105 protein-coding genes, 4 tRNA genes and 1 riboswitch are annotated in these 111,597 nt (G+C 62.8%); of the genes, 74 read left to right on the top strand and 35 right to left on the bottom strand.

Annotated features, from left to right (window positions below; translation table 11 throughout):
• Positions 1-101 precede the first annotated feature (101 nt).
• The 3 genes from eno (at position 102) to ispD (ending at position 2,542) form a co-directional block, all read left to right on the top strand.
• A complete protein-coding gene (eno, locus tag I8746_RS19430) occupies positions 102-1,391 on the top strand; it encodes a phosphopyruvate hydratase (RefSeq protein ID WP_003252333.1) in 1,290 nt (429 codons plus the stop codon).
• A 165-nt stretch (positions 1,392-1,556) separates the two neighbouring features.
• Positions 1,557-1,838 carry a cell division protein FtsB gene (ftsB, locus tag I8746_RS19425; RefSeq protein ID WP_004576849.1) on the top strand — a complete coding sequence of 94 codons (282 nt, stop codon included), beginning with the start codon at positions 1,557-1,559 and terminating at the stop codon, positions 1,836-1,838.
• Positions 1,835-2,542: a 2-C-methyl-D-erythritol 4-phosphate cytidylyltransferase gene (gene ispD, locus I8746_RS19420; protein ID WP_221100950.1), complete on the top strand. Its 708-nt coding sequence runs from the start codon at positions 1,835-1,837 to the stop codon at positions 2,540-2,542. The genes ftsB and ispD overlap by 4 nt, the downstream gene beginning before the upstream one ends.
• Positions 2,543-2,702: 160 nt before the next feature.
• Here the strand turns inward: ispD and I8746_RS19415 are convergent, their stop codons facing one another.
• Entirely contained in the window at positions 2,703-3,599 is an 897-nt protein-coding gene (locus tag I8746_RS19415; RefSeq protein WP_003252336.1) for a LysR substrate-binding domain-containing protein, read from the bottom strand.
• A 107-nt stretch (positions 3,600-3,706) separates the two neighbouring features.
• Here I8746_RS19415 and I8746_RS19410 point away from each other — a divergent pair, with 107 nt between their 5' ends.
• The 8 genes from I8746_RS19410 (at position 3,707) to rpoS (ending at position 10,945) form a co-directional block, all read left to right on the top strand.
• Positions 3,707-4,819, top strand: a complete 1,113-nt coding sequence (locus I8746_RS19410; protein WP_088513567.1) for an S-(hydroxymethyl)glutathione dehydrogenase/class III alcohol dehydrogenase — start codon at positions 3,707-3,709, stop codon at positions 4,817-4,819.
• A gap of 8 nt (positions 4,820-4,827) precedes the next feature.
• Positions 4,828-5,682, top strand: a complete 855-nt coding sequence (fghA, locus tag I8746_RS19405; protein ID WP_014754271.1) for an S-formylglutathione hydrolase — start codon at positions 4,828-4,830, stop codon at positions 5,680-5,682.
• 112 nt (positions 5,683-5,794) lie between these two features.
• Complete coding sequence (gene ispF, locus I8746_RS19400; RefSeq protein WP_003252342.1) at positions 5,795-6,268, top strand: 2-C-methyl-D-erythritol 2,4-cyclodiphosphate synthase; 474 nt, start codon at positions 5,795-5,797, stop codon at positions 6,266-6,268.
• On the top strand, positions 6,265-7,323 hold the full coding sequence (gene truD, locus I8746_RS19395; RefSeq protein ID WP_004574838.1) for a tRNA pseudouridine(13) synthase TruD: 1,059 nt from the start codon (positions 6,265-6,267) through the stop codon (positions 7,321-7,323). The genes ispF and truD overlap by 4 nt, the downstream gene beginning before the upstream one ends.
• Positions 7,311-8,060 (top strand): 5'/3'-nucleotidase SurE, encoded by a 750-nt coding sequence (surE, locus tag I8746_RS19390; RefSeq protein WP_003252346.1) that lies wholly within the window; start codon positions 7,311-7,313, stop codon positions 8,058-8,060. The genes truD and surE overlap by 13 nt, the downstream gene beginning before the upstream one ends.
• A gap of 35 nt (positions 8,061-8,095) precedes the next feature.
• Positions 8,096-8,734, top strand: coding sequence for a protein-L-isoaspartate(D-aspartate) O-methyltransferase (locus tag I8746_RS19385; protein ID WP_003252348.1), 639 nt, complete (start codon positions 8,096-8,098; stop codon positions 8,732-8,734).
• A gap of 237 nt (positions 8,735-8,971) precedes the next feature.
• Positions 8,972-9,829, top strand: a complete 858-nt coding sequence (locus tag I8746_RS19380) for a peptidoglycan DD-metalloendopeptidase family protein (RefSeq protein ID WP_004574839.1) — start codon at positions 8,972-8,974, stop codon at positions 9,827-9,829.
• A gap of 108 nt (positions 9,830-9,937) precedes the next feature.
• Positions 9,938-10,945, top strand: a complete 1,008-nt coding sequence (rpoS, locus tag I8746_RS19375) for an RNA polymerase sigma factor RpoS (RefSeq protein WP_003252351.1) — start codon at positions 9,938-9,940, stop codon at positions 10,943-10,945.
• A gap of 535 nt (positions 10,946-11,480) precedes the next feature.
• Here the strand turns inward: rpoS and fdxA are convergent.
• Complete coding sequence (gene fdxA / locus I8746_RS19370) at positions 11,481-11,804, bottom strand: ferredoxin FdxA (protein ID WP_003252355.1); 324 nt, start codon at positions 11,802-11,804, stop codon at positions 11,481-11,483.
• A 140-nt stretch (positions 11,805-11,944) separates the two neighbouring features.
• On the bottom strand, positions 11,945-14,518 hold the full coding sequence (mutS, locus tag I8746_RS19365; protein ID WP_014754268.1) for a DNA mismatch repair protein MutS: 2,574 nt from the start codon (positions 14,516-14,518) through the stop codon (positions 11,945-11,947).
• Between the two features lie 186 nt (positions 14,519-14,704).
• Here mutS and I8746_RS19360 point away from each other — a divergent pair, with 186 nt between their 5' ends.
• The 4 genes from I8746_RS19360 to recX all read left to right on the top strand — a co-directional run bounded on the left by I8746_RS19360 (position 14,705) and on the right by recX (position 17,974).
• Positions 14,705-15,772 (top strand): hypothetical protein, encoded by a 1,068-nt coding sequence (locus tag I8746_RS19360; RefSeq protein WP_014754267.1) that lies wholly within the window; start codon positions 14,705-14,707, stop codon positions 15,770-15,772.
• A gap of 56 nt (positions 15,773-15,828) precedes the next feature.
• Complete coding sequence (locus I8746_RS19355; RefSeq protein WP_012053471.1) at positions 15,829-16,311, top strand: CinA family protein; 483 nt, start codon at positions 15,829-15,831, stop codon at positions 16,309-16,311.
• Between the two features lie 103 nt (positions 16,312-16,414).
• Positions 16,415-17,482 carry a recombinase RecA gene (gene recA, locus I8746_RS19350; protein WP_003252365.1) on the top strand — a complete coding sequence of 356 codons (1,068 nt, stop codon included), beginning with the start codon at positions 16,415-16,417 and terminating at the stop codon, positions 17,480-17,482.
• A gap of 21 nt (positions 17,483-17,503) precedes the next feature.
• Complete coding sequence (gene recX / locus I8746_RS19345) at positions 17,504-17,974, top strand: recombination regulator RecX (RefSeq protein WP_003252366.1); 471 nt, start codon at positions 17,504-17,506, stop codon at positions 17,972-17,974.
• 265 nt (positions 17,975-18,239) lie between these two features.
• Here the strand turns inward: recX and I8746_RS19340 are convergent, their stop codons facing one another.
• On the bottom strand, positions 18,240-19,358 hold the full coding sequence (locus I8746_RS19340; RefSeq protein ID WP_003252368.1) for an LOG family protein: 1,119 nt from the start codon (positions 19,356-19,358) through the stop codon (positions 18,240-18,242).
• A gap of 160 nt (positions 19,359-19,518) precedes the next feature.
• Here I8746_RS19340 and I8746_RS19335 point away from each other — a divergent pair, with 160 nt between their 5' ends.
• Entirely contained in the window at positions 19,519-19,728 is a 210-nt protein-coding gene (locus I8746_RS19335) for a hypothetical protein (protein WP_012053470.1), read from the top strand.
• Between the two features lie 14 nt (positions 19,729-19,742).
• On the opposite strand, the gene I8746_RS19330 is transcribed toward I8746_RS19335, so the two are convergent.
• Positions 19,743-20,162: a quorum-sensing-regulated virulence factor family protein gene (locus I8746_RS19330; RefSeq protein ID WP_012053469.1), complete on the bottom strand. Its 420-nt coding sequence runs from the start codon at positions 20,160-20,162 to the stop codon at positions 19,743-19,745.
• 216 nt (positions 20,163-20,378) lie between these two features.
• Here I8746_RS19330 and I8746_RS19325 point away from each other — a divergent pair, with 216 nt between their 5' ends.
• The 3 genes from I8746_RS19325 (at position 20,379) to I8746_RS19315 (ending at position 22,357) form a co-directional block, all read left to right on the top strand.
• Positions 20,379-21,089 carry a tRNA-uridine aminocarboxypropyltransferase gene (locus I8746_RS19325; protein ID WP_004574842.1) on the top strand — a complete coding sequence of 237 codons (711 nt, stop codon included), beginning with the start codon at positions 20,379-20,381 and terminating at the stop codon, positions 21,087-21,089.
• A gap of 178 nt (positions 21,090-21,267) precedes the next feature.
• The gene (erdR, locus tag I8746_RS19320) at positions 21,268-21,918 is read left to right on the top strand and encodes a response regulator transcription factor ErdR (RefSeq protein WP_010952699.1); all 651 of its coding nucleotides are present in this window, start codon (positions 21,268-21,270) and stop codon (positions 21,916-21,918) included.
• A 73-nt stretch (positions 21,919-21,991) separates the two neighbouring features.
• Positions 21,992-22,357 (top strand): diacylglycerol kinase, encoded by a 366-nt coding sequence (locus I8746_RS19315; protein ID WP_003252377.1) that lies wholly within the window; start codon positions 21,992-21,994, stop codon positions 22,355-22,357.
• On the opposite strand, the gene finR is transcribed toward I8746_RS19315, so the two are convergent.
• Positions 22,354-23,280 (bottom strand): LysR family transcriptional regulator FinR, encoded by a 927-nt coding sequence (gene finR, locus I8746_RS19310; protein ID WP_004574844.1) that lies wholly within the window; start codon positions 23,278-23,280, stop codon positions 22,354-22,356. The genes I8746_RS19315 and finR overlap by 4 nt on opposite strands.
• Before the next feature lie 117 nt (positions 23,281-23,397).
• Here finR and fpr point away from each other — a divergent pair, with 117 nt between their 5' ends.
• Positions 23,398-24,177, top strand: coding sequence for a ferredoxin-NADP reductase (gene fpr / locus I8746_RS19305; RefSeq protein WP_003252381.1), 780 nt, complete (start codon positions 23,398-23,400; stop codon positions 24,175-24,177).
• Between the two features lie 186 nt (positions 24,178-24,363).
• Here fpr and I8746_RS19300 read toward each other — a convergent pair whose 3' ends face one another.
• Positions 24,364-24,858 carry a SprT family zinc-dependent metalloprotease gene (locus tag I8746_RS19300; protein WP_088513569.1) on the bottom strand — a complete coding sequence of 165 codons (495 nt, stop codon included), beginning with the start codon at positions 24,856-24,858 and terminating at the stop codon, positions 24,364-24,366.
• A gap of 131 nt (positions 24,859-24,989) precedes the next feature.
• Positions 24,990-25,589, bottom strand: a complete 600-nt coding sequence (locus tag I8746_RS19295) for a Yip1 family protein (protein WP_003252385.1) — start codon at positions 25,587-25,589, stop codon at positions 24,990-24,992.
• A 263-nt stretch (positions 25,590-25,852) separates the two neighbouring features.
• Between I8746_RS19295 and ttcA the strand changes: the two genes are divergently transcribed.
• Together ttcA and I8746_RS19285 are read left to right on the top strand one after the other, a co-directional pair.
• Positions 25,853-26,677, top strand: coding sequence for a tRNA 2-thiocytidine(32) synthetase TtcA (gene ttcA / locus I8746_RS19290; RefSeq protein ID WP_003252387.1), 825 nt, complete (start codon positions 25,853-25,855; stop codon positions 26,675-26,677).
• 4 nt (positions 26,678-26,681) lie between these two features.
• On the top strand, positions 26,682-27,353 hold the full coding sequence (locus tag I8746_RS19285) for a DNA-3-methyladenine glycosylase I (RefSeq protein WP_012053467.1): 672 nt from the start codon (positions 26,682-26,684) through the stop codon (positions 27,351-27,353).
• 102 nt (positions 27,354-27,455) lie between these two features.
• On the opposite strand, the gene I8746_RS19280 is transcribed toward I8746_RS19285, so the two are convergent.
• Genes I8746_RS19280 through arsC form a run of 3 tightly spaced genes read right to left on the bottom strand, consistent with a single transcriptional unit; the run spans position 27,456 to position 28,817 of the window.
• The gene (locus I8746_RS19280) at positions 27,456-27,869 is read right to left on the bottom strand and encodes a DUF2069 domain-containing protein (protein WP_010952704.1); all 414 of its coding nucleotides are present in this window, start codon (positions 27,867-27,869) and stop codon (positions 27,456-27,458) included.
• Positions 27,862-28,467, bottom strand: coding sequence for an NAD(P)H:quinone oxidoreductase (wrbA, locus tag I8746_RS19275; protein WP_014592118.1), 606 nt, complete (start codon positions 28,465-28,467; stop codon positions 27,862-27,864). Before wrbA ends, I8746_RS19280 begins: the two co-directional genes overlap by 8 nt.
• Positions 28,464-28,817, bottom strand: coding sequence for an arsenate reductase (glutaredoxin) (gene arsC, locus I8746_RS19270; RefSeq protein ID WP_221100949.1), 354 nt, complete (start codon positions 28,815-28,817; stop codon positions 28,464-28,466). Before arsC ends, wrbA begins: the two co-directional genes overlap by 4 nt.
• A gap of 85 nt (positions 28,818-28,902) precedes the next feature.
• Between arsC and I8746_RS19265 the strand changes: the two genes are divergently transcribed.
• Positions 28,903-29,367, top strand: coding sequence for a peroxiredoxin family protein (locus I8746_RS19265; RefSeq protein ID WP_012053466.1), 465 nt, complete (start codon positions 28,903-28,905; stop codon positions 29,365-29,367).
• 113 nt (positions 29,368-29,480) lie between these two features.
• Here I8746_RS19265 and I8746_RS19260 read toward each other — a convergent pair whose 3' ends face one another.
• From I8746_RS19260 to I8746_RS19245, 4 genes are all read right to left on the bottom strand, one after another.
• Complete coding sequence (locus tag I8746_RS19260) at positions 29,481-29,885, bottom strand: META domain-containing protein (RefSeq protein ID WP_047603354.1); 405 nt, start codon at positions 29,883-29,885, stop codon at positions 29,481-29,483.
• Positions 29,882-30,319, bottom strand: coding sequence for a hypothetical protein (locus tag I8746_RS19255; protein ID WP_003252407.1), 438 nt, complete (start codon positions 30,317-30,319; stop codon positions 29,882-29,884). Before I8746_RS19255 ends, I8746_RS19260 begins: the two co-directional genes overlap by 4 nt.
• A gap of 31 nt (positions 30,320-30,350) precedes the next feature.
• Positions 30,351-31,340, bottom strand: a complete 990-nt coding sequence (locus I8746_RS19250) for a 2-hydroxyacid dehydrogenase (RefSeq protein ID WP_221100948.1) — start codon at positions 31,338-31,340, stop codon at positions 30,351-30,353.
• Positions 31,341-31,416: 76 nt separating this feature from the next.
• Positions 31,417-34,170, bottom strand: coding sequence for a response regulator (locus I8746_RS19245; protein WP_221100947.1), 2,754 nt, complete (start codon positions 34,168-34,170; stop codon positions 31,417-31,419).
• 193 nt (positions 34,171-34,363) lie between these two features.
• On the opposite strand from I8746_RS19245, the gene I8746_RS19240 reads away from it, so the two are divergent.
• From I8746_RS19240 to I8746_RS19195, 10 genes are all read left to right on the top strand, one after another.
• Positions 34,364-35,083, top strand: a complete 720-nt coding sequence (locus I8746_RS19240; protein ID WP_004575336.1) for a response regulator transcription factor — start codon at positions 34,364-34,366, stop codon at positions 35,081-35,083.
• Positions 35,084-35,086: 3 nt separating this feature from the next.
• Positions 35,087-36,478, top strand: a complete 1,392-nt coding sequence (locus tag I8746_RS19235) for a cell wall metabolism sensor histidine kinase WalK (protein ID WP_221100946.1) — start codon at positions 35,087-35,089, stop codon at positions 36,476-36,478.
• Between the two features lie 141 nt (positions 36,479-36,619).
• The gene (cysM, locus tag I8746_RS19230; RefSeq protein WP_003252416.1) at positions 36,620-37,519 is read left to right on the top strand and encodes a cysteine synthase CysM; all 900 of its coding nucleotides are present in this window, start codon (positions 36,620-36,622) and stop codon (positions 37,517-37,519) included.
• On the top strand, positions 37,520-38,878 hold the full coding sequence (gene rlmD / locus I8746_RS19225) for a 23S rRNA (uracil(1939)-C(5))-methyltransferase RlmD (protein ID WP_012053460.1): 1,359 nt from the start codon (positions 37,520-37,522) through the stop codon (positions 38,876-38,878).
• Positions 38,879-38,974: 96 nt separating this feature from the next.
• Complete coding sequence (relA, locus tag I8746_RS19220; protein WP_003252420.1) at positions 38,975-41,215, top strand: GTP diphosphokinase; 2,241 nt, start codon at positions 38,975-38,977, stop codon at positions 41,213-41,215.
• Between the two features lie 124 nt (positions 41,216-41,339).
• On the top strand, positions 41,340-42,173 hold the full coding sequence (gene mazG, locus I8746_RS19215) for a nucleoside triphosphate pyrophosphohydrolase (protein WP_003252422.1): 834 nt from the start codon (positions 41,340-41,342) through the stop codon (positions 42,171-42,173).
• Between the two features lie 26 nt (positions 42,174-42,199).
• Complete coding sequence (locus tag I8746_RS19210; RefSeq protein WP_003252424.1) at positions 42,200-42,739, top strand: DUF2058 domain-containing protein; 540 nt, start codon at positions 42,200-42,202, stop codon at positions 42,737-42,739.
• 338 nt (positions 42,740-43,077) lie between these two features.
• On the top strand, positions 43,078-44,418 hold the full coding sequence (locus I8746_RS19205) for a hypothetical protein (protein ID WP_012053459.1): 1,341 nt from the start codon (positions 43,078-43,080) through the stop codon (positions 44,416-44,418).
• Positions 44,419-44,422: 4 nt separating this feature from the next.
• Entirely contained in the window at positions 44,423-44,914 is a 492-nt protein-coding gene (locus tag I8746_RS19200; protein ID WP_003252427.1) for a hypothetical protein, read from the top strand.
• Positions 44,911-47,169 carry a GMC oxidoreductase gene (locus I8746_RS19195; protein WP_221100945.1) on the top strand — a complete coding sequence of 753 codons (2,259 nt, stop codon included), beginning with the start codon at positions 44,911-44,913 and terminating at the stop codon, positions 47,167-47,169. Before I8746_RS19200 ends, I8746_RS19195 begins: the two co-directional genes overlap by 4 nt.
• Positions 47,170-47,269: 100 nt before the next feature.
• Here I8746_RS19195 and I8746_RS19190 read toward each other — a convergent pair whose 3' ends face one another.
• The 4 genes from I8746_RS19190 to purM all read right to left on the bottom strand — a co-directional run bounded on the left by I8746_RS19190 (position 47,270) and on the right by purM (position 50,083).
• Complete coding sequence (locus I8746_RS19190) at positions 47,270-47,452, bottom strand: hypothetical protein (RefSeq protein WP_012053456.1); 183 nt, start codon at positions 47,450-47,452, stop codon at positions 47,270-47,272.
• Positions 47,453-47,652: 200 nt separating this feature from the next.
• Positions 47,653-48,363 (bottom strand): DUF3108 domain-containing protein, encoded by a 711-nt coding sequence (locus tag I8746_RS19185; RefSeq protein ID WP_014861003.1) that lies wholly within the window; start codon positions 48,361-48,363, stop codon positions 47,653-47,655.
• 8 nt (positions 48,364-48,371) lie between these two features.
• Positions 48,372-49,025 carry a phosphoribosylglycinamide formyltransferase gene (gene purN / locus I8746_RS19180; protein ID WP_003252434.1) on the bottom strand — a complete coding sequence of 218 codons (654 nt, stop codon included), beginning with the start codon at positions 49,023-49,025 and terminating at the stop codon, positions 48,372-48,374.
• On the bottom strand, positions 49,025-50,083 hold the full coding sequence (gene purM / locus I8746_RS19175) for a phosphoribosylformylglycinamidine cyclo-ligase (RefSeq protein ID WP_003252437.1): 1,059 nt from the start codon (positions 50,081-50,083) through the stop codon (positions 49,025-49,027). Before purM ends, purN begins: the two co-directional genes overlap by 1 nt.
• Positions 50,084-50,403: 320 nt before the next feature.
• Between purM and I8746_RS19170 the strand changes: the two genes are divergently transcribed.
• The 20 genes from I8746_RS19170 (at position 50,404) to I8746_RS19080 (ending at position 67,950) form a co-directional block, all read left to right on the top strand.
• Positions 50,404-51,471 carry a DUF2066 domain-containing protein gene (locus I8746_RS19170; protein WP_012053454.1) on the top strand — a complete coding sequence of 356 codons (1,068 nt, stop codon included), beginning with the start codon at positions 50,404-50,406 and terminating at the stop codon, positions 51,469-51,471.
• A gap of 12 nt (positions 51,472-51,483) precedes the next feature.
• Entirely contained in the window at positions 51,484-52,557 is a 1,074-nt protein-coding gene (locus I8746_RS19165; protein WP_003252442.1) for an AI-2E family transporter, read from the top strand.
• A gap of 239 nt (positions 52,558-52,796) precedes the next feature.
• Entirely contained in the window at positions 52,797-53,504 is a 708-nt protein-coding gene (hda, locus tag I8746_RS19160; RefSeq protein WP_003252443.1) for a DnaA regulatory inactivator Hda, read from the top strand.
• A gap of 127 nt (positions 53,505-53,631) precedes the next feature.
• Positions 53,632-54,270: a C40 family peptidase gene (locus I8746_RS19155; protein ID WP_003252444.1), complete on the top strand. Its 639-nt coding sequence runs from the start codon at positions 53,632-53,634 to the stop codon at positions 54,268-54,270.
• A 139-nt stretch (positions 54,271-54,409) separates the two neighbouring features.
• Entirely contained in the window at positions 54,410-54,943 is a 534-nt protein-coding gene (locus I8746_RS19150; RefSeq protein WP_003252446.1) for a C40 family peptidase, read from the top strand.
• A gap of 121 nt (positions 54,944-55,064) precedes the next feature.
• A riboswitch (cobalamin riboswitch) is annotated at positions 55,065-55,286 on the top strand.
• Positions 55,287-55,405: 119 nt separating this feature from the next.
• A complete protein-coding gene (cobO, locus tag I8746_RS19145; RefSeq protein ID WP_003252448.1) occupies positions 55,406-56,017 on the top strand; it encodes a cob(I)yrinic acid a,c-diamide adenosyltransferase in 612 nt (203 codons plus the stop codon).
• Positions 56,014-57,309, top strand: coding sequence for a cobyrinate a,c-diamide synthase (locus I8746_RS19140; protein WP_012053452.1), 1,296 nt, complete (start codon positions 56,014-56,016; stop codon positions 57,307-57,309). The genes cobO and I8746_RS19140 overlap by 4 nt, the downstream gene beginning before the upstream one ends.
• Positions 57,306-57,956, top strand: coding sequence for a 5,6-dimethylbenzimidazole synthase (gene bluB, locus I8746_RS19135; protein ID WP_003252453.1), 651 nt, complete (start codon positions 57,306-57,308; stop codon positions 57,954-57,956). The genes I8746_RS19140 and bluB overlap by 4 nt, the downstream gene beginning before the upstream one ends.
• Positions 57,953-58,861 (top strand): adenosylcobinamide-phosphate synthase CbiB, encoded by a 909-nt coding sequence (cbiB, locus tag I8746_RS19130; protein WP_088513573.1) that lies wholly within the window; start codon positions 57,953-57,955, stop codon positions 58,859-58,861. Before bluB ends, cbiB begins: the two co-directional genes overlap by 4 nt.
• The gene (gene cobD / locus I8746_RS19125) at positions 58,854-59,846 is read left to right on the top strand and encodes a threonine-phosphate decarboxylase CobD (RefSeq protein ID WP_003252458.1); all 993 of its coding nucleotides are present in this window, start codon (positions 58,854-58,856) and stop codon (positions 59,844-59,846) included. The genes cbiB and cobD overlap by 8 nt, the downstream gene beginning before the upstream one ends.
• Complete coding sequence (locus I8746_RS19120; protein WP_088513574.1) at positions 59,843-61,297, top strand: cobyric acid synthase; 1,455 nt, start codon at positions 59,843-59,845, stop codon at positions 61,295-61,297. The genes cobD and I8746_RS19120 overlap by 4 nt, the downstream gene beginning before the upstream one ends.
• A 1-nt stretch (position 61,298) precedes the next feature.
• Positions 61,299-61,820 (top strand): bifunctional adenosylcobinamide kinase/adenosylcobinamide-phosphate guanylyltransferase, encoded by a 522-nt coding sequence (gene cobU / locus I8746_RS19115; protein ID WP_003252463.1) that lies wholly within the window; start codon positions 61,299-61,301, stop codon positions 61,818-61,820.
• Positions 61,817-62,872, top strand: a complete 1,056-nt coding sequence (cobT, locus tag I8746_RS19110; protein ID WP_221100944.1) for a nicotinate-nucleotide--dimethylbenzimidazole phosphoribosyltransferase — start codon at positions 61,817-61,819, stop codon at positions 62,870-62,872. The genes cobU and cobT overlap by 4 nt, the downstream gene beginning before the upstream one ends.
• Complete coding sequence (locus tag I8746_RS19105) at positions 62,869-63,435, top strand: histidine phosphatase family protein (RefSeq protein ID WP_161774430.1); 567 nt, start codon at positions 62,869-62,871, stop codon at positions 63,433-63,435. Before cobT ends, I8746_RS19105 begins: the two co-directional genes overlap by 4 nt.
• 1 nt (position 63,436) lies before the next feature.
• Positions 63,437-64,159 (top strand): adenosylcobinamide-GDP ribazoletransferase, encoded by a 723-nt coding sequence (locus I8746_RS19100; RefSeq protein ID WP_221100943.1) that lies wholly within the window; start codon positions 63,437-63,439, stop codon positions 64,157-64,159.
• A 225-nt stretch (positions 64,160-64,384) separates the two neighbouring features.
• Complete coding sequence (locus I8746_RS19095; RefSeq protein WP_014754242.1) at positions 64,385-65,500, top strand: glycoside hydrolase family 5 protein; 1,116 nt, start codon at positions 64,385-64,387, stop codon at positions 65,498-65,500.
• 62 nt (positions 65,501-65,562) lie between these two features.
• Positions 65,563-65,967 carry a MarR family winged helix-turn-helix transcriptional regulator gene (locus tag I8746_RS19090; protein WP_014754241.1) on the top strand — a complete coding sequence of 135 codons (405 nt, stop codon included), beginning with the start codon at positions 65,563-65,565 and terminating at the stop codon, positions 65,965-65,967.
• A 63-nt stretch (positions 65,968-66,030) separates the two neighbouring features.
• Entirely contained in the window at positions 66,031-67,233 is a 1,203-nt protein-coding gene (locus I8746_RS19085; protein ID WP_017147897.1) for an MFS transporter, read from the top strand.
• Positions 67,230-67,352: a hypothetical protein gene (locus I8746_RS27255; RefSeq protein WP_003252477.1), complete on the top strand. Its 123-nt coding sequence runs from the start codon at positions 67,230-67,232 to the stop codon at positions 67,350-67,352. Before I8746_RS19085 ends, I8746_RS27255 begins: the two co-directional genes overlap by 4 nt.
• Before the next feature lie 46 nt (positions 67,353-67,398).
• A complete protein-coding gene (locus tag I8746_RS19080; protein ID WP_003252479.1) occupies positions 67,399-67,950 on the top strand; it encodes a glutathione peroxidase in 552 nt (183 codons plus the stop codon).
• Between the two features lie 144 nt (positions 67,951-68,094).
• Here I8746_RS19080 and I8746_RS19075 read toward each other — a convergent pair whose 3' ends face one another.
• Complete coding sequence (locus I8746_RS19075; RefSeq protein WP_012053443.1) at positions 68,095-68,355, bottom strand: DUF2798 domain-containing protein; 261 nt, start codon at positions 68,353-68,355, stop codon at positions 68,095-68,097.
• Positions 68,356-68,469: 114 nt separating this feature from the next.
• Here I8746_RS19075 and I8746_RS19070 point away from each other — a divergent pair, with 114 nt between their 5' ends.
• Positions 68,470-69,399: a LysR family transcriptional regulator gene (locus tag I8746_RS19070; RefSeq protein ID WP_088513576.1), complete on the top strand. Its 930-nt coding sequence runs from the start codon at positions 68,470-68,472 to the stop codon at positions 69,397-69,399.
• Between the two features lie 41 nt (positions 69,400-69,440).
• On the opposite strand, the gene I8746_RS19065 is transcribed toward I8746_RS19070, so the two are convergent.
• The 3 genes from I8746_RS19065 to I8746_RS19055 all read right to left on the bottom strand — a co-directional run bounded on the left by I8746_RS19065 (position 69,441) and on the right by I8746_RS19055 (position 71,824).
• Positions 69,441-70,721, bottom strand: a complete 1,281-nt coding sequence (locus I8746_RS19065) for an OmpP1/FadL family transporter (RefSeq protein WP_012053441.1) — start codon at positions 70,719-70,721, stop codon at positions 69,441-69,443.
• A gap of 146 nt (positions 70,722-70,867) precedes the next feature.
• On the bottom strand, positions 70,868-71,350 hold the full coding sequence (locus tag I8746_RS19060; protein WP_221100942.1) for a hypothetical protein: 483 nt from the start codon (positions 71,348-71,350) through the stop codon (positions 70,868-70,870).
• Between the two features lie 249 nt (positions 71,351-71,599).
• On the bottom strand, positions 71,600-71,824 hold the full coding sequence (locus I8746_RS19055; protein WP_010952743.1) for a hypothetical protein: 225 nt from the start codon (positions 71,822-71,824) through the stop codon (positions 71,600-71,602).
• A gap of 950 nt (positions 71,825-72,774) precedes the next feature.
• On the opposite strand from I8746_RS19055, the gene I8746_RS19050 reads away from it, so the two are divergent.
• Both I8746_RS19050 and rmuC read left to right on the top strand, forming a co-directional pair.
• Positions 72,775-73,194, top strand: a complete 420-nt coding sequence (locus I8746_RS19050) for a tetratricopeptide repeat protein (RefSeq protein WP_088513577.1) — start codon at positions 72,775-72,777, stop codon at positions 73,192-73,194.
• 544 nt (positions 73,195-73,738) lie between these two features.
• Entirely contained in the window at positions 73,739-75,112 is a 1,374-nt protein-coding gene (rmuC, locus tag I8746_RS19045) for a DNA recombination protein RmuC (RefSeq protein ID WP_161774447.1), read from the top strand.
• Here rmuC and I8746_RS19040 read toward each other — a convergent pair.
• Together I8746_RS19040 and I8746_RS19035 are read right to left on the bottom strand one after the other, a co-directional pair.
• A complete protein-coding gene (locus I8746_RS19040; protein WP_221100941.1) occupies positions 75,084-78,563 on the bottom strand; it encodes a PAS domain-containing hybrid sensor histidine kinase/response regulator in 3,480 nt (1,159 codons plus the stop codon). The genes rmuC and I8746_RS19040 overlap by 29 nt on opposite strands.
• Positions 78,564-78,689: 126 nt before the next feature.
• Entirely contained in the window at positions 78,690-79,868 is a 1,179-nt protein-coding gene (locus tag I8746_RS19035) for an MFS transporter (protein WP_017147896.1), read from the bottom strand.
• Between the two features lie 231 nt (positions 79,869-80,099).
• Here I8746_RS19035 and I8746_RS19030 point away from each other — a divergent pair, with 231 nt between their 5' ends.
• From I8746_RS19030 to I8746_RS19015, 4 genes are all read left to right on the top strand, one after another.
• Complete coding sequence (locus I8746_RS19030) at positions 80,100-80,831, top strand: GntR family transcriptional regulator (RefSeq protein WP_012053436.1); 732 nt, start codon at positions 80,100-80,102, stop codon at positions 80,829-80,831.
• Positions 80,832-80,925: 94 nt separating this feature from the next.
• Positions 80,926-82,200 (top strand): MFS transporter, encoded by a 1,275-nt coding sequence (locus I8746_RS19025; protein WP_004575314.1) that lies wholly within the window; start codon positions 80,926-80,928, stop codon positions 82,198-82,200.
• A 24-nt stretch (positions 82,201-82,224) separates the two neighbouring features.
• Complete coding sequence (locus tag I8746_RS19020) at positions 82,225-83,058, top strand: amidohydrolase (RefSeq protein ID WP_088513581.1); 834 nt, start codon at positions 82,225-82,227, stop codon at positions 83,056-83,058.
• A gap of 157 nt (positions 83,059-83,215) precedes the next feature.
• A complete protein-coding gene (locus I8746_RS19015) occupies positions 83,216-85,093 on the top strand; it encodes an MFS transporter (protein WP_088513582.1) in 1,878 nt (625 codons plus the stop codon).
• Positions 85,094-85,097: 4 nt separating this feature from the next.
• Here I8746_RS19015 and sugE read toward each other — a convergent pair whose 3' ends face one another.
• Both sugE and rdgC read right to left on the bottom strand, forming a co-directional pair.
• Positions 85,098-85,415, bottom strand: coding sequence for a quaternary ammonium compound efflux SMR transporter SugE (sugE, locus tag I8746_RS19010; RefSeq protein ID WP_221100940.1), 318 nt, complete (start codon positions 85,413-85,415; stop codon positions 85,098-85,100).
• Positions 85,416-85,812: 397 nt separating this feature from the next.
• Positions 85,813-86,733, bottom strand: a complete 921-nt coding sequence (gene rdgC, locus I8746_RS19005; RefSeq protein WP_003252510.1) for a recombination-associated protein RdgC — start codon at positions 86,731-86,733, stop codon at positions 85,813-85,815.
• Positions 86,734-86,949: 216 nt separating this feature from the next.
• Here rdgC and I8746_RS19000 point away from each other — a divergent pair.
• The 4 genes from I8746_RS19000 (at position 86,950) to I8746_RS18985 (ending at position 87,451) form a co-directional block, all read left to right on the top strand.
• A tRNA-Val gene (locus I8746_RS19000) sits at positions 86,950-87,025 on the top strand.
• Between the two features lie 13 nt (positions 87,026-87,038).
• Positions 87,039-87,115: transfer RNA gene (locus I8746_RS18995), tRNA-Asp, on the top strand.
• 170 nt (positions 87,116-87,285) lie between these two features.
• Positions 87,286-87,361, top strand: a tRNA-Val gene (locus I8746_RS18990).
• Positions 87,362-87,374: 13 nt separating this feature from the next.
• A tRNA-Asp gene (locus tag I8746_RS18985) sits at positions 87,375-87,451 on the top strand.
• 113 nt (positions 87,452-87,564) lie between these two features.
• On the opposite strand, the gene map is transcribed toward I8746_RS18985, so the two are convergent.
• Complete coding sequence (gene map / locus I8746_RS18980; protein ID WP_033726391.1) at positions 87,565-88,413, bottom strand: type I methionyl aminopeptidase; 849 nt, start codon at positions 88,411-88,413, stop codon at positions 87,565-87,567.
• A 267-nt stretch (positions 88,414-88,680) separates the two neighbouring features.
• Here map and I8746_RS18975 point away from each other — a divergent pair, with 267 nt between their 5' ends.
• The 3 genes from I8746_RS18975 to nirD all read left to right on the top strand — a co-directional run bounded on the left by I8746_RS18975 (position 88,681) and on the right by nirD (position 95,900).
• Entirely contained in the window at positions 88,681-92,706 is a 4,026-nt protein-coding gene (locus I8746_RS18975; protein WP_221100939.1) for a bifunctional nitrate reductase/sulfite reductase flavoprotein subunit alpha, read from the top strand.
• A gap of 279 nt (positions 92,707-92,985) precedes the next feature.
• Complete coding sequence (nirB, locus tag I8746_RS18970; protein ID WP_060546486.1) at positions 92,986-95,538, top strand: nitrite reductase large subunit NirB; 2,553 nt, start codon at positions 92,986-92,988, stop codon at positions 95,536-95,538.
• The gene (nirD, locus tag I8746_RS18965; RefSeq protein WP_014754224.1) at positions 95,538-95,900 is read left to right on the top strand and encodes a nitrite reductase small subunit NirD; all 363 of its coding nucleotides are present in this window, start codon (positions 95,538-95,540) and stop codon (positions 95,898-95,900) included. The genes nirB and nirD overlap by 1 nt, the downstream gene beginning before the upstream one ends.
• 127 nt (positions 95,901-96,027) lie before the next feature.
• Here nirD and I8746_RS18960 read toward each other — a convergent pair whose 3' ends face one another.
• The 4 genes from I8746_RS18960 to I8746_RS18945 all read right to left on the bottom strand — a co-directional run bounded on the left by I8746_RS18960 (position 96,028) and on the right by I8746_RS18945 (position 100,051).
• Complete coding sequence (locus tag I8746_RS18960; protein ID WP_012053427.1) at positions 96,028-96,978, bottom strand: 2-hydroxyacid dehydrogenase; 951 nt, start codon at positions 96,976-96,978, stop codon at positions 96,028-96,030.
• A gap of 24 nt (positions 96,979-97,002) precedes the next feature.
• Positions 97,003-97,761 (bottom strand): SDR family oxidoreductase, encoded by a 759-nt coding sequence (locus tag I8746_RS18955; RefSeq protein ID WP_012053426.1) that lies wholly within the window; start codon positions 97,759-97,761, stop codon positions 97,003-97,005.
• An 18-nt stretch (positions 97,762-97,779) separates the two neighbouring features.
• Positions 97,780-98,490, bottom strand: a complete 711-nt coding sequence (locus tag I8746_RS18950; protein WP_012053425.1) for a fumarylacetoacetate hydrolase family protein — start codon at positions 98,488-98,490, stop codon at positions 97,780-97,782.
• 220 nt (positions 98,491-98,710) lie between these two features.
• Positions 98,711-100,051 carry an MFS transporter gene (locus tag I8746_RS18945; RefSeq protein WP_088513587.1) on the bottom strand — a complete coding sequence of 447 codons (1,341 nt, stop codon included), beginning with the start codon at positions 100,049-100,051 and terminating at the stop codon, positions 98,711-98,713.
• A gap of 295 nt (positions 100,052-100,346) precedes the next feature.
• Between I8746_RS18945 and I8746_RS18940 the strand changes: the two genes are divergently transcribed.
• Positions 100,347-101,276: an AraC family transcriptional regulator gene (locus tag I8746_RS18940; RefSeq protein WP_012053423.1), complete on the top strand. Its 930-nt coding sequence runs from the start codon at positions 100,347-100,349 to the stop codon at positions 101,274-101,276.
• Between the two features lie 611 nt (positions 101,277-101,887).
• Here the strand turns inward: I8746_RS18940 and I8746_RS18935 are convergent.
• On the bottom strand, positions 101,888-103,210 hold the full coding sequence (locus I8746_RS18935; protein WP_231138395.1) for a hypothetical protein: 1,323 nt from the start codon (positions 103,208-103,210) through the stop codon (positions 101,888-101,890).
• A 154-nt stretch (positions 103,211-103,364) separates the two neighbouring features.
• Between I8746_RS18935 and pcaQ the strand changes: the two genes are divergently transcribed.
• The 5 genes from pcaQ to I8746_RS18910 all read left to right on the top strand — a co-directional run bounded on the left by pcaQ (position 103,365) and on the right by I8746_RS18910 (position 106,880).
• Positions 103,365-104,297 carry a pca operon transcription factor PcaQ gene (pcaQ, locus tag I8746_RS18930; RefSeq protein ID WP_221100938.1) on the top strand — a complete coding sequence of 311 codons (933 nt, stop codon included), beginning with the start codon at positions 103,365-103,367 and terminating at the stop codon, positions 104,295-104,297.
• Positions 104,298-104,583: 286 nt separating this feature from the next.
• A complete protein-coding gene (locus tag I8746_RS18925; RefSeq protein WP_012053420.1) occupies positions 104,584-105,336 on the top strand; it encodes an FKBP-type peptidyl-prolyl cis-trans isomerase in 753 nt (250 codons plus the stop codon).
• A gap of 288 nt (positions 105,337-105,624) precedes the next feature.
• Positions 105,625-106,062 (top strand): YkvA family protein, encoded by a 438-nt coding sequence (locus I8746_RS18920; RefSeq protein WP_010952766.1) that lies wholly within the window; start codon positions 105,625-105,627, stop codon positions 106,060-106,062.
• A gap of 114 nt (positions 106,063-106,176) precedes the next feature.
• A complete protein-coding gene (locus I8746_RS18915) occupies positions 106,177-106,515 on the top strand; it encodes a helix-turn-helix transcriptional regulator (RefSeq protein ID WP_004577645.1) in 339 nt (112 codons plus the stop codon).
• On the top strand, positions 106,512-106,880 hold the full coding sequence (locus I8746_RS18910) for a hypothetical protein (RefSeq protein WP_003252539.1): 369 nt from the start codon (positions 106,512-106,514) through the stop codon (positions 106,878-106,880). The genes I8746_RS18915 and I8746_RS18910 overlap by 4 nt, the downstream gene beginning before the upstream one ends.
• 187 nt (positions 106,881-107,067) lie before the next feature.
• On the opposite strand, the gene I8746_RS18905 is transcribed toward I8746_RS18910, so the two are convergent.
• Complete coding sequence (locus I8746_RS18905; RefSeq protein WP_221100937.1) at positions 107,068-108,141, bottom strand: EAL domain-containing protein; 1,074 nt, start codon at positions 108,139-108,141, stop codon at positions 107,068-107,070.
• Positions 108,142-108,258: 117 nt separating this feature from the next.
• On the bottom strand, positions 108,259-110,340 hold the full coding sequence (locus I8746_RS18900) for a carboxy terminal-processing peptidase (protein ID WP_014754213.1): 2,082 nt from the start codon (positions 110,338-110,340) through the stop codon (positions 108,259-108,261).
• Between the two features lie 139 nt (positions 110,341-110,479).
• On the opposite strand from I8746_RS18900, the gene I8746_RS18895 reads away from it, so the two are divergent.
• Positions 110,480-111,442, top strand: coding sequence for an NAD(P)H-quinone oxidoreductase (locus I8746_RS18895; RefSeq protein ID WP_003252545.1), 963 nt, complete (start codon positions 110,480-110,482; stop codon positions 111,440-111,442).
• Positions 111,443-111,597 lie beyond the last annotated feature (155 nt).

The following is a 111,597-nucleotide window of genomic DNA, read 5'->3' as shown; positions in this document are numbered from 1 at the left end:
GGGCTCCCTTCATCAGGCCTGCCCAAAGCAAGTTCGCCTGGTGAACGGCAAGAATTTCCTAAGCTAAGTTGTTTTCGTCAAATTCTGGAGTGCTTACAACAATGGCAAAAATCGTCGACATCAAAGGTCGTGAAGTTCTCGATTCGCGTGGCAACCCCACTGTGGAAGCCGACGTACTGCTCGACAACGGCATCATCGGCAGCGCTTGCGCGCCGTCCGGTGCTTCTACCGGCTCGCGCGAAGCGCTGGAGCTGCGTGATGGCGACAAGAGCCGTTACCTGGGCAAGGGCGTGCTGAAGGCCGTCGCCAACATCAACGGCCCGATCCGTGACCTGCTGCTGGGCAAGGATCCTTCCGACCAGAAGGCGCTGGACCGCGCCATGATCGAACTGGACGGTACCGAGAACAAGGCCAAGCTGGGCGCCAACGCCATCCTGGCTGTTTCCCTGGCTGCCGCCAAAGCTGCTGCCCAGGACCAGGACCTGCCGCTGTACGCGCACATCGCCAACCTGAACGGCACCCCGGGCCAGTACTCGATGCCGGTTCCGATGATGAACATCATCAACGGTGGCGAGCACGCCGACAACAACGTCGACATCCAGGAGTTCATGGTTCAGCCGGTTGGCGCCAAGACCTTCTCTGACGGCCTGCGTATGGGTACCGAAATCTTCCACCACCTCAAGGCCGTCCTGAAGGCCCGTGGCCTGAACACCGCCGTAGGTGATGAAGGTGGTTTCGCCCCGAACCTGGCATCCAACGAAGACGCCCTGGGCGCCATCGCTGAAGCTGTCGAAAAAGCCGGCTACAAGCTGGGCACCGACGTGACCCTGGCCTTGGACTGCGCGGCTTCTGAATTCTACGAAGACGGCAAGTACAACCTGTCCGGCGAAGGCAAGTCGTTCGACGCCGAAGGCTTCGCCGACTACCTGAAAGGCCTGACCGAGCGTTTCCCGATCATTTCGATCGAAGACGGCCTGGACGAGTCCGACTGGGCTGGCTGGAAAATCCTCACTGACAAGATCGGTGAAAAAGTCCAGCTGGTCGGTGACGACCTGTTCGTGACCAACACCAAGATCCTCAAGGAAGGCATCGAGAAAGGCATCGGTAACTCGATCCTGATCAAGTTCAACCAGATCGGCTCGCTGACCGAAACCCTGGAAGCCATCCAGATGGCCAAGGCTGCTGGTTACACTGCAGTGATCTCGCACCGTTCCGGTGAAACCGAAGACTCGACCATTGCCGACCTGGCTGTGGGTACTGCTGCTGGCCAGATCAAGACCGGCTCGCTGTGCCGTTCCGACCGCGTTTCCAAGTACAACCAGCTGCTGCGCATCGAAGAGCAACTGGGCGCCAAAGCGGTTTACCGCGGTCGTGCCGAGTTTCGCGGCTAAGCAAGAGATGGTAAAAAGGCAGCAGCCGAAGTTGTAGGAACGTTCGTACTGAACTTTCCTACGTACTAACGGGTTTCTGTCGACGAAGCCTGGCCTCGGCCAGGCTTCGTGCTATTCGAGGCCCCGAAGTAAAAACGCGGCAGCCTTTTTAACCTGGATAACGTGATGCGCAGTCCCTATTGGTTGTTCCTCGTTCTGCTCTTGCTGTTGGGTGGCCTGCAGTACCGCCTGTGGGTGGGTAACGGCAGCCTGGCGCAAGTGACCGAACTGAAGCAGCAGATTGCCGATCAGCATGCCGAAAACGAGCGCTTGCTCGAGCGTAATCGTGTGCTCGATGCTGAAGTGCTAGAGCTGAAAAAAGGCATGGAGACCGTTGAAGAACGGGCCCGCCACGAATTGGGGATGGTCAAAGAGGGCGAAACCCTCTTCCAGTTGCCACAGAAATGATCGATACCTTGCCGGCCTTCTGGGCCGTGATTCCTGCTGCGGGTGTAGGTGCCCGCATGGCTGCCGACCGCCCCAAGCAATACCTGGAGCTGGCTGGGCAGACCCTTCTCGAGCACAGCCTCGACTGTTTTCTTGGCCACCCGGCGCTCAAGGGCGTGGTGGTCAGCATTGCTGAAGACGACCCGTACTGGCCTGGCCTGCGCTGCGCCAGCGACCCCCGCATCCAGTGCGCGTCGGGCGGGCGTGAACGCGCTGACTCGGTGCTTAACGCCTTGCTGGTGCTGCATGCCCAGGGTGCGGGGGACAGCGACTGGGTGCTGGTGCACGATGCTGCGCGGCCGAACCTGGCACGCAGCGATCTGGACAAGCTGTTGTCGGAGCTGGCGGACGACCCGGTGGGTGGCCTGCTGGCGGTGCCGGCGCGCGATACCCTCAAGCGTGCCGACAGCCATGGCCGGGTGAGCGCTACCGTGGACCGCAGCACGATCTGGCAGGCGTATACACCGCAGATGTTCCGCCTTGGAGCGTTGCACCGGGCGCTGGCTGAGTGCCTGGTGTCGGATGTGGTGGTGACCGATGAAGCCTCGGCCATCGAATGGTCCGGTCAGGCGCCGCGGCTGGTGGAAGGGCGCAGTGACAACATAAAGGTAACCCGGCCTGAAGATCTCGAATGGTTGCGCCAGCGCTGGGCGGGTAAACGCTGAGCGTTCTACTGGGGCGGCCAATTTCCACCCGGCGTTCACCGTTGGCGCCGCCGCCGTATTCGCGGGTAAACCCGCTCCTACATACGCATCGGTGGTTGGGCACAGGCCGTCGTAGGAGCGGGTTCACCCGCGAAGAGGCCAGTACATGCAGCACATCCCGTCAGCCGAAACGATACTCCGGCAACCCTGCCAACCCCTCCTTCAGGTAATCCACCAGCCGCCGTACCTTCGGCGACAGGTGCCTCTGCTGCGGATACAGCGCCCACACCGCCGTATTCGGCGGTTGGTGCGCCTCCAGCAGCGACACCAGCGCACCACTGTTCAGGTGTTCCAGCACGTAGTAATCCGGTAACTGGCACAACCCGATCCCTTGCAGCGCCGCATCCAGCACTGCCTGGCCACTGTTGCAGCGCCAGTTACCCTGTACCCGCTGGCTGATCTCACGGCCATCCTGCTGTAGCGCCCACAAGTCCGAACTCCCCACCAGGCAATTGTGCCGCGCCAGCTCCGACAGGCTGTGTGGCCGGCCATAGCGCTCAAGATAGGCCGGCGAGGCGCACAGGTACATGCGCCTTGGCGCCAGGCGGGTAGCCACCAAGCGAGAGTCGGCCAGGCGGCCAAGACGGATGGCCAGGTCCATGCCTTCATGCAGCAGGTCGAGGGTGTGGTTGCTCAGCTCCACATCCACGCGCAGCTGCGGGTACAGCGCCATGAATCGCGTCACCAGCGGCACGATGAAGCGCTCGCCGTAGGCCACGGCGCACGTCATGCGCAGCAAGCCCTTGGGTTCACTGGCCAGGTCGCCCATGGCGCGCAGCGCTTCCTCGCGGCCATCCTGCAAGCGTTGGCAATGCTGCAGGAAGGTCTGCCCGGCTTCGCTCAGGGTTACCCGGCGGGTACTGCGATACAGCAGGCGCGTTTGCAGGCGGTCTTCCAGCCGGGCGATCTGCCGGCTGATGTGCGATGAGGAAACCCCCAGGCGTTCGGCGGCGGCAGTGAACTGGCCCGATTCGGCCACGGCGACAAATTCGTCGATGCCTTCCCATCGGCTGCTCATCGATTATCCCTGTATGGCAATAATGTTTTGTCTTTGGCCTGATTATTCATCAAATGGCGCTGAATTACACTGCAAGACTGAATCGATCCACTGTCTGGAGACCTTTGATGATCAAGTCCCGTGCTGCCGTAGCCTTCGAAGCCAAGAAACCCCTGGAAATCGTCGAAGTCGACGTGGCCATGCCAAAGGCCGGTGAAGTGCTGCTGCGCGTGGTCGCCAGCGGTGTCTGCCACACCGATGCCTATACCCTGTCCGGTGCTGACCCGGAAGGGATCTTCCCATCGATCCTCGGCCACGAAGGCGGTGCCATCGTCGAAGCGGTGGGCGAGGGGGTGACCTCGGTCGCCGTGGGTGACCACGTCATCCCGCTGTACACCCCAGAATGCGGCAAGTGCAAGTTCTGCCTCTCGGGCAAGACCAACCTGTGCCAGGCCATTCGCGCCACCCAGGGCAAGGGCCTGATGCCGGACGGCACCACGCGCTTCTCGTACAAGGGCCAGCAACTGTTCCACTACATGGGCACCTCGACGTTCTCCGAATACACCGTGCTGCCGGAAATTTCCGTGGCCAAGATCCAGAAAGAAGCACCACTGGAAAAGGTCTGCCTGCTGGGCTGCGGCGTCACCACCGGTATCGGCGCGGTACTCAACACTGCCAAGGTCAAGCCCGGTGATACCGTGGCCATCTTCGGCCTCGGTGGCATCGGCCTGTCGGCCGTGATCGGTGCGGTCAAGGCCAAGGCCTCGCGTATCATCGCCATCGACATCAACCCGGCCAAGTTCGAAATCGCCCGCCAGCTGGGTGCCACCGATTGCGTCAACCCGAAGGACTACGATCGCCCGATCCAGGAAGTGATCGTCGACCTCACCGATGGTGGCGTGGACTTCTCCTTCGAGTGCATCGGCAACGTTCAACTGATGCGCGCCGCCCTGGAATGCTGCCACAAGGGCTGGGGTGAGTCGGTGATCATCGGTGTGGCCGGTGCCGGCCAGGAAATTTCCACGCGTCCGTTCCAGCTGGTTACCGGTCGGGTCTGGCGTGGTTCGGCGTTCGGCGGGGTGCGTGGCCGCAGCGAACTGCCGAGCTACGTGGAAATGTCCGAGAAAGGCGAGATCCCGCTGGACACCTTCATCACCCACACGATGGGGCTGGAAGACATCAACAAGGCCTTCGACCTGATGCATGAAGGCAAGAGCATCCGTAGCGTGATCCACTTCTGAGGTCTGCCATGAGCCTGGATAACATCTCCTGCCAGAAGAGCTTCGGCGGCTGGCACAAGCGTTACCGGCATCATTCCAAGGTGCTGGGTTGCGATATGGTGTTCGCTGTGTACCTGCCGCCGCAGGCCGAGCAGGGCGAAAAGCTGCCGGTACTGTACTGGCTCAGCGGCCTCACCTGCACCGACGAGAACTTCATGCAGAAGGCCGGCGCCCAGCGTCTGGCCGCCGAGTTGGGGCTGATCATCGTTGCCCCTGATACCAGCCCGCGTGGCGAGCAGGTGCCGGGCGATCCGGACGGCGCCTGGGACTTCGGCCTGGGCGCGGGCTTCTACCTCAACGCCACCCAGCAACCCTGGGCCCAGCACTACCGCATGCACGACTACGTGGTGGAGGAGTTGCCAGCCCTGATCGAGGCGCACTTCCCGGCGTCGGGCGAGCGCAGCATCAGCGGCCACTCCATGGGTGGGCATGGCGCGCTGGTGTGCGCCTTGCGCAATCCGGGGCGCTACCGCTCGGTGTCGGCATTCTCGCCAATCAGCAATCCGATGGATTGTCCGTGGGGCGAGAAGGCCTTCAGCCGCTACCTGGGTGAAGACCGTGGACGCTGGCGTGAGTGGGATGCCAGTGTGCTGCTGGCCGAAACCCCTGCTGGCCAATGCCCGCCGTTGCTGGTGGACCAGGGCGACCGTGACGACTTCCTCGAGAAGCAACTCAAGCCTGAAGCGCTGGAACAGGCGGCACGCAAAGGTGGCCATGCAATGACCCTGCGTATGCAGCCGGGCTATGACCATAGCTACTACTTCATTGCCAGCTTCATCGAGGAGCACCTGCGCCATCATGCGGGGGCACTGGGGCGGGTTTAACGCTTGCTGTGGGAGCGGGCGTGCCCGCGAAGGGCTGCACAGCAGCCCCAATCCCACAAATCCCCTGCAAAGCAGGTAGAATCACGCCCTGACTCATTCAGGGCGTTTTTTTATGCGTATTGGCCACGGCTACGATGTGCACCGTTTCTGCGACGGTGATTTCATTACCCTGGGCGGGGTGCGTATCCCCCACAAATACGGCCTGTTGGCCCATTCTGACGGTGACGTGCTGCTGCACGCCCTGAGCGATGCCTTGCTTGGCGCTGCGGCGCTGGGCGACATCGGCAAGCACTTCCCTGACACTGACCCGCAGTTCAAGGGTGCTGACAGCCGCGCGCTGCTGCGTCATGTGGTCGGCATCGTCAAGGCCAAGGGCTGGAAGGTCGGCAACGTTGACGCCACCATCGTCGCCCAGGCACCGAAAATGGCCCCGCACATCGAAACCATGCGCCAGCTGATCGCCGAAGACCTGCAGGTCGAGCTCGACCAGGTCAATGTCAAGGCCACCACCACAGAGAAGCTTGGCTTTACCGGCCGCGAGGAGGGCATTGCCGTGCATTCGGTCGCCCTGCTGCTGCCAGCATGACCGAACTGGAATTGCTGGGCCCGCGCGCATCGGGCGAACCCCTGGGCACCGCCGTCCTCAAAGCGGTTGCCGAAGACTTTCAGGTTGACGAAGTCCTGGATATACCGCTATCGGGCCAAGGCGAGCACCTGTGGCTGTGGGTCGAGAAGCGTGACCTGAACACTGAAGAAGCCGCCCGGCGCCTTGCCCGCGCCGCTGGCGTGCCCGTGCGCAGCATCAGCTATGCCGGCCTGAAGGACCGCCAGGCGCTCACCCGCCAGTGGTTCAGCCTGCACCTGCCGGGCAAGGCCGATCCGGATCTGTCGCGTGCCGAGGATGCCAGCCTGCGTGTGCTCAAACAGGTGCGTCACCAGCGCAAACTGCAGCGCGGCGCGCATTCGGCCAACGGGTTCACCTTGCGCCTGACCGCCCTGGCTGCCGATCACCAGGCGGTGGATGCGCGCCTGGAGCAGCTCAGGCAGCAAGGTGTGCCCAACTACTTCGGCACCCAGCGCTTTGGGCACGGTGGTGGCAACGTCCACGACGCCCTCGATTGGGCCGCGCGCAAGGCTTTGCCTGAACAGCGCAACGTGCGTTCGCGGCTGCTTTCGGCCGGGCGCAGCTACCTGTTCAATCAGTTGCTGGCTGCGCGTGTGGCTGACGGTAGCTGGGCCCGAGCCCAGGTCGGCGACCTGCTGGCGTTCACCGACAGCCGCAGTTTCTTCCCGGCGGGTGAGGCGGAATGTGCCGACCCGCGCCTGGCGATTCTCGACCTGCATCCAACCGGCCCGATGTGGGGGGAGGGCGCTTCACCTGCTGGCGGTGCGCCTGCGCAGCTGGAAAACGCTATCGGCGCACGTCAGCCGGCACTTTGCCAGTGGCTGGCCCAGGCGGGCATGGATCACGAACGGCGAATTCTGCGGCTCCCTATTGGCGGCCTGACGTGGCATTATCCCGAGCCTGATATCCTGCAACTGGAATTCGTCCTGCCGGCCGGATGCTTCGCCACCGTGGTGGTGCGTGAAGTCGTGGATCTGGTGTCGGCAGGGCAGACGGACAGCCCATGCGTATTCTGATTTCGAATGACGACGGTGTTACCGCACCTGGCATCGCCGCGCTGCACGCTGCGCTGGTGGATTATGCCGAGTGCGCGGTGATCGCCCCGGATCAAGACAAGAGCGGCGCCAGCAGTTCGCTGACGCTGGACCGGCCACTGCATCCGCAGACCCTGGCCAATGGCTTCATCAGCCTCAACGGCACGCCGACCGACTGCGTGCACCTGGGGCTCAATGGGCTGTTGCCACAGACGCCGGACATGGTCGTGTCGGGGATCAACCTTGGTGCCAACCTGGGCGATGACGTGCTGTATTCGGGAACGGTCGCTGCGGCGCTGGAAGGCCGCTTCCTCGGCGGTACCTCGCTGGCGTTCTCGCTGTTGTCGCGCCAGCCGGACAACCTGCCGACTGCGGCCTATATCGCCCGTCGTCTGGTCGAGGCACAGTCGCGCCTGGTGTTGCCGCCACGCACCGTACTCAACGTCAATATTCCCAACTTGCCGCTGGAGCACATCCGTGGCATCCAGCTCACCCGTCTCGGTCACCGCGCGCGGGCGGCGGCGCCCACCAAGGTGGTCAACCCGCGTGGCAAGGAAGGCTACTGGATTGCCGTGGCCGGTGATGCCGAGGACGGCGGCCCGGGCACCGACTTCCACGCGGTGATGCAAGGCTACGTATCGATTACCCCATTGCAGCTCGACCGCACCTTCAATGATGCCTTCGAGCAGCTCGATGGATGGCTGGAGGGCCTGCTCTGATGCGCGAGGACGATATGCTGCGGCGTGGCATCGGCATGACCTCTCAGCGTACCCGGGAGCGGCTGATACAGCGCTTGTGCGAAGAGGGGGTTTCGAACACCAAGGTGCTCGACGTGATCCGGCGTACGCCGCGCCACCTGTTCGTCGACGAGGCGCTGGCGCATCGAGCATACGAAGACACCGCGCTGCCGATCGGCCACAACCAGACCATCTCCCAGCCGTTCATGGTTGCTCACATGAGCGAGCTGTTGCTCGAGGCCGGGCCGCTGGACAAGGTGCTGGAGATTGGCACCGGTTCGGGCTACCAGACGGCGATCCTGGCTCAGCTGGTCGAGCGGGTGTTTTCGGTAGAGCGCATCAAGGTGCTGCAGGACCGGGCCAAAGAGCGCCTGGTGGAGCTTAACCTGCGCAACGTGGTATTCCGCTGGGGTGACGGTTGTGAGGGGTGGCCGGCGCTTGCGCCGTACAACGGCATCATCGTCACCGCCGTGGCGCCGGAAGTGCCACAGGCACTGCTCGACCAACTGGCACCCGGTGGACGCATGGTCATCCCGGTAGGGCCGGCCGGCGAAGCGCAGCAACTGATGCTGATCGTGCGCGAGGAGCATGGATTCTCCCGTCGCGTACTGGGGGCTGTGCGCTTCGTGCCTCTGCTCAATGGGCCTCTGGCCTGAGGCCTGTTGATCTGAGCTGTGCAGGCATGAGGCGCGGTGTATTTTTGTGCCGGTGGCGAATTCTTGTCGCTTCGCCCTGTCTATCAGGCGGTGCGAAGCGCTAACGCACAGCGTGCACCGGGGTTTTATGCCCGTCTTTTGAACCCGTCTGCCATTACCGGCTGGCTTGGTTATAATTGCAACAATATTGCATTTCTTGTCTTCATATCGATTTTCGGCACCATGAGGGGAGCGCGGGTGGGTCACACAGTCATTCGGCAGCGCAAGGACGGGTCGGGTTTCAAGCTTCTGGTGATTGCATTGGCCATGGGCACGCTTCTGGTGGGTTGCTCAAGCACCAGCAGCAACAGCGCGCGGGTGGTCGACCGCAACAACACCGTGCCCAAGCGCCCGGCGGTGACTTCTGGGCAATACATCGTCAAGCCAGGCGACACCCTGTTCTCCATTGCCTTCCGTTATGGCTGGGACTACAAGGAGCTGGCTGCACGCAACGGCATTCAGGCGCCTTATACCATCCGCCCGGGCCAAGCGATTCGTTTCAGCAGCGGTTCCAGCAGCCGCACCACGGTGGTGTCCAGCCCGTCCTCGTCAAGCCGCACCACGGTCACGCGGCGGCCTGTGGGCAGCACTGCCACGGCGCCTGCCAGCACCAGCAAACCGGCCACGTCGGCGCCTTCCACCCCTGCCCCTGTGGTCGCTACCGTACCAGCCGCAGAGCGCGCGGTAGGTGGTTGGACCTGGCCTGCCAATGGCGTGCTGATTGGAAAATTTGCTTCAAACGGTAGTTTGAATAAAGGCATTGATATCGCCGGTGATTTGGGACAGCCTGTTTTTGCTGCGTCTGATGGTGCGGTGGTTTATGCCGGGAGTGGTTTGAGGGGCTACGGCGAGCTGATCATCATCAAGCACAGCGACACCTACGTCAGTGCCTACGGTCATAACCGCAGGCTGTTGGTTCGGGAGGGGCAGCAGGTCAAGGCAGGGCAGTCGATTGCTGAAATGGGGTCTACGGGCACAGATCGGGTGAAGCTGCATTTCGAGATTCGCCGCCAGGGCAAACCCGTCGATCCACTCCAGTTCCTGCCACGTCGTTGACCGTTGTACCCGGCCTGTTCCTGTGATGTAGAGGGGACAGGCTCAAGCGCTGCCAGGGAGAAAGGTGCCGCTCGAGTCTGAGTTCGAACTCAGCAAAGGATTATAACAATGGCTCTCAGTAAAGAAGTGCCGGAGTTTGACATCGACGATGACGTCCTCCTGATGGAGACGGGTATCGTTTTGGAAACGGATGTGGTGTCAGACGAACCTGCTGTATCTTCGGTTCGGACGAGGGCCAAATCGGGCTCTTCGCTCAAGCAACACAAGTACATCGATTACAGCAGGGCGCTCGATGCCACCCAGCTGTATCTCAACGAGATCGGTTTCTCGCCGCTGCTTTCGCCGGAAGAAGAAGTGCATTTTGCGCGCTTGTCGCAAAAGGGTGACCCTGCCGGCCGCAAGCGCATGATCGAAAGCAACCTGCGCCTGGTTGTCAAAATTGCCCGTCGTTACGTGAACCGTGGCCTGTCGCTGCTCGACCTGATCGAGGAGGGCAACCTGGGGCTGATCCGTGCGGTCGAAAAGTTCGATCCGGAGCGTGGTTTCCGTTTTTCGACCTACGCGACCTGGTGGATTCGCCAGACCATCGAACGGGCGATCATGAACCAGACTCGCACCATTCGCCTGCCGATCCACGTGGTCAAGGAACTGAACGTCTACCTGCGCGCCGCGCGCGAGCTGACGCAGAAACTCGACCACGAGCCCTCGCCGGAAGAAATCGCCACCTTGCTGGAAAAGCCGGTCGCCGAGGTCAAGCGTATGCTCGGCCTGAACGAACGGGTGTCTTCGGTAGACGTGTCGCTTGGCCCGGATTCGGACAAGACGCTGCTCGATACCCTGACCGACGACCGCCCGACGGACCCGTGCGAACTGCTGCAGGATGACGACCTGTCGCAGAGCATCGATCAGTGGCTGGGCGAGTTGACCGACAAGCAGCGTGAAGTGGTTGTACGCCGCTTTGGCCTTCGCGGCCATGAAAGCAGTACCCTGGAGGATGTTGGGCTGGAGATCGGCCTTACCCGTGAACGCGTGCGGCAAATCCAGGTGGAAGGGCTCAAGCGCTTGCGCGAGATCCTTGAAAAGAATGGTCTGTCCAGCGAGTCATTGTTCCAGTAGCTAGCGCTGTAACAAAAGACGCCCCGATGATCTCGGGGCGTTTTTGTTTGTGGCGAAAAGCGAGGTTCCCTTTCAGATTGTCGGGGGGCATGGCGCCCAGACGCACCTGGCAAGACACCTATCAAATGTGTACCGCGCTACCCCAGTAACATCGCGTGTAAGCCTTTACTTACTCGTTGTGTAAGCTTTCCATGCAACCTTTAGTAAATCAAAGTCGTTTCCAAAGGCTGAATTTTTACAACCCATTGAAAAGCATGGTTTATTCACCGGTGAGTAAATGTGTCCGCGGAAATACCTTGCAAGCTCCATTGCTTGCTCGCCTGGCTGAACCCGCTAGTATTCGAACTGTGCACAGGGACATGCACAGGCTTTCAGGATGAAGGCCAGGGACATCGCAAGAAGCGATTTCATCAGGATGATGTTTGGGACAAGCAGGGACTACGGAAAAAAATGTGGGCGGGTCAAACCGCCCCTTTTTTTTGCCCGTAGGAAAACAAAAAAGGCCCCGAAGGGCCTTTTTCGCGTCTGGGCGCTATCAGCGCTCCAGGTCGGCAATCTTGCCAGGCTTGCCATCCCATTCTTCAGCGTCCGGCAGGGCGTCCTTACGCTCGGTGATATTAGGCCAGATTTCCGCCAGCTCGGCGTTCAGCTCGATGAAGTTTTCCATGCCCGAAGGCACTTCGTCTTCCGAGAAGATGGCTTGCGCTGGGCACTCCGGCTCGCACAAGGCACAGTCGATGCACTCGTCCGGGTGGATGACCAGGAAGTTCGGGCCTTCGTAGAAGCAGTCCACCGGACAGACTTCCACGCAGTCGGTGTATTTGCATTTGATGCAGTTGTCGGTGACGACGAAGGTCATTTCTAATTCTCTCCTCAGGCGACGGCGGCGGCCCTTCCTCTCAGGGCCGCGCGGTTTACGGGTATGTGGCTGCAGGCCAGGCTAATAACCTGCAGCACCAGCAAACCGCGGCGGATTCTACCAGCTTGTAATGGGCGCCGTTATAACAGGTTCTTTAGTTGATATAGCATTTCGATAGCTTGACGCGGGGTCATGTCGTCCAGTTGCAGCTTGCCCAGCTTCTCGATGGCTGGATGAGGCAGGCTGGCAAACAAGTCGCTCTGGTGCGGCACTTGCGGCGCGTCCTTGGCCTTGTGGGCCGCAGGCTGCTCATGGGGCAGGCTGGTGGTTTCCAGCCGGCCAAGGTGCTCGCGGGCACGCTGGATCACTGCCGTCGGTACGCCGGCCAGCTGCGCAACGGCCAGGCCGTAGCTTTGGCTGGCAGGGCCGGGTAGCACGTGGTGCAGGAACACGATGCGTTCATTGTGCTCGGTGGCGTTCAGGTGCACGTTGGCCACCAGCGGCTCGCTCTCCGGCAGCACGGTCAGTTCGAAGTAGTGGGTGGCGAACAGTGTGTAGGCACGCAGCTGGGCCAGGCGCTCGGCGGCAGCCCAGGCCAGCGACAGGCCATCGAAGGTGCTGGTACCGCGGCCCACTTCGTCCATCAGCACCAGGCTGCGGTCGGTGGCGTTGTGCAGGATGTTGGCGGTTTCGCTCATCTCCACCATGAAGGTCGAGCGCCCGCCGGCCAGGTCGTCACTGGAGCCGATGCGGGTGAAGATGCGGTCGACCAGCGACAGCTCGCAGCTGGCTGCCGGCACGAAGCTACCGATGTGGGCCAGGAGCACGATAAGCGCAGTCTGGCGCATGTAGGTCGACTTACCGCCCATGTTGGGGCCGGTGATGATCAGCATGCGCGTACTGTTGTCCAGGCCCAGGTCGTTGGCCACGAACGGCGTGGTCAGTACCTGTTCCACCACCGGGTGGCGGCCCTGCTCGATGCGCAGGCAAGGCTCGTCGACAAAGCGTGGGCAGCTCAGGTCGAGGTTCAGTGCGCGCTCGGCCAAGTTGCTGAGCACATCCAGTTCGGCCAGGGCGGCGGCGCTGTCCTGCAGCGGTGCCAGGTGGCTGATCAGGGTTTCCAGCAGCGCGTCGTAGAGCATCTTCTCGCGGGCTAGGGCGCGGCTCTTGGCCGACAATGCCTTGTCCTCGAACGCCTTCAGCTCCGGGGTGATGAAGCGCTCGGCGCCTTTGAGGGTCTGGCGGCGGATGTAGTCGCCCGGGGCCTGCTCGGCCTGCTTGGTCGGCAGTTCGATGAAGTAGCCGTGCACGCGGTTGTAGCCGACCTTGAGGTTGGCAAGGCCGGTGCGGGCCTTTTCCCGGGCTTCCAGGTCGATCAGGAACTGACCGGCGTTCTCGCTGATTGCCAGCAGCTCGTCCAGTTCGTTGTCATAGCCGGCTTTCAGTACACCGCCGTCGCGGATCACCGCCGGCGGGTTATCGATGATCGCCCGCTCCAGCAGGCTGGCCAGCTCCGGATAGGTACCGGTAATGGCCGCCAGACGCGCCAGGTGCGGCGCTTCGAGCTCGGTCATGGCGTTCTGCAGTTCTGGCAGCGCGCCCAGCGCATCGCGCAGGCGTGCCAGGTCGCGCGGGCGGGCATTGCGCAGGCCAATACGGGCGAGGATCCGCTCGATATCGCCAATTTCCTTCAACTGCGGCTGCAGCTTTTCGAAGCGGTAGCTGTCGAGCAGGCAGCGGATCGAGTCCTGGCGTGCTTGCAGCACCTTGAGGTCGCGCAGCGGGCGGTTCAGCCAGCGGCTCAGCAGGCGGCTGGCCATGGCGGTCTGGCAGCGGTCGATCACCGATTGCAGGGTGTTGTCGCGCCCACCGGCCAGGTTGATGTCCAGCTCCAGGTTGCGGCGGCTGGCCCCATCGAGGATGACTGTATCGTCCAGACGCTCGTGGCGCAGGCTGCGCAGGTGCGGCAGGGCGGTGCGCTGGGTTTCCTTGGCATAGGTCAGCAGGCAGCCGGCGGCGCCGATGGCCAGGGTCAGCTTGTCGCAGCCGAAGCCCTTGAGGTCCTTGGTCGCGAACTGCTGGCACAGGGCCTTGCGTGCCGAGTCGCGGTCGAAGTCCCAGGGTGCGCGGCGGCGGGCGCCTGGGCGTTTCTCCGCAGGCAGGTCCCGTGGCCAGTCGTCGGGGATCAACAGCTCGACCGGGTTCAGGCGCTCGAGTTCGGCCAGCAGGTTTTCCCAGCCCTTGATCTCCTGCACGCTGAAATTGCCGCTGGTGATGTCCAGTACCGCCAGGCCGAACAGGCGCTCGTCACCGAGCAGTGCGGCAATCAGGTTGTCGCGGCGCTCGTCGAGCAGTGCCTCGTCACTGACTGTGCCGGGGGTGATGATGCGCACCACCTGGCGCTCCACCGGGCCCTTGCTGGTGGCGGGGTCGCCGATCTGCTCACAGATCACCACCGACTCGCCAAGCTTGACCAGCTTGGCCAGGTAGCCTTCCAGCGAATGGAACGGAATCCCGCACATGGGGATGGACTGGCCGGCCGACTGACCGCGGGCGGTCAGGGTGATATCCAGCAGTTTCGCGGCCTTTTTCGCATCTTCGTAGAAGATCTCGTAGAAGTCGCCCATGCGGTAGAACATCAGCTGGTCCGGGTGCTGGTTTTTCAGCTTCCAGTACTGCTGCATCATCGGGGTGTGTGCGGAAAGATCTGACATTCAGGGCCTTACAGGGGGGATCTGGTTGGCGATGGTAAACCCGTAATGGTACAGGCTTTTTCGTTACGTTGCAGGCGCGTGCTGTGGGGCGTGCGCCTGCAGTCTGGCGGGCAATGGTGGAGCTGCGCCGCGTAACCCTCTAGAATGCGCGCCCCTCGATGAATGCCCCTAGCCGTGACCTGCACGATGAATGTGTCCAGCCCTGTCCCTTATGTAACGCAACAGCTGATCTACCTCCTTTATGGCGAGCGCCGGATCTATCAGCTGGAGGCAAAACTCAGCATCCTCACCGCCCTAGCTCGTTGCAAGCCGGCTGAGCTGCCGGTGATCCGCGTGCTTACCGACCAGCCACAGGCTTTTGCCGGCTGGCCGGTGGAAGTGATCGCACTGGACGAGCAGACCTTGCAGGATTGGGCCGGCGACGGCGGCTACACCCATCGGCGCAAGGCCTGCGCCATTGCCCAGGCCGGGCAGTGGGCGGACAAGACCGTGTTCATCGATACCGATACGGTATTTCTGCAGTCGCCGCAAAAGCTGTTCAGCCAGGTCGATGCCGGGCAATTCTTGGTCGACGAGGTGGAAATGAGCTGGGCCGAGGCTTCGCGCAACAGCTATTACCGCAGCTTCATCGAGGGGCTTGCTGAGTCGGGCGAAGCACCAGCCGATGACTTGCGGCTGTGTAACAGCGGTGTGATGGGCTTTACCCGCGACAACGTTGGCATCGCCAAGCGCGCCATCGACCGGATCGACAACTGGACGCCGTATGCCCGTGACCTGCATACGATCGAGCAGATCGCCTTTTCCTTCGAATTGCACGGCGCGCCGATCAACGAGGCGCGCGGCGTGATCAGCCATTACTTTGCGATGAAGCAGTACGTGCATGCCATTCTAGAAATCTTCTTTGCCCGGCATGGCGAGCATTTTCATTCGAAGATGCCAGGTCTGGCCCTGAAGGTGCCGGCGCATCGCCCGGTGCCCTCGTGGCTGGCTCGGCTCTCGGTGAAATGGAGCCTCAAGCATGTACCCCGGGAGCTGCGTGGCATCGGCCGCAAGTTGCTCTACGGCAGTGTGATGAATGCTGATGACTACCAGCGCGCGTGCAAGGTGGTCTGGTGGCGTTCGGCAATCGAGGACATGCGCACGCTGGGTGGCTTCGACTGGAGCCGGGAGTGGCCTGACGGGCTGCCGCGGCTGGGGCAGCGTGACGAACTGGCGTTCAGCGAAATCGCCCGGGCCAGCCTGAAAGTTTCCTGAGCCAGAGCCCGAAGCAGGGTGATAGGGTAGAGAACCGCCCTCGAGGAGCACCCTACATGGACCCGATCACCACGCTCGCCACCCGCCTGGGTGAGCACCTGCGCCGATTCAATGCGCAGGTGACTACCGCCGAATCCTGCACCGGTGGTGGCATTGCCGAAGCCATCACCCGCATACCTGGCAGCTCGGCCTGGTTCGAAGCCGGTTACGTCACCTATTCCAATGCCCAGAAAACCCGCCAGTTGGGAGTGCCTGAAGCGTTTTTCGGTCAGGTGGGGGCAGTCAGCCAGGAAGTGGTCGAAGCCATGGTCCGTGGGGCTCAGGCTGCCAGTGGCGCACGGTTTGCTGTGGCGGTGAGTGGTGTGGCCGGGCCGGACGGCGGCTCGCCAGCCAAACCGGTGGGCACTGTGTGGCTGGCCTGGGGTGACGGTAACCGGGTGTTCAGCGAACGTCGGCACTTCGACGGTGACCGCGAGGCGGTGCGTCGACAGACGGTGATCGCCGCGTTAGACGGCTTGTTACAGCTTGGTGCCGAGTAAATCGACGACAGGGGTTTGCGCGGGCGTCTGCCTGTGGAATAATACTGGCTACTTATACAGGTATTCCGGCCGTCAGGGCCAAGTCGAACACGTGAGGATTTCAATGGACGACAACAAGAAGCGCGCCTTGGCTGCGGCCCTGGGTCAGATCGAACGCCAATTCGGTAAAGGCGCGGTCATGCGCATGGGTGACCATGAGCGTCAAGGCATTCCGGCCATCTCCACCGGCTCGCTGGGCCTGGATATCGCCCTGGGCATCGGCGGTCTGCCAAAAGGCCGTATCGTCGAGATCTACGGCCCGGAATCGTCGGGTAAGACCACGCTGACCCTGTCTGTCATCGCTGAAGCGCAAAAGAACGGTGCTACCTGCGCCTTCGTCGACGCCGAACATGCCCTTGACCCTGAGTACGCTGGCAAGCTGGGCGTCAACGTCGATGACCTGCTGGTTTCGCAGCCGGACACCGGTGAGCAGGCGCTTGAAATCACCGACATGTTGGTGCGTTCCAACGCGGTCGACGTGATCATTGTCGACTCCGTTGCCGCGCTGGTACCGAAGGCCGAGATCGAAGGCGAGATGGGTGACATGCATGTGGGCCTGCAGGCCCGCCTGATGTCCCAGGCACTGCGTAAGATCACCGGTAACATCAAGAACGCGAACTGCCTGGTCATCTTCATCAACCAGATCCGTATGAAGATCGGTGTGATGTTCGGCAGCCCGGAAACCACTACCGGTGGTAACGCCCTGAAGTTCTACGCGTCGGTCCGTCTGGATATCCGCCGTACCGGCGCTGTCAAGGAAGGCGACGAGGTGGTCGGCAGCGAAACCCGCGTCAAGATCGTCAAGAACAAGGTCTCGCCTCCGTTCCGTCAGGCTGAGTTCCAGATTCTTTACGGGAAAGGTATCTACCGTAACGGCGAGATCATTGATCTGGGGGTATCTCAGGGCTTGGTCGAGAAGTCCGGTGCCTGGTATGCCTACCAGGGCAACAAGATTGGTCAAGGCAAAGCCAACGCTGCCAAGTACCTGGCTGAGAACCCGGCTATTGGTGCCGAGATCGAGAAGCAGATTCGTGAGAAGTTGCTGAAAGCAGGTGCTGCTGCTGAAGCCGGCAAAGCTGCTGCTGCCGAAGCTGATGCCGATGACATGGCCGACGCTGACGCCGGTTATTGATTGCGCAGTAGATAACCGAATATGTCTGCCGTACTCGACACCCCCGTCGCCATCCGGCGGACAGCCATGGACCTGCTTGCACGACGTGAGCACGGTCGAGTCGAGCTGACGCGCAAGTTGCGTCAGCGCGGCGCTTCGGACGAGTTGATCGAGCCTGAACTCGATCGGCTCGCCGAAGAAGGGCTGCTTAGTGAAGCCCGCTACCTCGAGAGTTTCATTCGTTATCGTTCCGGCTCTGGCTATGGCCCTGCGCGTATTCGCGAAGAGCTGTGTCAGCGTGGTTTGGCGCGTGCAGATATCGACCAGGCCCTGCGTGAAAGCGAGGTGAATTGGGGCGAGCGTATGCGAGACGTGTGGCAGCGCAAGTTTGCCGGGCAGCGCCCGCAAGATCCGCGCAGCCGCGCCCAGCAGACCCGGTTCCTGGCTTACCGTGGGTTTCCCATGGACATGATCGGCCGTCTGCTCAGTGGGCGTGATCTCGACGATTATTGACGCTCGAAACCACAGTGCACGTGCACGTCGCGGATAATCTGTTTTGCCAAATGCCCCAGGCTGTCTCCATTCCATTGTAGGCGCGGGTTCACCCGCGAATACGGTGGCGGCTGCGGCGGTGAATGACCGGGGAGATTGGCCAGCAGGTCAGGCCCTTTCGCGGGTAAACCCGCTCCTACGACGGTCTGCGTCCAACAACCGATCCGGTGCAGGAGCAGCCTGAGGTTGCCCCTGCAGGTATTACGCGAGCTGTTACAGCGAAGCCTCAACTCACTTTCAGCGCCTGTCTGGCCCTCTGCGTGGTATGCATGGGTTGCGGTTTGGCCCAGTTCTCCGGCAGGTTGATGAAATCCACCAGCTCACGCAAGCGGCCCTGATCCCGGCCGTTGAAGGCGAATGAAAGGCGGGTCAGATGGCTGTAATTGCCAACTTCGTGCTCGGCACTGCTATCCGCTTGCTGGTGATATTTGCCACTCAGGCGCAAATCGGCAAACCCTTCCTGAATGTCATACAACGCCGCTTCGCTGAGCGCATGGTGCATGCGGATCACGAACTGGCTCTTCAGCCAGCGGCTGGAGTGGTAGTTGCTGTAGAACTGGTTGATTTCCTCAACCGCCTCGTCAGCGCTGTGTACCAGGCGCACCAGCTTCAGGTCGCTGGGCAGGATGTAGCGGTTTTCTTCCAACTGGCGGCTGATGAAGTCCAGGCAGTCACGCCAGAAGCTGCCGCCCGGTGAGTCCAGCAGCACCACCGGTACCAGTGGGCTCTTGCCAGTCTGGATCAGGGTCAGTACCTCCAGGGCTTCATCCAGTGTGCCGAAGCCGCCAGGGCACAGCACCAGGCCGTCGGCCTCCTTGACGAAGAACAGCTTGCGGATGAAGAAAAAGTGGAACGGCAGGAGTTTGTCGGTACCGTTCACCGTCGGGTTGGCATGTTGTTCGAAGGGTAAGGTGATGTTGAAACCCAGGCTGTGCTCGCTGCCGGCGCCTTCGTGGGCAGCCGCCATGATGCCGCCGCCGGCGCCGGTGATGACCATCAGGTCGGAGCGCGCCAGAGTGGCACCTAGCTCGCGGGCCAGGGCGTACATCGGATGCTCGAGCGGGGTGCGTGCCGAGCCGAACACGGTCACTTTGCGTCGGCCCTTGTAGCGCTGCAGGGTGCGGAAGGACTGGTCCAGTTCGCGCAGGGCCTGCAGGGTGATCTTGGCGCTCCAGCGGTCGCTGTCGTCATGGGCCATGCGCAGGATGGTCAGCATCATGTCGCGGTAAAGCGGCAGGTTAGGGCTGTTGGGGGCAACCAGTTGCAGTTGTGCTTCGATATTGCTCAGGTCGATATTGTTGTCGCGGAAGTGGCTGAACAGCAGTTCATTCGAATGGTAAGGCATGCGACGTCTCCTTCTGCACCAATACCTCTGACCTCAATCTAGACCCTTGCGCCCGATCGTGCCGAGGTGTTCGGCGCAGCCGCCTGTCGGCCTGCGGCCATCGGCAGCACGGGTTTGGTTAACTGGTAGAGTGAAATGTGTCGATGCAGGAGGTGGCGGTATGCATCGCTTGGTCATCGAAGTGGACTGGCAGCTCTACCAGCAGCTGGAGAACGCGGCCCAGGTGCATCACCTGAGCCTTGAAGCCGAGTGCCGCCGCAGGCTGTCGGGGCTGGAGTGTCGGTCGCGATACTTGCAGGCGCTGTTGGCGGAGATGCGCGCCGATGCCGTTGAAGGGCGCTGGCGCGCTCATGAGGACGAGAAAGCGTAGCGTTGACGCTGTGCTTACTTCTTCTTGTTGCCGGCCAGGCAGCTGGCGTTGTCGAAGGCCTGGTCCATGACTGGCTGGTTGGTCTTGTAGACCGTGAAGCGGTAGACCATGACGGCGCCCTTGGACATCAGGTTGCGGAAGCCGTTGTTGCGGCACACGCTGTCGCCGAGCTGGCTACGCACCTGCTCAGGGTTGGCCTGCATGCGCGCTGCGTGGCTCTGGCGTACGCTCAGGTGGTTGACCAGCGCCTTGCCTTCAACGGTGTAACCCTGATCGAGGATGTCCTCGTTGATTGCGCGTGGGGTGCCGACGCTGCTCTCTTTGGCGACCTTCTGCAGCAGGGTGTTCAGGTCGTAATCCTGCTTGGATGCCGCCTGGGCTGCCAGAGGCAGGGCGAGCAGCAGGCTCAGGGCGGGGGCGATAAGGCGCAGCATGAATCTCTCCTGGTTCGATGACTGGCGCTTTGACATGCGCGGGTCAACGGCGTTCCGTAAAATTGCGCGTGGCGAGGACCGGCACGGTAGAAGTCCGATTATAAGGAGCGCTTTGCCGGCTGCACAGCAATTGCCACCTGTTCTGGTAGACTGGCCGCCTTGTTTTTTCCGAGTCATCCTTGTGCCCATTTTCAATCTGTCCAGAGACCTGCCGGCATGAGCCATGCGGTAGCGCGTCTGCGCGCCGAACGCCTGGCCCGCAGCAACAAGCCTTTCATCGCCCGTGGCTCGCGTGCCGAGCGTTGCCCGGATTGCCGGGTCATCGCCACCCATTGCCTGTGTGCCTGGAAGCCTAGGGTGCAGGCTGACGCGGGTGTGTGCCTGCTGATGCACGACACCGAGCCGCTGAAACCCACCAACACCGGCTGGTTGATTGCCGACCTGATTGAAGACACCTGGGCCTTCGGCTGGTTGCGCACCGCGGTTGACGAGCGCCTGCTGGCTTTGCTCGATGACCCGCGCTGGCAGCCCTATATCGTTTTTCCGGGCGAATTCGTTGCCCAGGAGCGGGTGGTCAGCGAGGTGGTGCGCGAGCCGGGCAAGCGTCCACTGTTCATCCTGCTGGATGCCACCTGGACCGAAGCGCGCAAGATGTTCCGCAAAAGCCCGTACCTGGACCGCTTCCCGGTGTTGAGCCTGCAAGCCGAGCAGATGTCGCGCTACCGCCTGCGGCGCTCCAAGCGCGATGATCATTTCTGTACGGCAGAAGTTGCGGCCATGTGCCTGGACCTTGCTGGCGATAGCCAGGCTTCGCAGGCGCTGGATGCTTACCTTGATGTGTTCAGCCTGCATTACCTGAGCGGCAAACGGCGGCTACCGCTTGACGAGCAGGACGACACCCACCAGCGTTTGCATACCTTCCTATAGTCCAAGGGGCACAACCCCTGCTTTGGTTCATAATGACGGAGCTGGCAGCCAGGGTGGGCGAGACGGCAGGGCGATTGGCTTATCTCCCTTGACCGTGCTCGGCCTCCTTGGCGCCGATTCCCCGCCGGGCGCTTCCCTTCCACTCGAGTGCCTGGCACAGAACAGGATCCTTAGATCGATGGCCACATACGAAATCCTGATTGCCGATGACCACCCACTGTTCCGTGGCGCCCTGCGCCAGGCCGTTACCCTCGGGCTTGGCTCCGATGTGCGTCTGGTCGAAGTCGCAAGCATTGCCGAACTGGAAACCCGCCTGAGCGAAAAAGCCGACTGGGACCTGGTGCTGCTGGACTTGAACATGCCGGGTGCCTACGGTTTTTCCGGTCTGGTGCTGCTCCGCGGGCAGTACCCGCAGATCCCCGTGGTGATGGTTTCGGCACAGGAAGAGGCCGCCGTGGTGGTCAAGTCCCGCGAGTTCGGCGCCAGTGGTTTCATTCCCAAGTCCAGCACCCTGGAAGTGATCCAGGATGCGGTGCGCAAGGTGCTTGATGGCGAGGTCTGGTGGCCGCCGCAGGCGTTCGAAAAGGTCGATGTTTCGGCCGAGGCCAAGGCCGCCAGCGAAGGCTTGGCCAGCCTCACGCCGCAGCAGTTCCGCGTACTGACCATGGTCTGCGAAGGCTTGCTGAACAAGCAGATCGCCTATGAGCTGAGCGTGTCGGAAGCGACCATCAAGGCCCACGTGACCGCGATCTTCCGCAAGCTGGGCGTGCGTACCCGGACCCAGGCTGCACTGCTGCTGCAACAACTTGAATCGGTTGCCAGCAACTGACTGTGCATGGCTTCACGCTTTTTTGACCCGAGCCGGTCTAGTCTGCTGGCCTTTCTGCTGTGAAGTGACTCACATGACATCGCCATTCAAGGGCCAGACCGGCCTCAAACGCATCTTCAACGCCGCTGGCTACTCGCTGGACGGCCTGCGTGCCGCCTTCAAGGGCGAGGCCGCATTCCGCCAGCTGGTGCTGCTCAACGTGGTGCTGATCCCGATCGCCTTCTGGCTGCCGGTCAGCCGCGCCGAGCGGGCCATCATGATCGCCGTTTGCCTGTTGGGGCTGATCGTCGAGCTGTTCAACTCGGCGGTGGAGGCGGCCATCGATCGCATTTCGCTGGAGCGCCACCCGCTGTCGAAAAATGCCAAGGACATGGGCAGCGCCGCACAGTTGGTGGCACTGACCATGGTGGCGCTGGTGTGGGGAGTGATCCTGCTTTAAGCGATCGGCGGCAGCACGATCTCGTCACTGCGGGTAAAGCCCGCAGTGAAGCTGCGGCATAGCTCGAGAAACTCACGCATGGCCGAGGTCTGGTACTTCTGTTTGTGCCAGATGAAGTAGAACTGGCGCAGCAGGTCCAGCTCCGGTGTTTCCACAGGTACCAGGCTGCCGCGGCGGAAGGCGTCACGCAGGGCCAGGCGTGAAATGCAACCGATGCCCAGGCCTGACTCCACCGCGCGCTTGATCGCTTCGGTGTGCTCCAGCTCCAGGCGAATATTAAGGTTGGCGCGGTGATGGCGCATGGCCTGGTCGAAGGTCAGGCGTGTGCCTGAGCCTTGTTCGCGCAGGATCCACGCCTCTTGCGAAAGGCTTTCGATATCGGCGCGGCCCAGTTTCGCCAGTGGGTGCTGTGGCGCACAGAACACCACCAGTTCGTCCTCGACCCACGGCTGAACTTCCAGGTCGGGGTGATTGCAGTCACCTTCGATTAGACCCAGATCAATTTCGTAGTGCGCGACCTGTTGCACGATATGCGCAGTATTTTGAACATGCAGTTTTACCTGGCTTTCCGGGTGTGTCTGCATGTAGTTGCCGATCAGCAGGGTGGCCAGGTAGTTGCCGATGGTGAGGGTGGCGCCGACCGCCAGTGAGCCGAAACCGGATTTGCCGTTGAGCAGGTCTTCGATTTCCTTGGCTTGGTCAAGCAGGGCTACTGCTTGTGGCAGCAATTGATGGCCCAGGGCATTGAGGGCCAGGCGTTTGCCGGCACGGTCGAACAGCTGGCAGCTCGATTGCCGCTCCAGTTCGGTGATAGAGGTACTGGCGGCCGACTGCGACAGCGCCAACAGGCTGGCGGCCCGAGAGACGCTTTGGTGCTGGGCGACGGCGACGAAGACTTGCATTTGACGGAGTGTGAATCGCATATCGATATAACCGATAACACATATCTTGATAATCCAGTTAACAGATATTGTCGCTGCCCCTAAACTATTGCGCAACTGTGCGCTTTGCGCGCGCGTTTTTCTTCAGGAGCCCCATCGATGAGCAACATGAACCACGAACGTGTCCTCAGTGTGCACCACTGGAACGACACCCTGTTCAGCTTCAAGTGCACCCGCGACCCGGGCCTGCGCTTCGAGAACGGTCAGTTCGTGATGATCGGCCTGCAGCAGGACAACGGCCGTCCGCTCATGCGTGCCTACTCCATCGCTTCGCCAAACTGGGAAGAGCACCTTGAATTCTTCAGCATCAAGGTGCCGGATGGCCCGCTGACCTCGCAGCTGCAGCACCTGAAGGAAGGCGATGAGATCATCATCAGCAAGAAGCCTACCGGCACCCTGGTGCTCGACGACCTGAATCCTGGCAAGCACCTGTACCTGCTGAGCACCGGCACTGGCCTGGCGCCGTTCATGAGCGTCATCCAGGACCCGGAAACCTACGAGCGCTTTGAAAAAGTGATCCTGGTGCACGGCGTGCGCTACGTGAACGAAGTGGCCTACCGCGAGTTCATCACCGAGCACCTGCCGCAGAACGAGTTCTTCGGTGAGTCGGTTCGCGACAAGCTGATCTACTACCCGACCGTGACCCGCGAGCCGTTCGAAAACCAGGGCCGTCTGACCGACCTGATGCGCAGCGGCAAGCTGTTCAGTGACATCGGCCTGCCGCCGATCAACCCGCAAGACGACCGCGCGATGATCTGTGGCAGCCCGAGCATGCTCGACGAGACCAGCGAAGTGCTGGACAGCTTCGGCCTGAAGATCTCCCCGCGCATGCGCGAGCCGGGTGACTACCTGATCGAGCGTGCCTTCGTCGAGAAGTAAGGCCCAGGCGGGTACAGGAAGGCGACTCTCGGGTCGCCTTTCTCATGCCTGGGATTTGTGCATGGCCTGTTCCGGCCCTTTCGCGGGTAAACCCGCTCCTACGGGTGCAGCGCACGTCCCGGGAATTGCACGAAACCCGTAGGAGCGGGCTTGCCCGCGAAAGGGCCGGTGCAAGCGACCCCCGATCTATTCGACCCGCGTCTCGCCGCTGTACACCAAGATTTCCCGGCACCGCTTGCACAGGTATCGCCGCCCTTGGTGCACCAGCTTGTGCCGCTGCGCGGTAAACGGGAAGTCGCTTTGCGGGCACCGGCAGCGGTAGATGTAGCGGGTCACTGCGCGCCGTTGCACGTCATAGTTGTGGCAACGATTGGGCGGCAGTTCATACACCCCGCGCATGATCAACTGCCACTCTTCACCATGGGCCTGGATGCGGTCGCCAAACAGCTGGTGGGCAACCAGGTGTGCCACTTCATGGGCCACGGTCTGGCGCAGGAAGTCTTCCTGGTTTTCGCGGTAGAGCTGCAGGTTGAAGCGCAGCAGATTCTCGTGCAGGTGGGCGACGCCGGCTTTTTGCCCGCGCAGTTTGAAGCTGACTTCGGGGCGCGGGAAGCGGCGTTTGAAAAAGGCTTCGGCTTGCTGGTAACAGGTTTCGACGCGTTGTTTGAGCTGCTCGGGCATGGCGGGGCGGTTCTCCTGACCAGGCATTATGCCGCAAGCGCAGGTGGCTTGCCGAGTCACCGGTCAGTGCACAGCCAGAGGCCGCCTTGCGGCGGCCCCTGGTTGATGCCCCAGTGTTGGTTCGGTCTGTTCTAGTTGGTGTAGACGGGCCCCACGCCCAGTCCCCAGATAATCACGGTAGCGGCCATGATTGCCACCAGTACCACCAAGCCTACTGCCAGCACCGAGCTGGAGAACAGGAAGCCTTCATCCGACGGTATGTTCATGAACGTCGGCAAGCCGACATACAGCAGGTACACCGTGTAGCAGATGGCGGCAGTGCCGATCAGCATGCCCAGCCACAGGTGCGGGTAAAGCGCCGCCAGGCCACCGATGAACAAGGGGGTGGCGGTGTAGGTGGCAAAAGCGATGCATTGCGCCATGGACGGGTTGGCATCGTAGGTGCGGGCCATCCAGTGGATGAATGCGCCCATTACCGCCACCCCGGCGAGCATGGCCAGGTAGGACATGATGCTCATCCAGATTGCGCTTTCCATGGTCAGCATCACTGCTGGCCGGTCACCGATCACCCAGCCCACCTGGGTAGTGCCAATAAACGCCGAAACGGCAGGAATCGCCGCGAGGATCAGGGTGTGTGTCAGGTACATGTGGCTGATGGTTTCTTCTTCGCCACGAATCTCCCGCCATTCCTGATCGGGATGGGTAAACAGCCCCACAACGTGATGAATCATGCCGATCACTCCTCTCAATGTTGCCAAACGCCCCCCAATATGGAGCGCAAGCGGCCCGAGGCCCTAACACCGATGCAAGCGGTAATGTGGCCTTATGTCGCAGTATAGGAAGCCGTTACCCACATAAACCGCGCTTTTTAGAGCAAATTGCGCTGTAAGCCGTGCTGTTGATTACATTGAAGTCTTTATCGGAATGCCTACAGCGGCGTCGCGTTTGTGCGTAAAATAGCCGGCTTTTGTCACACCTCGCGGATCCAAGCGCTATGGGCACCCTCTCGGTCAACCAGAACAAACTGCAAAAACGCCTGCGTCGTCTCGCTGGCGAAGCCATCACCGACTACAACATGATCGAGGATGGCGACAAGGTCATGGTCTGCCTGTCCGGCGGCAAGGACAGCTACACCATGCTCGACGTTCTGTTGCACCTGCAGAAGGTGGCACCGATCACGTTCGAGATCGTTGCGGTGAACATGGACCAGAAACAGCCGGGCTTCCCTGAGCACGTATTGCCGGCTTACCTCAAGGAACTGGGGGTCGAGTACCACATCGTCGAGAAGGATACCTACTCGGTGGTAAAGGAACTGGTACCCGAAGGCAAGACCACTTGCTCGCTGTGTTCGCGCCTGCGCCGCGGTACCCTGTACACCTTTGCCGACGAAATCGGCGCTACCAAGATGGCGCTGGGGCACCACCGCGACGACATCGTCGAAACCTTCTTCCTCAACATGTTCTTCAACGGCGCGCTCAAGGGCATGCCGCCAAAGCTGCGCGCCGACGATGGCCGCAACGTGGTGATCCGCCCGCTGGCCTACTGCAGCGAGAAGGACATCCAGGCCTACTCGGACATGAAGGCATTCCCGATCATCCCGTGCAACCTGTGCGGCTCGCAGGAAAACCTGCAGCGCCAGGTGGTCAAGGACATGCTGGTGGAGTGGGAACGCAAGCACCCGGGCCGTACCGAGAGCATCTTCCGTGCCCTGCAGAACGTGGCACCGTCGCAGCTGGCCGACCGGAACCTGTTTGACTTCACCAGCCTGAAGATTGACGAAAGCGCTACCCCGCGCTTCCTCGACGTGCTGAACATCTGAGCCCATGCGTGATTACCCGTGGTTGCATGAGTATTGCCTGAACCGCTTTGGTTCGGCCCAGGCGCTGGAGGCTTTCCTGCCGCAGCCGCGCACGCCGGCGCAACTGCGCGACATCAGTGACGACCGCTACCTGTCGACACTGGCCCTGCGGGTGTTTCGCGCCGGGCTCAAGCACAGCCTGGTGGATGCCAAGTGGCCGGCGTTCGAGCAGGTATTCTTCGGCTTCGACCCGGAGAAAGTGGTGCTGATGGGCGCCGAGCACCTGGAACGGTTGATGCAGGATGAGCGCATTATCCGCCACCTGGGCAAGCTCAAGAGCGTGCCGCGCAATGCGCAAATGGTGCTGGATATCGCCAAGGCGCATGGCAGTTTTGGTGCGTTCATCGCCGACTGGCCAGTGACCGACATTGTCGGCTTGTGGAAGTACCTGGCCAAGCACGGCAACCAGTTGGGCGGGTTGTCGGCGCCACGGTTCTTGCGCATGGTCGGCAAGGACACGTTCATCCCGACCGATGACATGGCAGCGGCGTTGATTGCGCAGAAGGTGATCGACAAGCAGCCCACCAGCCAGCGCGACCTGGCTCTGGTGCAGCAGGCGTTCAACCAGTGGCATGCAGAGAGCGGGCGGCCGCTGTGCCAGTTGTCGGTGATGCTGGCGCATACCGTCAACCATTGAGTTTTGTGGTGCTCCCATTCGCGGGCACGCCCGCTCCCACAGGAATCGCACCGCACTTAAGGCCTGTGCAGTACCTGTGGGAGCGGCGTGCCCGCGAAAAGTCTAACTGCCTTCGCCCGCCATGCGCCGCTCATGCTGGAACTTCCAGCGCACGTACAGTAGCCCGGCAATGAACAGCCCCAGGCTCACCAGCACTTCAAGCCAGCCGAATACCGCCCGCGCTGGGTCGAACGCCGCCAGCACGCCCTTGATGAAATAGATATTCACCACGAAGCAGGTCCAGGCATGCGCTCGGGCGCTGCCTTTCAGCATGCCGGGCAACAGCAACAGCAACGGCACCAGTTCGATCGCCAGGATCACCTCGACCCGGGCCCCATGCAGGTTGGCGAACCACAGGTTGTTCACCACCAGCAGGGCGATCAGGCCGAAGAAGCATGCCAGGCTCAATGCCCGCGTCAGGCGCAGGCGTGGCACCAGCCATTGGACCGGCGGCAATGCCTTGGGCTTTCTAGCCACGCGCCGCCTCCAGGGCCTTGGCCGTGGTCGCCAGGCGTTGGCCCAGGGCGCGGCACAGGGTGATTTCGTGTGGGTCGAGTTCACGCTTGCCATCGGCGCCTGCGTGGTGGCTGGCGCCATAAGGCGTGCCGCCGCCACGGGTCTCGAGCAGTGCCGACTCGCTGTAGGGCAGGCCCATCACCAGCATGCCGTGGTGCATCAGCGGCAGCATCATCGACAGCAGGGTGGTTTCCTGGCCGCCGTGCAGGCTGGCGGTGGAGGTGAACACGCCAGCCGGTTTGCCGACCAGCTCACCGCCTAGCCAAAGGCTGCTGGTGCCATCGAGGAAGTACTTGAGTGGCGCTGCCATGTTGCCGAACCGGGTCGGGCTGCCCAGTACCAGGCCAGCGCAGTGGCGCAGGTCGTCAAGGGTGGCGTACAGCGCGCCACTGGCCGGAATATCCGGGGCCACCGCTTCGCATTCGGTGGAAATCGCCGGCACCGTACGCAGGCGTGCCTCCATGCCGGCCAGCTCGATACCGCGGGCGATGTGCCGGGCCATTTCGCTGGTCGCGCCATGGCGGCTGTAATACAGCACCAGGATGTAGGGCGCGCTCACGGCAGGATCTCCAGCACTTTTTCCGGCGGGCGACCGACCACGGCCTTGTCACCGGCAACCAGGATCGGCCGCTCGATCAGCTTGGGGTGCTGGGCCATGGCCTCGATCAGTTGCGCGTCGGTCAGTGCCGGGTCGGCCAGGTTCAGCGTTTTGTATTCGTCCTCGCCGCTGCGCAGCAATTGGCGCGGGGCGATGCCCAGCTTGCCGAGCAGGGCCTTGAGGGTGACCGCGTCGGGCGGGGTTTCCAGGTAGCGCACGATGGTCGGGGTCAAGCCGCGGGCCTCGAGCAGTTCCAGGGCGCCGCGGGATTTCGAGCAGCGCGGGTTATGATAGAGCGTGAGATCAGTCATGTCGGGTCGCATCCAGCTGGGTGTGGCGGCTATTCTAACCGCAGCGACTGACCAATTTGCTTTAAAACTCGAGAAGGATTGACCCATGGCAAGGCGTCTGGCAGCAGTACTGGCCATCACCGCGAGCCTGTTGCTCGGTGGTTGCGGTGCCGATTACGGCGTGGACCAACACGGTAATACGGTTAAGGCCGAACAGATCGAAGGGCACTGGCTGGTGCTCAACTACTGGGCTGAATGGTGCGGACCGTGCCGTACCGAAATCCCGGAACTGAATGCGGCGGCCAAGCAATGGGCGGCTGAGGGCATCAAGGTGGTGGGGGTGAACTTCGACGGTTTGCAGGGGCCGGACCTGAAGCAGGCTGCCGAAACCCTGGGTATCGGTTTCACCGTGCTTGCCCAGGACCCGGCCGAGCGCTATGACCTGCCGCGCAGCGAGGCCTTGCCGGTGACCTACATCATCGACGACAAGGGCAAGGTGCGTGAGCAGTTGATGGGCGAGCAGACCCTTGAAGGGTTGCAGGCCAAGATCAAGGCCCTGAAAGGCGCCTGATGCATTCGGGCCGCTTTTGCGGCCCTTTGCGGGCAGGCCCGCTCCCACAGGGGGGTGACAAACTGTGGGAGCGGGCGCGCCCGCGAAGGGCCGCAAAGCGGCCCCGGCAATCCTCAGCCTTCTTCAGGCCAGAAGCGCAGCGGCTTGCCTTCGGCCGGCCAGAAGCGCATCTGCTCCACCGGTGACACATCCCAACGCTCTACCGTTTCCAGCGCCTGCAGGAAGCGTTTTTCCTGTTCCATCAGCGCGGGTGCGCACAGCTTGCGGGTCTTGCCGACCTTGCCGAAGCTCAGGTGCTCGCCATCGAGCGTGTAAGGCGCAAACCAGTGGTTGCAGCCGCCGTTGCCATAGGCACGGCCGTCGCTGGCCAGGGTCAAGGTCAGGTGGCTGTAGTCGATCAGTGGTCGTTCGCCAATCCACTCCAGCACGTAGCTGCGTTCCTGCTGCAGCCGGGAAGGTTGCGTGGCGCAGCCGAGCAGGCCGGTTGCAATCAGCACGCCGGTCAGCAGATTCTTCACTCGGCGCTCTCCTGGCAACGCGGGCACAGGTGTTTTTCGCCACGGCTGGCCCAGCCCAGCGCTGCGATACGGGCGCTGGCAGCCGGTTGACGAGCTGCCTTGCCGAGCTTGGCGTCTACTGCGAACTCGAAGCTCAGCACTGCATCGCAGCTATCGCATTCGACCTGCCAGGTGAGGATTTCCAGCTCGTTGAATACCGGGCCGCTCGCCACGGCAACCCACTGGCCGCGTGGGTTGATCAGGTGGCGCACGCTTTCCACGGTCAGGCGCATGGACAAATCCTTGCTGCCCTTGAGCGTGACCAGCAGGCTGTCGCCTTTTTGCATCGAACCGCCGTTGCCCGTGACCTGATAGCGGCCCGGCACCAAAGCGCGGCACTCGATCAGGGTGTGTTGCGGGTTGAATAGGGTGTAGCGAAAATCGTGTTCGACCATGGGTCCTCCAGAAATGCCGCGTATCCTAGCATTAACCCATCACCAGGTTCTGTGGATTGCCTGCCGCCCAGCGGTTGATGTTGTCCAGTGTGGTCGCGGCAATGGCATCCAGCGCCTCGCGGGTGAGGAAAGCCTGGTGGGCGGTGATGATCACGTTGGGGAAGGTCAGCAGCCGAGCCAGCACATCGTCTTGCAAGGGCAGGTCGGAGCGGTCTTCGAAGAACAGTTGGGCTTCTTCCTCGTAGACGTCCAGGCCCAGGTAGCCAAGCTGGCCGCTTTTCAGTGCGTCGATCAGCGCCGGGGTGTCGACCAGCGCACCGCGACCGGTGTTGATCAGCATGGCGCCGGGCTGCAACTGGGCCAGGCTTTGCGCGTTGATCAGGTGGCGAGTGTGTTCGGTCAGCGGGCAGTGCAGGCTGATGATGCGGGCTTCGCGCAACAGCTCGGGCAGGGGCATATAGCGGGCGCCAAGGGCCAGCAGCTCTGGGTTGGGGTAGGGGTCGTACGCCAGCAGCTGGCAGCCGAAACCGGCCATGATGCGAGCGAAGGCGGCCCCGATCTGGCCGGTACCGACCACCCCGACGGTTTTGCCGTGCAGGTCGAAGCCGGTCAGCCCGTGCAGGGTGAAGTCACCTTCGCGGGTGCGGTTGTAGGCCCGATGCAGGCGCCGGTTGAGTGCCAGGATGAGCGCCACGGCGTGCTCGGCAACGGCGTGTGGCGAGTAGGCCGGCACCCGCACCACGACCAGGCCCAAGCGCTGGGCTGCGGCCAGGTCGACGTGGTTGTAGCCGGCCGAGCGCAGGGCGATCAACCGCGTGCCCGCAGCGGCCAGGCGCTGCAGCACCGGCGCGTCGAGTTCGTCATTGATGAAGGCGCAGACCACCTCAAAGCCCTCTGCCAGGGCGGCGGTGTCGAGGGTCAGGCGGGCGGGCTGGAAATGCAGCTCCAAGGGGGTGCCGCTGGCAGCCTTGGTGAAGCTTTCCTGATCGTAGTGCTGGCTGCTGAACAACAGGGCGCGCATGGTGGAACTCCTTTGCAATGCATGTCTTGGGTGGGTCGCTGCCTGTCAAGGCATACCCAGCGTGGCCCAGAGCCACTCAAGCGCTCAATCTGGCCTGTGCCGACAGCCGGCTGATCGCGCTGTCCAGTTCATCCAGGGCCTGCTGCGCCTGCGGATTGTCCTGCTTCAGCAAGGTCTCGCTGCGTTGGCACGCTGCCCGTAACTGCGGTACGCCACAATAGCGTGAGGCCCCGTTCAGGCGGTGTACTTGCTCGATCAGGCCATTGCGGTCATCGGCTGCGCGGGCGGCGCGTATGGCTTCGCGGTCCGTATCCAGGGAGGCCAGCAGCATGCTCAGCATGTCAGCCGCCAGATCTGCCTTGCCAGCGGCCAGGCGCAGGCCCTCTTCGGGGTCGAGTACCTTCAGTTCGTCGCCATTGGTCAGTAGCTCGGCCTGCGCCTGCTGCGGTGTGCCCAGGCTCAGGCCGGTCCACTTCATCACCACCTGGGCCAGTTGCCGTTCGCTGATGGGTTTGGTCAGGTAGTCGTCCATCCCGCTGTGCAATAACGCGCGCTTTTCATTGGCCATGGCATGGGCAGTGAGGGCGACGATCGGCAGCGGGTTGCCACTCTGGGTGTTTTCCCACAGGCGGATCTGTTCAGTACAGGCGCGGCCGTCCATGCCGGGCATCTGCACATCCATCAGCACCAGGTCGAACAACTCTTCCTGCACGGCTTGTACCGCTGCATAACCATTGTTGACGGCCAGTACCTCGGCACCCAAGTCTTCGAGCAGGGTTTTTACCAGCAGCAGGTTGGCGGCATTGTCGTCGACGCAGAGTATTTTCGGGCGTCGCTGGCCGTTGGCGTTGCTCCCTTCGGCCAGTGGACGGCGAGGTTGTACCAGCTCCAGCAAGAGGCGCCGCAGCTTGCGGGTGCAGGTCGGCTTGGACAGCAACTGGCCATGGCCGTTGGGCAGGTACGGGTGGTACAGCGCCTGCTCGGTGGTCGGGCACAGCACCACGCATTGGCAGTGGTAACGCTCGAGCTGCTGATGATAATGGCCCAGTTGCTCGGGCGACAGGTTACCCAGGTTGGCCCCGAGCACCGCGAACTCGAAGGGCAGGCCGGCCTGGCTGGCGGCCTGCACCCCCTGCAGCAACTGGTCGTAGGAGGCGAACAGGCTCACGCTGAGGCCGCAGTCTTCCAGCTGGTGCTCCAGTGCCTGGCGCGCCAGTTCGTGGCCATCGACAATGGCGGCACGGCGGCCCAGCAATGGCTGCGGTGGCAGCGCTTCGGCATCGTCATGAGCCTTGGGCAGGTTGAGGCTGATCCAGAACTGCGAACCTTCGCCCGGGGTACTGTCGACACCGATCTCGCCGCCCATCTGTTCGATCAGGCGCTTGGAAATCACCAGCCCCAGACCGGTGCCACCGGGCTGGCGGGCCAGTGAGTTGTCTGCCTGGCTGAAGGCCTGGAACAGTGTGCGCACATCCTGTGGTGACAGGCCGATGCCGGTGTCCTGTACGCTGATGCGCAACTGCGCGCAGTCTTCGTGCTCGTCTTCCAGCATGGCGCGCACGACGATGGTGCCTTCGCGGGTGAACTTGATGGCGTTGCTGACCAGGTTGGTGAGGATCTGCTTGAGCCGCAACGGGTCGCCCACCAGCGAAGCAGGCGTGTCGCGGTAGATCAGGCTCAGCAATTCCAGCTGCTTGGCGTGGGCGGCCGGAGCGAGGATGGTCAGGGTGTCCTGGATCAGGTCCCGCAGGTTGAACGGTATGCTGTCGAGCACCAGCTTGCCGGCTTCGATCTTGGAGAAATCGAGGATCTCGTTGATGATTCCCAGCAGGTTGTCAGCAGACTTCTCGATGGTGTTCAGGTAGTCGAGCTGGCGCGGTGTCATCTCGCTTTTTTGCAGCAGGTGGGTAAAGCCGAGGATGCCGTTGAGCGGGGTGCGGATTTCGTGGCTCATGTTGGCCAGGAACTCCGACTTGATGCGGCTGGCCTCAAGTGCCTCTTTGCGCGCCATGTCCAGCTCGATGTTCTGGATTTCGATGGTTTCCAGGTTCTGGCGCACGTCTTCGGTGGCCTGGTCGATGCTGTGTTGCAGTTCTTCGTGAGCGTTTTGCAGGGTTTCGGCCATGCGGTTGATGCCGTGGGCCAGTTCGTCCAGCTCATGGCTGCCCATGGTCGGCAGGCGTTCTTCGAGGTGGCCGTCCTTGAGCTGATTGACCGCGTGCTTGATGCGTTCGATGGGGTCGTTGATGGTGCGGCTCATGCGCAGCGCCAACAGGCCGCTGAGTGCCAGGCAGGCGAGGATCAGCAACAGGCTGGTGAACAGGTTGCGGTAGCCGCGCAGCAGCGTGCCGTCGTGCGACAGCTCGATCTCTACCCAGCCCAGCAGGCGCTCGGCTTCGGCCGGCACGGCGTCGGTGGCCAGGTCGCGGTGGTGGCCGAACACGGGCATCAGGTAGCGGGTGGCGTCGTTGCCACTGCGCTGCAGGAGTTGGGTGCCGGTACCGCCGCTGGGCGGCAGGTTGAGCATGCTTGGGCCAGCGTGGGCCAGGCGCGTGCGGTCCGGGGCCAGAAACGCCACTGCGCGCACATCGGCCTGCTCCAGGGTTTGTGCGGCAATTCGCTCCAGTTGCGCAGGCGCGAGCCGGGCCATGGCCGGTGCGGCCAGGGGCGCCAGTTGTTCGGCGATCATCTTGCCGCGCTGCAGCAGCTGGGTGCGCAGGTCGTTCTGTTGCAGCCAGGTGAAATAGCTACCCAGCACCAGGGCCATCAAGCCGGCCGGTAGCAGTGCCAGCAGCAGTACCCGGCTGCGGATTCCCAAGCGATCGAGCACACTCGCCTCCTCTGATGTGCCTGGATGCCGTCAAGTGGTAACGGCCAAGCCGCGAAGTTACTCCGCCTGCCGCACCATTGCATCTCTTTAGTACGTGTTATGCGCCGTTGCCGGGGCATTGGTCGCAGTGCGGTTGCCTGGCAGGTGGCGAATGCTCAATAATCGCGTAATTGAGAATGCATGGCAGTTGCCAATGAATCCTGTATCTATTTACAACACCCACATCCTTGCCATCGAGGACGACCCGGTGCTTGGCGCCTATCTGCAGGAAGAGCTGCAGCGTGGCGGCTGCCAGGTCACCTGGTGCCGCAATGGCCTGGAGGGCCTGGAAACGGCGGGCCGCCAGGCTTTCGATGTTGTGCTCATGGACATCCTGCTGCCCGGGCTTGATGGGCTGGACGCCTTGGCGCAGTTGCGCAGGCACAGCGCTACACCGGTAATCATGATGTCGGCGCTGGGGGCCGAGGCGGATCGTATCAGCGGCTTTCAGCGCGGCGCCGACGATTACCTGCCCAAGCCATTCAGCATGGCCGAGTTGCAGGTGCGCATCGAGGCGATTCTGCGCCGCGTGGCCCTGGAGCGGCGGCATCAGGGCCCGCTGGAGCAAGCCGGCTGCGGCGAGCTGCAGTTCGATGAGGGGCTGTGTGACGTGCGCCTGAATAGCCGCCTGGCAGGCCTGACCCCCAGCGAATACCGCCTGCTGGACATCCTCAACCGCAACCTCGACGAAGTCCTCAGCAAGCCGTTCCTGTACCAGCACGTGTTGCAGCGCGGCTATTCACGGCATGACCGCAGCCTGGACATGCACGTCAGCCAGATCCGTCGCAAGCTCAAGGGCATCGGTTATCACGAACGGCAGATCCGCACCGTGTGGGGCAAGGGTTACGTGCTCAGTGCCAGCGAGGCGGAGTGAACCATGCTCGACCGCCATTCGCTGTTCTGGAAGCTGACCATCTTGCTGGTGGGCTTCTGCCTGCTGATGATCGGCCTCAGTTATACCTGGGGCCGACACATGGAAACCCAGAATGCCTTCCTCTCGGAGTCGGCACGGCAGACCCTGCGGGGTTATGCCGCCGAAGCTGAGCTGGCCTGGCGCAGCGGCGGGCGGGAAGGGCTGGACCAGTGGGTGGCGGCCATGCATCAGCGCGAACGGGGCTGGGTCGGCGTGCTCGACATCAATCTGCGCCCGCTCGACAGCGCCACACTCAACCCACAGATCATGCAGCGTCTGACACGCCTGCGCGGTGTCGATTGGCCGATGAGTCGGCGCAGTGTCGACCAGCCGTGGGTGCGCATACCGTTCCCGGGGGCGCCGGAGCAGGGCATGCTGGTGATCGAACTGCCGCAGCGCTTCAATCCGGGCCAGCACCGCTTGCTGTGGCGCATTGTCACCAACGGCATCATCCCGGGGCTGTTCACCTTGCTGTTGTGTGTAGGCCTGTACCGCATGCTGATCGTGCCGCTGAACCAACTTCGCGAGCAGGCCAATGCCTGGCGGGCCGATCAGCTGTCGGCCCGCCTGGACTCGCGCACCATCGCCCGGCATGACGAATTGGGCGAACTGGCGCGTGCCTTTGACCAGATGGCCGAGCGACTGCAAGGCACGGTGGCTATGCAGCAGCAGTTGCTGCGCGACCTGTCCCACGAAATGCGCACGCCGCTGAGCCGGCTGCGGGTGGCCTGCGATGGTGAAACCGACCTGCAGCGTCTGCGTGATCGCCTGATCCGTGAAGTGGACTGCATGCAGCAACTGGTCGAAGACACCCTGCAACTGGCCTGGCAGGACGCCGAGCGTGCGCCGATGAACCTTGAGCCGATCGAGGTCCACGCCTTGTGGGAGTTGCTGGCCGAAAATGCCAGCTACGAGAGCGGCTGGTCGCCTGCGCAAATGCGCTGCGAAGTACCGGCCGACTGCTGGGTGCAGGGCAACCTCAACCACCTGGCTCAGGCGCTGGAGAACATGTTGCGCAATGCCATTCGCCACTCGCCGGCCGACGGGGTGGTGCGGTTGGGTGGGCAGCGTGAGGGTAGCTATTGGTGGTTGTGGCTTGAGGATGAGGGTGGCGGTGTCGCTGAAGAAGACCTGGAACGGATTTTCGCGCCGTTCTCGCGGTTGGACGGTTCGCGGCCCGGGGATGGTGGCTTCGGCCTGGGGCTGAGCATCGCCCGCAGTGCCATCCAGCGCCAGGGCGGCACCTTGTGGGCGCAGAATGGCAAACGCGGGTTGCGCTTGTGGATGAGGTTGCCGTTGCATGTGCCGGCCGCTTCGCGGGTAAACCCGCTCCTGCAGGCTAGCGAATCCCTGTAGGAGCGGGTTTACCCGCGAAGAGGCCAGCATATGCCGCACCGTTATAGCTTGTAGCTATATGCACTACAGATTGCGTGATATGGCCGCGAAGGGTTTGCCGGTATGATAGGCACCCCCGCCGTCCGGATTGCGAAATACGCCATGACCGTGCAGTACCCAACCATCGCCGATTGCGTCGGCAATACGCCACTGGTTCGCCTGCAGCGCATCGCTGGCGAAACCAGCAATACCCTCCTGCTCAAGCTCGAAGGTAACAATCCTGCCGGCTCGGTGAAAGACCGCCCGGCACTGTCGATGATCGCTCGCGCCGAACTGCGCGGCCAGATCAAGCCAGGCGATACCCTGATCGAAGCCACCTCCGGCAACACGGGCATCGCCCTGGCGATGGCGGCGGCGATCAAGGGCTACAAGATGATCCTGATCATGCCTGACAACTCCACCGCCGAGCGCAAGGCCGCCATGACGGCCTATGGCGCCGAGCTGATCCTGGTGACCAAGGAGGAGGGGATGGAAGGCGCCCGTGACCTGGCCGAGAAGCTGCAGGCCGAAGGCCGTGGCCTGGTGCTCGACCAGTTCGCCAACGGCGACAACCCGATCGCCCACTACAACAGCACCGGCCCGGAGATCTGGCAGCAGACCCAGGGCACCATTACCCATTTCGTCAGCTCCATGGGGACCACCGGTACCATCATGGGCTGCTCGCAGTACCTCAAGGAACAGAACCCCGCGGTGCAGATCATCGGCCTGCAACCGATGGAGGGCTCGGCTATTCCGGGCATTCGCCGCTGGCCCGAGGAATACCTGCCGAAAATCTTCGATGCCACCCGCGTCGACCGCGTGGTCGACATGTCGCAGCAGGAAGCCGAGGACACCACCCGTCGCCTTGCGCGTGAAGAGGGCATTTTCTGCGGCGTGTCTTCTGGTGGTGCGGTTGCGGCCATGTTGCGCCTGTCCCGCGAAGTGGAAAATGCGGTCATGGTTGCGATCATTTGCGACCGCGGCGACCGTTATCTGTCCACTGGCCTGTTTGATCCACGCTAAATGTCCAAGAAAAAAAGCAACAGCGGCCTGCGCTTCCAGCCGGCCGGCGGCAATCGCACCCCCCAGGTCCCAGTGGGCAAGAAGCAGCGCCTGGACATCGAGCGCCTGGCCGGTGACGGCCGTGGCATTGCCTTCCTCGACGGGCGTACCTGGTTCGTCAGCGGCGCCTTGGCCGGTGAGGCCGTGGAGGCGCGGGTGCTCAACGCCCGTGGCAAAGTGGTCGAGGCACGCCTGGAGCGGTTGCTGCAGGCCGCGCCCGAGCGCCGTGAGGCGCCATGTCGCTACTACGACCGCTGCGGTGGCTGCAACCTGCAGCACCTGCCGCACGAAGCGCAACTGGCGCTGAAGCAGCGCACCCTCGCCGAGCAGTTGCAGCGGGTGGCCGGCGTGCAACCCGAGGCGTGGGCTGCCCCCCTGAGCGGGCCGGAATTCGGCTACCGGCGCCGCGCCCGTGTGGCCGTGCGCTGGGACGTCAAGGCGCGTCAGCTGGAGGTGGGTTTCCGCGCCGAAGCCAGCCAGGACATCATTGCCATCGACGATTGTGCAGTGCTGGTACAACCCTTGCAGTCCATTTTGCGCCACTTGCCGACGGTGCTGCGTTCGTTGAGCAAGCCGCAGGCGCTGGGCCATGTAGAGCTGTTCAGTGGCACCGCCGAGGCGGTTCTGGTGCGCCACGTCGCGCCGTTGCCGGCCGAGGACCAGGCCAGGTTGCAAGCGTTCTGCGAGCAGGCCAACGCCCAGCTATGGCTGCAAGGCGAAGGTGAGCCGGCGCCCGTGGACCCAGCGGCGCAGTTGGGCTTCGCCCTGGCACCTTGGCAGCTGGAGCTGGCCTGGCGCCCGGGCGATTTCGTGCAGGTGAATGCCCAGGTCAATACGGCGATGATCGAGCAGGCTTTGGCCTGGCTCGCGCCACAAGCCGACGAGCGTGTGCTGGACTTGTTCTGCGGTCTGGGCAACTTTGCCCTGCCGCTGGCCCGCCAGGCGCGTGAGGTGGTGGCAGTGGAAGGTGTACAGGCCATGGTCGATCGGGCCGCGGCCAATGCCCGGAACAACAATGTGCATAACGCACGGTTTTTTCAGGCCGATTTATCGCAGCCTTTGGCAGGCACCGGATGGGCCGCCGAGGGCTTTTCTGCGGTACTCTTGGATCCACCGCGCGACGGTGCTTTCGAGGTGGTGCAAGGCATCGCCCGCCTCAAGGCCAGCAGGCTGGTCTACGTATCGTGCAACCCGGCCACGCTGGCGAGAGACGCCCAAGTGCTGGTCGGCCAGGGGTACCGGTTAAAAAGGGCCGGGATTCTCGACATGTTTCCTCAGACGGCGCATGTCGAGGCCATGGCGTTATTCGAAGCGGGCTAGCTGACTGGCCCCTTGGTGCGGTTGCCACGGAATGGCGGCCGCACGGTGATCGCCAGCACACCCGTATGGTGTGCTGCATGGAAAGGTAAAACAAAGATGGTACAGGTGAGAGTGCACCAGCCGGTCAACACCGACGGCAGTATCAATCTCGAAGCATGGTTGGACCATGTGGTAAGCGTCGATTCGGCACTGGATCGCGCAGCGCTGAAAGAAGCCTGCGAGTTTGCTCTTGAGGTAGAGAAAAAGGGCAACCCGGCCAAGCATTCCTGGGCGGATGGTACGTCCAGCTTCCAGGCAGGCCTGGAAATCGCCGAAATTCTTGCTGACCTCAAGCTCGACCAGGACTCTCTGGTGGCTGCGGTCATCTACCGCTCGGTGCGCGAGGGCAAGGTCACCCTCGCCGAGGTCAGCCAGCGTTTTGGCCCGGTGGTGTCCAAGCTGATCGACGGCGTGCTGCGCATGGCCGCCATCAGTGCCAGCCTCAGCCCACGACAGTCGCTGGTGCTGGGCTCGCAGGCGCAGGTCGAGAACCTGCGCAAGATGCTGGTGGCCATGGTTGACGACGTGCGCGTGGCGCTGATCAAGCTGGCCGAACGCACGTGCGCAATCCGCGCGGTCAAGTCCGCCGATGACGAGAAACGCCTGCGTGTCGCGCGTGAAGTGTTCGACATCTACGCGCCGCTCGCGCACCGCCTGGGTATCGGTCACATCAAGTGGGAGCTGGAAGACCTGTCCTTCCGCTACCTGGAGCCCGACCAGTACAAGCAGATCGCCAAGCTGTTGCATGAGCGGCGACTGGACCGCGAGCGCTTCATCAGCGACGTGATGAACCAGTTGCAGAACGAGTTGCTCGCCACTGGCGTAAATGCCGACATCAGCGGTCGGGCGAAACATATCTATTCGATCTGGCGCAAGATGCAGCGCAAAGGCCTGGAGTTCAGCCAGATCTACGACGTGCGTGCGGTGCGCGTGCTGGTGCCGGAAATCCGCGACTGCTACACCGCGCTGGGCATCGTGCACACCTTGTGGCGGCATATTCCCAAGGAGTTCGACGACTACATCGCCAACCCCAAGGAGAACGGCTACCGCTCGTTGCACACTGCGGTAATCGGCCCCGAGGGCAAGGTGCTGGAGGTGCAGATCCGCACCCACGGCATGCACGAAGAGGCCGAACTTGGGGTATGCGCCCACTGGCGCTACAAGGGCACCGACGTCAAGCCCAGCTCCAACCACTACGAAGAAAAGATTTCCTGGTTGCGCCAGGTGCTGGAATGGCACGAAGAGCTGGGCGACATCGGTGGCCTGGCCGAGCAGTTGCGGGTCGACATCGAGCCTGACCGGGTTTATGTGTTCACCCCCGACGGCCACGCCATCGACCTGCCCAAAGGCGCCACGCCACTGGACTTTGCCTACCGCGTGCACACCGAGATCGGCCACAACTGCCGCGGCGCGAAGATCAACGGCCGTATCGTGCCGCTGAACTACAGCCTGCAGACTGGCGAGCAGGTGGAGATCATCACCAGCAAGCACGGCAACCCTAGCCGTGACTGGTTGAACTCCAACCTGGGCTACGTGACCACCTCACGGGCGCGGGCCAAGATCGTCCACTGGTTCAAATTGCAGGCCCGCGACCAGAACGTTGCTGCCGGCAAGACCTTGCTTGAGCGCGAGCTCAGTCGTCTGGGCCTGCCGCAGGTTGATTTCGAGCGCCTGGCCGAGAAGACCAACGTCAAGACCGCCGAGGACATGTTTGCCTCGCTCGGTGCTGGCGACCTGCGCCTGGCTCATCTGGTCAACGCTGCCCAGCAGTTGCTGGAGCCTGAGCGTATCGAGCAGATCGAGCTGGTTCCGCGCAAGCCTACCGGGCCGCGTACCGGCAAGCGTGGCGACATCCAGATCCAGGGTGTCGGCAACCTGCTGACACAGATGGCCGGCTGCTGCCAGCCGCTACCGGGCGATGCCATTGTCGGTTACATCACCCAGGGCCGTGGCGTGAGCATTCATCGCCAGGACTGCGCCTCGGTACTGCAGCTGGCGGGCAAGGAGCCAGAGCGCATGATCCAGGTGAGCTGGGGGCCGATCCCGGTGCAGACCTACCCGGTCGACATCGTCATCCGTGCCTACGACCGCCCGGGCCTGCTGCGCGATGTGTCGCAGGTGCTGCTGAACGAGAAGATCAACGTGCTGGCGGTGAATACCCGTTCGAACAAGGAAGACAACACCGCGCTGATGTCGCTGACCATCGAGATTCCAGGCCTGGACGCGCTGGGGCGCCTGCTGGGGCGGATCTCGCAGTTGCCGAACATCATCGAGACGCGGCGTAATCGTACCCCTTGAGACCGGGGCGCCAGCTTCGCGGGCTTGCCCGCTCCCACAGGATGGATGCAGGTTTCGAAATCTGCACCGTACCTGTGGGAGCGGGCAAGCCCGCGAAGAAGCCACCACCGAAGGACCTGCCTGTATGACCTACACCCTTGACGACCTGCTGCATCTCATGGCCCGCCTGCGCGACCCGCAGTACGGCTGCCCGTGGGACCTGAAGCAGAACTACGCCAGCATCGTCCCACACACTATCGAAGAGGCCTACGAGGTCGCTGACACCATTGAGCGCGGCGATTTCGAGCACCTGCAAGGCGAGCTGGGCGACTTGCTGTTCCAGGTGGTCTACTACAGCCAGCTGGCCCGCGAAGAAGGGCGTTTCGAGTTCGATGGCGTGGTCGACAGCATCACCCGCAAGCTCATCCGCCGCCACCCGCACGTTTTTCCGACTGGCGAGCTGTACGCGCCGGTGGACACGCCCAGCCTGAGCGAAGCCCAGGTCAAGTCGCGCTGGGAAGAAATCAAGGCCGAAGAGCGCGCGGAGAAGAGCCAGCCCGAACAGCTGTCGCTGCTTGATGACGTGCCGGCAACCTTGCCGGCGCTGTCGCGGGCAGCCAAACTGCAAAAACGTGCGGCCACGGTCGGTTTCGACTGGCCGGCGGCGTTGCCGGTGCTGGACAAGGTCCGCGAAGAGCTGGATGAAGTGCTGCAGGCCATGGCCGACGGCGACGCCGATGCGCTGGAAGATGAAGTCGGCGACTTGCTGTTTGCTGCGGTCAACCTGGCCCGCCACCTCAAGCAAGACCCAGAGCATGCGCTGCGCCGCGCCAATCGCAAGTTCGAACGACGTTTCCGTTTTATCGAACAGGCATTGCGCGACAGTGGCCGCCCCATTGAAGATTGTGACCTTGACGAGCTGGATGCCCTTTGGGGGGAAGCCAAACGTCAGGAAAAGAACCTGCCCAGCTGCGGCTGAGCTGTTGCATAAGTGAGTGAATATTCATGAGCCTTTCCCTTCGCGACCAATTGCTCAAAGCCGGTCTGGTCAACCAGAAACAGGTCTCGCAGACCAACAAAGCTGAAAAGAAACAGAAGCGCATGGAGCACAAAGGCCAGGTCGAAGTCGACGACAGCCAGCAGCGTATGGCCAAGGAGGCCATGGCTGAAAAAGCCCGGCGTGACCAGGAACTGAACCGCCAGCAGCAGGAAAAGGCCGAGCAGAAGGCCCGTGCCGCGCAGGTCAAGCAACTGATCGAGGCCACTCGCCTGCCCAAGCTGAGCACCGAGGATTACTACAACTTCGTCGACGACAAGAAGGTCAAGCGCATTGCCGTCAACGCCCTGATGCGCACCAAGCTGAGCAACGGCGCGCTGGCCGTGGTAGCCCATGCCGGTGGTTACGAGGTTATCCCCCGTGAGGCCGCCTTGAAGATCCAGGAGCGCGACCCTGGCCGTATTCTGCTGCTCAACAGCCATGTCGAGGAAACGGACGAAGACGACCCGTACGCGGCTTACAAGATCCCTGATGATCTGATGTGGTAAGCACGAAAACCTCGCCTTGGCGTTAATGCGGTTCATTCAAGATCGCAGGGTCGCTCTGCGGCCCTTTCGCTGCACACGGTCGCTCCCGCGGCCATCGTGACACGCGCGTTCTCAAGAGGGCGCTGGCCTTTTGACCCGAAAGGGTTCGCCGCTCACTGAACCGGCGCGGTTAGTCACTTGCACTATCGTCTTGGTTCCCTCCGTTCGTCGGACATTTCTTAGGGTTCCGGCACAACGGCTAGCCTCCAGCTTAGCGTCAGGGATAGCGCTGAACATTCGGTCCAGGAAGGGCCACTACGCCTCGTCGTCCCGACGCTTTATCTGCTGAGGAGACGACAATGAAAATAACCCTGAAACGGTTGGCGTGCCTGGGTGCGAGCTTCACCAGTGCGTTCGCCATGGCCGATGCGGCCAGCCCGCCGGTGCTGTCACCTGCGATTCCCTTCGATGTCACCGCCAATCCCCCCTTCACCCTGGACAACCTGCAACACGATTTCGACGTGCTGTCGTGGCAAACCTTCGTCGCCCTGAACTGGCCCGCCAACGCCGACGGCAGTGCCAACACCTCGGCGAAGATCGGCGCGCCCGGCAAGACGGTGTGGGAATCGTGGAAAGAAAGCTACGAGATCTTCCTGCCCAAGGGGCAGAAGCCCGTCGCCTGGGACCAGCAGGCGCCAGTGCCCGCGGCCTGCCAAGGCAAGGGTGACCTGCCGGTGCTGCAACAGATGGGCAAGGTCGCCGGCGTGCTCGATGAGTTCATCCAGCCATTCAAGACTGGCCCGCTGGTCGACCAAAGCGGCACCTACACGCGCAACGCGATCATGGTCAACCAGCCAATGTTCGATGACATCGTCAACAATGGCCTGTACAGCAAGGAAGGCCAGCAAGCGTTCCTGAGCAAGGCCGACAACCGCATCGCTTTCGCCTGCGGTTCGCAAAAGGCCCAGCAGGTCGGCGCGATCATGGTCAAGTCGGCCTGGAAAGTGCTCGATGGCAGCGACAACCCGCAGGAGTTCCACGCCGTCGACGCGCTGGTCTACACCCCCGGCAACGCCGACCCGAACAAGGGGGCGGTGATCCCCGAATCGTGCAATGCGCAGAAGGTCGGGCTGGTAGGCCTGCACATCGTGCACAAGACCGAGGGCGCACCGCAGTGGGTATGGTCGACGTTCGAGCACGTGCGCAACGTGCCGGAAAAGACCACGCCAATGAACGAGCGCAAAGGGCCCTACCTGTTCTACGACGCCCAGGCCAGCAACCGCCCGGTGAACGAGCCACCCGCGCAACCGTGGGACCCGTCGAAGAAGGCCATCCCCTCGCAGATCGTGCGTGACATTCCCATCACCGCCGCCACCCAACAGCTCAACGCGCAGTGGCAAGGCGCGCTCAAGGGCACGGTGTGGGCCAACTACCACCTGATCAGCACCCAGTGGCCCACCGACCCGGCCGATGACTGCCAGGTGCCGTCGCCGACCAACCCGCTAGGTACGCCTGCGCCGAACTTCCTGGCCAACGCCACCCTGGAGACCTACAACCAGGGCACCACCCCGCAGGCCTCGTCCAGCTGCATGGAGTGCCACAACAACGCGACCACCCGCGTGACCCAGTCGCCACGCACCAGCTTCGCCGATTTCACTTTCCTGCTTGAACGTGCCCAATCCACCGGCGCCAAGGAGTGATGCCATGAGCGACCAGAACCTGCAAAACTTCATCGGCTTGTCCGCCGTACTCACTGGCCTGTCGGCCAAGCTGCTGGCGCCTTCCGTCGACCCGATCAACCTGCCGCCGGTGTTCTTCGCCACCGCCCAGCAAGGCATGGGCCTTGAGGCGTTCAGCAGCCTGCTGGAGCTGTACGCCAGCATCCAGAGCCAGCCGCCCGCGCAAATCGCCAGTGCCGTGCTCGCTAACGCGAACCCGCAAATCGCCCAGGGCGCCCGCTCGATCATGAAGCTGTGGCTGCTCGGCAGTTGGTACCAACCCTACGACCTGGGCAACGCCCGCACGGGTGACACGCGGGTGGTCTCCGACCAGGCCTACAAGGAGAGCTGGGCATGGAAGATCGCCCAATCTCACCCCATGGGCTACAGCCAGTTCCACTTCGGATACTGGGGTGAGCAGCCACCGACCCTCAAGCAATTCACCGGTGTCGACGCCAAGGAAGGGCAGCAGCCATGAGCAATGTACAAACCCAGAACATCGAAACTGCCGATGTGATCGTAGTGGGCGCCGGCATGGCCGGCAGTGTCATGGCCTACCAGTTGGGCCTGGCCGGGTTGAAAGTGCTGGTGCTCGAATCGGGCCCGGCCATTCCGCCCAATCGCAGCGAGTACCTGGAGCGCTTCTACACCGCGGTGCTCAAGGCGCCCGAGTCGCCGTACCCACCTGAGCAGAGCGAGCAGACTCCGGCCACGCAGTTCGCGCCACGGGCGACCATCCAGGACCTGATCACCGCGGGTAGCCAAGACCCGAACAAGGCGCAGAAAAGCTACCTGGTGCAGAAGGGGCCGCACCTGTTCGCCAGCACCTACGAGCGGGTAGGCGGCGGCACCATGTGGCACTGGATGGGCACGGCCCTGCGCCTGTTGCCCAACGACTTTCGCATGCGCACTGCGTACAACGTCGGGGTCGACTGGCCGCTCAGTTACGACGACCTGCAGACTGCCTACTGCCGCGCCGAGGAAGAGATGGGCGTGTCCGCGGATGTCGCCTCGCAGACTTACCTGGGCGTGACCTTTCCGCAGGGCTACAAATACAGCATGCATGGCATCCCGCCGTCGCTGGTCGACCAAGGCCTGGGCAAGCACGTCACGGGCACCGTGTACCAGAGCCCGGAGAAGGGGCCCGACGGCAAGCCGTACCCAGGTGTCACCCTCAACGTCCGGCAGACCCCGGCCGGGCGCAACTCGCAGAATGATAACGGCCGTCGGGTGTGTGCTGGCAACACCAGCTGCACGCCGATCTGCCCGATCCAGGCCAAGTACGACGCCACCGTGACCATGGCCAAGGCACTGGATACCGGCAACGTGCGCATCCTCTACCAGACCGTGGCGAGCCAGGTGCAGGTCGATGCCAATGGGGTCACGGGCATCGATTTCATCCAGTACCAGAACAACGGTACGCGCCAGAACGGCACGGCCCAGGGCAAACGCTACGTGATCGCCGCCCACGCGATCGAAACGCCGAAGTTGCTGCTCAACTCCATCGGCCCGAACAGCCCTAAAGGGGTCGCCAACAGCAGCGGCCAGGTCGGCCAGGCGTTGGCTGACCACCCGGTGTACCTGGCCTGGGGCCTGATGCCTGAAGGCAAGCCGCTGTTCCCGTTCCGGGGGCCGTTGTCCACCTCGGGGATTGAGGACATGCGCGATGGCCCGTTCCGCAGCCAGCGTGCCGCCTGGCGTATCGAAATCGGCAACGAGGGCTGGAACTGGTCGGTGAATGACCCCTACACCTCGGTCTGCGATTTCATCGACGGCACCAACCACGGCGGCGCTAACCCCAACAAGCTGGCGTTGTCCGGCCAGGCGCTGGTGCAGCAGCTCAACAGCGTGCTGACCCGCCAGTTCCGTCTGGGCTTCTTGATCGAGCAGGTGGAGAAAGACCCCGATAATGCGCTGTGCCGGGTGGAGAGGAGCACGGAGTTCACCGACGGCTTGGGCCTGCCTCGGCCGCAGATCACCTACGAACTGTCCGACTACACCAAGGAGGGTTTCAAGCAGGCGCGCCTGGCCGCCACGCACATCATCACCGAGCTGATGGGCGCTACCGAGCTGACCGACCTGAACCCTAAGCTCGAGCCCGGCTCGCAAACGGTGTTCGAGTACGACGGCCAGAACTACGCGTTCTACGGCGCTGGTCACCTGATGGGCACCTACCGCATGGGCTCAGACCGCACCACGTCGGTGGTGGACAAGGACCAGCGCAGTTGGGACCACCCCAACCTGTTCCTGGTCGGCGACGGCGTGTTCCCCACTACCGGCACCGCCAACCCGACCTTGACCATTACCGCGTTGACGTTCCAGGCCGCCGACGTGGTGGCCAGCGACCTGCTCAAGCGCACTTTGCAGGTGCAGGCCAACCAGGCATGGCAGGGCACGGGCATGCAGGTCAATGGGCAGAGCTGGCAGTTGGCGGTATGCACGGGCGGGCAGTGGACGGCGAACCCGGCCACCGGCATGGTTGGCGCGGCGGGCAACCCAAGGTTGATCGCCAAGCCCGGCTATGCCTTGCCTGGTCAACCGGAAGGGGCGTTGATCGGGCGTATCGGCAACAGCGGTGCGCCGTTCCTGGTCGGCAACCAGGTGCAATTGCCGCGTGGCCAGCAAGGTGAGCTGCAGTTGTGCATCAATGACGACCTGGACGGGCGTTACGGGGCTGGCCTGAGCGATAACCTGGGCAGCCTGTCAGTAGAGGTGCGTTTCGGGGCGGTGTAGGCCCTGACATGGCAACCCCACAATGCTCCGGTAATGCCGCAGTATTGTGGGGCTGCTCACTCAGCCCTGGTGAGTCAGGGGGGCGCCGCAATGGGCAGGGTCATTGCGTGGTGCGCTGGTTTTCCAGGTCTTCAAGCTCTACGCGGTATTGGTGTGCTTCGTGTTCGTTATGGAACATGCCCACCAGTTGACCTTGTTGGTACACATCCCAGATCCGCACGCCAGCGGCCAGGCCTTCGTGGGACATTCTCGATTCGTCGCGTTCGGTTACTTGGACAGTCATCGGTAAACTCCACTTCTTCAAGATGGCTGCGACAGTGTGTCGCACGTCTTCTTTATAGAGTTTGTTAGCAGACTAAGTAAGTAAAACAGGCATGAAACAAGTTTCATGAAGCTCGAAGGGATGCTGCCTGGGTGGGCTTTTTCGCAGCAAAGAAAAGCCCCGCACAGGGCGGGGCTTCAGGTGTTGCAGGCAGTGTGCGATCAGTTGCCCTTCACCGGCTTGCCATCGACCGTGCCATCCTGCAGCACGATCACGTACTCCTTGCCATCGGTCTCCACCTGGCGCAGTTGCACTAGCAGGTAGTCCCAGTTCTTGGCGAACCACAGCTCGGTGATGCGCTTGCTCTGGCTGGGATCGCGCACGCGCTCGACCTTCACGGCATCGACCTGGCCGGTCTTGGTGGTGACCTTTTCGGTGCCCAGCACGCGGAAGTCGTAGGTGTCGATCTCGTCGCCGTCCACCACCTGGTAGGTCATGCTCTTCTTGCCTGCGGCCACGTCGTGCTGCAGGGCCAACTGGTAGGAGGACTTGTCCAGTACGCCGCGGTTCAGTGGCAGGCTGACGGCATCGCCACGGTCGCTGCCGGTGATCTTCTTGGTGCTCCAGTCGAAGTTCAGGTCGACCTTCTTGGCCTTGCCCAGGCCGCCACGCTCGAAGTGGTACTTCTGTGGCAGCAGGGTGTCGTTGTCCAGGCGCAGGGTGCTTTGCTCGGTCAAGCTGGCGATCATCATGGAAGCCTTGAAGTTAAGGTCCCAGGTACCGTTGGCATTTTTGACCAGGCTGCGCTCGGCGGTGCCGCTCATGGGCAGTTGCTTCCAGTCGGCGGTGTAGCTGGCCGAGAAGGGCTTCAGTTCAGCTGCCTGGAGGGGCAGGGCGAGCACGGCGAGAGCCAAGAGCAGGGCGCGACGCATAAATTCTCCTAGGATCGAATCAAGTGACCGCTGGCTGCCAGTGGCTGGCCGTCCAGTAATGCACCGTGTTCGCCGAGACGCAAGCGCCCTTCAGCGAACCAGCGCACCGCCAGTGGGTAGATCAGGTGTTCCTGATGGTGTACCCGCTGTGCCAGGCTTTCGACGGTGTCATCAGACGCCACCGGTACCACAGCCTGTACGACCAGTGGGCCGCCATCGAGTTCCTCAGTCACGAAGTGTACGCTGCAGCCATGCTCGGCGTCGCCAGCTTCCAATGCCCGGCGATGCGTATGCAGGCCCTTGTACTTGGGCAGCAGCGACGGGTGGATGTTGAGCAGGCGGCCCTGATAGTGGCGCACGAAGTCGCCACTGAGGATGCGCATGAAACCGGCCAGCACCACCAGGTCCGGGGCAAAGCCGTCGATGCGCGCCATCAGGGCGGCATCGAAGGCTTCACGGCCGTCGAACTGGGTGTGGTCGAGCACGACGCTGTCGATGCCGGCCGCTGCGGCGCGTTGCAGGCCGTAGGCATCGGCGCGGTTGGAAACCACCGCGCGGATACGCACCGGGCTGTCCTGCCCTTGGCAGCTGTCGATCAGGGCTTGCAGGTTGCTGCCGGAGCCCGACAGCAGTACCACTACATTGCAGGTCTTGCTCGGCATCAGTGTGCCTTGAGGTTCTGCAGCTCGACCTGGGCAGCGCCTTCGGCGGCTTCGGCGATGTGGCCGATTACCCACGGTTGCTCACCGGCGGCGCGCAGTTCGTTCAGGGCGGCTTCGACCTGGTCCTGGGCCACGCAGATGACCATGCCCACGCCGCAGTTCAGTACGCGGTGCATTTCGTGCTCGTCGACGTTGCCCTTTTCCTGCAGGAAGTCGAACACCGCCGGGCGCTGCCAGCTGGCCACGTCAACCACGGCCTGGGCGTTTTTCGGCAGTACGCGCGGGATGTTGTCCAGCAGGCCGCCGCCGGTGATGTGGGCCATGGCCTTGACGGCGCCGGTGTTCTTGATCAGCTGCAGCAGCGGTTTGACGTAGATGCGGGTCGGCGCCATCAACAGGTCGGTCAGCGGCTTGCCGTCCAGCTGAGTGTTCTCGATATCGGTAGCCGACACTTCGAGGATCTTGCGGATCAGCGAGTAGCCGTTGGAGTGCGGGCCCGAGGATGGCAGGGCGATCAGCGCGTCACCGGTGGCAACCTTGGAGCCGTCGATGATTTCGGCCTTTTCCACCACGCCTACGCAGAAACCGGCCAGGTCGTAATCTTCGCCTTCGTACATGCCAGGCATTTCGGCGGTTTCACCACCGACCAGCGAGCAGCCGGCCAGTTCGCAACCGGCGCCGATGCCGGTGACCACGGTGGCGGCCACGTCAACGTTCAGCTTGCCAGTGGCGTAGTAGTCGAGGAAGAACAGCGGCTCGGCGCCGCACACGACCAAGTCGTTGACGCACATGGCGACCAGGTCCTGGCCGATGCTGTCGTGCTTGTTCAGGTTCAGCGCCAGGCGCAGCTTGGTGCCGACGCCGTCGGTGCCGGAGACCAGCACCGGCTGCTTGTAGCCGGCCGGGATCTCGCAGAGGGCGCCGAAGCCGCCCAGGCCACCCATGACTTCAGGGCGTGCGGTGCGTTTTGCCACGCCCTTGATGCGTTCGACCAGTGCTTCGCCGGCGTCGATGTCTACACCGGCGTCCTTGTAGCTCAGGGAGGGTTGCTTGCTCATTGATCCAGGCCTTTAGGAGGGAGGGATTCTTAAAAACGACCATGACGGCCAAGGCCGGCTGATAAGCGGCGGCGGTCTGAAACGTCAGTGGTCTGTGAAGGCGCGCGATTTTATCAGGGTTGCCGGGCAGCGGCCATCCTCAGGCCGACGGGCAGGGCGGTAATTGTTGAAAAAAGCGGGAGGGTGGTTGATGCGGTTGCATGTGTATAAGCTGCAAGCAACGAGCTTGCGGCTGCACGACGATGCAGCCTGGCGCTCGGCCTGCTTTTTCTTGCAGCTTGAAGCTTACGGCTTGAAGCTCGACTGGACAGGAATCCTCCATGCGTTTGTTCAATATTCTGGCAGCTGGTTGCCTGGCCCTGATCTCGGCCACGGCCCTGGCTGAAAATGTCTCCGGCCTTTATCAGGTGCGCGAGCCGGTCACCGGGCCGGGTGCCGAAGCCCGTACCGCAGCCACAGTCAAAGCCCTGGACACGTTGGTGCAGCGTCTGACCGGTGACCCAAAGGCCGTGCAGAGCCCTGCATTGGCCGAGCTGCGCAAGGACCCACAGCAAATCATCAACCAGGTGGGCAGTGAAGCCGGCCCGCCCGAGTCAGTAGTGGTCGAGTTCGACCCAGGTAGCACCGAGCGGGCTTTGCGCAAGGCTGGCCTGGCTTTGTGGGGCAGTAACCGGCCCTCGATACTGGGGTGGTGGTTGAACGACACCGTTGAGGGCAGCAGCCTGGTCGGTGATGGCCAGGCCAGTGCCCAACCCCTGCGCCGCGCCGCGCAGCACCGTGGTCTGCCGTTGCGCTTGCCGCTGGCCGACTTGCAGGAGCAGCTGGTCGCCAATGCCAAGCAGATCGAAGGCAACGATCCGGCGCCGCTGCGCGAAGCTTCCGAGCGCTACGGCGCCGATGCTTTGCTGGCGGTACATGCCCAGGAAGCCGACGGCAAGTGGCAGGGCAAGTGGCAGCTGTGGCTGGGCGACCAGCGTGAGCAGGGCACTGCCGAGGGCGCCGACCAGGCCGCCTTGGCTGACGCGGTGATGATGGCGGTAAGCAGCCGCCTGGCGCCGCGCTACGTTACCCGGCCGGGTGCCAGCAGCCAATTGCAGGTGCAAGTGCAGGGCATGAACCTGCAGCGCTATGCCGAACTGGCTCGCGTGCTGGAGCCCTATGGCCCACGCTTGCAGGCGGCTGAAGGCACTACCCTGACCTACGGGGTTACGGGCAATCGTGAACAGCTGCGTGCCCAGCTTGGCCTGGCCAAGCTGCAGGAAGTGCCGGTCGAGCAGGCACCGGCGGTGCCGGCCATGCCAGCACCGGCAGTGGACGCCACAGCCGCGCAGCCCGCGCCTGCGCAGCCAGCACCCAAGCCGTTCGACGGCTTGCGTTTTCGCTGGTAAGGGGCGCTTACCGTGACTGACATGCGTCGCTGGATCTGGCTGGGCGCTGCACTGCTGATCGCTGTGCTGCTTTATAGCCTGCACAATATTCTTACGCCGTTCCTGGTCGGCATCATGCTGGCCTACCTGGCCGACCCGCTGGTCGATCGTCTCGAGCGCCTGGGGCTTTCGCGTACCTGGGGTGTGGTAGTGGTGTTCGGCCTGTTCACGCTGTTGCTGTTGGCGTTGTTGCTGGTGCTTGTGCCGATGCTGGCCAAGCAGTTGGTGCGCCTGTACGAATTGGCCCCGCAGATGCTCGACTGGCTTGAGCATGTCGCGCTGCCGTGGGTACAGGGCCGCCTTGGCCTGGCCGATGGTTTCTGGAAATTCGACAAGATCAAGGCCGCCATCGGCGCGCACATGGGGCAGACCACCGATATCGTCGGCATGCTGCTGTCCCAGGCCACCGCCTCCAGCCTGGCGTTGGTGGGCTGGTTGGCCAACATGGTGCTGATTCCGGTAGTGGGCTTCTATCTGCTGCGCGATTGGGACTTGATGATGGGCAAGCTGCGCGGCCTGCTGCCGCGCCAGCGCGAGCCACAAGTGATGGGCCTGGCAGGTGAATGCCATGAAGTGCTGGGGGCATTCGTGCGCGGGCAACTGATGGTGATGCTGGCCCTGGGCGTCATCTATTCAGCCGGCCTGATGCTGGTGGGGCTCGAACTCGGTCTGCTGATCGGCATGCTTGCAGGCCTTGCGGCCATCGTGCCTTACATGGGCTTCATCATTGGCATTGGTGCCGCGCTGGTGGCCGGCCTGTTCCAGTTCGGTGGCGACCTGTATCCGATGCTGGGCATCGTTGCGGTGTTCATGGTCGGGCAGGCGCTGGAGGGTATGGTGCTGACCCCTCTGCTGGTGGGCGATCGCATCGGCCTGCACCCGGTTGCGGTGATCTTTGCCATCCTCGCCGGGGGTGAACTGTTCGGCTTCACCGGTGTGCTGCTGGCGCTGCCGGTGGCGGCGGTGATCATGGTGCTGCTGCGGCATGTGCATGCCCTGTACAAGGAGTCGGATATGTACGCCGGGAACATCGACCCGGAGCTTTGAACACCCTGTGTTTCGTCTTGAGCTGTTTCGCGCCCGCGAAATTGAGCGTCGCCTCGCGGCGCCCGATCTCGCGGGCGCTGGGCACGGTTTGTCCTGCATCCGTCGTTCGCTTGTGCAGCGCAACTTGTTGATTTTGCTTGCCCTATCTGCAGTCGAGATTGTGCGCCCCGCGTTGCGGGTATAGACTTTGCAGATTGTTCACCAAAGGCCCCCAGCGGTCCCGTCGACCGCCCGCGAGCATGAAACCACCGATCCAGTTGCCCCTGGGTGTGCGCCTGCGCGATGACGCCACCTTCATCAACTACTATCCGGGCGCCAATGCTGCGGCATTGGGTTACGTCGAGCGGCTATGCGAAGCCGACGCCGGCTGGACCGAGAGCCTTATCTACCTGTGGGGCAAGCAGGGTGTTGGCCGTTCCCACCTGCTGCAGGCCGCTACCCATCGCTTCCAGCAACGTGGCGAGCCTGCTGTCTACCTGCCGCTGGCGCAATTGCTCGATCGTGGCGTCGAACTGCTCGACTACCTGGCTCAGTACGAACTGGTGTGCATCGACGATCTGCATGTGATCGCCGGCAAGGCGGATTGGGAAGAGGCCATGTTCCACCTGTTCAACCGTTTGCGCGATAGCGGCCGACGCTTGCTGCTGGCAGCCTCGGCATCACCGCGTGAGCTGCCGATCAAGCTGCCGGACTTGAAGTCGCGGTTGACCCTGGCCCTGGTGTTCCAGATGCGCGGCCTGTCCGACGAAGACAAGCTGCGCGCCTTGCAGCTGCGAGCTTCGCGCCGTGGCCTGCACCTGACCGACGAAGTCGGCCATTTCATCCTCACCCGCGGCGCGCGGAGCATGAGCGCGTTGTTCGACTTGCTCGAGCGCCTCGATCAGGCGTCGCTGCAGGCACAACGCAAGCTCACCATTCCGTTTCTCAAGGAAACCCTCGGCTGGTAACACCCTGAAAACCCTGGGCCAGAGCGGTAAAACAAAAAAGTCACATCTTTTTCGATAAAATTTGCAAATGGCCATGATAGAGGGCATAGTTTCACCCTTCTAAAGGATTACAGACACGGTCGTGCCCATGCTGAAGCGCTTCGCACCCCTCGTGCCACTCGCACTCGTGACCCTGCTTTTTGGCTGCGCGGCCCAAGGCCCGGTATCCCAGCCCCAGGATCACACGCCGATCACTGCACAATCGGCAATCAACGCCAAAGCCTCTTCTTCGTCGGTGTTCGGCGAGCCGGAAGAGCTGGCCACCGAAGATGACCTGGCGTCTTTCTCCGGCAGCAAGCCTTACCAATTGCCGGTTCTGGCTGACAGCATTCTCGAGCGCGGCATGTCGTTGATCGGCACCCGCTACCGCTTCGGTGGTACCTCGGAAAAGTCCGGCTTCGACTGCAGTGGCTTCATCGGTTACCTGTTCCGCGAGGAGGCGGGCATGACGCTGCCGCGCTCCACGCGTGAAATGATCAACGTCGATGCGCCGAAAGTGGCCCGCAACAAGCTCAAGCCAGGTGACCTGCTGTTCTTCAGCACCAATGGCCGTGGCCGGGTAAGCCATGCCGGGATCTACCTGGGTGACAACCAGTTCATCCACTCCAGCAGCCGCCGCAGTGGTGGTGTGCGCATCGACAGCCTCGGTGATCGTTACTGGAGCAAGACCTTCATTGAAGCCAAGCGAGCCTTGGCCATGGCGCCGACCAACATCGCGCGCAACTGATATCAAAATGATGTACCCTGCCGCGGCGGTGATGCTTTAAAAAAAGCTCGCCGCCGTGCGCATTTACAGAAAGCGTCTAATCTAAATTCTCAACTCTTTTCGGCTGCAGCGCAGCGGTCTCAGACAGGATGTTCTGGCCATGGTAAAGATGGCGCGCTTCGCATTTTTCTCCTTGGCAGCCTTGCTGGCTGCATGCTCCAGCCGTGCGCCTGCGCCGGCCCCTGTGGTACAGCCGCAGGTGACCTATAGCCAGCCCAGTCCTTCACCGATTGCCGATGACGTGCTGATCCGCGCCATTGGTCTGGTTGGCACGCCCTATCGTTGGGGCGGCAATACGCCGGACTCCGGCTTCGACTGCAGCGGCCTGATCAAGTATGTGTACCGTGATGCTGCTGGCATCAGCCTGCCGCGCTCGACGCGCGAGATGATTGTCATGCGCGCACCGACGGTGGATGTCAGTTCGCTGCAGTCTGGTGACCTGGTGTTCTTCGCCACCAGTGGGGGCTCGCAGGTCAGCCATGCCGGCATCTATGTCGGGGACGGGCGCTTCGTGCATGCACCTTCCACCGGTGGCACCGTGCGCCTGGACTACCTGTCGAACAGCTACTGGGCCAAGGCCTACCTGCAGGCCAAGCGGGTGATTCCGCAAGGGCATCTGGCACAGAACCCTTGATATTCATGCCTGTTTAGCGGCCCCTCGAGCTCGGGGCCGGTACCGGCTGCCTGGGTTCAAGGTGTTTCGCTCACCCGCCGGACCACCCGCTTCGATTGACGCTCCCGGTGCAACCCTCTAACCTTCGCCGCGTGTTTCAGGTGCCCTGCCAGCCCCGACTGGGCAGGGTGAAACTGGGAAGCCGGTGGGCGCCAGCATGGCGCGATTCCGGCGCTGCCCCCGCAACGGTGGATGAGTAAAAGGCCGCGCAGGGCCACTGGATGCCAGCATCCGGGAAGGCGCGCAGGCCAGGGCCAAGGCCCACTCACAAGCCCGGAGACCGGCCTGATACTGCCAACGGCATCACGGAGGGTGATGCGCGGTGCACCGTGGCGCCCAGCCATGGCCTCTGCGCGTTCTCCGTTTGCCTGCCTATTACCTGTCGCCGCGCATTGCCGTGGTGCCAGCCAGCGGAGAACCCTGATGAGCGATTCCACCGAACGCGACGAACGCCACCTGGCGCGCATGCAGCGCAAGAAGGCGGTCATCGACGAACGCATCGCCAATTCCCCTAACGAATGCGGCCTGCTGCTGGTGCTGACCGGCAATGGCAAGGGCAAGAGCAGTTCGGCCTTCGGCATGCTCGCGCGAGCCTTGGGCCACGGCATGCAATGCGGTGTGGTGCAGTTCATCAAGGGCCGCAACAGCACCGGCGAGGAGCTGTTCTTCCGCCGCTTCCCCGAACAGGTGCGCTACCACGTGATGGGCGAGGGCTTTACCTGGGAAACCCAGGACCGCCAGCGTGACATCGCCGCTGCGCAAGCCGCCTGGGCGGTGTCGCGCCAGTTGCTGCAGGACCCAGGTGTACAGTTCGTGGTGCTGGACGAGCTCAACATCGCCCTCAAACATGGCTACCTCGACCTGGACCAGGTACTGTCCGACATTCAGGCCCGCCCGCCCATGCAGCATGTGATTGTCACTGGCCGCGCTGCGAAGCCTGAGATGATCGAACTGGCCGACACCGTGACCGAAATGGGCATGCTCAAGCACGCCTTCCAGGCCGGTATCCGCGCACAGAAGGGCGTCGAACTGTGAGTCGATCGCGCCACTGCCCCGCCGTGTTGATCGCGGCACCCGCCTCAGGCCAGGGCAAGACTACCGTCACTGCTGCGCTGGCCCGCCTGCACCGCAACCTCGGGCGCAAGGTGCGGGTGTTCAAATGCGGGCCAGACTTTCTTGACCCGATGATTCTCGAGCGGGCCAGTGGCGCGCCGGTGTATCAGCTGGACCTGTGGATGATCGGTGCCGAAGAAAGCCGTCGTCTGCTGTGGGAAGCTGCTGGCGAGGCTGACCTGATCCTCATCGAAGGGGTGATGGGGCTGTTCGACGGCACCCCGTCAAGCGCCGACCTGGCGCGCCACTTTGGCGTGCCGGTGCTGGCGGTGATCGATGGCACAGCCATGGCCCAGACCTTCGGTGCCCTGGCCCTGGGCCTGGCGCGGTACCAGGCCGATCTGCCGTTCGCCGGCGTGCTGGCCAATCGGGTAGGCAGCCTGCGTCATGCGCAACTGCTCGAAGGCAGCCTGACCGAGGGCTTGCGCTGGTATGGCGGCTTGTCCCGCGAACGCGGCATCGAACTGCCCAGCCGCCACCTGGGCCTGGTGCAGGCCAGCGAGTTGAATGACCTGGACACCCGCCTGGACGCCGCCGCCGAAGCGCTGGGCGCCAGTTGCGATGCGGCGTTGCCGCCGCCAGTCAGCTTTGCCGAGCCTGAACCGCAAGCCTGCGTGGCCTCGCTGGCCGGTGTGCGCATTGGCGTGGCGCGGGACGAGGCGTTCGCCTTCACGTATGGCGCTAACCTCGACCTGTTGCGCAACCAGGGTGCCCAGCTGGTGTTCTTCTCGCCGCTGCACGACCACGAACTGCCGGCGGTAGACAGCCTGTATCTGCCGGGTGGTTATCCTGAGCTGCATCACCATGCGCTGGCCGCCAACGCACCGATGTGCGAGGCGATCCGTGCCCACCACGCGCAGGGCAAGCCATTGCTGGCCGAGTGCGGCGGCATGCTTTACCTGCTTGATGCCCTGACTGACGTGGCCGGTGAACGTGCCGAACTGCTCGGCCTGCTGCCGGGTGAGGCGACCATGCAGAAGCGCCTGGCCGCCCTGGCGCTGCAGGCGGTGGAGCTGCCGGAGGGGACCTTGCGCGGTCACACCTATCACCATTCGCTGACCAGCACTGCGCTGGAACCGATTGCCCGGGGCCTGAGCCCCAACGGCGGGCGTGGCAACGAGGCGGTTTATCGTCTGGGCCGGCTGACGGCCTCTTACGTGCACTTCTATTTCCCTTCCTGCCCGGATGCGGCGGCGGCGCTGTTGCGACCATGAATGATCACGCCTATAGCGACGCCGAGCGCGCCGCCATTTACCGGGCCATCGGCGAGCGCCGCGACATGCGCCATTTTGCGGGTGGCCAGGTGGCGCCCGAACTGCTTGGCCGCTTGCTGGCCGCCGCGCATCAGGCGCCCAGTGTCGGGCTTATGCAGCCGTGGCGCTTTATCCGCATCACCCAGCGTGACCTGCGCGGGCGCATCCAGGCCCTGGTGGAGGCGGAGCGGGTACGCACGGCCGAGGCGTTGGGCGAGCGATCCGATGCCTTCATGAAATTGAAGGTGGAGGGCATAAACGATTGTGCCGAGCTGCTGGTGGCGGCCTTGATGGACAACCGCGAGCCACACATCTTCGGCCGCCGCACCCTGCCGGAGATGGACCTGGCCTCGCTGGCCTGTGCCATCCAGAACCTGTGGCTGGCCGCGCGTGGCGAAGGGCTGGGCATGGGCTGGGTATCGCTGTTCGACCCGCAGGCGTTGGCCGCGCTGCTGGGCATGCCCGCCGGGGCCAAGCCGGTGGCGGTACTGTGCCTTGGGCCGGTCGCCGCGTTCTATCCGGTGCCGATGTTGGTGCAGGAAAGCTGGGCCGAAGAGCGGCCTCTGAGTGAAATGCTTTACGAAAACCAATGGGGAGAGCGTCAATGAGCGTGGCCTTGCTGACCGTGGCCGGGGTGGCCCTGGACGCTTTGTTGGGCGAACCACAGCGGCGCCACCCCTTGGTGGCGTTCGGCAACATGGCCGGCAACCTGGAGCGCCGCCTGAATGCGGGTGGGCGCGGCTGGCGCAGCCACGGCGTGAGCGCGTGGTTTCTGGCGGTGGTGCCGCTAACCCTGATGGCGCTGGTCCTTTCGTGGCTGCCGTATATTGGCTGGCTGGTTGACGTGCTGGCGCTTTACTGCGCTGTGGGGCTGCGCAGCCTGGGCGAGCATGTGCTGCCGGTGGCCAACGCCTTGCGCCAGGGCGACCTGGTGGAGGCGCGGCGCCGCGTTGGCTACCTGGTCAGCCGCGAAACGCGCGAACTGGACGAGCCAGCAGTGGCCCGAGCGGCGACCGAGTCGGTGCTGGAGAACGGCAGCGATGCAGTGTTCGCCGCGTTGTTCTGGTTTGTGGTGGCCGGTGCGCCCGGTGTGGTGCTGTACCGCCTGAGCAACACGCTGGATGCCATGTGGGGCTACCGTAACGAACGTTTCGAGCGCTTTGGCTGGTGCGCGGCGCGCATCGACGATGTGCTCAACTATATACCTGCAAGGCTGGTAGCCCTGACTTATGCCCTGTTGGGCAAAACCCGTCTGGCCCTGGCCTGCTGGCGCAAACAGGGCCCGCTGTGGGACAGCCCCAACGCCGGGCCGGTGATGGCTGCCGGCGCCGGCGCGCTGGGCGTCGAGCTTGGTGGCCCGGCGGTGTACCACGGCGAACTGCATGAGCGGCCGCGCCTGGGCGAGGGGCCAGTGGCCGATGCCGATGCCATCGAGCGCGGCTGGCAACTGGTGCAGCGCGGCGTGTGGCTGTGGCTGCTGATGATTTGCCTGGGGGCCTATATCAATGCTTGAACATGGTGGCCGCCTGTTACGCGCGGTGCAGCAATACGGTATTGCCCGTGAGCAGTGGCTCGACCTGTCCAGCGGCATTGCGCCCTGGCCATTTCCTGTCCCGCCGATTCCCGTCGACGCCTGGGCCCGCCTGCCAGAAACCGAGGATGGCCTGGAGGACGCCGCGCGTGCGTATTACGGCGCCCGCCAGTTGCTGCCGGTAGCCGGCTCCCAGGCCGCTATCCAGGCCTTGCCGCTGCTGCGTACAACCGCCCGGGTTGGCGTGCTGACGCCGTGCTATGCCGAACACCCTTATGCCTGGCAACGGGCGGGGCACCAACTGCTGGCCCTGGATGAGGCGCAAGTTGAGGCTGCGCTCGACGGCCTCGATGTGCTGGTGCTGGTGAACCCCAACAACCCAACCGGCCAACGGGTGTCGCGCGAACGCCTGCTGGCTTGGCATGCTCGCCTGGCGGCCCGCGGTGGCTGGCTGCTGGTCGACGAAGCATTCATGGACAACACCCCGGCGGACAGCGTGGTGGACTGCGCCGAACGCCCGGGGCTGATCGTGCTGCGCTCGTTTGGCAAGTTCTTCGGTTTGGCCGGCGTGCGCCTGGGCTTCGTTGCCGCCGAACACAGCTTGTTGCTGCGCCTGGCCGAGCTGCTCGGCCCCTGGACCGTCAACGGCCCGACCCGGGTGCTGGCCCAGGCCAGCCTGACCGATCAAACTGCCCAGCGCGCGCAGGCCGAACGCTGTGCGGCTGCCGGCCAGCGGCTGGCGCACGTGTTGCGCAGTGCCGGCCTGGCGCCTAGTGGTGGCTGCGACTTGTTCCAGTACGTGCGTAGCGAGCACGCTGCACGCCTGCATGAATTTCTCGCCCGGCGCGGCATCCTGGTACGGCTGTTCGAACAGCCGGCAGCCGTGCGCCTGGGGTTGCCTGCCTGCACGGCGGACGAACAGCGTCTGGCCCAGGCCCTGGCGGCTTATCAGAAGGAAACGGCATGACGACCCTCATGGTGCAAGGCACCACCTCCGACGCAGGCAAGAGCACACTGGTGACCGCATTGTGCCGCTGGCTGTTGCGCCAGGGCGTCGCTGTGGCGCCCTTCAAGCCACAGAACATGGCGCTGAACAGCGCGGTGACGGCTGATGGCGGGGAAATCGGCCGTGCCCAGGCGGTGCAGGCCCAGGCCTGCCGGCTACAACCGCACACCGACATGAACCCGGTGCTGCTCAAGCCCAACAGCGATACCGGCGCCCAGGTCATCATCCACGGTCGGGCGGTCACCAGCATGAATGCAGTGGCCTACCACGACTATAAAACCACGGCCATGCAAGCGGTGCTGGCGTCTCACCAACGCCTGAGTGCCGCGTACCCGGTGGTCATGGTCGAGGGTGCGGGGTCGCCGGCAGAGATCAACCTGCGTGCCGGCGATATCGCCAACATGGGCTTTGCCGAAGCAGTGGACTGCCCGGTGATCCTGGTGGCCGACATCAACCGCGGTGGTGTGTTCGCCCATCTGGTGGGCACGCTGGAATTGCTGTCGACCACTGAACAGGCGCGGGTCAAAGGTTTTGTCATCAACCGCTTCCGTGGCGATATCGCCCTGCTGCAGCCAGGGTTGGACTGGCTGGAACAACGCACCGGCAAACCGGTACTGGGCGTCCTGCCTTACGTTACTGACCTGCACCTGGAAGCCGAAGACGGTATCGATGTGCGTCAAGGCGTCAAGCACGCGCGTGTGCTCAAGGTAATCGTGCCAGTGCTGCCGCGTATCAGTAACCACACCGATTTCGACCCGCTGCGCCTGCACCCGCAGGTGGACTTGCAGTTCATCGGCCCGGGCCAGCCGATTCCGGCTGCCGACCTCATCATCTTGCCGGGCTCCAAGAGCGTGCGGGGCGACTTGGCACAACTGCGCGAGCGCGGTTGGGACAAGGCCATCGAGCGGCACCTGCGCTATGGTGGCAAGCTGATCGGTATCTGCGGTGGCCTGCAGATGCTGGGGCGGGAAGTGCATGACCCGCTGGGGCTGGAGGGGGCCGCAGGCTCTAGCCAGGGGCTCGGCCTGCTCGACTATGCCACGGTGCTCGAAGCCGAGAAGCAACTGCGCAATGTGGCCGGCACGCTGAGCCTTGAAGCGGCAACGGTAACTGGTTATGAAATTCATGCTGGCGTTACGACGGGGCCTGCGCTGGCGCAACCCGCTGTCCAACTGGCTGATGGCCGCCATGATGGTGCTGTCAGTGCCGATGACCAGATCCTCGCCACCTACCTGCATGGCCTGTTCGAAGGCAGCCAGTCGTGTGCCGCGCTATTGCGCTGGGCCGGGCTGGAGGATGTGCAGGTTATCGACTACGAAGCGTTGCGCGAACACGACATCGAGCGCTTGGCCGATCTGGTGGAGAAGCACCTGGACACCGCGCAGTTGCGCCAACTGTGTGGGGTAGCCTGACATGCGTAACCTGATTCTCGGTGGCGCCCGGTCTGGCAAAAGCCGCCTGGCCGAACAACTGGCCAGTGCCAGCGGCTTGCCGGTGACCTACATCGCCACCAGCCAGCCGCTGGATGGCGAAATGAACGAACGCGTGTTGCTGCATCGTCAGCGCCGGCCGGATGACTGGGGGTTGATCGAAGAGCCCTTGGCCCTGGCCGCGGTACTGCGCGCCGAAGCGGCCGAAGGGCGCTGCCTGCTGGTGGATTGCCTGACCCTGTGGCTGACCAATTTGTTGATGCTGGAAGATGACCAGCGCCTGGCCGAGGAGCGTGATGCCCTGCTGGCGTGCCTGGAACAGTTACCTGGCACCCTTATCCTGGTCAGTAACGAAACCGGCCTGGGCGTCGTGCCCATGGGCGAGCTGACCCGGCGCTATGTCGACCTGGCCGGCTGGCTGCACCAGGCGGTGGCCGAACGCTGTCAGCGTGTCGTGCTGACCGTGGCCGGCCTGCCCTTAATCCTCAAAGGACCTGCACTATGACCCAAGCCTGGTGGCGTGACGCCTGCCAACCCCTCGACAACGCCGCCATGGACCAGGCCCGCGCCCGTCAGCAGCAACTGACCAAACCTGCAGGCTCGCTCGGCCAACTTGAAGCGCTGGCGATTCAGCTGGCTGGCCTTCAGGGGCTTGAACGACCCACGCTGGATCAGGTTGCCATTACCATTTTTGCCGGCGACCACGGCGTGGTCGAAGAGGGCATCTCGGCCTATCCGCAGGCGGTAACCGGGCAGATGCTATGTAACTTCGTCGGCGGGGGCGCGGCGATCAGTGTGCTGGCGCGGCAGCTGCAGGCCAGCCTGGACGTGGTCGACCTGGGCACCATTGACGCGCAGCTGGAACTGCCCGGCGTGCGCCATCTGCGGCTGGGCACCGGTACTGCCAACTTTGCCCGTCAACCCGCGATGACCGAAAACCAGCTGCAAGCGGCCTTGCAGGCCGGTCGCGACAGTGCCCAGCGCGGCGCCGAACAGGGCGCACAGCTGTTCATCGGTGGCGAGATGGGCATTGGTAACACCACAGCCGCCGCAGCCTTGGCCAGTGTTCTGCTGGGGTGTCCGGCGTCGGAGCTGAGCGGCCCTGGCACCGGTCTGGACAACGCCGGGGTACAGCACAAGGCTGAAGTCATCGAGAGGGCGCTGCGCCTGCATGGCCTGCGTGCTGAAGACCCGTTGCAGGTACTGGGCTATGTTGGCGGTTTCGAGATCGCGGCGTTGGTCGGTGCCTACATAGGTTGTGCGCAGGCGGGTGTCGCGGTGCTGGTGGATGGCTTTATCTGCAGTGTCGCTGCGCTCGTGGCAGTGCGCCTCAACCCGCAGTGTCGGGCCTGGCTGTTGTTCGCTCATCAGGGCGCTGAACCCGGGCACAAGACCTTGCTTGCTGCACTGCAGGCCGAGCCCCTGCTGGCCTTGGGCTTGCGCCTGGGTGAGGGCAGTGGCGCTGCCTTGGCGGTGCCGCTGTTGCGCCTGGCCTGTGCGCTGCATGGGCAGATGGCGACCTTTGCCGAGGCCGCGGTGGCGGACCGCCCGGCATGATCCTCGACTTGTTGCGCCATGGTGAAACGGAACAGGGCGGCCTGCGTGGCAGCCTTGATGATGCCTTGACCGACAAGGGCTGGGCACAGATGCGCCGCGCGGTGGCCGACGGCGGCCCATGGCAGGTGCTGGTCAGCTCGCCGCTGCAACGTTGTGGGCGTTTTGCCGATGAGCTGGGTGCGCAGTTGAACCTGCCTGTGCAGCGTGAGCCCGCCCTGCAGGAACTGCACTTCGGTGATTGGGAGGGCCAAAGTGCCGCGCAGATCATGGAGCACCAGGCTGATGCACTGGGCCGTTTCTGGGCCGACCCTTACGCCTTCACACCGCCCAATGGCGAGCCGGTCGAGGCGTTTGCCGAACGGGTGCTGGCGGCTGTCGAGCGTTTGCGCCTTCAGCATGCCGGCAAGCGCGTGCTGCTGGTCACTCATGGCGGCGTCATGCGACTGTTACTGGCCCGTGCCCGTGGCTTGCCCAGGGAGCAGTTGCTGCAGGTCGAGGTTGGCCATGGCGCGTTGATGCGGCTGGTGCCAGGTGGCGATGGGCAACTGGTCGAGGTGCCCTGAGATGTTGCCGTTCTGGATTGCCCTGCAGTTTCTCAGCAGCCTGCCGGTGAGCCTGCCGGGCATGCCGGCACCGCGTGACGTAGGGCGTTCGCTGCTGTACTACCCGCTGGTTGGGTTGCTGTTCGGCTTGCTGCTGTGGTTGGCCAGTCATCTGCTTCAGGGCACGCCGTCGCCGCTGCACGCGGCTTTGCTGCTGACACTGTGGGTACTGCTCAGTGGTGCCTTGCACCTGGATGGCCTGGCGGACAGTGCCGACGCCTGGCTAGGTGGTTTCGGCGACCGTGAGCGCACCTTGCGGATCATGAAAGACCCGCGCAGCGGGCCGATTGCCGTGGTCACCCTGGTCTTGGTGTTGTTGCTGAAGTTTTGCGCATTGTGGGTGCTGGTCGGGCAGGGCATCGGCGCGCAATTGCTGCTGGCGCCGTTGATCGGGCGGGCGGCGATGTTGGGCCTGTTCCTTGGCACACCTTATGTGCGACCTGGCGGGTTGGGCCAGGCGTTGGCCGAACATTTGCCCCGGCGCGCAGCGGGGTTTGTGTTGCTGGCTTGCTTGCTGTTCTGCCTCTTCTTGGGCGGATGGAGCGTGCTGCTGGCGCTGGCGGTGTTTGCCTGGTTGCGGCATCTGATGTGCCGGCGCCTGGGCGGGACCACCGGTGATACCGCCGGTGCGTTGCTGGAGCTGCTGGAGCTGGCCGTCGTGCTCGGGTTGGCGCTGGGGCTTTGAGCGCTTGATCTGGACGGCCCTTTAGCGGCTGCTTTGCGGTGCTTTCGCAGCACGCCATAGGTGTGGAGGGGGCAGTAACTTCCAGAAACGGTCCGGAAGCGCCTGCCTCTTCCTTGTCGGCGTATCCTCAGCCTCCCCAAGCAACCAGGTAGGCTTCCCGTGCGTCACTGGATCTTTGCCAGTCTATTGGTCCTGTCCACCCTCCCAGCCTCTGCTGCAGACCTCATGGCGTTCTGGGACACTCCACGCCACGGCGGCAACAGCTTCAACCGGCTGCCACCCGATCAAGCCTACTTCGATGCCCTGAGGGGGTACGGCGCCACATGGGTGCGGCTGTCGTACGACAAATGGCAACCGGTGAAACGTGATTTCCTCCTCGGCAGCGCCGATACCTATGAAGGCCTGCCCGATGCCGACCTGGCTGTGCTGCGTGCCACCCTCGACCGGGCGCACCAGGCGGGGCTCAAGGTGGTCATCGCGCCACTCTCGCTACCGGGTATGCGCTGGTCGCAAAACAACCAGGGCCAGTTCGATGATCGCCTGTGGCAAGACAAACGTTACTGGTCCCAGGCTGCGGCGTTCTGGCGAGATATGGCGCGCGAACTGAAAAGTCATCCGGCCATCGCGGCCTACAACCTGATCAATGAGCCAGCACCGGAGAAACAGGGCGGCCTGGCTGAACATGCCGAACTCGGGCAGATGCAGCAGTGGTATGCGCAAGAACAGGGCGGTGCGCGCGATCTGCCCTTGCTGTACCGGCAACTGATAGCGGCCATACGCGAAGAAGACGCTGATACGCCGATCATGGTCGATGCCGGCTGGTATGCAGGCGCAGACGCGTTCGGCTACTGGCCGGCGCCGCTGGAAGACCCGCGAGTGCTGTATAGCGTGCACATGTATGAGCCCTATGCCGCAACCAGTGCGCCGAACATGGCGCGCAAACAGCCCATCGCCTATCCAGGCCCCGTATCTTTTGCCGGGCAGACACAGCTGTGGGATGGGCGGCGAGTTGAAGGCTACTTGCGCCAGCCGCTGGCATGGGCCGAGGCCATGGGGCTGCCGCTTTCTCGTCTGGTGGTGGGCGAGTTTGGCTGCATGCGCAGGCTGCCGGGTTGTCGGCAGTACCTTGAAGATGTACTCGTCGTGCTTGATCGCAACCGGTTGCACTGGGCGTTCTATAGCTTCCGTGAAGACAACTGGGATGGCATGGACTACGAACTGGGTACGGCGAAGGTGCCGTGGCGCTACTGGCAGGCGGTCGAGCAGGGCGCGCCAGACCCCTTGGTGCGCAAGGCCACGGTTGAGTTCGAGCCGATCCGCAGGCGCTTGAACCCGGACTGACGCTTCTCACTCTTTCGTGAAACTTCTTGCAACACTCAGTACGCGGGTATATACACGTATCCATGCTGACCAGTGAATGCATCTGTACCCACCTGCGTCGCGCCGCCCGCGGGGTGAGCCGGCATTACGACGAAGCCCTAGCCGGCTTCGGGGTCAATGTCGCCCAGTTTTCCCTGCTGCGGCACCTGCAGCGGCTCGACCGACCCAGCATCACAGCCCTGGCCGAAGCCATGGGGCTCGAGCGCAGTACCCTGGGCCGCAACCTGCGTGTGCTGGAGGCGGATGGGCTGGTAGCACTGGGCGAGGGCGATGACCAGCGTAACCGCGTGGTGCTGTTGACCGCGGCGGGTAAGCAACTGCTGCACGTTGCCCACCCAGCCTGGGAGCAGGCCCAGAAAGAACTGGTTGAACGGCTTGGGTTGGGGCAGCGGGATGAACTGGTGCGACTGCTGGAACAACTGGCCTGAAGTGAAACGACTATAAGCGGGTATATACCCGTAAAACCTTGCGATGTGCTGGAGATAACGACAATGACTTCGGTGTGGCGAACCAGCGGATGGGTGTTGGTGGGGGCGGCCTTGATACTGGCGCTGTCTCTGGGCGTACGGCACGGCTTTGGCCTGTTTCTGGGACCGATGAGTGCTGATTTTGGCTGGGGGCGTGGGGTGTTTGCCTTCGCCATTGCCCTGCAGAACCTGATCTGGGGCCTGGCGCAGCCGTTCGCTGGCGCCTTGGCCGACCGGCTTGGTGCGGCGCGGGTGGTCATCATCGGCGGTATTCTCTATGCCGCCGGCTTGATCTTGATGGGCTTGGCTGATTCGCCCTGGTCGTTGTCGCTGAGTGCGGGCTTGCTGATCGGCATCGGCCTGTCCGGCACGTCGTTCTCGGTCATTCTCGGTGTGGTCGGGCGTGCCGTGCCGGCCGAAAAGCGCAGCATGGCCATGGGGATCGCCAGCGCCGCCGGGTCATTCGGCCAGTTCGCCATGTTGCCGGGCACCCAAGGCCTGATTCAGTGGCTGGGCTGGTCGGCAGCGTTGCTGGTACTGGGCCTTTTGGTGGCGTTCATCGTGCCTTTCGTCGGCCTGCTGCGCGATCGCCCGTTACCCAGTCACGGTGCCGAGCAGACCCTGGGCCAGGCGCTGCGCGAGGCGTGCACGCACTCAGGCTTCTGGTTGCTGGCGCTGGGCTTTTTTGTCTGTGGCTTCCAGGTCGTATTCATTGGCGTTCACCTGCCGGCCTACCTGGTTGACCAGCACCTGGCTGCGGCCACCGGTACGACAGTGCTGGCGCTGGTCGGCCTGTTCAACATCGTCGGTACCTTCACTGCTGGCTGGTTGGGCGGGCGCATGTCCAAGCCGCGCCTGCTGACCGGGTTGTACCTGCTGCGTGCGGTGGTGATCGTGCTGTTCCTGTGGGCGCCGGTGAGCGAGTTCAGTGCTTACCTGTTCGGCATTGCCATGGGGCTGCTGTGGTTGTCCACGGTTCCGTTGACCAATGGCACCGTGGCCACGGTGTTTGGGGTGCGCAACCTGTCCATGCTGGGCGGTATCGTGTTCCTGTTCCATCAGTTGGGTGCGTTCCTGGGGGGCTGGCTGGGTGGGGTGGTGTATGACCGCACCGGTAGCTACGACCTGGTCTGGCAGATTTCCATCCTGCTCAGCTTGTTGGCCGCTGCCCTTAACTGGCCGGTGCGCGAACGCCCGGTTTCACGCCTGCAGGCACAGGCTGCATGAACCGTTACCTGGTCCGCGGGCTGTTGGCTATTGCCGTGTTGCTGGTGCTGGCACTGGTGTGGTGGGGCTGGCATCAGGGAGGGATGGCGTTGATGCAACTGGGCATGGGTGTTTGTTAGGCGCTACCCTGCAAGTTCAAAGGTAGCGATGCAGGAGAGACGAGTCATGCGTGCACATTGGTTGACGGTGCCGGTGCTGGCCCTGCTTGCCAGTACATCAAGCTGGGCTGCAGATTGCCCGGCGTTGTTGCAGGGCAGCCTGCCGGAATTGCGCGGTAAGGGGCAGGTCGACCTCTGCGAGCGCTTTGCCGGCAAGCCGCTCGTGGTGGTGAATACTGCCAGTTATTGCGGTTTTGCCCCGCAGTTCGAGGGGCTTGAGGCGACGTACAAGGAATATCACGAGCAAGGCCTGGAAATGCTCGGCGTGCCGTCCAATGACTTCAAGCAGGAAGACGCCGACAGTGAGAAGACTGCCAAGGTTTGCTATGCCAACTACGGTGTCACCTTCACCATGACCAAGACGCAGGCGGTGCGGGGCAAGGATGCGATACCGCTGTTTGCGGAGCTGGCCAGCCAGAGCAGTGCGCCGAAGTGGAATTTCTACAAGTATGTTGTCGATCGCAAGGGCAAGGTGATCGGTAACTTCTCCAGCCTGACCAAACCGGATGATCCTGCGTTCCGCGCCGCTATCGAAAAGGCCATCGCCTCACAGCAGTAACCAGGCTGTGCTTGCTGCGGCTTTTGCGTCTAAGCGCGCGGTAGTTCAGGCGACGCAGATTGCGACTTGAGGAGGCCAAGCGCAGGCCTCCTGAAGTCGCGAAGATCAAGATCAAAAACAGGAAGTGGCTGGCTGCGGGTGGCTTCACCGTGCATGCACGGTAATCGCCACCAACCGCACCACCACCGGCCGGACCACCAGCACACAGACAAATGCCACCGGCATCGCCAGCTGATAGGCCTTGAGCACATTGCCCAGATACTCCGGGGTAAACCCGGCATTGGCCGCCGTGATCACGAAGCACATCAACAGTGCCATGATCGACGACATGTAGAGCGCGAAAACGTAGGGGGTAGCGACCGGGTGCAATTTACGTCGACTGCGCGATCGGGGCAGGTTGCTCATGCGAACTCCTGAAAACTGAGTGGAAGCGCAGATTAGCAACCTGCACGCCTGCAGCTGTAGACCCGCGGCATTGAGTTCTTTATAAAGAAATTCTTACGAATCCAGGCGCTCCCCATGGACCTGCTCAACGCCATTCGCTGCTTCATCAAGGTGGTCGAAGCCGGTAGCATCGCCGCTGGTGCCCGTATCCTCGGCCTTAGTCCGGCAGCCGTCAGCCAGAACCTGGCGCGGCTGGAAAGCCACCTGCAAGTTCGCCTGCTCAGTCGAACCACCCGCAGCATGGCCCTGACGCCCTCTGGCGCCCAGTATTACGAGCGTGTAAAGCATATCGAGCGTGATTTGGCCCTGGCCGAACAGGCGGTGACAACACCCGACAGCGAGCCTCAGGGGCGGCTGTGCATTGCTTCGACCTCTGCCTTCGGCCGCCATGTGCTGGCGCCATTGATACCTGCTTTCAGTGCCCGCTACCCTTTGCTTTCGATAGAGTTGGTAACGACTGATCGTCGGGTCAACCATGCCCGTGAAGACGTTGACGTGAGCCTGCGCATTGCCCCGCAGCTCGAAGACCAGCTGTTGGCCCGGCGCATCGCCCGCATCCCGTTCATTTGTTGTGCCTCACCCGGATACCTGCAAAGTGCTGGCGTACCTGCCACGCCCGAGGCCTTGCGCGGGCACCGTTGCCTGGTGTTTCGCTATCCGGTGGATGGCCGCTTCTTGCGCTGGGGCTTCATGCGGGACGGCCTGCGCTTCGAAGCGGAATTCGGCACTGTATTGATCAGCGACGATATCGATGCCCTGACCCAGATGGCCTTGCACGATGGTGGCATCACCCGTCTGGCCGAGTTCATCGTGCGGCCGCACCTGGCCTCGGGGGCCTTGGTGCCGCTGTTCGAATACTGCGACAGCAGCCAGGCTTACGCCCAGACCGAGCCCATGGACATCTACCTGTGCCTGGCCGATCGCTTTGCCATGACCACCAAGGTGCGCGCATTCATGGACTACCTGCGCGAATGCCTGGGCGACAGCTGGAAAGTGCAGGCATGAAAAAACCGCCACGAAGGCGGTTTTCATGTAACGCACAGGAATCAGAAGCGGTAGGTGAGGGATGCACCGATACCGTGAGCGCTGTTCTCGTACTTGGCCTGGTAGCTGCCTTTCAACAGCCCTTGTTGTTGCGAGCTTGGCAGGTTGTTGACCTTGGTATCCTCTTCCCACAGATACGAATAGGCAACGTCGATGGTCATGTCATCGTTCGGGCTCCAGCCGGCACCAAAGCTGACCGCTTTACGATCGCCAGTCGGAATGCGTGGCGAGCGATCATGGTTGTTGGTGGGCGACTGGTCGACGGAGAAGCCTGCGCGCAGGGTCCACTCCTTGTTCACCTTGTAGGACGCACCAATGGCGTGGGCCCAGGTGTCGTGCCAGTTCTGCTCTTCGGTGATGGTCTTCAACGGGTAGCCTGCCGGTGCTTCGTTCTCGACGACGATGCTTTCCAGGCGGCTCCAGCGCGTCCAGGTGCTACCCGCATACAGTGTCCAATGGTCATCCAGTTCATGAGTGACCGAGAAGTCCACTGACTCTGGTGTCTTGATTTTCAGGCTGGCGTCGAACTTGCCGTTCAGGCCAAGCTGTGGAATCGGGTAGGAAACGCGGGTATTGCCTTCAAGCTTGTAGTCGACCATCGAGTGATAGGTCAGGCCCAGACGGGTACGGTCCGTAGCTTGCACCAGAACGCCGATGTTGTAACCGATTGCAGTGTCGTCGCCCTTGATCTTGGTCTCGCCATCAGGGCCATTGGGCCCCAGGAGGGCCTTGCTGCTCAGGTTCGAACCCAGTTCACCCTTGATACGGTTGATGGTCGGGCCAAAACCGATCGACACTTTGTCGTTGAAGGCGTAGCTGACGGTTGGCTGGAAGGTGACAACCTCGACCTTGCTCTTCTTGCCCCAGTAGCGTGCAGCGTCATCGCTACCGTAGTCGGTGATCAGGCCGTATGGCACGTAAACGCCGAAGCCAACGCTCCAGTGATCATCAATCGGCTTGACGTAATAGCCCATGGGTACGCCAACGAGAGGCACCATGTCACCATCGGTTTCCCCCCCGAAGTTGCTGCCTGGGCCCGATATGTCGGTCTTGGCGATGACGGCAGCGCCGCCCACGGTGAATTGTTCGCGCTTGAGGCGGGACATGCCGGCTGGGTTGCCATACACAGTGCTGGCATCGTCGGCAGAGGACGAGCGCCCCGCAAAACCGGTTCCCATACCGCTGATACTTTGTTCGTTCAGCGCGAACCCGGCGGCGAGCAGTTGGCTGGAAGCAAGCGCAACGGCTACGCCGAGGGAGGTTTTGAGCATTACTTTTTTCATTATTAGAAAACTCCTTGGGTCTCCGGGGCGAAAAGCTACCAACAAATCACGCGCTGCGCTATAGGCTCAATCGCAGGAGTTAGCGCAGTTTTGTAGGACAATCCGACCAAAATTCCATTTTTTCCGGTTTACTTGTAGGACGCGTCTCAAGATGCCTGTGGCAATTTCTGATCTATGCAGGCATGCCAGGCATGGGTGAAGTCGCGCAGACGACCCTGGGGGTTGAAAATCTGTCGCCAGATACGCGCCAGTGCCAGCCGATCGTCCGCCGCAGGCAATGGGGTGGCCTGCTCTTCGATGAGCATCCAGGCAATGGCAGTGGAATAGCGCAGGTTGACGGTGAGCTCCAGGTGCGGGCCACCCAGGAAGGCATGCTGGCTGGCCAGGCCGCGGACCAGGCTGGCGAGGTCGGGGTCACGGGCCAGGTATTCGTCCCAGAGCGCCTGGTGACGATGTTCGCCGATGCGGTAGAGGCCGTGCCCGCGTCGGTCGTGCAGGGCTGAGCCGAGTGCTGACTGGCTGGCGGCGATACCCAGTAGCAAGGCTTCGGCGCTGGCGCAGTGACGGTTCAGGTAGACCAGGGTGGGTCGGATCACATACTGACACAATTCATTCGCCGCAATACCCATGATGCCCTCGAGCAGGTAAGGGCCGGACGGGCGCTGGAGCTTGGCAGCTGGTGAATGATCAGGCCCGCCGGGAGCGGAAAGCACCGCTCGAGTTGAAGTGTAGTGTGATAATCGTGGTGTAAAGAGCTGTTTTTAAATCGATTACTGCCTGATGCTCCGGGCTATATGCCCTAAGGCAATTACGCCAAAGGCGTTCAGGCAGTCTTGCGATTGGATGATTCAGCGCTTGAATACCGCGGTATTCGCCGGTCACGCGGTGAGCGACTGACGCGTCCGGGCGATCACCGCCTGCAGCGGTTCATGGCGGCTGTACTGCTCGTGGTACAGGCGTTCGGTGTGGCAGGCAACGCCGTGTTCGTCTACCAAGGTAAAGCTGAAGCTGCCCTTGCGTGGGGCAACGATAAGGCACTTCAACGGCGAGAAGGCCTGGGAGAGGGTGCCAATGGCAGCCTGAATCTGATGATGAGTTTGCATATTGTTGGAGGTTCCTGCTTTAAACACGGGGGATATGATCCGTGCATGATAGAAACGTTCCAGTGACGCCTTTATTAAGGGACGAACGAACCTGACTGGAACAGGGCAGCCAGAGGGGGCGCAATCAAATGTAGGCGCTTGGGCTGACTGGTAGGTACTTCGGAAGGCAGGCAGCACGCCGGGGCCAAGGTTCTAGGCCGTCGAGGTGGGATCCTGATCAATCTGTCATGTGATTCGTGCTTGCGCAGCGTAAGGCTGGCGAGGGAATCATTGAATGGGCCGGTCCTTGTTTCAGCAGGGACGCTCTTGGGGGGAGCGAGCCTGCAAGGACGCTTGCGGCCAGAATTGACTTTCAGCTTGGTACTAACGAGGGGCACCTTACCGGAAGCGAAGATGTTTGGCAAGCACTACGTTTGTTCAGGTGAGCCGCGCAGTATGGCGCGAATTTTCGCTGCTGGGAAGAGGGGGCAAATGGCCCAAATGCCGTCCGATGTGCCCTTTTCGTGCACCCAAATGGAGGTTTATGGTGCACTTGTTCACATTCGGGGCAGCGCTTGTAACGGCTTGGCAACACCACCCAGCAGCCTCGCCAATGCCTTGACTGCGTGGTTAAGTCAATGAAAAAAAACACTATTTTTAGCTGGTGAAAAAATCGTCAGTTTGACCAAAGCCCCCAATTCACGGGGGTTTGAGGGGTATGAGAGGGGGTTGTCCACCGAGTTATCCACAGGAACTGTGGATTGTCCCGAGCGCTTGCTCTAGCACGGGCGTGCCAGCAATGGGATGGACTGTCCGACAATCGCCATGCTCCAACAGACCGGTTGGTCATCCACCTGAAAACGTCAAGAAAAGATCATTGAATTTTTTTTCAATCCTTCAGAAATCGACAGGCCAGGGCGAAAAAAAAAGAGTAGAGTGGCGCGCCTTTCGAGTTACCAAACCTGTTGCTCATGAAGTTTCGCGGTAAACACCTTTCCAGCCCCGCTGCATCGACATCTGCACCTCCTGCCAAACGCTTTTCCCTGAAAGTGGCCCTGTGGTTGCTCGACAGCCCGCGTCTGGGCGACAACCCTCAGGTCAAGCACCTGGCCGGGCGCTTGTTGAAGCAGCCGGCGCGCCAAGGTGTGGTTGTGGCGCAGAGCCGCCTGGGGCAGATGCTGTGCCGCGATTGTGGCAACGCCCGTGACCGGCGTATAGGCCATGAGCTGCTGCGTCAGGCTGCCCGCGCAGGGGATCGGCGGGCGCAGCTGGAGTACGCTCGGCTGTGTCAGCACAACGAGCCGGAGCAGGCGCGCTATTGGCTTGAGCTTGCGGCAGGGCAGGGGTCGCAGGAAGCGCGGCGCTTGTTGCGACAGTGGTTTTCTGTCTGAGCTTTTTTGCCTGCACGGGCCCTTTCGCGAGCAATCACCGATGTGTGTCCACCGCCGTGGTAGGAGCGGGTTTACCCGCGAATACGGTAGCGGCGGCAACGGTGAACGGCGGGTGGAAATTGGCCAGCAGGCCCGGCCCTTTCGCGGGTAAACCCGCCCCGACGGCGGCCTGTGTTCAACCCCCGATGCGTGTGTAGGAGCGGGTTTACCCGCGAATACGGTGGCGGCAGCAACGGTGAATGGCGGGTGGAGATTGGCCAGCAGGGCCGGCCTCTTCGCGGGTGAACCCGCTCCTACGGGCGACCGTGCAGGCATTACCTTTGCCTTCAGGCTTGCGCAGCGGGCAGGCCCGCGATAAGGCCGATGCAGGCAACACGCCAGTCAGGCTGATAAGCTGCACTCAATTTGCATCAGAGCGTTCGGGGTAAGCATGACAGTGGATCTGGCCAGCATTCTGCTGGGCATGGTGGCAGGCGTAATACCCTGCCTGGTGTGGGTCATGCAGGTGCAGCGCCGCCAGGGCGCACGGCAAGGTGAGCAGGCCTTGCTCGAAGAGCGCCTCAACGCTGCCCAACTTGCCCAGGCTGGCCTGCAGGCGCAACTGGACGCCAGTCGCGACGAGGTCAGCGACCTCAGTGAGGCCAACGCCGTCAAACAGGCCCAGCTGGCCGCCCAAGGCCGTGAGCTGGAGCTGCTGCAGATCGACCGCGACAATGCCCGTGATGCGGCCCACGCCTGGAGCCTTGAGCGCGCCAACCGCGAAGCCGAACTGCGCCGCCTGGAAGCGCAAACCGCGCGCCTAGACGCAGAACTGCGTGAACAGCAGGAAAGTCACCAGCAACGCCTGGAAGACCTGCAGGAGGCCCGTGACACCTTGCGCGCCCAGTTCGCCGACATGGCCACCAAGATCTTCGACGAGCGCGAGCAGCGCTTCGCCCAGACCAGTCAGCAGCACCTTGGCCAGTTGCTCGACCCCCTCAAGGAGCGCATCCAGGCCTTCGAAAAACGCGTGGAGGAAAGCTATCAACAAGAGGCCCGCGAGCGCTTCTCGCTGGGCAAGGAGCTGGAGCGCCTGCAACAGCTCAACCTGCGCCTGTCCGACGAAGCCACCAACCTTACCCAGGCCTTGAAGGGCCAGAAAACCCAGGGTAACTGGGGGGAGCTTATTCTCGAACGCGTGCTGGAGCATGCCGGCCTGGAAAAGGGCCGCGAATACCAGACCCAGGTCAGCCTGAAAAGCGCCGATGGCGAGCGTTTCCAGCCGGATGTGCTGATCATGCTGCCCGGCGACAAGCAGGTGGTGGTGGACGCCAAGGTCAGCCTCACTGCGTACCAGCAGTTCGTTGCCGGCAACGACGAAGCTGCGCTCAAGCAGCATGTGCAGTCGCTGCGCAGCCACGTCAAAGGCCTGTCGAGCAAGGACTACAGCCGGCTTGAAGGCCTGCACAGCCTGGATTTCGTGTTGTTGTTCGTGCCCATCGAGGCGGCCTTTTCGGCGGCCCTGCAGGCCGAGCCGAACCTGTTCCAGGAGGCCTTCGACCGGCAGATCGTGATTGTCAGCCCTACCACGTTGCTGGCGACCTTGCGGGTGATCGACAGCCTGTGGAAGCAGGAGCGTCAAGGGCAGAACGCCCGCGAAATTGCCGAGCGTGCCGGCTGGCTCTACGACAAGTTCGTGCTGTTCATCCAGGACCTGGACGAGCTGGGCAGCCGCTTGCAGCAGGTGGACAAGGCTTATGCCGCCGCGCGCAACAAGCTGTGCGAAGGGCGTGGCAACCTGGTCAGCCGCAGCGAGCAGCTTAAGCTACTGGGCGCCCGTGCCAGCAAGAGTTTGCCGGCAGACCTGCTGGAGCGGGCGCTGTCCGACGAGGCGCTGCCCGACGTAGCGGTTACTGAGCCAGGCTCAGATGGCGATTGAGCAGGGCGCGCAAGGCCGCCGGCTTGACCGGTTTGGCCAGGTAGTCCAGCCCTGATGCATGTACCAGGGCGATGGTTTCCTTGCTGCCGTCGGCGCTGATCACTACACCGGGTACCGGCTCACCCAGCCGTGCTCGAAGCCAGCCCATCAGTCCGGTGCCGGTCTCGCCGTCGTCCAGGTGGTAGTCCACCAATGCCAGGTGCGGGCGCATGCCTTTGGCCAGCAGGGCTTCGCATTCGGCCTGGTTGCGCGCGGTCCATACCTGGCAACCCCAGCGGCTCAGCAGGCTGTTCATGCCGATCAGGATGCTGTCTTCGTTGTCCACGCATAGCACGTGCAACCCGGCCAGTGGCTGGCCGCCCTGTTGTTCCACGGGCGCGCTTGGCGCCGCGGCGGTCTGGCGTGCAATCGGTACGCTGACGCGGAACACCGTGCCCTTGCCTGGCCATGAGCGCACTTCCAGCGGATGCCCCAGCACCCGACACAGACCGTCTGCGATGGCCAGGCCCAAGCCTAGCCCCTTCTCGGCACGGGTCTGGTGGCTGTCCAGGCGCTTGAACTCCTGAAAGATCACTTGCAGCTTGTCGTCAGCAATGCCCGGGCCACGGTCCCAGACCTCCAGCCATAGGCGCTCGCCCTGTCGGCGCGCGCCTAGCAGGATCGGGCTCTTGCCGTAGCGCAGGGCATTGGTGAGGAAGTTCTGCAGCACCCGGCGTAGCAGTTTCATGTCGCTGTCCACCCGCAGGCGGCTGCCGCGCAGGCGGAACTCCAGGCCTTTCTCGGCCGCCAGCAGCTTGAACTCGGCGCCCAGGGTGTCGAACAGCTCGTTGAGGGCGAAGGGTTTGGCATCCGGGGTGATCTTGCCGTTTTCCAGGCGCGAGATGTCCAGCAGGTCGCTGATCAGCTCTTCAGCCGAGCGCAGCGAGCTGTCCATGTGCTGTACCAACTGCTGGGCCTCTTCGTTCATGCCCTCGGCCTGTTGCGACAAGGCGGCAGAGAAAAGCCGTGCGGCGTTCAACGGTTGCATCAGGTCATGGCTGACGGCGGCCAGGAAGCGGGTCTTGGACTTGCTCACCGCTTCGGCCTGGCTCTTGGCTTCGGACAGCGCCTGGTTCAACTGCGACAGTTCGTGGGTGCGCTCCGCCACGCGTTGTTCAAGGCGTTCGTTGGCATCGCGCAGGGCCTGCTCGGCCTCGCGGAACGGGGTGATGTCGGTGAAGCTCATGACAAAGCCGCCGCCCGGCATCGGGTTGCCGATCAGCTCGATCACCCGGCCATTGGGGAACAGCCGCTCGGAGGAGTGCGCGCGGCCCTGACGCATCCAGTGCAGCCGCCGCGCCACATGCACTTGCGCCTCGCCGGGGCCGCACAGGCCGCGCTCGGCGTTGTAGCGGATGATATCGGCAATCGGTCGCCCTACGCTGATCAGCCCGTCCGGGTAGTTGAACAGCTCCAGGTAGCGGCGGTTCCAGGCCACCAGGTGCAAGTTCTGGTCGACCACGCTGATGCCCTGGTTGATGTTCTCGATGGCGCCTTGCAGCAGGGCGCGGTTGAACTGCAGCACCTCACTGGCTTCGTCAGCGATGCGCACCACGTCTTCCAGCTGCATGTCGCGGCCTTCGATGGCCGCTTTGACCACGGCGCGGGTCGAGGAGGTACCGAGTACCCCGGCCAGCAGGCGTTCGGTGTGCTCGATCCAGTCGCCATCGGCGTTCTGGTTCGGGTTGAAGCCCTTGCCCTGGCGGTAGGCAAAGCGGATGAAGCTCTGCCGTGCGCGCTCTTCCCCGACAAAGCGCGAGGCCAGGGTCAACAGGTCGTCGATCTGCACCGCCAGCAGCGGCTTGCTGCTGGGCCGCGCGCTGGTCTGCTGGCCAATGAACCGGCCGGCCTGCCAGTGCTCGGAAACCCGTGTGCGCGACAGCACCGAAACCCAGGCGAACAGGGTGAAGTTGCCCGCCAGTGACAGCACCACACCTTGGGTCAGTGGACTGATCGGCAGGTTCAGCGGGTTGCCGTGCAGCCACGCCAGGCCAGGGAACAACTGCAACGACCAGCCCAGGCTGTGCGCGGCAATCGGCAGCACCAAGGTGTAGAACCACAGGAAAATGCCAGCGGCCAGGCCGGCGAACACGCCGCGACGGTTGGCCTGCTTCCAGTACAGCGCGCCAAGCATGGCCGGGGTGAGCTGGGTCACAGCGGCAAAGGCGATCTGGCCGATGGTCGCCAGGCTGGCGGTGGAACCCAGCAGGCGGTAGCTGACATAGGCCAGCAGCAGGATCACCACGATGGTTACCCGGCGTACCGAAAGCATCCAGTGGCGGAACGCTTCGAAAGGCCGCTCGGCGTTGTTGCGGCGCAGCAGCCAGGGCAGCAGCATGTCGTTGGACACCATGGTCGACAGCGCCACGGCCTCGACGATCACCATGCCGGTAGCCGCCGAGGCGCCGCCGATGAACGCCAGCAGGGCAAGGCTCGGGTGCGCCTCGGCCAGGGGCAGGCTGATGACAAACGAGTCGGAGATCACCGTGCCGGGCAGCAGCATCTGCCCGGCCAGGGCAATCGGCACCACGAACAGCGCGGCCAGTGCCAGGTACATGGGGAATACCCAGCGCGCCAGGCGCAAGTCCTGCGGTTCGATGTTCTCGACCACGGTAACGTGGAACTGCCGGGGCAGGCAGATGATTGCCATCATCGCCACGGCGGTTTGCACCACCATGGACGGCCAATTGATGGTTTCTTTCCAATAGTCCTGCAAGTGGATCGACTGGCGGGCCTGGCTGAACAGGTCGTCGAAGCCGTCATACAGGTTGAAAACGATGAAGATGCCCACGGCAAGAAACGCCAGCAGCTTGATCAGCGATTCGAAGGCGATCGCCAGGACCATGCCGCGGTGGTGTTCGGTCACATCCAGGCTGCGGGTACCGAAGACGATGGCGAACAGCGCCAGTACCAGCGATATCACCAGCGCGGTGTCCTGCACGCGTGTGCCGGTGGCGTCGGCGTTGGCGCCGATCAACAGGTTCACGCCCAGTACGATGCCCTTGAGCTGCAAGGCGATATACGGCAGCACGCCGACCAGGCAGATCAGCGCCACCACCACTGCCAGGGTCTGCGACTTGCCGTAGCGTGCGGCAATGAAGTCGGCGATCGAGGTGATGTTCTGCTGCTTGCTGATCAACACCATCTTCTGCAGCACCCACGGCGCGAAGATCAGCAGCAGTACCGGGCCCAGGTAGATGGGCAGGAATGCCCAAAGCTGTTCGGCGGCCTGGCCGACCGCGCCGAAGAAGGTCCAGCTGGTGCAGTACACGGCCAGCGACAGGCTGTACACCCAGGCACGCAGCTTTGGCGGCAATGGCGTGCTGCGGCGGTCGCCATAGAAGGCGATGGCGAACATGATGGCCATATAGGCCAGGGCGACCACGGCGATCAGCCCGCTGGACAACGACATGAAGACTCCGAAGCAAAAAGGTAACGCGGTCCCGATCAATCAGTCTGGCACGCAAGTGCCGCTTCGTCAGCGCAGACGATGGTTGTAGGAGCGGGTTCACCCACGAAGAGGCCGGAACAGGCAACATCAACCCCTGCGGGTACCCAACCCATAGAACACCCCTGCCAGTATCACCGACAACACCAGCAGGTAGAAGACTGCCCCCGGCCACAGGTGTACCAGTGCAAACCCCACCATCACCGGCCCCAGCGCGGCCCCCAGGTTGGACAGGTTCTGCGCGCCGTAATACACCCCGCGCAAGTGCTCCGGTGCGATCAGGTCGATAAACATGTACTCGGCCGGGATCACGATGATTTCGCCCAGCGTGAACACCAGCATCGCCAGGCACCAGGCCAGTACCGAGCCCGCCAGCGCAAAACCCAGCAAGCCGGCGATGAACAGGCCCATACCGGCCAACAGCCACGGCATCAGGCGCTGGCGGCTGATGCGCCGGCCAATCAGGTACTGCAAGGCAATGACCGTCACGGCGTTGGTGGTGACCAGATAGCCGATCAGCCGTGCCGCTTCGGCCGGGTTGCTGGTGACCACCAGGTACTGGGACAGGTAGGCGGTGAACTGGCCGAACACCACCGCGCTCAGCACCCCACCCACGGTAAAGCACACCAGCCGGCGATCCCGCGCCAGCCCCAGCGCCACTTGGCCGAAGCCGGCCGCAGGTTTGTCCGGCGCGCTGGCCTGCAGGCTGCGATCACCCAGGCGCCAGTAAGCCAGGCACATGGCCAGGCCAAGCAGGGCAGAGGCGAGGAACGGCACATGGTCGTTCAGTTCAAGCATGGCCACGCCCAGCAACGGGCCGGCGGCGTAGCCGACGTTGCTGAGGGTGTACTTGATGGCGAATACCTCGGCCCGCTCATCCACCGGCAGTAACGCGCAGAAGCCCGCCTTGGCAGCAATGTCGACCACTGCCAGGGCCAGGTTGATCAACACCAGACAGAAGAAGAACGGCAGTGCCGAACGGCTGGCGACCGCGCCGACGAAGGCCAGGGCGAACAGCAGGGTACTGGCGCTGACCAGCGTGTGGTTGCTCAAGGTGTCGACCAGATGACCACCGTACAGACTCAACAGCGAGGCGACGATCAGCGCGCCACCGATCAGCAGACCGATCTGGCTGATCGGCAGCTGGAAATTGTCGGCCAGGTAAACCACCAGGTAGGGCAGGGTGAGGGCGCGGGCGACGGTAAGCGTGAAGGTGGTGGTGAGCAGCAGGCGAACGGTGTGCGGGTAGCGTTTTATGGCGGCGAGCATTGCCACGTCCTTGTTGTGCGGGTTTGCCGAGCACAAGCATAAGCCACATGCGGTCCTTGTAGCAGCACCGGCACCCTTACAGTGAATCGGGCGGCTTCACTGCCCTTCCCGACACAAGGCCGTTTCGCCTGCAAAAGGGCGACAGGCGGAGGATTGACAACCCGTCAGGCTCAGGGAATACTCTCGAAAAATTCATATATATGTTTATATAACAAGACGAGAGCGAGACCCATGCACCCATTGACCGGTGATGCTCGACTGCCCCGCTACCAACAACTGCGCGACCACATGGTCGCGCAAATTGCCAACAACCGCTGGCGCCCGGGGGAAGCGATCCCCACCGAAGCAGCCTTGGCCACCGAGTTCGACCTGTCGATCGGTACCGTGCGCAAAGCCGTCGATGTCCTGGTGGCCGAAGGCGTGCTGGAGCGCCAGCAGGGCCGCGGTACCTTCATTCGCCGCCCACAGTTCCAGTCGTCGCTGTTCCGCTTCTTCCGTTTCGAGGCCGCCAATGGCGAGCGCATAGTGCCGGAAAGCCGCATTCTCTCCATCGAGTCGCTGCCGGCGCCTTCCGCGGTGGCCGAGGCATTGGGCCTGGCAGGGGAGGCAGAAGTGATCCGCATCATTCGCACACGTCTGCTCGGCGCCCAGCCGGTGCTGGCCGAAGAAATCTGGCTGCCGCGCCAAACCTTCCAGCCGCTGCTGGACGTGGATTTGAACAGCAAGGGCCCATTGCTGTACCCGATCTACGAAGCGCTGTGCGGTCAGGTGGTCGCCTACGCCGAAGAAACCCTGACCGCCGAAGCGGTCGACGCGGTGCATGGCCGCTTGCTGCAACTGCCGGCCGACAGCCCGGTGGTCGTGATCGAGCGCCTGGCCCGCGACTACGCCGGCAAACCTCTGGAATGGCGCCGCTCGCGCGGCCATGCGCAGCACTTCCGCTACCGCATCGACATTCGCTAAACCGGTCGCTTCACCCTTTTACCTGTCTGCGCCGTGCTGCCACGGCGCAGTGGCTTCGCCTGCCCGTCACACCACGAATAGAAGGATAACAATCATGTTCAGCTGGTATCGCGAGATCACCTCACGGGAACGCAAGACATTCTGGGCCTGTTTCGGCGGCTGGTCGCTCGATGCGCTGGAAGTGCAGATGTTCGGCCTGGCCATCCCCGCGCTGATCGCTGCGTTCTCCCTGACCAAGGGCGATGCCGGCCTGATCAGTGGCCTGACCCTGGTGACCTCGGCAATCGGCGGCTGGCTGGGTGGCACACTGTCCGACCGCTATGGTCGCGTGCGTACCCTGCAATGGATGATTCTCTGGTTCTCGTTCTTCACCTTCCTTTCGGCGTTCGTCACCGGCTTCTACCCGTTGCTGTTCGTCAAGGCCATGCAAGGCTTTGGCATCGGTGGCGAATGGGCAGCCGGCGCGGTGCTGATGGCCGAAACCATCAACCCCAAGTATCGCGGCAAGGTCATGGGCACGGTGCAGAGTGCCTGGGCTGTGGGGTGGGGGCTGGCGGTGGCACTGTTTACGCTGATCTACTCACTGGTGCCGCAGGAGTTTGCCTGGCGGGTGATGTTCTTCGTCGGTCTGCTGCCATCGCTGCTGATCATTTGGGTACGCCGCAACGTGCCTGAGCCGGACAGCTTCCAGCGCCTGCAGAAAGAAAAAGCCATTCCCTCCAGCTTCTTGCAGTCGATGGCTGGCATCTTTCGCCCGGAACTGCTGCGTGTGACCCTGCTGGGCGGCTTGCTCGGCCTGGGTGCCCACGGTGGCTACCACGCGGTGATGACCTGGTTGCCGACCTTCCTCAAGACAGAGCGCAACCTTTCGGTGCTGAACTCGGGCGGTTACCTGGCGGTGATCATCCTGGCCTTCTGGTGCGGCTGCGTGGTCAGCGGCCTGCTGATCGACCGTATTGGCAGGCGCAAGAACATCCTGCTGTTCGCCCTGTGCTGTGTACTGACCGTGCAGGCCTACGTGTTCTTCCCGCTGACCAATACCCAGATGCTGTTCCTCGGCTTCCCGCTGGGCTTTTTCGCCGCCGGCATCCCGGCCAGCCTGGGTGCGTTTTTCAATGAGCTGTACCCGGCTGACGTGCGCGGCGCCGGGGTGGGCTTCTGCTACAACTTCGGTCGCGTGCTGTCGGCCGTGTTCCCGTTCCTGGTCGGGCACATGAGCGAGTCGATGTCGCTGGGCAGTGCCATCGGCATCGATGCCGGCATCGCGTATGGCGTTGCGGTGATCGCAGCCCTGTGCCTGCCCGAAACCCGTGGCCGCAACCTTGAATCTGCACCTGCGCCGGAAACGGCCGGTGCCGTCGCCAAGTAACCTGAACCTGTTTGTATGAGAACCATGCCCGACGCACCCGCTTTGCACCTGACTGCCATCGACAGCCACGCCCACGTGTTCAGCCGTGGGCTGAACCTGGCCCGCCAGCGGCGTTATGCGCCCAGTTACGATGCGCCGCTGGGCGACTACCTGGGCCAACTGCGGGCCCATGGTTGCAGCCATGGCGTACTGGTCCAGCCCAGCTTCCTGGGTACGGACAACCGCTACCTGCTCAGCGCCTTGCAGACCGTGCCAGGGCAACTGCGCGGGGTGGTGATGCTGGAGCGGGAGGTCGAGCGGGCGACCTTGGCGGAAATGGCCCGGTTGGGAGTCAGGGGGGTACGCCTCAACCTCATGGGGCAAGACATGCCTGACCTGACCGGCGCGCAGTGGCGGCCCCTGCTGGAGCGCATCGGCGAGCAGGGTTGGCACGTGGAACTGCACCGTCAGGTGGCGGACATCCCAGTGCTGGTGCGGGCATTGCAGCCCTATGGGCTGGACATCGTGATTGACCATTTCGGCCGCCCGGATGCCCGCCTTGGCCTGGGCCAGCCGGGGTTTGCCGAACTGCTGACCCTGAGCGGTCGGGGCAAGGTGTGGGTGAAGGTGTCCGGCATCTACAGGCTGCAGGGCTCGCCGGAAGAGAACCTGGCATTCGCCCGTCAGGCGCTGTGCGCACTGGAAGCCCATTACGGCGCAGAGCGGTTGATGTGGGGCAGTGACTGGCCGCATACCCAGCATGAGTCGGAGGTCAGTTTCGGTACCGCTGTCGAACAGTTCGAGGCCTTAGGGTGTTCAGCGCAGTTGCGCCAGGCACTGATGGTGGATACCGCGCGGTCGTTGTTTGGCTTCGAGTGACGTAGCGCCAGTGCTGCAACTGCTGGCAGGTCCTTGAACGCAATCTCGCTTGGTCATGCCTGAGCCGGTGCTTGCCAGTCAGCGCATTTCCCATGCAGATTTGTGGCCCGGCGCGCTTGGCGAGCCTCCAATTGAAAAGCCCTCAGGACCAAGGACGATGAGTCACTCTTCGCAATTCACCTTGCTCGGCAAGCGGCGTTTCCTGCCGTTTTTCATCACTCAGTCGCTGGGTGCCTTCAACGACAACCTGTTCAAGCAGTCGCTGATCCTGGCGATTTTGTTCAAGCTCAGCCTGGGCGATGGTGACCGATCGATCTGGGTCAACTTGTGTGCCTTGCTGTTCATCCTGCCGTTTTTCCTGTTTTCGGCGCTGGGCGGGCAGTTTGGCGAGAAGTTCGCCAAGGATGCGCTGATCCGTGCAATCAAACTGGCCGAAATCGTGATCATGGCGATGGGTGCGCTGGGCTTTGTCACCAACCATCTGTGGCTGATGCTGGTGGCGCTGTTCGGTATGGGGACCCACTCGGCGCTGTTCGGCCCGGTGAAGTATTCGATCCTGCCGCAGGCCCTGCGCGAGGAAGAGTTGGTGGGCGGTAACGGGCTGGTGGAAACCGGCACCTTCCTCGCCATCCTCGCCGGCACCATCGGCGCGGGGGTGATGATGTCGGCCGACAGCTACGCAACAGTGGTGGCCGGTGGCGTGGTCGGCACGGCGGTACTCGGCTACCTCGCCAGCCGCTGGATCCCTCGGGCGGCTGCCGCCTCGCCGCAAATGCCGCTGGACTGGAACATCTTCAAGCAGTCGTGGGTGATCTTGCGCATGGGCCTGGGCCAGCCGCCGGCGGTGTCGCGCTCGATCGTCGGCAACTCGTGGTTCTGGTTTGTTGGCGCTATCTACCTCACGCAGATCCCGGCCTATGCCAAGGATTGGCTGCACGGTGATGGCACCGTGGTGACCCTGGTGCTGACCCTGTTCTCGGTGGGCATTGCCCTGGGCTCGCTGCTGTGTGAGCGGCTCAGTGGACGCAAGGTGGAAATCGGCCTGGTGCCGTTCGGCTCGTTCGGCCTGACCCTGTTCGGCCTGCTGTGGTGGTGGCACTCCGGTGATGTACCGGCTGCAGCAGCGCCGCACGACTGGCTGGCACTGCTGGGCATGAGCCAGGCGTGGTGGATCTTGCTGTCGATCGTCGGCCTGGGTGTCTTCGGCGGCTTCTACATCGTGCCGTTATATGCGTTGATCCAGGCCCGCACGGCCGAGGACGAGCGCGCCAGGGTGATCGCGGCCAACAACATCCTCAATGCCTTGTTCATGGTGGTGTCGGCGGTGCTCACCATCATCCTGCTAGGCGTGGCCAAGCTGAGCATCCCGCAGCTTTTCCTGGTGGTGTCGCTGCTCAATATCGCAGTCAACACCTATATCTTCAGGATCGTGCCCGAGTTCACCATGCGCTTCCTGATCTGGCTGCTCAGCCATTCGATGTACCGCGTGCAGCATCGAGACCTCGAGCGCATCCCCGACGAAGGTGCTGCGTTGCTGGTGTGCAACCACGTGTCGTTCGTCGATGCGTTGCTGCTGGGCGGGGCCATACGCCGGCCGATCCGCTTTGTCATGTACTACAAGATCTACAACCTGCCGGTGCTCAACTTCGTGTTTCGCACTGCCGGTGCCATCCCGATTGCCGGGCGTAACGAAGACCAGGCGACGTACGAGCGGGCCTTCGCGCGGATTGCCGAGTACCTGGCTGATGGCGAGCTGGTGTGCATCTTCCCGGAAGGCAAGCTGACGGGCGATGGCGAAATCGATGTTTTCAAGGGTGGGGTCAGCCGCATCCTCGAAGAAACGCCGGTACCGGTGATTCCGTTGGCCTTGCAGGGGTTGTGGGGTAGCTTCTTCAGCCGCGACCCGGCCAAGGGCTTCTTCAAGCGCCTGTGGTCGCGGGTGACCATCGTGGCAGGCGCCGCCGTCCCGGTGGAGGCGGCGCAGCCTGAAGTGTTGCGCGAACAGGTCAGCCGCCTGCGCGGCCCTCTGCGATAGGGGGTTAGCTGGCGCTGACTTTCAGGCCGACGAGGCCGCAGACGATCAGCGCCACACTGAACAGCCGCACCAGGGCCATGGACTCGCCGAACAGCATGATCCCGGCGATGACCGTACCGACTGCGCCTACGCCGGTCCAGATGGCATAGGCGGTGCCCAGCGGCAACTCCTTCATGGCCAGGCCCAGCAGGCCCAGGCTGATGACCATGGCGCCGACGGTAAGGACAGTGGGTAGTGGTCGAGTGAAACCGTCGGTGTATTTGAGGCCGACGGCCCAGCCAACCTCGAACAGGCCGGCGAAAAACAGGATGATCCAGGACATGAGTGTGTCTCCATCGTTTGAATGATGGGGCCGTCCCCGGAATGGTCACGCGGTGCGTCGTGAGGTCGTCCTCACAGTGTGCATCATGGTGCCAATCTGCGGCCTTCCGGGCAAGTCCACGCCTGCAAGGGGTACCACACCCACTTGTAGGGTCAACTGTCTTGCTCAAAATGTGTAGGCACGGGTTTGTCCGCGAATGGGCCGGGCCTGCTGGCCAATTTCCACCCGTCGTTCACCGTTGCCGCCGCTACCGTATTCGCGGGTAAACCCGCTCCTACACCTGATCGGGGGTGGGCACACATTGGTGATTGGGTGCAGGCCGTCGTAGGCGCGGGTTTACCCGCGAAGAGGCCGGCTGGCAGAAAACGATTCAGGCCAGCACCGCATCTCATACCCGTCAGACCCCTTGCGGAATCTCTTCACCACCCAGCGCCTCGAACAGCACCGGCAGGAATTCGGCAAAGGTCATCATCATCAACTGGAAGCTGGCGTCGAACTGTTGCGCAGCCTCATCGCCACCGTCCTGCTCGGCCTGCTCCTGCAGCAGCTCTTCGAACTTCAGGCGCTTGATGACCATCTTGTCGTCGAGAATGAACGACAGCTTGTCCTGCCAGGCCAGGGCCAGCTGGGTCACCACTTTGCCAGTGCTCAGGTGCAGCTGGATCTCTTCGCCAGTCAGGTCCTGGCGCTTGCAGCGCACGATACCGCCATCTTCGGCGGTGTCGCGCAGTTCGCACTCGTCCAGCACATAGAAGCCTTCGGCGGCTTGCTGCGATTTGACCCAGTCGGTCATGGTGGCCACTGGCGCAATCTTCACCGTGGCCGGGCGCACGGGCAGCGAACCCATCACTTCACGCAGGGTCGACAGCAGGTCTTCGGCGCGCTTGGCGCTGGCCGAGTTGACCAGGATCACGCCCAGACGCGGTGCAATGGCAGCGAAAATCATCGAGCGGCGGATGAACGCACGCGGCAGGAACGCCTGGATGATTTCGTCCTTGATCTGGTCGCGTTCCTTTTTATAGACCTTGCGCATTTGCTCGGTCTCGATCTCTTCGACCTTTTCCTTGACCGCGTCGTTGACCACGCTGCTCGGCAGGATGCGTTCTTCCTTGCGCGCGGCAATCAGCAGGTACTCGCCGCTGACATGCACCAGGGGAGCGTCTTCGCCTTTGCCGAACGGCGCGACGAAACCATAAGTGGTCAGCTCCTGGCTGGCGCAGGGGCGGGCCGGCTTGCTGGCCAGGGCGGCTTCCAGCGCTTCAGGCTCGAACGGAACTTCCTGGGTCAGGCGGTAGGTCAGCAGGTTCTTGAACCACATGAGGGGCAATCTCTCCTTAATGCATAAGGCGGGCATTATTCTCCGAGCGGTGAATTGAGGCCAGCCCTGTCAGAGGGCCAGCAGTGGCTTATGCACGAAAGAATCGACCGACAACGCTAGGTCTTTGAAAGGCCTGAGGTTTTTTTTGCAAAAAGTTTAAAAAGTGCTTGCCAGGGTGCGGGGCGCTCCGTAGAATGCGCGCCACACCGAGACGAAGGGTGATTAGCTCAGCCGGGAGAGCATCTGCCTTACAAGCAGAGGGTCGGCGGTTCGATCCCGTCATCACCCACCACTCGATGTATAGCGCAGCGGTAGTTCAGTCGGTTAGAATACCGGCCTGTCACGCCGGGGGTCGCGGGTTCGAGTCCCGTCCGCTGCGCCATATTCCACTTCCAGGGCCCACTGAACACCCGGAAGTAACAGAGAAAGCGACCTTAGGGTCGCTTTTTTTGTGCCTGTTTTTTGGTGTTTGACCGAAGTGTGAAAAAACTTCGATAAGTGCTTGCCAGAGCGCCAAGTCGCCCGTAGAATGCGCGCCACACCGAGAGACATGGGTGATTAGCTCAGCCGGGAGAGCATCTGCCTTACAAGCAGAGGGTCGGCGGTTCGATCCCGTCATCACCCACCACTCGATGTATAGCGCAGCGGTAGTTCAGTCGGTTAGAATACCGGCCTGTCACGCCGGGGGTCGCGGGTTCGAGTCCCGTCCGCTGCGCCATATTCCACTTCCAGGGCCCACTGAACACCCGGAAGTAACAAAGAAAGCGACCCTAGGGTCGCTTTTTTTGTGCCTGAATTTTGTCCCCCTACCTGCACGCGTTTGCCGCAGCTTCAGCCACGCCGTTCCTCCTCCCGCAATGTCAGCACCTCATACCCACCCTCAGTCACCGCCACGGTATGCTCCCACTGCGCCGACAAGCTGTGGTCCCGGGTGATCACCGTCCAGCCATCCTTCAACTCGCGCGTGCCGCGGCCACCCTGGTTGATCATCGGCTCGATGGTAAACACCATCCCCGGTTTCAGCTTCATGCCCATGCCGCGCTGGCCAATGTGCAGCACCTCTGGCCCTTCATGCATCTGCTGGCCAATACCGTGGCCGCAATACTCGCGCACCACGCTGTAACCCGCCGCCTCGGCATGGGCCTGCACGGCATGGCCGATATCGCCCAGCGTTGCCCCAGGGCGCACCTGCTCGATGCCTTTCCACAACGCGTCATAGGTGGTGTCGACCAGGCGCCGGGCTTCTTCGCTGATCTTGCCGATGCAATACATCTTCGACGAATCGGCAATGTAGCCGCCCTGTTCCAGCGTGATGTCGACGTTGATGATCGAGCCTTCCTTGAGCACCTCATCGACCTTGGGGATGCCGTGGCATACCACGTGGTCCACCGACGTATTGAGCGAGTAAGGGAAACCGTACTGGCCTTTGCTTGCTGGCCGTGCCTTGAGCGTATCGACGATGAACGCCTCGGCGCGGTCGTTGATCTGCATCGTGGTCACGCCGGGGCGGATGAAGCTGTCGAGTTCGGTGAACACCTGGGCCAGTAGCTGGCCGGCGCGGCGCATCAGGTCGAGTTGGGCGGGGGTCTTGAGGATCACCTGGGACATGGGGGGAGGGCAGTTGCTCATGCTGGAAATTGCCCCAGCATAGCGCCAGCGGGTACCGGCTTGCCACTGCATGGTGCGTAACCTGTGCAGGCCTCTTCGCGGGCACGCCCGCTCCCACAGGTACGGCGCCGCCCTCAGGCCTTGCGATATCCCTGTGGGAGCGGGCATGCCCGCGAAAGGGCCGGTATAGCTGGCCCATAAATTGCTGATCTACCCTCATCCCGGGCTATCAACGTCGACAGCCCTCACCACTTCACGACAAAGGCGCCGTGTTGCCCCGCTTGCATCTGCATGCCGGGGCAGCCGGCGCCTTTTTGCGTTTTCCACAGGAGCCCGCCCATGGCCAACAGCGAAGTACGCAGCGTCTGCCCCTACTGCGGCGTGGGCTGCGGCATCGTCATGAGCGTTGCCGATGGCAAGGTCGGCAAGATCAGCGGCGACAAGCTGCACCCGAGCAACTTTGGCCGCCTATGCACCAAAGGCCTCACCGCACACCTGCCACTGAGTGCCAGCGGGCGCATGGCCGACGCCTATGTGCGCCAGCAACGCAGCCAGCCGCCAGTGCGCACCAGCATGGACCAGGCCATCGCTGCCACCGCCGAGCGTCTGCGCAGCATCATCGACCAGCACGGCCCGGATGCCGTGGCGCTCTACGTGTCCGGGCAAATGTCGCTGGAGGCCCAGTACCTGGCCAACAAGTTGGCCAAGGGCTTTATCCGTACGCGCCACATCGAGTCCAACTCGCGCCTGTGCATGGCCAGCGCCAGCAGTGGCTACAAGCTGTCGCTTGGCGCCGATGGCCCACCTGGCAGTTACCAGGACTTCGAGCACGCCGACGTATTTCTGGTGATCGGCGCCAACATGGCCGACTGCCACCCGATCTTGTTCCTGCGCCTGCTTGATCGGGTCAAGGCCGGCGCCAGGCTGATCGTCGTCGACCCGCGGCGCAGCGCCACCGCCGACAAGGCCGACCTGTTTCTGCAGGTGCGCCCCGGCAGTGACATGGCCTTGCTCAACGGCCTTTTGCACCTGCTGCATCGCAACGGCCACACCCACCCCGATTTCATCGCCCGCCACACCGAAGGCTGGGACGAACTGCCGGCCTTCCTCGACGACTATACCCCCGAGCGCGTCGCCGCCATCACCGGGCTGGCCGAGGCCGATATCATCAAGGCCGCCGAATGGATCGGCAGCGCCAACAACTGGATGAGCTGCTGGACCATGGGCTTGAACCAGAGCATTCACGGCACCTGGCACAGCAACGCCATCTGTAACCTGCACTTGGCCACGGGTGCCATCTGCCGCCCCGGTAGCGGCCCGTTCTCGCTGACCGGCCAACCCAATGCCATGGGCGGCCGCGACATGGGCTACATGGGCCCCGGCTTGCCAGGCCAGCGCTCAGCGTTGGTGGAAGATGACCGCGCGTTCGTCGAACGGCAGTGGCAACTGCCACCCGGCAGCCTGCGCAGCGAGGGCGGCGAGGGTACGGTGGCGCTGTTCGGGCAGATGAAAGCCGGTGAAGTGAAAGCCTGCTGGGTCATCTGCAGCAACCCGGTGGCCAGTGTCGCCAACCGCCAGCAAGTGATCGACGGCCTGCGCAAGGCCGAACTGGTCATTACCCAGGACGCCTTCCTCGACACCGAAACCAACCGTTACGCCGACATCCTGCTGCCGGCCGCGCTGTGGGCCGAAGGTGAGGGTGTGATGATCAACAGCGAGCGCAACCTGACCCTGATGCCACGCGCTGTCGAGCCCCCCGGGCAAAGCTTGCCGGACTGGCAGATCATTGCCCGCGTGGCGTGTGCCATGGGCTATGCCGACGCCTTCGACTACCCCAATGCCGAAGCGGTGTATGAGGAAATACGCCGCTTCCACAACCCTGTTACCGGTTATGACCTGCGCGGTATCGGCTATGCCGAATTGCGGACACAGCCGCGCCAGTGGCCTTGTGCACCGGGCAGCGAGCAGCATCGTAGCCCGCTGCGCTACCTCAACGACGGCAGCAGCCAGGCGCTCCTGCTCGATGCCCGGGGTAGGCGGCCGGCACTGGCCTTTCCCACCGCCAGCGGCAAGGCGCGCTTCTTTGCGCGGCCCTGGTTGCCGGCAGCGGAAGTGCCGGACGATGACTACCCCATGGTGCTTAACACTGGCCGTGTGCAGCACCAATGGCACACGTTGACCAAGACCGGCAAGGTGCCGGCACTGAACAAGCTGGAGCCCGGCCCCTACCTTGAGATTCACCCTGAGGATGCCGCCCGGCTGGGTGTCGCTGAAAAGGACCAGGTGGCCGTTCGCTCGCGCCGGGGGCACGCCGTGTTGCCGGCGCGCATCAGTGACCGGGTCATGCCGGGCAACTGCTTTGCGCCGTTTCACTGGAATGACCTGATCGGCGAGCAATTGGCGATCAATGCCGCGACCTGCGATGCGGTCGACCCGCTGTCGCTGCAGCCTGCCTTCAAACACTGCGCCGTAGCCCTGGAGCGGGTCGCAGGCGAGCGCATCGACGCCCTTGATCTGAACACTGCCACTGTAGAGCCTGTCCGCATGCCGACCGCCACCCTGTCCCGTCTGCTTGGCCTGCACTCCCTGCCGGTTCCGGTGCTGGCCGAAGAAGAGCGTCATTACCTGCAAGGTTTCCTGCTGGGCCTGGACCAGGCCCGCGCCGAGGGCGTACCCCGCCTGCCGGCCAGTGCGCCGCTGGCTGCCAGCCTTCGTTTGTTTGTCGACGGTTTGCTGGCCGGGCTGTTCGCCCAGCCTGCAACTGCGCCCATCGCGGCACAGGCCGCGCCATGGCATCAGGTGCTGTGGGCCTCGCAGACCGGCAATGGTGAGCAACTGGCCGAACGCTGTGCCGCGCGCCTGCGCGATGCTGGTCTGAGCGTGCAACTCAGCTGCCTGGAGGCGGTCAGCCCAAGCCAGCTGCAGGGGGTTGCCAGTGTGGTGTTGATCGCCAGCACCTTTGGCGATGGCGACGCGCCCGACAGCGGCGCGGCATTCTGGCAGGCCTTGCAGGGCGAGGAGGGCGCCCACTGCGCCGGGCTGCCCTATGCCGTACTGGCCTTGGGCGACTCCAGTTACGACCAGTTCTGCGGTTTTGGCCGCAAGCTCGACCAGCGCCTGGCCGAGCTGGGAGGGCAGCGCCTGCTGCAACGGGTGGACTGCGAGCCAGACTTCGACGAAGCCTTTGCCAGTTGGCTCGAAGCGTTATTACCTGTACTGGGCACTGCCGCGGCGCCACCTCCGGCGAGTGAACCTGCACCCGTATCGGCCTTCAGCAAGCAGCAACCCTGGATGGCCACCGTACTGGAAAACCGCCTGCTCAATGGCCCCGGCGCCAGCAAGGAAACCCGCCAGCTGGTCTTCGACCTGAGCGGCAGCGGCTTCAGTTACGCTGCCGGCGATGCCCTGGGCGTATGGCCACGCAACTGCCCGGCCCTGGTAGAAGAGCTGCTGACGCTGATGCAGCTCGATGGCCAGGCGATGGTCGAGCTTAAAGGTCATTGCGCCATGCCATTGGCCGAAGCCCTGCAAGCACATCTGGAAATTGCCAAGGTCACTGCGCAACAACTGCAGGCATTTGCCAGCAATGCGCCTGACCTGCAGCGGTTGCTGCAGCCTGAATGCAAGGCCGAGCTGCAAGATTGGCTGTGGGGCCGGCAGTTGGTCGATGTGCTGCGCGCCTTCCCCCAGCAGTTGCCGCTGGCCAGCTGGCTGGAACTGCTCAAGCCATTGCAGCCGCGGCTCTATTCGATCAGCTCCAGCCCGCTGGCGCACCCAGGCCAGGTGCATCTGACGGTGTCGACGGTGCGTTATGGCGAACGTAAAGGCGTGTGCTCAAGCTTCCTTGCCGACCGTGCGCAAGTGCAGAAAGTGGCGATCTTCCCGCAGGTGTCGAAGCACTTCCGCTTGCCCGAGGACGACAGCGTGCCGGTGATCATGGTGGGCCCTGGTACTGGCATTGCACCGTTCCGTGCGTTCCTCGAGGAGCGAGAGGCACGGGGGGCAAAAGGTGACAACTGGCTGTTCTTCGGTGAGCAGTACGCAGCGACCGACTTCTATTACCAGGAGCAGTTGCAGGCCTGGCAGGCGGCGGGGCACCTGCGGCTGGACACGGCGTTCTCGCGGGACCAGGCCGAGAAGATCTATGTGCAGCAGCGCATGCTTGAGCAGGGTGCGCTGTTGTGGCAGTGGCTGGAGGCGGGGGCGTATTTCTATGTGTGTGGCGATGCTCAGCGTATGGCCAGGGATGTGGATGCGGCGTTGCGGGTAATCGTCGCCGAGCATGGCCGGATGGATGCGGCGGCGGCGGCGGCTTATGTCGAAGGCTTGAGCAAGGCCAGGCGTTATCGGCGCGATGTGTACTGAAGTGCTCCAAGATGGGGTGTTGTGCACCTTGAATGTGCATTGGCTGGGCGGGCCCAGCGCAAGTGTAGGAGCGGGTTTACCCGCGAAGAGGCCGACACAGGCAACCCACGCAACCCAGGCAACCCAGGCAACCCGATTGGCACGCTCCCTGCTTAACCTTGGATACAACAAAGCCCACTGATCAACGGCGATCAACCGGGCCCCCTACCGTGATGAATACAGGCAAAGGCGCCTGGAGCTTCGGCTCCAGGCGCTTTTTTTTTGATCGAGGATCGGCTTATGAAGGCAACAGCGAGCAGCGGGCAACGAGAGCGACTGGTCATCGTCGGCAACGGCATGGTCGGCCACCATTGCGTCGAACAACTGGTCAGTCGCGGCGCCCTGCAGCGCTTCGAGGTGCGGGTATTCGGCGAAGAGCGCCAACGCGCGTATGACCGCGTGCACCTGTCCGAATACTTCGGCGGCAGCTGTGCCGAAACCCTGGCCCTGTGTGAGCACGATTTCTACGACGCCAATGGCGTGCACCTGCACCTGGGTGAGGCCGTGCTGGAGATCGACCGTGAGCGCCGCGAAGTCGTCACTGCCGAAGGTCGCTATGGCTACGACCAACTGGTGCTGGCCACCGGCTCCTATCCCTTCGTACCGCCGATCGAAGGCTCCAGCGGCAATGCCCGCCTGGTCTACCGCACCCTGGACGACCTCGATGGCATTCGTGCTGCCGCAGCCGGTGCCCGCCGAGGGGTGGTGGTCGGCGGTGGCCTGCTTGGCCTGGAAGCGGCCAATGCCCTCAAGTCGCTGGGGCTGGAAGCCCACGTGGTGGAATTCGCCCCACGGCTGATGCCGGTGCAGCTGGACGGCGAGGGCGGTGCCGCGTTGAAGGCGCAGATCGAAGCGCTGGGTGTGGGGGTGCACCTGGCGCGCGCCACCCAGTCGGTCAGTGCCGGTGAAACCTACCGCTACCGCATGAACTTCGACGGCGGTGAGCACCTGGAAACCGACCTGATCGTGTTCTCCGCCGGTATCCGCCCACAGGATGCACTGGGCCGGGGTTGCGGCCTGGACATCGCCGCGCGCGGTGGCGTGGTCATCGATAACCACTGCCGCAGCAGCGACCCACGCATCTTCGCCATCGGCGAGTGCGCCTCGTGGAACGGCAGTGTGTTCGGCCTGGTCGCCCCAGGCTACAGCATGGCGCGCAACCTGGCTGGGCTGCTGATGGGCGAGGCGGCAGTGGCGTTCACCGGCGCCGACATGTCGACCAAGCTCAAGCTGCTGGGGGTGGATGTCGGTTCGATCGGCGATGCCCACGGTGCCACGCCGGGCGCGCGCAGCTATCGCTTCATCGATGAAGCCAACAGCGCTTACCGCCGTTTGGTGGTGGATGCCAGCGGCAAGCACGTGCTCGGCGCGGTGCTGGTCGGTGACAACAGCTATTACGACACCCTGTTGCAGTACGCCCAGAACGGCATCGCCCTGCCGGCCGACCCGGCAGCGCTGATCCTGCCGCAAGGCGGTGGTGCGCCGGCGTTGGGCGCCGATGCGCTGCCCGACAGCGCGACCATCTGCTCCTGCCACAACGTCAGCAAGGGGGCGGTGTGCGCCGCGATCGACAGTGGCTGTAGCGACTTGGCTGCGGTCAAGGGCTGCACCAAGGCCGCGACCGGCTGCGGCGGTTGCGCGGCCCTGCTCAAGCAAGTCTTCGAGCACGAACTGACGGCCCGCGGCGTGGCGGTGGACAAGAGCCTGTGCGAGCACTTTGCCTACACCCGGCAGGAGCTGTACGGGTTGGTGCGGGTGGAGGGTATCCGCACCTTCAGCGAACTGCTCGAGCGCCATGGCAAGGGCCATCTGGGGTGTGACATCTGCAAGCCGGCGGTGGGCAACATTCTCGCCTCGTGCTGGAACCAGCCGATCATGGACCCGGCACTGGTACCGCTGCAGGACACCAACGACACCTTCATGGCCAACATGCAGAAAAACGGCACCTATTCGGTGGTGCCGCGCATTCCCGGTGGTGAAATAACCCCCGACAAGCTTATCGTCATCGGCCAGGTGGCCAAGAAATACGACCTGTACACCAAGATCACCGGTGGCCAGCGCATCGACCTGTTCGGCGCCCAGTTGCACGAGCTGCCGCTGATCTGGGGCGAACTGATCGAGGCCGGTTTCGAAACCGGCCACGCCTACGGTAAGTCGACCCGCACGGTGAAGTCGTGCGTGGGCAGTACCTGGTGCCGTTACGGCGTGCAGGACAGTGTCGCCATGGCCCTGCGCCTGGAAGACCGCTACAAGGGCCTGCGCAGCCCGCACAAGCTCAAGTTCGCGGTATCGGGTTGCACCCGTGAATGCGCCGAGGCGCAGAGCAAGGACATCGGCGTTATCGCCACCGACAAGGGCTGGAACCTGTACGTGTGCGGCAACGGCGGCATGCGCCCGCGGCATGCCGAGCTGTTCGCCACCGACCTGGACGACGAAACCCTGGTACGCCTGATCGACCGCGTGCTGATGTTCTACATCCGCACGGCCGACAAGCTGCAGCGCACCTCGGTGTGGCGTGAAAACCTGGAAGGCGGGCTGGACTACCTGAAGCAGGTGATCATCGACGACAGCCTGGGCCTGGCCAACGAGCTGGAAGCGCAGATGCAGCAGGTGGTCGACCAGTATGAATGCGAGTGGGCCAATGCCCTCAACGACCCGGAGAAGCTCAAGCGCTTCCGCACCTTCGTCAACGACCGACGCGCCGACCCGGACGTGCACTTCGTGCGCGAACGCGAGCAACGCCGGCCTGCTGCACCGCTGCACCTGATCCCAACTGTCGAGGAGGCTGTCTGATGAACCTGGCCAATGCTGCTGTGAACACGCAAGAAAACTGGCAGACGGTGTGCCAGGCACAAGACCTGGTGGCCGACTCCGGCGTCGTGGTTTGGTTCGATGGGGCCCAGGTGGCGTTGTTCTACCTGCCGGGGCAGGCCCAGCCGCTGTATGCAGTGGACAACCGCGACCCACGCTCCGGCGCCAACATCATCGGCCGCGGGCTGGTGGGCAGTGTGCAAGGTGAGTTGGTGGTGGCAGCGCCGCTCTACAAGCAGCACTTCAGCCTGCTGAGTGGGGAGTGCCTGGAGGATGCCGGGCAGAGGTTGCGGGTGTGGCCGGTGCGGTTGAAGGGGGAGGCGGTGGAGCTGGCGGTGGCCTGATACCCCTTTGCTGCCTGTGCCGGCCTCTTCGCGGGCACGCCCGCGCCTACGGAATCTGCACCGCCTTCAAATACGGCGCTGCACCTGTGGGAACGGGCCTTCCCGCGAAGAGGCCAGCACAAGCCGACTAGATAACCAACCCCTGCGGTTTGCGTCCGGCAAATACATCCACCAGGCTGGCCACCACCATCTCGCCCATGCGCGTGCGTGTCTGTACCGTGGCACTGGCGCGATGCGGTTGCAGGACTACATCTTCGCGCTCGAACAACGCCTCGGGCGCTCGCGGTTCATCGGCAAACACATCCAGCGCCGCGCCAGCGATCTCGCCGGCCTGCAACGCCGCGACCAACGCGGGTTCATCCACCAGCTTGCCGCGTGCGATATTGATCAGATACCCCTCGGCGCCCAACGCCCGCAGCACGTCGCGATTGATCAGCGCCTCGCCCTTGTCAGCCGCCGCCGCGAGTATCAGCGCATCGCTGTCCTTGGCCAACTGCAGCAGATCTGCCTCGAACCCGTAGGGCACATCCAGCGCCTGTAGATCGGTGTAGCGGATCGGGCAACCGAAGGCTGTCGCCCGCTGTGCTACCGCCCGCCCGACCCGGCCCATGCCGACGATGCCCACGCGCATGCCCGACACCTGCCGGGCCAGTGGCAGCGGTGCCAGCGGCGTGGTGCTGGTGGCCCAACGGCCGGCGCGAACGAAGCGGTCACCGGTGCAGATACCCCGGCACAAGCCGATCAGCAGGCCGATGGCAAGATCGGCGACGTCCTCGGTGAGCGCACCGAGGGTCGCCGTCACCTGGATGCCGCGATCGCGGGCATAGGCCAAGTCTACCGCGTCGGTGCCGACGCCATTGACGGCGATCACTTCGAGGTTGGGCAGGCGCGCCATCAGCGCCTGGCTGATGCCGGTGTGGCCGCCGGTAATCACGCCCCGAATGTTGCTTGCATACTGGCTGACGTAGGCATCCTTGTCGGCCTGTTCGTAGTAACGGTGTACGGTGAACAGCTGTTCCAGGCGCTCACGGATCTGCGGGATCAGGATAGGGCTCAGTTGCAGGACTTCTGGTTTCATCGGTCACTCCATCATAAACAGGGATCAGCCACGGCCAACGAACGGCATGTTGCTGGCCATCACGGTCATGTTCAGTACGTTGGCGTCGAGCGGCAGCGCTGCGATGTAGCGCACCGCATCGGCCACATGGCGCACGTCGAGCATCGGTTCGGCGGCGATCTCGCCATTGGCCTGGCGCACCCCACGGGTCATGCGCTCGGACAACTCGGTCAGGGCGTTGCCGATGTCCAACTGGCTGCACACGATGTGGTAAGGCCGACCATCCAGCGCCAGCGCCTTGGTCAGGCCCAGCACCGCATGCTTGCTGGCGGTGTAAGGTGCGGTGAACGGGCGTGGGGTGTGCGCCGAGATCGAGCCGTTATTGATGATTCGCCCGCCTTGCGGCTGCTGGCGGCGCATCAGGCCGAAGGCGGCGCGGGCGCACAGGAACACACCATCGACGTTGGTGGCCATGACGTTGCGCCAGTTCTCCAACGGCAGCTCGTCCACCGGCACGGCGGGCGCGTTGATGCCGGCATTGTTGAAGATCACATCGAGCCGGCCGTGCACTTCTTCGATGGTGGCGAACAGCTGCGCGACGCTTTGCTCGTCGCGTACATCGGTGGGCACGGCCAGTGCCTCACCGCCTGCTGCCAGCGCCTGTGCAACCACGGCTTGCAGGGGTTCGGCGCGGCGCCCGGCGAGCACCAGGCTGAAGCCATCCTCCAGCAGGGCGAGGGCGACGGCGCGGCCGATGCCGCTACCGGCACCGGTGACCAGGGCGATTTTCTTGTTCTGGGTCATGTCGGGTCTCCGTCAGGTTCAGGCTGCGTTGGCTGTTTGCCCGGCAGGGCGGGGGCCGACACGCAGGTGCAGCTCGCCAATACCGTCGATCCCGGCGTGTATCGTGTCGCCCGGGTTCAGCGGGGCCACGCCGGGCGGGCTGCCGGTCATGATCAGGTCGCCCGGGTGCAGCGGCAGCTGGCGTGACAGCCGGCTGATCACTTCGGCCAATGCCCAGGTCTGCTGGCTCAGGTGGGCACGCTGGCGCTCCTCGCCATTGACCTGCAGCCACAGCGACGTATCCAGCGGCCAGTCGCATTCGCTGGCAGGGACGATGGCGGTCATCGGTGCCGAAGCCTCGAACACCTTGGCGCCTTCCCACGGCAGGCCCTCGGCCTTGGCCTTGCGCTGGTGATCGCGACGGGTCATGTCTAGACCGGCGGCAAAGCCGAACACATGCTCCAGGGCATGCTCGCGGGCGATGTTGGCGCCGCCTTTGGCGATGGCCGCGACCAGTTCGATTTCATGGCAGAACTCGTCGGTCTGCGGCGGGAAGGGCAGTTCGCCCAGTGCCTCGACCACGTTGCTTGCCGGTTTCATGAAAAACACAGGCTCCTGCGGCGCCGCGCCGTAGGATTCCGGCCACGGGTAGTTGCGGCCTAGGCAGAACACCCGGCCGACCGGGAAGCGCGCATCGCTGCCGCGGATCGGCAGGCTGACGATGGCCGGCGGGTTGAACAGGTAGGTCATGGGTGGATCCTCCGTACTGGAGTGGACAGCGTATCCAGCGGCTGGCCGGCAAAGTTGGACGAAAGCGGGGTTGGGTTGGACTATCCAAGGCACCTGGACCGGCCCTTTCGCGGCTAAAGCCGCTCCTACAGGGATAGCGTCAAACCCAGGGGCAATACCGTCCCCCCGTAGGAGCGGCTTTAGCCGCGAAGAGGCCGGTACCGTCAATACACGCCTTGGCTCAGCCCGCAGCCTTCAGCTCGATGCGATACAGCTTCCCAAGCAGCAACGAGTAAGACAGTGTGCCCATCAACGCCACACCACCGATGAACCAGAACGCCATGGCGAACGAGCCACTGGCGTGCACGATCGCGCCGATCACGATCGGTGTGACGATGCCGCCGATGTTCGCCGCCAGGCTGGTAATGCCGCCGGTCAGGCCGATCAGCTCCTTTGGCGCCACTTCCGAGACGGCAGCCCACGACGACGAGGCGATGCCCTGGGCGAAGAACGCCAGGGTCAGCACGGCGATGCACAGCACATTGGAGTCGGTGAAGTTCACCAGCACGATCGACATCCCCAGCATCGAGCCCACCACCAGCGGCAGCTTGCGGGCAAACGACAGCGAGTAGCCCTTGCGGATCAGCAGGTCGGAGACGATGCCCGCCAGGAGGATGCCGACCGTGGCACCAATGAACGGCATGACCGCGAAGATGCCGACCTTGATCAGCGTCAGCTGGCGTTCTTCGATCAGGTAGGTGGGGAACCAGGTGAGGAAGAAGTACAGCGCCGAAGTGCTGGCGAACTTGCCCAGGCAGATCGCCCAGATCTGGCGATAGCGGAACAGCTCGGAAACCTGTCGCCAGTCGAAGCGGGTACGTTGCTGGCTGCTCTTCACCAGGCCACCACCGTGCTCGATATAGGCCAGTTCCTCCTTGCTGACCTTCTTGCAGTTCAGCGGGTCGCGGTACAGCACCAGCCACACGACGCCGAACAGGATGCCCACCAGGCCGGTGCTGTAGAACACGTGGCGCCAGTCATAGGTGGTCGCCAGCCACAGCAGCGCGCCGGTGAACAGCGCGGTGCCCAGGTACTGGCCACATACGTAGATGCTGCTGGCCATGCCGCGCTCGCGGGCGGGGAACCATACCGTAACCGCACGGCTGTTGGCCGGGAAGGCCGGGGCCTCCATGGCGCCGACCGCCAGGCGCAGGCCGAACAGCGAGGCGAAGCCACTGGCCAGGCCCTGGGCCACGGTGACCGCCGACCAGCTGATCAGCGACACGCCATAGGTCAGGCGCGAGCCGAAGCGGTCAGCAATGAAGCCAGCCGGTACCAGGGCCAACGCGTAGGTCCAGGCGAAGGCGGAGAAAATCAGGCCCATCTCGACCTTGTCCAGGCCCAGGTCTTTGGCCATGAACGGCGCGGCGATGGAAATGTTCACCCGGTCGACGTAGTTGATGATGGTCGCCACCAGCAGCAGCGACAGCATGAACCAGCGGCGGCGGGTAGGCAGGCGCTGGGCAGGGGCCGCGTCCAGCGTGTACGACGACGCGGCGCGGGGGGTAGGCGTGCTCGACATGAGTCGACCTCGTTTGTTGTTGTTGGTAGAGGTTGGGCTGCAGTCCCTTTTCTAAGGTGGTCGTACAACGCGGTGAATGCAACGGGGTATTTAGACCGTTTTTTTCATTGGAGGCGGGGCAGTGCTGTGCTGTCCAAGAAATTTCTCAGCCGGGGTTTCGCCTGAAATATTGGTTGAATAGCGCATTCTCAGAGGGCTGCGTGGGTTTGCGGTTGCGCAGGTTTTTGCATAAGGGGTTAAATTGCAGAGTTTGGACGTCGTACAACTTAAAGCGCCTGTATCCCGGAGATTGCCCATGCCCCCCAAGCGCGAGGTTCCGACCTATGTCATGCAGCAGCGCAGCGAGCTGATGGATTTCTACATCCGCGACCAGCGCGGGCGTCCCGCCGAGACCGCGCCGCATCGTCATGAGTACTTCCAGATCCAGGTCAATCTCGGCGGCGACACGGTGCAACACATCGGCAGCGTGCAACGCCCATTCAGACGCAACACCCTGGCCTTCATCCTGCCGCACCGGGTGCATGTGATCCCGCATCCGGAGGACAGCGACTTCGTGGTGATCAATTTCTCCCAGACGTTCCTGCTGCCGCACCTGGCCTGCGACCCGATGGACCTGGAGGAAGTGTCGATCCTGCAGGCGCCGGAGCTGTCGCCGTTCCGCTTTCAGGAGCATCTCGACTTCTACCTGAGTGAGCCGGACTTTGCCGAGGTACGGCAAACCCTCGAGCGCATGCGTGCGCTGGATGCCAACCGCCGTTTCGGCACCCGCGAAATCCTCAAAGGCCTGTTGCTGCAGCTGATCGGCCAGGTCTGTGGCCTGTATGCCGAGCCGCTGCGCGAACTGGCCGACAGCAACGCTGCCCAGCTCAGCCGCCGTGCTGCGCTGGGCCGCATGAGCGACTACCTGCGCCGGCATATCGACGACCCCGACCTGAATCTGCAGAAAGTCGCTGCCGCCACCTACCTGTCGCCGACCTACCTGACCCACTGGCTGCGCAAGGAAATCGGCAAGACCTTCAGCGAGCTGGTGCTGGAGCGGCGCATGCACGCCGCACGCAACTACCTGCTCAACGGCAGCCGCCCAGTGGGCGAGGTGGCGCGGCTTTGTGGCTTTGCGGACGAAGCCTACTTCTCTCGACGTTTCCGCCAGATCCACGGCCTGCCACCTGGCCAGTTCCGACGCCAGCAACGCGACCCGGATACGCCGCAGGCGGCAATGCTTTAAGCCTGCCCGCTTCTGCCGTGGCGTACTACTGGACCGGTCTCAGAGAGAGGGCGAGCAGGCAGGGGAGTCGGTAGCCCTGCTGTACGTCTTGCCCGCTCACCAGCATGCGCTGGTTGTCGGTATCGATTACTACCGAATTCTCGGCGGTATGGAAACCATCCTGCGGCGAAAACGCGCCCAACTGACCGTAGCCATAGGGGGGGTAAAGCGAGTGTCCAGTTGGCCGCTTGAGTGGTAGCACACCGCCATGTTGAAGTCATAGAAACCACCGTAACCGATCAGGCCACCCTCGGCATTCTTGATTCGGACCTGGTATTGAGCTCCACTCACAATAATCGCTGAACACCTATTGAGCGATGCTTCGCCAGGATCGGCTACTGGCAGAGGTGACAGGTGCGTCAACGATCTGGACATGCAGGGCAGCCTGGCCGGGGCGGCCGATATCCTGTCGAGCACTTAAGTCTTGATACGCGTTGATGCTGCGTTGAAAACAGCCTCGGGATGTCGGTTTACAGCCCGTAAACTCCGCTTCCTTGGCTGTTTTCGCATTGCCTGAACTTCGTCTCAAGACTTTCATGCAGTCTCTGGTGAAGTGCCAGTTAGTCTCATTTTTATTGCTTCAATGAGACGGCAATGACACAAGGGGTGGAACCCGTCTGTATTTCCCGCCCCGCTACGAGTAGGCGTTGGCTTTCTGGCATTACCGTCGCGGAATGGCTGTTACCATAGAATCCTGGTTGCGACCCGATTGCCGTAAAAACACCGTAACCATTCGGCGGCACGAATGTAGTATCAAGTTGGCCGTCCAGACGGTAACGCACCGCCATGCCGCGATCGAGAAATGAACCATAACCTACCAGTTTTCCATCGGCCTCTGTCATATAGTCCCAGCCACCCTCAATGGGGAATAATACGACACGACCCTCGTTGAATTCTTTAGCAGGTTTTCCTGTGTAGTCTAGCCGATAGATCATGGGAGTACTGGTCCCTTCGGACCACACCTGGCCGTGGACGGTGATGCGCTGACTGGCGTTATTTAGCGTGAAATCATAAATGATAATGCCAGGCTTTGACCAATAGACCCCGTTGTCAGCGAAGCGCTGGTCGAGCGCTCCGGACAATGTCAGTGCTGCGATTCCGTTTATGCTCGACGAATCGTTGAAATAGCGCGTGTAGATGATGATGCGCACCTTCTCACCAACCTCCAGCATCTTAGGCGCCCCAATGACATAACGGAGGTCCGGAATAAGATCTTGCATCTTGAGGATGCCTAGCTTACCAAAGCTCTGGCGTGGGACACCTTCATGGGTGAGCACGAAAAGGATGGGAGCGTTTTCAAGGGAACCTGAGAAGATATAGTCGTTCTTGTAAGTGGTGAATTGGTAGAGCGTGATATCTTTAAAATTGAAAAAATTATTTAGGATGATGTAGCCGTTGTTGCTGCCGAAATCAGTATCTGGCTTTCCGTTTGGCTTAAGCTTCCACAGGTGGGTGAAGCCTTGGGTTAGATCATTCATAGTGAGCAGGATGTGACCCTCCGCATCCTCGGCCATGTGCAGGTAACTATGATAATCAAAAACTGTGCTCAGGTCAGTCAGATAGACAAGACCTGTTTTGTTGAAAGACGTATCCAGCTCGCCATCTTTCAAGGTGCGCGCAATGAAAGGTTTCGTGCCGTTGTGGACGCCTCTCAAGTAAAATCGCTCGGGATAGTAGTTGCTTGCCAGGATTTGCGAAACCGCGTTTCTAGGATCCGCGGTAGGCTCGCCGATGTGAAGGTGACCTTTGTCGGCATAGGTTACGTCAATGGGCGCCTTGAGTTCCTGACGCTCGCCTTGGTAATCACGGGGGTAGTGTTGAGTCTGGGCAAAAAAAACCATATTTGGATGCATGATATGACCTGTCACTTGGGGAAGTGGTTTTTGCGATCTCATTTAATGCGATCCGGATGGTTGCGGGTACTGGCAAAAATGATAGGCGTTGGTGGTCGATGGATAACGATCCGGTCCTGGAGTTTGGGCTGCAACGGGGAGCACGGGGCGGCAGACCTGGATACGCCGCAGGTAGCGATGCGGTAAGCTTGCTACCATGAACCTCGACACCCGCATCAAATACCGCCACCTGCTGTGCTTCCTGGAGATTGCCCGGCAGGGCAGCCTGGCCAGGGCGGCCGATAGCCTGTCGATCAGCCAGCCGGCGATTTCCAAGACCCTCAAGGAGCTTGAGGACCTGCTCGAGGCGCGCTTGTTCGAGCGCAGCCGCCAGGGTGTCGAGCTGACCCCGGCCGGCACCCGCTTCATGCGTTACGCCGGGCCCAGTGTGCAGGCGCTGCGCGATGGCGTCAGCAGCCTGCGCGGTGAAGCGCGGGCGCCGTCGCAGGTGCGCATTGGCGTGCTGTCCACGGTCGAAGGCCTGCTCATGCCCGAGGTGCTGTGCCGCCTGCATCAGCGCCATGAAGCGCTGGTGATCAGCGTGGTCACCGGGGTCAGCGCGCAGTTGCTTGGCCAGCTTCACCTGGGGGAGCTGGAACTGGTGGTCGGGCGCATGACCGACAGTCCGCAAATCCAGGGGTTGTCGTTCGAGCACCTGTACAGCGAGTCGATGAGCCTGGTGGTGCGCCCGGGTCACCCGCTGCTGGCCAGCACGCCCGTGGAGCGGGGGCAGGTGGGGCGTTTCCCGCTGGTGCTGCCACCCGCTGGCACCACCATCCGCCAGCACGCCGACAGCCTGTTCGTGCAATGCGGCATCCAGATGCCGGCGCAGCGCCTGGAAACCCTGTCGCTTGCCCTGAGCCGGCGCTACCTGCTGGGCAGCGATGGCCTGTGGGTGGCGCCGCGTGATGCCGTGCTGCTCGACCTGCGCCGTGGCGAACTGGTCGAGCTTGACCTGGGGGTGCGCGAGCCGGGAGGGTCGGTGGGGATTTGCCGCAATGCCGCCTTGCCGTTGAGTTTGCCGGGCCAGTGGGTGGGAGAGGTGCTGCGGGAGGTGGCGGGGGAATATCGAGAGGGTCGGTATCCTTGAGGTTTTCGGGGGCTCCCTGACCTGTTTTAGCCCCTGTGAAAAGCGCCGATCACCCCGATGTTTCCGACCTCAGAACCTGCAGAAATAAAAAGCCACAAAAGCCCGGCAAACCCGGCACAAAGGGTCAATACTGGCCAATGGCTGTAAAGCTTCGATGAAGAAGCTTTTAATGACTGAACTTCCTTACGAAAACCCGCTCCTATGCCGGTAGCCATTGGTCATGGCCGCCTGATAAGCTCGCGGCTTTACCCTGATTGCCCTCATGGCGCATGAACAAGGAAATAGCATGAAACAGCATCGTTTGGCGGCTGCGGTTGCCCTGGTAGGCCTGGTACTGGCTGGCTGCGATCAACAAGCCAGCAGCCCCGAGCTGAAGACTCCGGCGCAGAAAGCCTCCTACGGTATCGGCCTGAACATGGGCAAGAGCCTGGCTCAGGAAGGCATGGAAGACCTTGATTCGAAAGCAGTCGCCCTCGGCATCGAAGACGCCGTTAGCAAGAAAGAACAACGCATCAAGGACGAAGAGCTGGTAGAGGCCTTCACCGCATTGCAGAAACGCGCCGAGGAGCGCCTGGCCAAGGCCAGCGAAGAAGCCGCCTCCGCCGGCAAGAAATTCCTCGAAGAAAACGCCAAGAAACCAGGCGTGGTTACCACTGCCTCGGGCCTGCAGTACGAAGTGGTCAAGAAGGCCGACGGCCCGCAGCCCAAACCGACTGACGTGGTCACTGTCCACTACGAAGGCAAGCTGATCGATGGCAAGGTCTTCGACAGCTCCGTCGAGCGTGGCAGCCCGATCGACCTGCCGGTCAGCGGTGTGATCCCAGGTTGGGTCGAAGGTTTGCAACTGATGCACGTCGGCGAGAAGTACAAGTTGTTCATCCCGGCGGAGCTGGCCTATGGCGCACAAAGCCCAAGCCCGCTGATCCCGGCCAACTCGGTACTGGTGTTCGACCTGGAACTGATCGCCATCAAGGATCCGGCCCAGTTGCAAGGTGCCGAGCCGCAGGCCGACGCCCCTGAAGAAGCACCTGCCAAGTAACATTGGCTGGTTGTCGGAAACGCCCCACATTGTTGGGGCGTTTTCGTTTGTGCCGATTGGACGAACCTGCAACAGCTGATACTGTCCGAGGAAATGCAGCGTGAAGAAGTAGGATGTTTCTGACGCAAATCGTTTGCGGCGCAGGTAGTCATGGCGTGAAACGACTGTGTAAAAAACGCCCGATCTGACCGGGCCCCTTGCCTGGCAGGCACCTGGGGTCGGAAACGTCGCCCTGTTCACAAGGTTATCCACAATAAATGTGGATAACCTTTTCCTCTCGGAGGCTCCATGAGCGCACCCTGGAATTTTGCCCGTTTCCTGCCGTTGGCCGAGCGCCTGCTCAGCCGCGGTCGTTTGCCGGCCCTGCTGTTCGCGGTGGCGCGCAAAGGCCCGCGCCTCGGCCAACTGCGTGAAGACGTGAAGCTGCTGCAGTCGCTGTGCCTGGCCTGGTGGAGGGGGGAGTACCGCGCCATCAGCCCCAAGGCACTGGTCACTGTCGTGGCAGGCCTGCTGTATTTCGTCAGCCCCATCGATGCCATCCCTGACTGGTTGCTGGGGGTGGGTTTCCTCGATGACATCGCGGTGCTGGGCTGGGTGTTGAAAACCGTGGCCGACGAGTTGGCGCGCTTCAAGGCCTGGCGCGATAGCCAGGCACCCGAGCGGCTGCGCGTGGTCGAGCGCCTGCCGGCTACCCCGGAAGCGCTGCGGCTGGAGCGCAACAAGTAATGAAACCGGCCTGAATCTCACCTCAACTGCACAGACCTCGGAGTTGGTAATATAATTGGCATAAGGGTTATGCCTACGGATTACATGCTGTAATCCTTTTTAAAGGGGTTTGTAATGGGTATTCAGGTCATCAGCCGGGACGGTCAACCCGAGTACGCCGTCGTTCCCTGGGAGCAATACCAGGCGTTGCTCAGCGCTGCAGGGCAGGCACCTGCCGAGGCGGTTTCCAGTGAGGCGCAGGGCGTTGCTGCCAGTGCGCCCCTGCCAGCCTTCAGCGAAGTCGCCCAGATTCGCCAGGCCAAGGGCATTGCCCCTGAGCAACTGGCGCGCAATGTCGGGGTGAGCCCGGCGTATCTGGCCATGATCGAATCGGGTGAACGCCAGCCAGATGCTGCCATCCGCCGCGCCCTGGCCTGGCATCTGGGGGTGGCTGGCTGGAGCGAGCCATCATGAGCCAGGTCAGGATCAGCCGTCAGCACTGGGATAACCTGCTGGGCGAGCTTGACCTGGCCCGTCGTCAACGTCATTTGCTGACATACCGAGCGCTGATCGAGCGCTTGCAGCTACCCAGCCCGGCCATGCAGACACTGACTGCCGCGCTGGAATACCTGGCGGTGCTGGATGCCCGTGCCGAGCAGCCATTGCGCAGTTCGCTGGTGATCAGCCAAGGCGCCAGCCGTTTGCCGCGAACTGGCTTCTTTGAGTGTGTCGAGCGCCTGGGGCGGTTTACCGGGCCGGTCGATGGCATGGAGGCTGCCTCGTGGCATGCTTCTGAGGTGGTTCGGGTGTTCGAGTACAGCTATCCCGAAACGGCCTGAAGCGTTACCCATTCCAGCCTGTTCGCTACAGGTGGTGACCCTGAGCGAAAGGGCAGGGCCTGCTGGCCAGTTTCCACCCGTCGTTCAACGTTGCCGCCGCTACCGTATTCGCGGGTAAACCCGCTCCTACGCAGATCGGTGGTGGCCACACATCGGGGGTTGGAATCAGGCTGTTGTAGGAGCGGGTTCACCCGCGAAAGGGCCGGGCCTGCTGGCCAATCTCCACCCGCCGTTCACCGTTGCCGCCGCTACCGTATTCGCGGGTAAACCCGCTCCTACACGCCTGATCGAGGGTGGACACCTGTCGGTGTTGTAGGAGCGGGTTCACCCGCGAAGAGGCCGGCACAGGCAGCGCATCCCTGTGAATCAACCCGCACCCTCTGCCATCGGCATCCACCACTTCCAATGCCTCCAGGTGCTGGTATCGGCCAAACAGCTCCAGCAGCTGCCCGATCGTGGCATTCAAGCGCACTGTCGGTTGTTCAGCCAGTGGCACCTGCGTCAGTGCCGGTAGCAGCCCGCTGTCGCGTACCCCTCGCTCCTGTGGCCGCCCTAGCAAATAGCCCTGCACCAGGTCCACGCCCATCTCCACCAGCACCGCCAGCTCTTCCGCCAGCTCGATGCCCTCGGCAATCACCTGTGCCTTCGATGCCCGGGCAATCTGCAAGATAGAGCCAACAAACTCGCGCTTGAGCGGGTCACGGTGGATGCCGTCGATGAAGTGCCGGTCGATCTTCACGTATTCGGGGCGCAGCTCCGACCACAGGCGCAGGCTGGAATAGCCCGCGCCCAGGTCGTCGATGGCAATCGAGAAGCCCATGTCGCGATAGTGGTGCAGGGCATTGGACAGCAGCTGGAAGTCGTCGGTGGGCGTGTGCTCGGTCAACTCGATCACCACCCGGTTGGGCGGCAGGCCAACCTGTTCGAGCAGTTTCAGGGTCAGGCCAGAGGGGTAGTGCGGCTCCAGCAGCGATTCGGGTGAGATGTTGAGAAACAGTTTGCCCTGCAGTTGCTGCTCGCTGAAGCGTCGGCAGGCGCTTTCTCGGCAAGCGGCTTCCAACTCGGTCAGGCGGCCGGCCTGGCGGGCGATGGTGAACAGGTTGAGCGGCGCATGCAGCGGGCTGTTGGACGGGCCACGGCTCAGCGCCTCATGGCCGAACACCCTATGTTCACTCAGGCACATGATTGGCTGGAACAGACTGTGAATACGGCGTTGAGCCAGGATGGCACTCAAGGCACTGAGCTGTTCGGCAACGGTCATGATGGATTCCTGAAAAATGAGGGCCGGGCATCTGCATGCCCGGCCCTCATATTTCACGACAGCGCGATGACTGTTTGATGACAGGTCGCATTATTCTGCCATCATTGCTGAGGTGCCTTACTTCTTGGCCACCTTGGTGCTGGCACTGAGGTAGTCGATCAGGATGCGACCGGTTTCCGCGAGGTAAGCGTCGTCTTCCGGCTTGGTGTTTTCATCCTCGACCGGCAGAGCGTCTTCGTCCTCTTTCTTCAGTTCCTTCAGCGGTTCTTCACCCTTGGCCTTGCGGCGGGTGTTTTCCAGCGCCAGTTGCTTGGCCTCGACGCTATCGTGGCGTGCGCGGCGTTCCTGCTCGTTGAGGCTGACGGTTTTTTCGTTCATCAGCTTCTGGGTCAGGGCCAGGCGGTCGCGGATGTAGGTGAACTCGGCATCCTTGTCGCTGCGCGCCTCATGTTGCGCCTTGAGCTGGGCCAGGAACGGCCTGAACGGATCGGCCGCAGGCTTGACCACCGGGCGGATGGTGTCCCACGGCATGGCCTCTGGCAGGGCGCTCTCGCCGATTTCCTTGGTGTCGATGATCGAGGGGTAGTCGATGTCCGGCAGCACCCCCTGATGCTGGGTACTCTGCCCGGAAACCCGGTAGAACTTGGCCAGGGTCAGCTTCAGCTCGCCATGGTTGAGCGGCTGGATGGTCTGCACGGTGCCTTTGCCGAAGGTCTGGCCACCGATGATCAGCGCGCGGTGGTAGTCCTGCATGGCACCGGCGAAGATCTCCGATGCCGAGGCCGACAGGCGGTTGACCAGCAGTGCCAGCGGGCCCTTGTAGAAGGCCCCCGGGTTTTCGTCTTCCAGCACGTCGACGCGGCCATCGCTGTTGCGCACCAGTACGGTCGGGCCTTTCTCGATGAACAGGCTGGTCAGCTCGGTGGCTTCCTGCAGCGAGCCGCCGCCGTTGTTGCGCAGGTCGATGACCACGCCGTCGACTTTCTCTTTCTGCAGTTCGGTGAGCAGCTTCTTCACGTCACGCGTGGTGCTCTTGTACTCGGGGTCGCCAGCGCGGTAGGCCTTGAAGTCCAGGTAGAAGGCCGGGATCTCGATGATGCCCAGCTTGTAGTCACGCCCGTCCTGCTTGAGCTTGAGCACCGACTTCTTCGCCGCCTGCTCTTCAAGCTTCACCGCTTCACGGGTGATCGACACAATTTTGCTGGTCTGGTCGCTAGGCGCATTGCTGGCCGGGATGATTTCCAGGCGCACCACCGAACCTTTCGGGCCGCGGATCAGCTTGACCACTTCGTCCAGGCGCCAGCCCACCACGTCGACCATTTCCTTGTTGCCCTGGGCCACGCCGATGATCTTGTCAGCCGGGGCCACCTGCTTGGTCTTGGCTGCCGGGCCTGCTGGTACCAGGCGCACGATCTTGACCTGGTCGTTGTCGCTTTGCAGCACTGCACCAATGCCTTCGAGCGACAGGCTCATGTTGATGTCGAAGTTTTCGGCGTTGTCCGGCGACAGGTAGTTGGTGTGTGGGTCGTAGGACTGGGCGAAGGTGTTGATGTAGGCCTGGAAGATGTCCTCGGCACGGGTCTGGTCCAGGCGCGCGAGCTGGTTCTTGTAGCGCTTGATCAGGGTTTCCTGGATCTGCTTGGGTTCCTTGCCGGCGATCTTCTGGCGCAGCACTTCGTCTTTCACGCGTTTGCGCCACAAGTCGTCGAGCTCGGCCTGGTTCTTCATCCACGGCGCATCCTTGCGGTCGATCAGCAAGGTTTCCTTGGTGGTGAAGTCAATCTTGTCCACGCCCTTGTTCAGCTCGGCCAGGGCGAAGTCCAGGCGTTGCTTGACGCGGTCGAGGTAGCGTTTGTAGATGGTGAAGCCCGGGTCCAGGTTGCCGCTCTTGAGGAAATCGTCGAATTGCGTTTTCCATTTATCGAATTCGGCAATGTCGGCAGCGGTAAAGTAGCTGCGCGCCGGGTCCAGCAGCTTGATGTAGCTGTCGTAGATAATGGCCGAACGGGCATCGTCCAGGGGTGGCTTGCTGTAGTGGTGGCGCTTGAGCAATTCCACCACGTTGAGGCTGGCGACGATCTCGTCGCGGTCTGGCTGCAGGCTGTCCCACTTGTTGGCGGCCGCCGCATTGCCGCCGAGCGTGAGGCTGCCCAGGCCGATCATCACAGCCAGTGCGGTGCTTGGAAGGAAATGCTTCATGCTGATTCGACGTGGAGGCAATTGATCACGCATAGTAGGCCGTCTTTTCCGTTGCCGGTTCCATGGAGCCGGGCAAATACTGCAAAAGGCCTGAGGTAAGCGACCTCAGGCCCAGTCATGATTCAACTATGGAGGCACTGTGAAGGCATTGCAAGGCGTTGACGGACATGTGGAGTGGGTCGAGGCCGAACGCCCGACCTGTGACGCGGGCCAAGTGCGCATTCGCGTGGCCGCTGCGGGGCTGAACCGCGCCGACCTGCTGCAGATGAAAGGGTTGTACCCGCCACCACCAGGTGCCAGCCCATACATGGGGCTGGAGTGTTCCGGGGTGGTTGAAGAAGTGGGGGCTGGTGCCGCCTGGCGCGTGGGTGACCGCGTTTGCGCCCTGCTGGCCAGTGGCGCCATGGCCGAGGAAGTGGTGGTCGACGCCCGTCATGTACTGCCGGTGCCCGAGGGCCTTGGCCTGCATGAAGCAGCAGCGTTGCCGGAGGTGTATGCCACCGCCTGGCTGAACATCTTCCAGCTCGGTGCAGTGAAGGCTGGCGAGAAGGTGCTGGTGCACGCCGGCGCCAGTGGCGTTGGCTCGGCCGCCATCCAGCTGTGCAAGGCGTTCGGCAGCCCGGTATGGGTCAGCGTCGGTTCGCAGGACCGCCTGGCCTACTGCCAGGCGCTGGGCGCTGCGGGTGGTGTGGTACGTAACGAGAACCTGGACGCGCTGGAAGGTTTCGGCCCGTTCGATGTGATTCTCGACCCGGTCGGCGCTGGCTACGGTGAGCTGAACCTCAAGCTGTTGGCCCGTGACGGGCGCTGGGTGATCATCGGCCTGATGGGCGGACGCAAGTTCGAGCTGGACCTGGCCCAGGTGCTGGGCAAGCGCCTGGAAATTACCGGTTCCACCCTGCGCAACCGTGATGACGGCTTCAAGGCCGAGTTGCTGCGCGAACTGCAGCAGCAAGTATGGCCGCTGTTCGCCGAGGGGCGGTTGTCGCCGCAGCTGGTCGATACCTACCCGGTGGAGTTTGCCCAGGCGGCGTATGCCGAGCTGGAGACCAACCAGGTGTCGGGCAAGCTGGTGATGGTGATCGACCCCAGCCTGGTGTAAGCAGGCCTGGCCCCTTCGCGGGTAAACCCGCTCCTACATCGGGATGAGCTGCGCCCCAGATGTTGGACATCTGTCCATCATCTGGGGGTTTTCATGAGCAAGTACTCAACACAATTCAAGCAGTCAGCCATCCAGGCTTTCCTCAAGCGTGGCCG

This window comes from Pseudomonas sp. USTB-Z, assembly GCF_019691255.1.
GTDB lineage: Bacteria > Pseudomonadota > Gammaproteobacteria > Pseudomonadales > Pseudomonadaceae > Aquipseudomonas > Aquipseudomonas alloputida.
Note: the sequence above shows the minus strand (reverse complement) of the source record. Positions and strands in the feature narration are given on the sequence as shown.

What these genes read in the sequence shown, in the direction of transcription:
- I8746_RS18900 (WP_014754213.1), bottom strand. Translation starts at nt 110,340, where the DNA reads ATGAAGCATTTCCTTCCAAGCACCGCACTGGCTGTGATGATCGGCCTG.
- I8746_RS19055 (WP_010952743.1), bottom strand. Translation starts at nt 71,824, where the DNA reads ATGCAAACTCATCATCAGATTCAGGCTGCCATTGGCACCCTCTCCCAG.
- pcaQ (WP_221100938.1), top strand. Translation starts at nt 103,365, where the DNA reads ATGAACCTCGACACCCGCATCAAATACCGCCACCTGCTGTGCTTCCTG.
- I8746_RS19085 (WP_017147897.1), top strand. Translation starts at nt 66,031, where the DNA reads ATGACTTCGGTGTGGCGAACCAGCGGATGGGTGTTGGTGGGGGCGGCC.
- mazG (WP_003252422.1), top strand. Translation starts at nt 41,340, where the DNA reads ATGACCTACACCCTTGACGACCTGCTGCATCTCATGGCCCGCCTGCGC.
- I8746_RS19150 (WP_003252446.1), top strand. Translation starts at nt 54,410, where the DNA reads ATGGTAAAGATGGCGCGCTTCGCATTTTTCTCCTTGGCAGCCTTGCTG.
- I8746_RS19040 (WP_221100941.1), bottom strand. Translation starts at nt 78,563, where the DNA reads ATGTCGTTGTCCAGCGGGCTGATCGCCGTGGTCGCCCTGGCCTATATG.
- I8746_RS19070 (WP_088513576.1), top strand. Translation starts at nt 68,470, where the DNA reads ATGGACCTGCTCAACGCCATTCGCTGCTTCATCAAGGTGGTCGAAGCC.
- I8746_RS27255 (WP_003252477.1), top strand. Translation starts at nt 67,230, where the DNA reads ATGAACCGTTACCTGGTCCGCGGGCTGTTGGCTATTGCCGTGTTGCTG.
- arsC (WP_221100949.1), bottom strand. Translation starts at nt 28,817, where the DNA reads ATGACTGATCTCACGCTCTATCATAACCCGCGCTGCTCGAAATCCCGC.
- I8746_RS18945 (WP_088513587.1), bottom strand. Translation starts at nt 100,051, where the DNA reads ATGTCGAGCACGCCTACCCCCCGCGCCGCGTCGTCGTACACGCTGGAC.
- I8746_RS19105 (WP_161774430.1), top strand. Translation starts at nt 62,869, where the DNA reads ATGATCCTCGACTTGTTGCGCCATGGTGAAACGGAACAGGGCGGCCTG.
- nirD (WP_014754224.1), top strand. Translation starts at nt 95,538, where the DNA reads ATGAACCTGGCCAATGCTGCTGTGAACACGCAAGAAAACTGGCAGACG.
- fghA (WP_014754271.1), top strand. Translation starts at nt 4,828, where the DNA reads ATGAGCCTGGATAACATCTCCTGCCAGAAGAGCTTCGGCGGCTGGCAC.
- ttcA (WP_003252387.1), top strand. Translation starts at nt 25,853, where the DNA reads ATGGGCACCCTCTCGGTCAACCAGAACAAACTGCAAAAACGCCTGCGT.
- I8746_RS19415 (WP_003252336.1), bottom strand. Translation starts at nt 3,599, where the DNA reads ATGAGCAGCCGATGGGAAGGCATCGACGAATTTGTCGCCGTGGCCGAA.
- I8746_RS19170 (WP_012053454.1), top strand. Translation starts at nt 50,404, where the DNA reads ATGCGTTTGTTCAATATTCTGGCAGCTGGTTGCCTGGCCCTGATCTCG.
- I8746_RS18915 (WP_004577645.1), top strand. Translation starts at nt 106,177, where the DNA reads ATGGGTATTCAGGTCATCAGCCGGGACGGTCAACCCGAGTACGCCGTC.
- ispF (WP_003252342.1), top strand. Translation starts at nt 5,795, where the DNA reads ATGCGTATTGGCCACGGCTACGATGTGCACCGTTTCTGCGACGGTGAT.
- I8746_RS18960 (WP_012053427.1), bottom strand. Translation starts at nt 96,978, where the DNA reads ATGAAACCAGAAGTCCTGCAACTGAGCCCTATCCTGATCCCGCAGATC.
- I8746_RS19300 (WP_088513569.1), bottom strand. Translation starts at nt 24,858, where the DNA reads ATGCCCGAGCAGCTCAAACAACGCGTCGAAACCTGTTACCAGCAAGCC.
- I8746_RS19185 (WP_014861003.1), bottom strand. Translation starts at nt 48,363, where the DNA reads ATGCGTCGCGCCCTGCTCTTGGCTCTCGCCGTGCTCGCCCTGCCCCTC.
- I8746_RS19295 (WP_003252385.1), bottom strand. Translation starts at nt 25,589, where the DNA reads ATGATTCATCACGTTGTGGGGCTGTTTACCCATCCCGATCAGGAATGG.
- cobU (WP_003252463.1), top strand. Translation starts at nt 61,299, where the DNA reads ATGCGTAACCTGATTCTCGGTGGCGCCCGGTCTGGCAAAAGCCGCCTG.
- cbiB (WP_088513573.1), top strand. Translation starts at nt 57,953, where the DNA reads ATGAGCGTGGCCTTGCTGACCGTGGCCGGGGTGGCCCTGGACGCTTTG.
- relA (WP_003252420.1), top strand. Translation starts at nt 38,975, where the DNA reads ATGGTACAGGTGAGAGTGCACCAGCCGGTCAACACCGACGGCAGTATC.
- I8746_RS19050 (WP_088513577.1), top strand. Translation starts at nt 72,775, where the DNA reads ATGAAGTTTCGCGGTAAACACCTTTCCAGCCCCGCTGCATCGACATCT.
- I8746_RS19120 (WP_088513574.1), top strand. Translation starts at nt 59,843, where the DNA reads ATGACGACCCTCATGGTGCAAGGCACCACCTCCGACGCAGGCAAGAGC.
- I8746_RS19385 (WP_003252348.1), top strand. Translation starts at nt 8,096, where the DNA reads ATGACCTCTCAGCGTACCCGGGAGCGGCTGATACAGCGCTTGTGCGAA.
- I8746_RS19340 (WP_003252368.1), bottom strand. Translation starts at nt 19,358, where the DNA reads ATGCCTTACCATTCGAATGAACTGCTGTTCAGCCACTTCCGCGACAAC.
- I8746_RS18905 (WP_221100937.1), bottom strand. Translation starts at nt 108,141, where the DNA reads ATGACCGTTGCCGAACAGCTCAGTGCCTTGAGTGCCATCCTGGCTCAA.
- I8746_RS18935 (WP_231138395.1), bottom strand. Translation starts at nt 103,210, where the DNA reads ATGAGATCGCAAAAACCACTTCCCCAAGTGACAGGTCATATCATGCAT.
- I8746_RS18950 (WP_012053425.1), bottom strand. Translation starts at nt 98,490, where the DNA reads ATGACCTACCTGTTCAACCCGCCGGCCATCGTCAGCCTGCCGATCCGC.
- I8746_RS19335 (WP_012053470.1), top strand. Translation starts at nt 19,519, where the DNA reads ATGCATCGCTTGGTCATCGAAGTGGACTGGCAGCTCTACCAGCAGCTG.
- truD (WP_004574838.1), top strand. Translation starts at nt 6,265, where the DNA reads ATGACCGAACTGGAATTGCTGGGCCCGCGCGCATCGGGCGAACCCCTG.
- I8746_RS18940 (WP_012053423.1), top strand. Translation starts at nt 100,347, where the DNA reads ATGCCCCCCAAGCGCGAGGTTCCGACCTATGTCATGCAGCAGCGCAGC.
- I8746_RS19020 (WP_088513581.1), top strand. Translation starts at nt 82,225, where the DNA reads ATGCCCGACGCACCCGCTTTGCACCTGACTGCCATCGACAGCCACGCC.
- hda (WP_003252443.1), top strand. Translation starts at nt 52,797, where the DNA reads ATGAAACCACCGATCCAGTTGCCCCTGGGTGTGCGCCTGCGCGATGAC.
- I8746_RS19195 (WP_221100945.1), top strand. Translation starts at nt 44,911, where the DNA reads ATGAGCAATGTACAAACCCAGAACATCGAAACTGCCGATGTGATCGTA.
- I8746_RS19035 (WP_017147896.1), bottom strand. Translation starts at nt 79,868, where the DNA reads ATGCTCGCCGCCATAAAACGCTACCCGCACACCGTTCGCCTGCTGCTC.
- mutS (WP_014754268.1), bottom strand. Translation starts at nt 14,518, where the DNA reads ATGTCAGATCTTTCCGCACACACCCCGATGATGCAGCAGTACTGGAAG.
- finR (WP_004574844.1), bottom strand. Translation starts at nt 23,280, where the DNA reads ATGCGATTCACACTCCGTCAAATGCAAGTCTTCGTCGCCGTCGCCCAG.
- I8746_RS19025 (WP_004575314.1), top strand. Translation starts at nt 80,926, where the DNA reads ATGTTCAGCTGGTATCGCGAGATCACCTCACGGGAACGCAAGACATTC.
- purM (WP_003252437.1), bottom strand. Translation starts at nt 50,083, where the DNA reads ATGAGCAAGCAACCCTCCCTGAGCTACAAGGACGCCGGTGTAGACATC.
- I8746_RS19240 (WP_004575336.1), top strand. Translation starts at nt 34,364, where the DNA reads ATGAATCCTGTATCTATTTACAACACCCACATCCTTGCCATCGAGGAC.
- surE (WP_003252346.1), top strand. Translation starts at nt 7,311, where the DNA reads ATGCGTATTCTGATTTCGAATGACGACGGTGTTACCGCACCTGGCATC.
- fdxA (WP_003252355.1), bottom strand. Translation starts at nt 11,804, where the DNA reads ATGACCTTCGTCGTCACCGACAACTGCATCAAATGCAAATACACCGAC.
- I8746_RS18920 (WP_010952766.1), top strand. Translation starts at nt 105,625, where the DNA reads ATGAGCGCACCCTGGAATTTTGCCCGTTTCCTGCCGTTGGCCGAGCGC.
- ispD (WP_221100950.1), top strand. Translation starts at nt 1,835, where the DNA reads ATGATCGATACCTTGCCGGCCTTCTGGGCCGTGATTCCTGCTGCGGGT.
- I8746_RS19090 (WP_014754241.1), top strand. Translation starts at nt 65,563, where the DNA reads ATGCTGACCAGTGAATGCATCTGTACCCACCTGCGTCGCGCCGCCCGC.
- I8746_RS19030 (WP_012053436.1), top strand. Translation starts at nt 80,100, where the DNA reads ATGCACCCATTGACCGGTGATGCTCGACTGCCCCGCTACCAACAACTG.
- I8746_RS19060 (WP_221100942.1), bottom strand. Translation starts at nt 71,350, where the DNA reads ATGGGTATTGCGGCGAATGAATTGTGTCAGTATGTGATCCGACCCACC.
- recA (WP_003252365.1), top strand. Translation starts at nt 16,415, where the DNA reads ATGGACGACAACAAGAAGCGCGCCTTGGCTGCGGCCCTGGGTCAGATC.
- I8746_RS18975 (WP_221100939.1), top strand. Translation starts at nt 88,681, where the DNA reads ATGGCCAACAGCGAAGTACGCAGCGTCTGCCCCTACTGCGGCGTGGGC.
- I8746_RS19210 (WP_003252424.1), top strand. Translation starts at nt 42,200, where the DNA reads ATGAGCCTTTCCCTTCGCGACCAATTGCTCAAAGCCGGTCTGGTCAAC.
- I8746_RS19015 (WP_088513582.1), top strand. Translation starts at nt 83,216, where the DNA reads ATGAGTCACTCTTCGCAATTCACCTTGCTCGGCAAGCGGCGTTTCCTG.
- I8746_RS19100 (WP_221100943.1), top strand. Translation starts at nt 63,437, where the DNA reads ATGTTGCCGTTCTGGATTGCCCTGCAGTTTCTCAGCAGCCTGCCGGTG.
- fpr (WP_003252381.1), top strand. Translation starts at nt 23,398, where the DNA reads ATGAGCAACATGAACCACGAACGTGTCCTCAGTGTGCACCACTGGAAC.
- I8746_RS19285 (WP_012053467.1), top strand. Translation starts at nt 26,682, where the DNA reads ATGCGTGATTACCCGTGGTTGCATGAGTATTGCCTGAACCGCTTTGGT.
- I8746_RS19360 (WP_014754267.1), top strand. Translation starts at nt 14,705, where the DNA reads ATGAATGTGTCCAGCCCTGTCCCTTATGTAACGCAACAGCTGATCTAC.
- ftsB (WP_004576849.1), top strand. Translation starts at nt 1,557, where the DNA reads ATGCGCAGTCCCTATTGGTTGTTCCTCGTTCTGCTCTTGCTGTTGGGT.
- I8746_RS19190 (WP_012053456.1), bottom strand. Translation starts at nt 47,452, where the DNA reads ATGACTGTCCAAGTAACCGAACGCGACGAATCGAGAATGTCCCACGAA.
- I8746_RS19235 (WP_221100946.1), top strand. Translation starts at nt 35,087, where the DNA reads ATGCTCGACCGCCATTCGCTGTTCTGGAAGCTGACCATCTTGCTGGTG.
- cysM (WP_003252416.1), top strand. Translation starts at nt 36,620, where the DNA reads ATGACCGTGCAGTACCCAACCATCGCCGATTGCGTCGGCAATACGCCA.
- I8746_RS19155 (WP_003252444.1), top strand. Translation starts at nt 53,632, where the DNA reads ATGCTGAAGCGCTTCGCACCCCTCGTGCCACTCGCACTCGTGACCCTG.
- cobT (WP_221100944.1), top strand. Translation starts at nt 61,817, where the DNA reads ATGACCCAAGCCTGGTGGCGTGACGCCTGCCAACCCCTCGACAACGCC.
- bluB (WP_003252453.1), top strand. Translation starts at nt 57,306, where the DNA reads ATGAATGATCACGCCTATAGCGACGCCGAGCGCGCCGCCATTTACCGG.
- I8746_RS19265 (WP_012053466.1), top strand. Translation starts at nt 28,903, where the DNA reads ATGGCAAGGCGTCTGGCAGCAGTACTGGCCATCACCGCGAGCCTGTTG.
- I8746_RS19205 (WP_012053459.1), top strand. Translation starts at nt 43,078, where the DNA reads ATGAAAATAACCCTGAAACGGTTGGCGTGCCTGGGTGCGAGCTTCACC.
- I8746_RS19255 (WP_003252407.1), bottom strand. Translation starts at nt 30,319, where the DNA reads ATGGTCGAACACGATTTTCGCTACACCCTATTCAACCCGCAACACACC.
- I8746_RS18955 (WP_012053426.1), bottom strand. Translation starts at nt 97,761, where the DNA reads ATGACCCAGAACAAGAAAATCGCCCTGGTCACCGGTGCCGGTAGCGGC.
- eno (WP_003252333.1), top strand. Translation starts at nt 102, where the DNA reads ATGGCAAAAATCGTCGACATCAAAGGTCGTGAAGTTCTCGATTCGCGT.
- nirB (WP_060546486.1), top strand. Translation starts at nt 92,986, where the DNA reads ATGAAGGCAACAGCGAGCAGCGGGCAACGAGAGCGACTGGTCATCGTC.
- I8746_RS19410 (WP_088513567.1), top strand. Translation starts at nt 3,707, where the DNA reads ATGATCAAGTCCCGTGCTGCCGTAGCCTTCGAAGCCAAGAAACCCCTG.
- cobD (WP_003252458.1), top strand. Translation starts at nt 58,854, where the DNA reads ATGCTTGAACATGGTGGCCGCCTGTTACGCGCGGTGCAGCAATACGGT.
- rdgC (WP_003252510.1), bottom strand. Translation starts at nt 86,733, where the DNA reads ATGTGGTTCAAGAACCTGCTGACCTACCGCCTGACCCAGGAAGTTCCG.
- erdR (WP_010952699.1), top strand. Translation starts at nt 21,268, where the DNA reads ATGGCCACATACGAAATCCTGATTGCCGATGACCACCCACTGTTCCGT.
- I8746_RS19250 (WP_221100948.1), bottom strand. Translation starts at nt 31,340, where the DNA reads ATGCGCGCCCTGTTGTTCAGCAGCCAGCACTACGATCAGGAAAGCTTC.
- I8746_RS19355 (WP_012053471.1), top strand. Translation starts at nt 15,829, where the DNA reads ATGGACCCGATCACCACGCTCGCCACCCGCCTGGGTGAGCACCTGCGC.
- cobO (WP_003252448.1), top strand. Translation starts at nt 55,406, where the DNA reads ATGAGCGATTCCACCGAACGCGACGAACGCCACCTGGCGCGCATGCAG.
- I8746_RS18925 (WP_012053420.1), top strand. Translation starts at nt 104,584, where the DNA reads ATGAAACAGCATCGTTTGGCGGCTGCGGTTGCCCTGGTAGGCCTGGTA.
- purN (WP_003252434.1), bottom strand. Translation starts at nt 49,025, where the DNA reads ATGCCGAGCAAGACCTGCAATGTAGTGGTACTGCTGTCGGGCTCCGGC.
- I8746_RS19075 (WP_012053443.1), bottom strand. Translation starts at nt 68,355, where the DNA reads ATGAGCAACCTGCCCCGATCGCGCAGTCGACGTAAATTGCACCCGGTC.
- I8746_RS19200 (WP_003252427.1), top strand. Translation starts at nt 44,423, where the DNA reads ATGAGCGACCAGAACCTGCAAAACTTCATCGGCTTGTCCGCCGTACTC.
- I8746_RS19330 (WP_012053469.1), bottom strand. Translation starts at nt 20,162, where the DNA reads ATGCTGCGCCTTATCGCCCCCGCCCTGAGCCTGCTGCTCGCCCTGCCT.
- I8746_RS19080 (WP_003252479.1), top strand. Translation starts at nt 67,399, where the DNA reads ATGCGTGCACATTGGTTGACGGTGCCGGTGCTGGCCCTGCTTGCCAGT.
- I8746_RS19095 (WP_014754242.1), top strand. Translation starts at nt 64,385, where the DNA reads ATGGCGTTCTGGGACACTCCACGCCACGGCGGCAACAGCTTCAACCGG.
- sugE (WP_221100940.1), bottom strand. Translation starts at nt 85,415, where the DNA reads ATGTCCTGGATCATCCTGTTTTTCGCCGGCCTGTTCGAGGTTGGCTGG.
- I8746_RS19315 (WP_003252377.1), top strand. Translation starts at nt 21,992, where the DNA reads ATGACATCGCCATTCAAGGGCCAGACCGGCCTCAAACGCATCTTCAAC.
- recX (WP_003252366.1), top strand. Translation starts at nt 17,504, where the DNA reads ATGTCTGCCGTACTCGACACCCCCGTCGCCATCCGGCGGACAGCCATG.
- rlmD (WP_012053460.1), top strand. Translation starts at nt 37,520, where the DNA reads ATGTCCAAGAAAAAAAGCAACAGCGGCCTGCGCTTCCAGCCGGCCGGC.
- map (WP_033726391.1), bottom strand. Translation starts at nt 88,413, where the DNA reads ATGCAGTGGCAAGCCGGTACCCGCTGGCGCTATGCTGGGGCAATTTCC.
- I8746_RS19325 (WP_004574842.1), top strand. Translation starts at nt 20,379, where the DNA reads ATGAGCCATGCGGTAGCGCGTCTGCGCGCCGAACGCCTGGCCCGCAGC.
- I8746_RS18910 (WP_003252539.1), top strand. Translation starts at nt 106,512, where the DNA reads ATGAGCCAGGTCAGGATCAGCCGTCAGCACTGGGATAACCTGCTGGGC.
- I8746_RS19065 (WP_012053441.1), bottom strand. Translation starts at nt 70,721, where the DNA reads ATGAAAAAAGTAATGCTCAAAACCTCCCTCGGCGTAGCCGTTGCGCTT.
- rpoS (WP_003252351.1), top strand. Translation starts at nt 9,938, where the DNA reads ATGGCTCTCAGTAAAGAAGTGCCGGAGTTTGACATCGACGATGACGTC.